The 115,343-nt window shown below is 39.4% G+C and carries 108 protein-coding genes, 6 tRNA genes and 1 pseudogene (1 of these 115 cut by a window edge); 47 read left to right on the top strand and 68 right to left on the bottom strand.

Going from position 1 to position 115,343, the window contains the following annotated elements; genetic code table 11:
• Together LG402_RS01740 and LG402_RS01735 are read left to right on the top strand one after the other, a co-directional pair.
• Positions 1-384, top strand: partial view of a hypothetical protein gene (locus LG402_RS01740; RefSeq protein WP_227336318.1) — the 3' portion only. It extends 384 nt beyond the left edge of the window; the window shows 384 of its 768 coding nt (coding positions 385-768); its start codon lies beyond the left edge, outside the window; its stop codon occupies positions 382-384.
• The gene (locus LG402_RS01735; RefSeq protein ID WP_227336317.1) at positions 374-640 is read left to right on the top strand and encodes a hypothetical protein; all 267 of its coding nucleotides are present in this window, start codon (positions 374-376) and stop codon (positions 638-640) included. Before LG402_RS01740 ends, LG402_RS01735 begins: the two co-directional genes overlap by 11 nt.
• Positions 641-1,032: 392 nt before the next feature.
• Here the strand turns inward: LG402_RS01735 and LG402_RS01730 are convergent.
• A pseudogene (locus LG402_RS01730) lies at positions 1,033-1,766 on the bottom strand (site-specific integrase).
• Positions 1,767-1,954: 188 nt separating this feature from the next.
• Positions 1,955-2,039: transfer RNA gene (locus tag LG402_RS01725), tRNA-Leu, on the bottom strand.
• Positions 2,040-3,864: 1,825 nt separating this feature from the next.
• Here LG402_RS01725 and ampH point away from each other — a divergent pair.
• Both ampH and LG402_RS01715 read left to right on the top strand, forming a co-directional pair.
• Positions 3,865-5,097 carry a D-alanyl-D-alanine-carboxypeptidase/endopeptidase AmpH gene (gene ampH / locus LG402_RS01720; protein ID WP_227336316.1) on the top strand — a complete coding sequence of 411 codons (1,233 nt, stop codon included), beginning with the start codon at positions 3,865-3,867 and terminating at the stop codon, positions 5,095-5,097.
• 109 nt (positions 5,098-5,206) lie between these two features.
• Positions 5,207-6,417, top strand: a protein-coding gene (locus LG402_RS01715) for an IS3 family transposase (RefSeq protein WP_227335837.1) whose coding sequence is annotated in 2 segments (ribosomal slippage) — positions 5,207-5,549 and positions 5,549-6,417 — 1,212 coding nt in all. Because the reading frame shifts where the segments join, the coding sequence is not laid out codon by codon here.
• A 50-nt stretch (positions 6,418-6,467) separates the two neighbouring features.
• Here the strand turns inward: LG402_RS01715 and lptG are convergent.
• Entirely contained in the window at positions 6,468-7,547 is a 1,080-nt protein-coding gene (lptG, locus tag LG402_RS01710; RefSeq protein WP_109408533.1) for an LPS export ABC transporter permease LptG, read from the bottom strand.
• Positions 7,547-8,644, bottom strand: coding sequence for an LPS export ABC transporter permease LptF (gene lptF / locus LG402_RS01705; RefSeq protein ID WP_166540317.1), 1,098 nt, complete (start codon positions 8,642-8,644; stop codon positions 7,547-7,549). The genes lptG and lptF overlap by 1 nt, the downstream gene beginning before the upstream one ends.
• 286 nt (positions 8,645-8,930) lie before the next feature.
• On the opposite strand from lptF, the gene pepA reads away from it, so the two are divergent.
• From pepA to LG402_RS01665, 8 genes are all read left to right on the top strand, one after another.
• Complete coding sequence (gene pepA / locus LG402_RS01700) at positions 8,931-10,439, top strand: leucyl aminopeptidase (RefSeq protein ID WP_036939243.1); 1,509 nt, start codon at positions 8,931-8,933, stop codon at positions 10,437-10,439.
• A 105-nt stretch (positions 10,440-10,544) separates the two neighbouring features.
• Positions 10,545-10,994, top strand: a complete 450-nt coding sequence (locus LG402_RS01695; protein ID WP_006535638.1) for a DNA polymerase III subunit chi — start codon at positions 10,545-10,547, stop codon at positions 10,992-10,994.
• Between the two features lie 13 nt (positions 10,995-11,007).
• Positions 11,008-13,896 carry a valine--tRNA ligase gene (locus LG402_RS01690; protein ID WP_227336315.1) on the top strand — a complete coding sequence of 963 codons (2,889 nt, stop codon included), beginning with the start codon at positions 11,008-11,010 and terminating at the stop codon, positions 13,894-13,896.
• A 180-nt stretch (positions 13,897-14,076) separates the two neighbouring features.
• Complete coding sequence (locus tag LG402_RS01685; RefSeq protein ID WP_227336314.1) at positions 14,077-14,424, top strand: hypothetical protein; 348 nt, start codon at positions 14,077-14,079, stop codon at positions 14,422-14,424.
• A 544-nt stretch (positions 14,425-14,968) separates the two neighbouring features.
• Entirely contained in the window at positions 14,969-15,478 is a 510-nt protein-coding gene (locus LG402_RS01680) for a GNAT family N-acetyltransferase (RefSeq protein ID WP_109394761.1), read from the top strand.
• A 422-nt stretch (positions 15,479-15,900) separates the two neighbouring features.
• Entirely contained in the window at positions 15,901-16,068 is a 168-nt protein-coding gene (locus tag LG402_RS01675; protein WP_036914671.1) for a YhfL family protein, read from the top strand.
• 211 nt (positions 16,069-16,279) lie between these two features.
• Positions 16,280-17,203: a tetratricopeptide repeat protein gene (locus LG402_RS01670; protein ID WP_227336313.1), complete on the top strand. Its 924-nt coding sequence runs from the start codon at positions 16,280-16,282 to the stop codon at positions 17,201-17,203.
• A 287-nt stretch (positions 17,204-17,490) separates the two neighbouring features.
• Complete coding sequence (locus LG402_RS01665; RefSeq protein ID WP_166540314.1) at positions 17,491-18,360, top strand: pirin family protein; 870 nt, start codon at positions 17,491-17,493, stop codon at positions 18,358-18,360.
• 110 nt (positions 18,361-18,470) lie between these two features.
• Here LG402_RS01665 and rraB read toward each other — a convergent pair whose 3' ends face one another.
• Entirely contained in the window at positions 18,471-18,905 is a 435-nt protein-coding gene (gene rraB / locus LG402_RS01660) for a ribonuclease E inhibitor RraB (protein ID WP_109408523.1), read from the bottom strand.
• Positions 18,906-19,089: 184 nt separating this feature from the next.
• Between rraB and argF the strand changes: the two genes are divergently transcribed.
• The 5 genes from argF (at position 19,090) to LG402_RS01635 (ending at position 23,247) form a co-directional block, all read left to right on the top strand.
• The gene (gene argF, locus LG402_RS01655) at positions 19,090-20,094 is read left to right on the top strand and encodes an ornithine carbamoyltransferase (protein WP_227336312.1); all 1,005 of its coding nucleotides are present in this window, start codon (positions 19,090-19,092) and stop codon (positions 20,092-20,094) included.
• A 178-nt stretch (positions 20,095-20,272) separates the two neighbouring features.
• Positions 20,273-20,443: a hypothetical protein gene (locus LG402_RS01650; protein ID WP_166540238.1), complete on the top strand. Its 171-nt coding sequence runs from the start codon at positions 20,273-20,275 to the stop codon at positions 20,441-20,443.
• On the top strand, positions 20,443-21,378 hold the full coding sequence (gene pyrB / locus LG402_RS01645) for an aspartate carbamoyltransferase (RefSeq protein ID WP_109408521.1): 936 nt from the start codon (positions 20,443-20,445) through the stop codon (positions 21,376-21,378). The genes LG402_RS01650 and pyrB overlap by 1 nt, the downstream gene beginning before the upstream one ends.
• A gap of 13 nt (positions 21,379-21,391) precedes the next feature.
• Positions 21,392-21,850, top strand: a complete 459-nt coding sequence (pyrI, locus tag LG402_RS01640) for an aspartate carbamoyltransferase regulatory subunit (protein ID WP_006535648.1) — start codon at positions 21,392-21,394, stop codon at positions 21,848-21,850.
• A 221-nt stretch (positions 21,851-22,071) separates the two neighbouring features.
• Complete coding sequence (locus LG402_RS01635) at positions 22,072-23,247, top strand: MFS transporter (RefSeq protein ID WP_166540312.1); 1,176 nt, start codon at positions 22,072-22,074, stop codon at positions 23,245-23,247.
• A gap of 4 nt (positions 23,248-23,251) precedes the next feature.
• On the opposite strand, the gene LG402_RS01630 is transcribed toward LG402_RS01635, so the two are convergent.
• The gene (locus LG402_RS01630) at positions 23,252-24,163 is read right to left on the bottom strand and encodes a LysR family transcriptional regulator (RefSeq protein WP_227336311.1); all 912 of its coding nucleotides are present in this window, start codon (positions 24,161-24,163) and stop codon (positions 23,252-23,254) included.
• 362 nt (positions 24,164-24,525) lie between these two features.
• Between LG402_RS01630 and LG402_RS01625 the strand changes: the two genes are divergently transcribed.
• The 4 genes from LG402_RS01625 to LG402_RS01610 all read left to right on the top strand — a co-directional run bounded on the left by LG402_RS01625 (position 24,526) and on the right by LG402_RS01610 (position 28,386).
• On the top strand, positions 24,526-24,912 hold the full coding sequence (locus LG402_RS01625) for a RidA family protein (protein ID WP_006535650.1): 387 nt from the start codon (positions 24,526-24,528) through the stop codon (positions 24,910-24,912).
• Positions 24,913-25,255: 343 nt separating this feature from the next.
• Complete coding sequence (nrdD, locus tag LG402_RS01620; RefSeq protein WP_227336310.1) at positions 25,256-27,394, top strand: anaerobic ribonucleoside-triphosphate reductase; 2,139 nt, start codon at positions 25,256-25,258, stop codon at positions 27,392-27,394.
• 4 nt (positions 27,395-27,398) lie between these two features.
• Positions 27,399-27,863 carry an anaerobic ribonucleoside-triphosphate reductase-activating protein gene (gene nrdG, locus LG402_RS01615; RefSeq protein WP_227336309.1) on the top strand — a complete coding sequence of 155 codons (465 nt, stop codon included), beginning with the start codon at positions 27,399-27,401 and terminating at the stop codon, positions 27,861-27,863.
• Between the two features lie 160 nt (positions 27,864-28,023).
• Complete coding sequence (locus LG402_RS01610; protein WP_227336308.1) at positions 28,024-28,386, top strand: hypothetical protein; 363 nt, start codon at positions 28,024-28,026, stop codon at positions 28,384-28,386.
• Positions 28,387-28,410: 24 nt separating this feature from the next.
• Here the strand turns inward: LG402_RS01610 and LG402_RS01605 are convergent, their stop codons facing one another.
• Both LG402_RS01605 and LG402_RS01600 read right to left on the bottom strand, forming a co-directional pair.
• Complete coding sequence (locus tag LG402_RS01605) at positions 28,411-28,851, bottom strand: YhbP family protein (protein ID WP_227336307.1); 441 nt, start codon at positions 28,849-28,851, stop codon at positions 28,411-28,413.
• Between the two features lie 114 nt (positions 28,852-28,965).
• On the bottom strand, positions 28,966-29,217 hold the full coding sequence (locus LG402_RS01600; RefSeq protein ID WP_166540308.1) for a YdgH/BhsA/McbA-like domain containing protein: 252 nt from the start codon (positions 29,215-29,217) through the stop codon (positions 28,966-28,968).
• A 286-nt stretch (positions 29,218-29,503) separates the two neighbouring features.
• Between LG402_RS01600 and LG402_RS01595 the strand changes: the two genes are divergently transcribed.
• Positions 29,504-29,794, top strand: a complete 291-nt coding sequence (locus LG402_RS01595) for a GIY-YIG nuclease family protein (protein ID WP_109408513.1) — start codon at positions 29,504-29,506, stop codon at positions 29,792-29,794.
• Positions 29,795-29,796: 2 nt separating this feature from the next.
• On the opposite strand, the gene LG402_RS01590 is transcribed toward LG402_RS01595, so the two are convergent.
• Positions 29,797-30,303: a GNAT family N-acetyltransferase gene (locus LG402_RS01590; RefSeq protein WP_227336306.1), complete on the bottom strand. Its 507-nt coding sequence runs from the start codon at positions 30,301-30,303 to the stop codon at positions 29,797-29,799.
• Positions 30,297-30,830 carry a ubiquinone anaerobic biosynthesis accessory factor UbiT gene (gene ubiT, locus LG402_RS01585; protein ID WP_166540306.1) on the bottom strand — a complete coding sequence of 178 codons (534 nt, stop codon included), beginning with the start codon at positions 30,828-30,830 and terminating at the stop codon, positions 30,297-30,299. Before ubiT ends, LG402_RS01590 begins: the two co-directional genes overlap by 7 nt.
• A gap of 216 nt (positions 30,831-31,046) precedes the next feature.
• On the opposite strand from ubiT, the gene ubiU reads away from it, so the two are divergent.
• Positions 31,047-32,042, top strand: coding sequence for a ubiquinone anaerobic biosynthesis protein UbiU (ubiU, locus tag LG402_RS01580; protein WP_109408510.1), 996 nt, complete (start codon positions 31,047-31,049; stop codon positions 32,040-32,042).
• 13 nt (positions 32,043-32,055) lie between these two features.
• Positions 32,056-32,934 carry a U32 family peptidase gene (locus LG402_RS01575; protein ID WP_166540305.1) on the top strand — a complete coding sequence of 293 codons (879 nt, stop codon included), beginning with the start codon at positions 32,056-32,058 and terminating at the stop codon, positions 32,932-32,934.
• Between the two features lie 182 nt (positions 32,935-33,116).
• Here LG402_RS01575 and LG402_RS01570 read toward each other — a convergent pair whose 3' ends face one another.
• From LG402_RS01570 to LG402_RS01560, 3 genes are read right to left on the bottom strand one after another with little or no spacing between them, the layout of a single operon-like run.
• Complete coding sequence (locus tag LG402_RS01570; protein WP_166540369.1) at positions 33,117-34,280, bottom strand: ABC transporter permease; 1,164 nt, start codon at positions 34,278-34,280, stop codon at positions 33,117-33,119.
• Entirely contained in the window at positions 34,280-35,425 is a 1,146-nt protein-coding gene (locus tag LG402_RS01565; RefSeq protein ID WP_227336305.1) for an ABC transporter permease, read from the bottom strand. The genes LG402_RS01570 and LG402_RS01565 overlap by 1 nt, the downstream gene beginning before the upstream one ends.
• A 9-nt stretch (positions 35,426-35,434) precedes the next feature.
• On the bottom strand, positions 35,435-36,406 hold the full coding sequence (locus tag LG402_RS01560; protein ID WP_166540303.1) for an HlyD family secretion protein: 972 nt from the start codon (positions 36,404-36,406) through the stop codon (positions 35,435-35,437).
• A gap of 234 nt (positions 36,407-36,640) precedes the next feature.
• Between LG402_RS01560 and LG402_RS01555 the strand changes: the two genes are divergently transcribed.
• From LG402_RS01555 to LG402_RS01545, 3 genes are read left to right on the top strand one after another with little or no spacing between them, the layout of a single operon-like run.
• On the top strand, positions 36,641-38,344 hold the full coding sequence (locus tag LG402_RS01555) for a sensor histidine kinase (RefSeq protein ID WP_109408506.1): 1,704 nt from the start codon (positions 36,641-36,643) through the stop codon (positions 38,342-38,344).
• Between the two features lie 2 nt (positions 38,345-38,346).
• Complete coding sequence (btsR, locus tag LG402_RS01550) at positions 38,347-39,063, top strand: two-component system response regulator BtsR (RefSeq protein WP_036939320.1); 717 nt, start codon at positions 38,347-38,349, stop codon at positions 39,061-39,063.
• 24 nt (positions 39,064-39,087) lie between these two features.
• A complete protein-coding gene (locus LG402_RS01545) occupies positions 39,088-39,261 on the top strand; it encodes a hypothetical protein (RefSeq protein ID WP_166540237.1) in 174 nt (57 codons plus the stop codon).
• Between the two features lie 207 nt (positions 39,262-39,468).
• Here LG402_RS01545 and LG402_RS01540 read toward each other — a convergent pair whose 3' ends face one another.
• From LG402_RS01540 to rlmE, 16 genes are all read right to left on the bottom strand, one after another.
• Positions 39,469-41,376 carry a DEAD/DEAH family ATP-dependent RNA helicase gene (locus LG402_RS01540; protein ID WP_227336304.1) on the bottom strand — a complete coding sequence of 636 codons (1,908 nt, stop codon included), beginning with the start codon at positions 41,374-41,376 and terminating at the stop codon, positions 39,469-39,471.
• A gap of 171 nt (positions 41,377-41,547) precedes the next feature.
• The gene (gene nlpI, locus LG402_RS01535; RefSeq protein ID WP_109394665.1) at positions 41,548-42,435 is read right to left on the bottom strand and encodes a lipoprotein NlpI; all 888 of its coding nucleotides are present in this window, start codon (positions 42,433-42,435) and stop codon (positions 41,548-41,550) included.
• Positions 42,436-42,547: 112 nt separating this feature from the next.
• Positions 42,548-44,677 carry a polyribonucleotide nucleotidyltransferase gene (gene pnp / locus LG402_RS01530; RefSeq protein ID WP_166540301.1) on the bottom strand — a complete coding sequence of 710 codons (2,130 nt, stop codon included), beginning with the start codon at positions 44,675-44,677 and terminating at the stop codon, positions 42,548-42,550.
• A gap of 253 nt (positions 44,678-44,930) precedes the next feature.
• Positions 44,931-45,200 (bottom strand): 30S ribosomal protein S15, encoded by a 270-nt coding sequence (gene rpsO, locus LG402_RS01525; protein WP_166540300.1) that lies wholly within the window; start codon positions 45,198-45,200, stop codon positions 44,931-44,933.
• A gap of 124 nt (positions 45,201-45,324) precedes the next feature.
• A complete protein-coding gene (truB, locus tag LG402_RS01520) occupies positions 45,325-46,278 on the bottom strand; it encodes a tRNA pseudouridine(55) synthase TruB (RefSeq protein ID WP_166540299.1) in 954 nt (317 codons plus the stop codon).
• Positions 46,278-46,679: a 30S ribosome-binding factor RbfA gene (rbfA, locus tag LG402_RS01515; protein WP_109408501.1), complete on the bottom strand. Its 402-nt coding sequence runs from the start codon at positions 46,677-46,679 to the stop codon at positions 46,278-46,280. The genes truB and rbfA overlap by 1 nt, the downstream gene beginning before the upstream one ends.
• Before the next feature lie 302 nt (positions 46,680-46,981).
• Positions 46,982-49,738 (bottom strand): translation initiation factor IF-2, encoded by a 2,757-nt coding sequence (infB, locus tag LG402_RS01510; protein ID WP_072069567.1) that lies wholly within the window; start codon positions 49,736-49,738, stop codon positions 46,982-46,984.
• A gap of 22 nt (positions 49,739-49,760) precedes the next feature.
• On the bottom strand, positions 49,761-51,269 hold the full coding sequence (gene nusA / locus LG402_RS01505; protein WP_006535691.1) for a transcription termination factor NusA: 1,509 nt from the start codon (positions 51,267-51,269) through the stop codon (positions 49,761-49,763).
• 20 nt (positions 51,270-51,289) lie between these two features.
• Positions 51,290-51,742 carry a ribosome maturation factor RimP gene (rimP, locus tag LG402_RS01500; protein WP_072069568.1) on the bottom strand — a complete coding sequence of 151 codons (453 nt, stop codon included), beginning with the start codon at positions 51,740-51,742 and terminating at the stop codon, positions 51,290-51,292.
• Between the two features lie 202 nt (positions 51,743-51,944).
• A tRNA-Met gene (locus LG402_RS01495) sits at positions 51,945-52,021 on the bottom strand.
• Between the two features lie 60 nt (positions 52,022-52,081).
• Positions 52,082-52,171: transfer RNA gene (locus tag LG402_RS01490), tRNA-Leu, on the bottom strand.
• A gap of 59 nt (positions 52,172-52,230) precedes the next feature.
• Positions 52,231-52,575 (bottom strand): preprotein translocase subunit SecG, encoded by a 345-nt coding sequence (gene secG, locus LG402_RS01485; protein ID WP_036914692.1) that lies wholly within the window; start codon positions 52,573-52,575, stop codon positions 52,231-52,233.
• 165 nt (positions 52,576-52,740) lie between these two features.
• Positions 52,741-54,078: a phosphoglucosamine mutase gene (glmM, locus tag LG402_RS01480; RefSeq protein ID WP_109408500.1), complete on the bottom strand. Its 1,338-nt coding sequence runs from the start codon at positions 54,076-54,078 to the stop codon at positions 52,741-52,743.
• Positions 54,075-54,917 (bottom strand): dihydropteroate synthase, encoded by an 843-nt coding sequence (gene folP, locus LG402_RS01475; RefSeq protein ID WP_166540298.1) that lies wholly within the window; start codon positions 54,915-54,917, stop codon positions 54,075-54,077. Before folP ends, glmM begins: the two co-directional genes overlap by 4 nt.
• Positions 54,918-54,999: 82 nt before the next feature.
• Entirely contained in the window at positions 55,000-56,946 is a 1,947-nt protein-coding gene (gene ftsH, locus LG402_RS01470) for an ATP-dependent zinc metalloprotease FtsH (protein ID WP_109408498.1), read from the bottom strand.
• A gap of 47 nt (positions 56,947-56,993) precedes the next feature.
• Positions 56,994-57,623, bottom strand: coding sequence for a 23S rRNA (uridine(2552)-2'-O)-methyltransferase RlmE (gene rlmE / locus LG402_RS01465; protein WP_036939360.1), 630 nt, complete (start codon positions 57,621-57,623; stop codon positions 56,994-56,996).
• A 145-nt stretch (positions 57,624-57,768) separates the two neighbouring features.
• On the opposite strand from rlmE, the gene yhbY reads away from it, so the two are divergent.
• Positions 57,769-58,062 (top strand): ribosome assembly RNA-binding protein YhbY, encoded by a 294-nt coding sequence (yhbY, locus tag LG402_RS01460; RefSeq protein ID WP_036914752.1) that lies wholly within the window; start codon positions 57,769-57,771, stop codon positions 58,060-58,062.
• A gap of 121 nt (positions 58,063-58,183) precedes the next feature.
• Here yhbY and greA read toward each other — a convergent pair whose 3' ends face one another.
• Positions 58,184-58,660 carry a transcription elongation factor GreA gene (gene greA, locus LG402_RS01455; protein ID WP_072069572.1) on the bottom strand — a complete coding sequence of 159 codons (477 nt, stop codon included), beginning with the start codon at positions 58,658-58,660 and terminating at the stop codon, positions 58,184-58,186.
• Between the two features lie 408 nt (positions 58,661-59,068).
• Between greA and dacB the strand changes: the two genes are divergently transcribed.
• The gene (gene dacB, locus LG402_RS01450; RefSeq protein WP_109408497.1) at positions 59,069-60,511 is read left to right on the top strand and encodes a serine-type D-Ala-D-Ala carboxypeptidase; all 1,443 of its coding nucleotides are present in this window, start codon (positions 59,069-59,071) and stop codon (positions 60,509-60,511) included.
• Between the two features lie 73 nt (positions 60,512-60,584).
• On the opposite strand, the gene cgtA is transcribed toward dacB, so the two are convergent.
• The 3 genes from cgtA to rplU form a co-directional block, all read right to left on the bottom strand.
• A complete protein-coding gene (cgtA, locus tag LG402_RS01445) occupies positions 60,585-61,757 on the bottom strand; it encodes an Obg family GTPase CgtA (RefSeq protein WP_166540297.1) in 1,173 nt (390 codons plus the stop codon).
• A gap of 130 nt (positions 61,758-61,887) precedes the next feature.
• Complete coding sequence (rpmA, locus tag LG402_RS01440) at positions 61,888-62,145, bottom strand: 50S ribosomal protein L27 (protein WP_006535706.1); 258 nt, start codon at positions 62,143-62,145, stop codon at positions 61,888-61,890.
• A gap of 19 nt (positions 62,146-62,164) precedes the next feature.
• Positions 62,165-62,473: a 50S ribosomal protein L21 gene (gene rplU / locus LG402_RS01435; protein WP_036939370.1), complete on the bottom strand. Its 309-nt coding sequence runs from the start codon at positions 62,471-62,473 to the stop codon at positions 62,165-62,167.
• 263 nt (positions 62,474-62,736) lie between these two features.
• Here rplU and ispB point away from each other — a divergent pair, with 263 nt between their 5' ends.
• Positions 62,737-63,708 (top strand): octaprenyl diphosphate synthase, encoded by a 972-nt coding sequence (gene ispB, locus LG402_RS01430; RefSeq protein ID WP_109408495.1) that lies wholly within the window; start codon positions 62,737-62,739, stop codon positions 63,706-63,708.
• A gap of 49 nt (positions 63,709-63,757) precedes the next feature.
• On the opposite strand, the gene LG402_RS01425 is transcribed toward ispB, so the two are convergent.
• Complete coding sequence (locus LG402_RS01425; protein WP_036939375.1) at positions 63,758-64,174, bottom strand: DNA-binding protein; 417 nt, start codon at positions 64,172-64,174, stop codon at positions 63,758-63,760.
• Between the two features lie 82 nt (positions 64,175-64,256).
• On the bottom strand, positions 64,257-64,607 hold the full coding sequence (locus LG402_RS01420; protein ID WP_072069576.1) for a DNA-binding protein: 351 nt from the start codon (positions 64,605-64,607) through the stop codon (positions 64,257-64,259).
• 186 nt (positions 64,608-64,793) lie between these two features.
• Here LG402_RS01420 and LG402_RS01415 point away from each other — a divergent pair, with 186 nt between their 5' ends.
• Positions 64,794-65,060 carry a helix-turn-helix domain-containing protein gene (locus tag LG402_RS01415; RefSeq protein WP_072069577.1) on the top strand — a complete coding sequence of 89 codons (267 nt, stop codon included), beginning with the start codon at positions 64,794-64,796 and terminating at the stop codon, positions 65,058-65,060.
• 102 nt (positions 65,061-65,162) lie between these two features.
• Here the strand turns inward: LG402_RS01415 and mdh are convergent, their stop codons facing one another.
• Positions 65,163-66,101 carry a malate dehydrogenase gene (gene mdh / locus LG402_RS01410; protein WP_166540296.1) on the bottom strand — a complete coding sequence of 313 codons (939 nt, stop codon included), beginning with the start codon at positions 66,099-66,101 and terminating at the stop codon, positions 65,163-65,165.
• A gap of 445 nt (positions 66,102-66,546) precedes the next feature.
• Between mdh and argR the strand changes: the two genes are divergently transcribed.
• Positions 66,547-67,017, top strand: a complete 471-nt coding sequence (gene argR / locus LG402_RS01405) for a transcriptional regulator ArgR (RefSeq protein ID WP_006535714.1) — start codon at positions 66,547-66,549, stop codon at positions 67,015-67,017.
• 63 nt (positions 67,018-67,080) lie between these two features.
• Here the strand turns inward: argR and mpl are convergent, their stop codons facing one another.
• A complete protein-coding gene (gene mpl, locus LG402_RS01400) occupies positions 67,081-68,460 on the bottom strand; it encodes a UDP-N-acetylmuramate:L-alanyl-gamma-D-glutamyl-meso-diaminopimelate ligase (protein ID WP_227336303.1) in 1,380 nt (459 codons plus the stop codon).
• Between the two features lie 164 nt (positions 68,461-68,624).
• On the opposite strand from mpl, the gene fbp reads away from it, so the two are divergent.
• Positions 68,625-69,632 (top strand): class 1 fructose-bisphosphatase, encoded by a 1,008-nt coding sequence (gene fbp, locus LG402_RS01395; RefSeq protein WP_023583589.1) that lies wholly within the window; start codon positions 68,625-68,627, stop codon positions 69,630-69,632.
• 199 nt (positions 69,633-69,831) lie between these two features.
• Positions 69,832-70,359: an inorganic diphosphatase gene (gene ppa, locus LG402_RS01390; protein WP_166540294.1), complete on the top strand. Its 528-nt coding sequence runs from the start codon at positions 69,832-69,834 to the stop codon at positions 70,357-70,359.
• 324 nt (positions 70,360-70,683) lie between these two features.
• Here ppa and LG402_RS01385 read toward each other — a convergent pair whose 3' ends face one another.
• Genes LG402_RS01385 through tamA form a run of 3 tightly spaced genes read right to left on the bottom strand, consistent with a single transcriptional unit; the run spans position 70,684 to position 76,600 of the window.
• The gene (locus LG402_RS01385; RefSeq protein WP_023583593.1) at positions 70,684-71,031 is read right to left on the bottom strand and encodes a gamma-glutamylcyclotransferase; all 348 of its coding nucleotides are present in this window, start codon (positions 71,029-71,031) and stop codon (positions 70,684-70,686) included.
• A gap of 5 nt (positions 71,032-71,036) precedes the next feature.
• Positions 71,037-74,861, bottom strand: a complete 3,825-nt coding sequence (tamB, locus tag LG402_RS01380; protein ID WP_208105165.1) for an autotransporter assembly complex protein TamB — start codon at positions 74,859-74,861, stop codon at positions 71,037-71,039.
• Positions 74,858-76,600, bottom strand: coding sequence for an autotransporter assembly complex protein TamA (tamA, locus tag LG402_RS01375; protein WP_166540293.1), 1,743 nt, complete (start codon positions 76,598-76,600; stop codon positions 74,858-74,860). Before tamA ends, tamB begins: the two co-directional genes overlap by 4 nt.
• A gap of 126 nt (positions 76,601-76,726) precedes the next feature.
• Here tamA and msrA point away from each other — a divergent pair, with 126 nt between their 5' ends.
• Complete coding sequence (gene msrA / locus LG402_RS01370) at positions 76,727-77,365, top strand: peptide-methionine (S)-S-oxide reductase MsrA (protein WP_227336302.1); 639 nt, start codon at positions 76,727-76,729, stop codon at positions 77,363-77,365.
• A 150-nt stretch (positions 77,366-77,515) separates the two neighbouring features.
• Entirely contained in the window at positions 77,516-78,898 is a 1,383-nt protein-coding gene (locus LG402_RS01365) for a hemolysin family protein (RefSeq protein WP_166540291.1), read from the top strand.
• A 75-nt stretch (positions 78,899-78,973) separates the two neighbouring features.
• Here LG402_RS01365 and LG402_RS01360 read toward each other — a convergent pair whose 3' ends face one another.
• A complete protein-coding gene (locus LG402_RS01360; protein ID WP_036939412.1) occupies positions 78,974-79,180 on the bottom strand; it encodes a DUF1107 domain-containing protein in 207 nt (68 codons plus the stop codon).
• Between the two features lie 282 nt (positions 79,181-79,462).
• Here LG402_RS01360 and LG402_RS01355 point away from each other — a divergent pair, with 282 nt between their 5' ends.
• Positions 79,463-80,023, top strand: coding sequence for a YtfJ family protein (locus LG402_RS01355; protein WP_109408488.1), 561 nt, complete (start codon positions 79,463-79,465; stop codon positions 80,021-80,023).
• Positions 80,024-80,077: 54 nt separating this feature from the next.
• Here LG402_RS01355 and cysQ read toward each other — a convergent pair whose 3' ends face one another.
• The gene (gene cysQ, locus LG402_RS01350) at positions 80,078-80,818 is read right to left on the bottom strand and encodes a 3'(2'),5'-bisphosphate nucleotidase CysQ (RefSeq protein ID WP_166540290.1); all 741 of its coding nucleotides are present in this window, start codon (positions 80,816-80,818) and stop codon (positions 80,078-80,080) included.
• A 142-nt stretch (positions 80,819-80,960) separates the two neighbouring features.
• Positions 80,961-81,581 carry a peptidylprolyl isomerase gene (locus LG402_RS01345; RefSeq protein WP_036939421.1) on the bottom strand — a complete coding sequence of 207 codons (621 nt, stop codon included), beginning with the start codon at positions 81,579-81,581 and terminating at the stop codon, positions 80,961-80,963.
• A 260-nt stretch (positions 81,582-81,841) separates the two neighbouring features.
• On the opposite strand from LG402_RS01345, the gene LG402_RS01340 reads away from it, so the two are divergent.
• From LG402_RS01340 to LG402_RS01325, 4 genes are all read left to right on the top strand, one after another.
• Complete coding sequence (locus tag LG402_RS01340; protein WP_227336301.1) at positions 81,842-83,290, top strand: NAD-dependent succinate-semialdehyde dehydrogenase; 1,449 nt, start codon at positions 81,842-81,844, stop codon at positions 83,288-83,290.
• Positions 83,291-83,667: 377 nt separating this feature from the next.
• On the top strand, positions 83,668-84,504 hold the full coding sequence (locus tag LG402_RS01335) for a hypothetical protein (protein WP_193015654.1): 837 nt from the start codon (positions 83,668-83,670) through the stop codon (positions 84,502-84,504).
• A complete protein-coding gene (locus LG402_RS01330) occupies positions 84,497-84,898 on the top strand; it encodes a DUF1240 domain-containing protein (RefSeq protein ID WP_088493996.1) in 402 nt (133 codons plus the stop codon). Before LG402_RS01335 ends, LG402_RS01330 begins: the two co-directional genes overlap by 8 nt.
• A gap of 413 nt (positions 84,899-85,311) precedes the next feature.
• Positions 85,312-85,605 carry a DUF1240 domain-containing protein gene (locus LG402_RS01325; RefSeq protein ID WP_166540366.1) on the top strand — a complete coding sequence of 98 codons (294 nt, stop codon included), beginning with the start codon at positions 85,312-85,314 and terminating at the stop codon, positions 85,603-85,605.
• A 31-nt stretch (positions 85,606-85,636) separates the two neighbouring features.
• On the opposite strand, the gene LG402_RS01320 is transcribed toward LG402_RS01325, so the two are convergent.
• The 4 genes from LG402_RS01320 to LG402_RS01305 all read right to left on the bottom strand — a co-directional run bounded on the left by LG402_RS01320 (position 85,637) and on the right by LG402_RS01305 (position 87,392).
• A complete protein-coding gene (locus tag LG402_RS01320; protein WP_109408484.1) occupies positions 85,637-86,113 on the bottom strand; it encodes an Hcp family type VI secretion system effector in 477 nt (158 codons plus the stop codon).
• Positions 86,114-86,355: 242 nt separating this feature from the next.
• The gene (zinT, locus tag LG402_RS01315) at positions 86,356-87,003 is read right to left on the bottom strand and encodes a metal-binding protein ZinT (RefSeq protein WP_088493998.1); all 648 of its coding nucleotides are present in this window, start codon (positions 87,001-87,003) and stop codon (positions 86,356-86,358) included.
• A gap of 4 nt (positions 87,004-87,007) precedes the next feature.
• Positions 87,008-87,133, bottom strand: coding sequence for a type B 50S ribosomal protein L36 (gene ykgO, locus LG402_RS01310; protein WP_006535739.1), 126 nt, complete (start codon positions 87,131-87,133; stop codon positions 87,008-87,010).
• A gap of 10 nt (positions 87,134-87,143) precedes the next feature.
• Positions 87,144-87,392 carry a type B 50S ribosomal protein L31 gene (locus LG402_RS01305; protein ID WP_099076377.1) on the bottom strand — a complete coding sequence of 83 codons (249 nt, stop codon included), beginning with the start codon at positions 87,390-87,392 and terminating at the stop codon, positions 87,144-87,146.
• 238 nt (positions 87,393-87,630) lie between these two features.
• Between LG402_RS01305 and LG402_RS01300 the strand changes: the two genes are divergently transcribed.
• Positions 87,631-89,325 carry a hypothetical protein gene (locus tag LG402_RS01300; protein ID WP_109408481.1) on the top strand — a complete coding sequence of 565 codons (1,695 nt, stop codon included), beginning with the start codon at positions 87,631-87,633 and terminating at the stop codon, positions 89,323-89,325.
• 53 nt (positions 89,326-89,378) lie between these two features.
• Positions 89,379-90,047, top strand: a complete 669-nt coding sequence (locus LG402_RS01295) for a LysM-like peptidoglycan-binding domain-containing protein (protein ID WP_227336300.1) — start codon at positions 89,379-89,381, stop codon at positions 90,045-90,047.
• A gap of 89 nt (positions 90,048-90,136) precedes the next feature.
• Here the strand turns inward: LG402_RS01295 and rplI are convergent, their stop codons facing one another.
• The 17 genes from rplI to tsaE form a co-directional block, all read right to left on the bottom strand.
• Positions 90,137-90,586 carry a 50S ribosomal protein L9 gene (rplI, locus tag LG402_RS01290; RefSeq protein ID WP_023583606.1) on the bottom strand — a complete coding sequence of 150 codons (450 nt, stop codon included), beginning with the start codon at positions 90,584-90,586 and terminating at the stop codon, positions 90,137-90,139.
• 40 nt (positions 90,587-90,626) lie between these two features.
• Complete coding sequence (gene rpsR / locus LG402_RS01285; protein ID WP_000135199.1) at positions 90,627-90,854, bottom strand: 30S ribosomal protein S18; 228 nt, start codon at positions 90,852-90,854, stop codon at positions 90,627-90,629.
• Positions 90,855-90,858: 4 nt separating this feature from the next.
• Positions 90,859-91,179, bottom strand: a complete 321-nt coding sequence (gene priB, locus LG402_RS01280; RefSeq protein WP_166540286.1) for a primosomal replication protein N — start codon at positions 91,177-91,179, stop codon at positions 90,859-90,861.
• An 8-nt stretch (positions 91,180-91,187) separates the two neighbouring features.
• Positions 91,188-91,586: a 30S ribosomal protein S6 gene (gene rpsF / locus LG402_RS01275; RefSeq protein ID WP_072069598.1), complete on the bottom strand. Its 399-nt coding sequence runs from the start codon at positions 91,584-91,586 to the stop codon at positions 91,188-91,190.
• Between the two features lie 163 nt (positions 91,587-91,749).
• Positions 91,750-92,493 (bottom strand): 23S rRNA (guanosine(2251)-2'-O)-methyltransferase RlmB, encoded by a 744-nt coding sequence (gene rlmB, locus LG402_RS01270; RefSeq protein WP_166540285.1) that lies wholly within the window; start codon positions 92,491-92,493, stop codon positions 91,750-91,752.
• Positions 92,494-92,583: 90 nt separating this feature from the next.
• A complete protein-coding gene (gene rnr / locus LG402_RS01265; protein ID WP_166540284.1) occupies positions 92,584-95,073 on the bottom strand; it encodes a ribonuclease R in 2,490 nt (829 codons plus the stop codon).
• A 39-nt stretch (positions 95,074-95,112) separates the two neighbouring features.
• The gene (gene nsrR / locus LG402_RS01260; RefSeq protein ID WP_166540283.1) at positions 95,113-95,541 is read right to left on the bottom strand and encodes a nitric oxide-sensing transcriptional repressor NsrR; all 429 of its coding nucleotides are present in this window, start codon (positions 95,539-95,541) and stop codon (positions 95,113-95,115) included.
• A 426-nt stretch (positions 95,542-95,967) separates the two neighbouring features.
• Complete coding sequence (locus tag LG402_RS01255) at positions 95,968-97,266, bottom strand: adenylosuccinate synthase (protein ID WP_109408525.1); 1,299 nt, start codon at positions 97,264-97,266, stop codon at positions 95,968-95,970.
• A gap of 102 nt (positions 97,267-97,368) precedes the next feature.
• Positions 97,369-97,539 carry a hypothetical protein gene (locus tag LG402_RS01250; protein WP_164525857.1) on the bottom strand — a complete coding sequence of 57 codons (171 nt, stop codon included), beginning with the start codon at positions 97,537-97,539 and terminating at the stop codon, positions 97,369-97,371.
• Positions 97,540-97,721: 182 nt separating this feature from the next.
• A complete protein-coding gene (gene hflC / locus LG402_RS01245; protein ID WP_166540282.1) occupies positions 97,722-98,726 on the bottom strand; it encodes a protease modulator HflC in 1,005 nt (334 codons plus the stop codon).
• A 2-nt stretch (positions 98,727-98,728) separates the two neighbouring features.
• Entirely contained in the window at positions 98,729-100,003 is a 1,275-nt protein-coding gene (gene hflK / locus LG402_RS01240; RefSeq protein ID WP_166540281.1) for an FtsH protease activity modulator HflK, read from the bottom strand.
• A gap of 92 nt (positions 100,004-100,095) precedes the next feature.
• Entirely contained in the window at positions 100,096-101,379 is a 1,284-nt protein-coding gene (gene hflX, locus LG402_RS01235) for a ribosome rescue GTPase HflX (protein ID WP_109408475.1), read from the bottom strand.
• 94 nt (positions 101,380-101,473) lie between these two features.
• Positions 101,474-101,761 (bottom strand): RNA chaperone Hfq, encoded by a 288-nt coding sequence (gene hfq / locus LG402_RS01230; RefSeq protein ID WP_072069604.1) that lies wholly within the window; start codon positions 101,759-101,761, stop codon positions 101,474-101,476.
• Positions 101,762-101,870: 109 nt separating this feature from the next.
• Positions 101,871-102,812, bottom strand: coding sequence for a tRNA (adenosine(37)-N6)-dimethylallyltransferase MiaA (gene miaA / locus LG402_RS01225; protein ID WP_227336299.1), 942 nt, complete (start codon positions 102,810-102,812; stop codon positions 101,871-101,873).
• Positions 102,805-104,781 (bottom strand): DNA mismatch repair endonuclease MutL, encoded by a 1,977-nt coding sequence (gene mutL / locus LG402_RS01220; RefSeq protein WP_227336298.1) that lies wholly within the window; start codon positions 104,779-104,781, stop codon positions 102,805-102,807. Before mutL ends, miaA begins: the two co-directional genes overlap by 8 nt.
• 23 nt (positions 104,782-104,804) lie before the next feature.
• Entirely contained in the window at positions 104,805-106,130 is a 1,326-nt protein-coding gene (locus LG402_RS01215; RefSeq protein WP_227336297.1) for an N-acetylmuramoyl-L-alanine amidase, read from the bottom strand.
• Between the two features lie 13 nt (positions 106,131-106,143).
• Positions 106,144-106,611 carry a tRNA (adenosine(37)-N6)-threonylcarbamoyltransferase complex ATPase subunit type 1 TsaE gene (gene tsaE / locus LG402_RS01210; RefSeq protein ID WP_072069608.1) on the bottom strand — a complete coding sequence of 156 codons (468 nt, stop codon included), beginning with the start codon at positions 106,609-106,611 and terminating at the stop codon, positions 106,144-106,146.
• A gap of 224 nt (positions 106,612-106,835) precedes the next feature.
• On the opposite strand from tsaE, the gene queG reads away from it, so the two are divergent.
• Positions 106,836-107,990, top strand: a complete 1,155-nt coding sequence (gene queG / locus LG402_RS01205) for a tRNA epoxyqueuosine(34) reductase QueG (protein ID WP_166540277.1) — start codon at positions 106,836-106,838, stop codon at positions 107,988-107,990.
• Between the two features lie 719 nt (positions 107,991-108,709).
• Here queG and LG402_RS01200 read toward each other — a convergent pair.
• The 4 genes from LG402_RS01200 to orn form a co-directional block, all read right to left on the bottom strand.
• Positions 108,710-108,785: transfer RNA gene (locus LG402_RS01200), tRNA-Gly, on the bottom strand.
• Positions 108,786-108,820: 35 nt separating this feature from the next.
• Positions 108,821-108,896, bottom strand: a tRNA-Gly gene (locus tag LG402_RS01195).
• A gap of 36 nt (positions 108,897-108,932) precedes the next feature.
• Positions 108,933-109,008: transfer RNA gene (locus tag LG402_RS01190), tRNA-Gly, on the bottom strand.
• Between the two features lie 166 nt (positions 109,009-109,174).
• Positions 109,175-109,720, bottom strand: coding sequence for an oligoribonuclease (gene orn / locus LG402_RS01185; RefSeq protein ID WP_166540276.1), 546 nt, complete (start codon positions 109,718-109,720; stop codon positions 109,175-109,177).
• 115 nt (positions 109,721-109,835) lie between these two features.
• On the opposite strand from orn, the gene rsgA reads away from it, so the two are divergent.
• The 3 genes from rsgA (at position 109,836) to mscM (ending at position 115,237) form a co-directional block, all read left to right on the top strand.
• Positions 109,836-110,894, top strand: a complete 1,059-nt coding sequence (gene rsgA, locus LG402_RS01180; protein WP_166540275.1) for a small ribosomal subunit biogenesis GTPase RsgA — start codon at positions 109,836-109,838, stop codon at positions 110,892-110,894.
• 88 nt (positions 110,895-110,982) lie between these two features.
• Complete coding sequence (gene asd, locus LG402_RS01175) at positions 110,983-111,879, top strand: archaetidylserine decarboxylase (RefSeq protein ID WP_109410176.1); 897 nt, start codon at positions 110,983-110,985, stop codon at positions 111,877-111,879.
• A gap of 22 nt (positions 111,880-111,901) precedes the next feature.
• Positions 111,902-115,237, top strand: coding sequence for a miniconductance mechanosensitive channel MscM (gene mscM, locus LG402_RS01170; RefSeq protein ID WP_166540274.1), 3,336 nt, complete (start codon positions 111,902-111,904; stop codon positions 115,235-115,237).
• Positions 115,238-115,343 lie beyond the last annotated feature (106 nt).

Raw genomic sequence — 115,343 nt, 5'->3', positions numbered from 1 at the left:
AGTTCAAGCAATTGTACAACCCATACAGTCCATGGATTGAAGGCTGGGGGATCAAAAATATTCAATAGCAGTTATACCCCAACTAGAACCCAATATCCCATAGAAAGAGAAGAGTCTTTTGTTATCCCTTTATCGCTAGAAGATTACCTGGATAGTAAAAAACACGATTTTTCTTCACTGACTATTATTGAAATGACAGGTGTGTTTAAAGAAAAATATCCTAATATTAATAGCGGAAAACCCACTGAGAAAGGAGTTAAGCAATCTGGCTATGAAGCAGGAACCCAAAGCTTATCAACCGTAGGCTCGTCCGGTATTTCATCTGAGGGATCCGGAGGTATTTTTGGTAGCACTTTTGATGCAGAGACCCCTGATGAAAGCTAAAAGTATAGTAAAGTGGGCCTTAACGGTATTTATTATAATTACGAATTATTTAATTCTTTTTTTATTAAAGATGGGATTTGCGGTTACTAAAAAATACCAACTTGATCAACCTTGGTCAGACCAACTAACGCCCCAAGGACTACAAGAAATTGCAGATATATTAACTCAATCAAATGAATTGATTTCTACTTTTGCAATGCTGAGCTTTCCCACTAGTCTATTGCTAATAGTCATTATTCATAAGGTCTTAAAGTAGCATTTAAGTGCAACATATCACGCTACAGTATCCTGTTTTAGCCAAAGGTAAATACTATATAACGAATATTAGTATTTTTAATACCGTGAGCTAATCGGTAGAAATAAAGGGTAATATAAGTAAAGGGTTATAGCTCTGTTACCTCAGTCGTGTAATCAGGGCTTCGCTCAATATCAGGCAGGATTATCTAACAACCACCAGCTTTTAGAAGTGTACACCGATGAACACTGGCGCACACTTATAGTTAAACTGTTCAAAATTAAGTTTATTAACAATATCAAATAGTTGCTTACTATATTTATATAAAAATGAACAGTACAAATAGTTATATAAAAGTATTTAAAACCTAATTACCTAAAACAGTAAATAACTACATTTAGGTGGTGGGGATGTTATTCCCTGCCTGTGGATTGGGCGTAGTCGTAAGGCGAGATAAATCTTTGCCTATTGGCATCTAGATTAATCAGCCCACCATTGCAACATAAGCCGGCGCTCATCTAAATGATGTGATGTGTGCAAATAAGCCACTTTAACGTTATTTCTTTCCAAATGGCTAAGCTGTCTCTCGATAACGTCATCTGCCCAAAGCCCAGCTCCCCCCATAGCGCATAATAGCTGTCACACGTTGTTGTAAACGTGCCACAATCTTAAGACGTCCAGACATCTCTACGGCTTTAATCGGTTCTAGGAGATCGCGAGTTTTTAGTTCAGCAATATTACGCTTACCAATAGCAACAAAGATATTGTCCTCAAGGCTTTTGAGGACTCTATGGCTATGCCCTTCCGACCATTTCTTATTGGTTGCATGCCAATCACGTGCAACCTTCTCGAATGTATTAAATTCTTTTTGCTGCTCTTCTTTCACTTCTTTGCGTTTTTCACTTGGATCAAAACCATTAGCAATTAACTTTCTGGCGGCATCTCTTTTCTCTCTGGCTTCTGCGAGTGAAATATCAGGGTAAACACCCAGAGCTAACATTTTTTGCTTACCGCCAAAACGATACTGTAAACGCCAATATTTTGAGCCGTTGGTATGTACCATCAAGTGCATACCATCACCGTCTGTTAATTTATACGATTTATCCAAAGGCTTAGCAGCCCTGACTTTAGCATCAGTAAGAGCCATGATTTATCTCCTTGCGTTGGTACAAACTATTATCGAATCGAGAGATACCAACACATATACCAACAGCAGGTACTTGATGTGGGTTGACCTTAGTATACTTGGGAAGACTGAAAAGTGGGGAAAAGCCTTGTAGAACTGGGATTTTAGATACAAAAAAAGACGTCTGTTGACGTCCATTGATGTTCTTATGGTGCCGAAGGCCGGACTCGAACCGGCACACCCGAAGGCGGTTGATTTTGAATCAACTGCGTCTACCAATTTCGCCACTCCGGCACTGAAGTGTGTCTGGAAAACCCGCTCATTATACTTGCATGGTGAACCCTCGCAACAATTATTGTTAGTTTTCAGCTTGATTGGCGAAAAAAAGTGCATTTATGTTGTTGCATTACCATTAAAGTACAATTGTTGTGTTGTTCAAAAACCACTGTTGTATAGGTTTAAGCCGCATTATATCAATCATCAAAATTCTTGAGGCAATTTTACCTAGTTTTTATTTATTTCTATTCTTTTTATATATTTCATCTTTTATTTTATTCTCATTTATTTAAGAAAGAATTAATAGTAAATATATTTACTCTCTATAGTAATATCTTTTTTCCATTAAAATAATTTTTAATTATTTTTATCTGACACAATCGATATATCATATTTTATATAACGGAAAATAAAAAAAGGATCAAAACTTGGGTTAGTGTTTTGATCCAACAGTACTGCTAATAGAGGGCTTAATTTTATTTTAATGACTATGAGTTATTTTTATAGCGTCATTGCCCTTTTCTTCCCTGGTGTGAGGAAGAAGGTAGTTATATTTTAATACGATAAATAAACTTCTTTATCGGTACTGCATTTTATTGATATAAAGGTACTTATTATTAAATTAACAAACTTACTTTTAAAACAAAGGTGTACATAATTACTATAACGAAAGTTCTACTATCTAATATAAAGGTACTTCTTTACTACTATAACGAAGGTACAGCTATCTAACATCAAGGTATTTACAACTAAATTAACAAACTTACTTTTAAAACAAAGGCATACATAACTACTATAACGAAAGTTCTACTATCTAATATAAAGGTACTTCTTTACTACTATAACGAAGGTACAGCTATCTAATATAAAGGTATTTACAACTAAATTAACAAACTTACTTTTAAAACAAAGGTGTACATAATTACTATAACGAAAGTTCTACTATCTAATATAAAGGTACTTCTTTACTACTATAACGAAGGTACAGCTATCTAATATCAAGGTATTTACAACTAAATTAACAAACTTACTTTTAAAACAAAGGTATTACTATTTAATATAATGGTGTTGAAAAATTACTACTAATATATAACTTATTTATTATTTAAGAGGCTATTTTATAATATGCCTTCTTATTACTTCGCTCTATTATTGCTGTGTTATCTTTGCTCTGTAACGCTTATATTCTCAGTCTCTCGACTTGATGAAACTATAATAAGTTTAATTTTATGTTCCCACAATCACTAAATTATTACAAAATATGACACACCCTTATATTGTCTTTATAAAACACTATTAATACCATCTAAAAATGATACATGTCGAGTTAAAATACCAATAAAATTAACTCATGAAAAATATAACACCATTCATTAACATTTTCTTGATATACATATTTTAACTTAATAATAAAGAAAAACTAATAATAGAGTAAAAATGTACGATAAACGAAGGAGATTGTAACTTAACGGTAATACTTATCTCATTTTTAGATGAGAAATAGCAGGGAATTATCTTTTTATGATGCAGTTTTTCTTCACTATCTTTATATCAGAGACAATTTGACACATTTAATGCCAACTTTCTGATAACTGGCACTTGCACTGATAGACATTCTTATTTCTGATAATATAATCAAAATTTGGTTTAAATCGGATTAGAAGGCGGTGTTATGGGCATTGTTGGCTGGATTATAACGGGTATATTTGTTGGTATTATCTTGGGTGCCGTATTAAAAATGATAAAGAAAAAATAGCGCGATAAGAAAGGCACCAATTTAAAACATAAGCCACTTATGTTGATCGCACTCCTTTCACCTCACTGACTTCTGTTGAAAGTAAAAATGAAAAAACATTTTCTAAAATATCTTATGATCCCAGTCGCTTTGCTGACATTGAATGCCTGTAGCCAGAATTCATCACTACCACCAGCAACGCAACCTTCTATGTTAAATCAGCAGAATAATAATGTACCTGAACTTACACAATGGCCTACAGCATTAAGCCCTAATGTGAGTAATGCGCGGGTGTTGTTTGATAAATATGCTTCTCAGATCTATCAAAAGAGTAACCCTCAAGGCATGGTTATTGTCATGATCAATAATTCTCAAACCTTGAATCATGCTTTTGGGACAACAACGCCTGAAAGTCGCAATGCACCATCAATGAATTCGCTTATTCGTATTGCTTCAATAACAAAGTTAATGACCAGTGAAGTCATGCTTAAACTACAAGATGATGGGAAATTATTAGTTACTGATCCATTACAGAAATACAATTACTATGGTGTTGATATCCCATTAGTGAGTGCTCAATCACCTATCCGCCTTTATCATTTAGCCAGTCATACCAGTGGTTTTCCACGAGAACAACCTGGTGGAAAATGGGGAAGACCTGTTTTTATTTGGCCAACTCATGGCGACCGTTGGAACTGGTTAAAAAAAGCAACATTAACATCACCTGCCGGTAATCAAGCTGCGTATTCAAATTTAGCGTATGACTTATTAGCAGATGCCTTAGTGAAAGCATCCGGTAAAAGTTATCCGCAACTCCTAAAACAATATGTTACTCAACCTGCAGGAATGACCAATACCACATTGACGCCAACATCTGCACAATGCCAACGATTATTAGTCGGATATAAACCAAGTCCATGTTCTGACACAATAGCAGCAGCAGGAAGTGGTGGTGTGTACTCAACACCTGCAGATATGCAACGTTGGATGCAAGGCTTTTTGACCTCTCATAATGCCATGCGAAAAGCAACGGCAAGTAAAGAGCAGTCTGTCTATTTTCCTCGTAATCGGCTCTCTTCAATAGAGGGAATGGATGTTGCAGGTCGTGCCGATGGTGTCGGTTTAGGTTGGGTTTATATGGCTCCAGCCAATGGAATTCCGGCTATCTACCAAAAAACTGGCGGTGGCGGTGGATTTAATACCTATATGGCAACAATACCTGAATTAAATATTGGTGTATTTGTTGTGATTACTCGTAAACCAAATGGCACTAAGTTTAGTGAAGTGACCCAAGGCACTAATGCTCTTGTTCGCGCACTAGCAAAAGATTTTTATCAGTGATCACATCCCCCGATAGAAACAAAAAGCGCCTTGTTAGGCGCTTTTTGTTTTTTCTGTGACCCGTCCTAAATAAGGTTGACACTTTTCCAATCTGAAATTGGAGAATGTAATGAAACCAATCACTAAACGGACTCAACGCGATTATTCTCTCGCTTTTAAATTACAGCTTGTTGACCAAGTTGAAAAAGGCGAAATAACCTATAAACAAGCCCAAGATCACTATGGTATACAAGGATGCTCTACTGTTTTAGTTTGGCTTCGTAAGCATGGTAGGTTAGATTGGTCAAACGGTACCCCTGATACTTTTTATAGAGGTTCAGCTATGACCCAATCTTCTAAACAACAAACGCCGGAACAACGCATTAAGATCCTTGAAAAGGAACTTGAAGAAGCTCGGCTTAAATCCGATTTTTTCGAAGCTGTGGTTAAAGTCATGGATAGAGACTTTGGAGTTCGTTTGTCAAAAAAGCGCAAAGCCGAGTTATTAAAGAAAAAACGGTTAAAAACCTCACCGTAACAATTGCTTGCCGTTTTATGCAGATCAGCCGACAGGCTTATTACAAGAGGCTGGATAGAACTGAGGAACGAAAGAAAGCAGATTCGGCCATTATTGATGTTGTTAAATCTGAACGAGTCTTACAACCTCGACTGGGTGGGCGTAAATTACATTTTATTTTAAAGCAAAAACAGATGGTTATTGGTCGTGATCGGCTATTTTCTTTATTGAAAGAACATCAGTTACTGGTGCCTAATAAACGGGCTTATCATCGAACAACCTTAAGCCATCATCGTTTTCATCGGCATCCTAATTTAATTAAGTCAGGGTTTATCCCCACACAACCAGAACAGCTTTGGGTGGCAGATATTACCTATTTATCGACGCATGAAGGTGATACTTATTTAAGTTTAATTACGGATGCGTATTCACGAAAAATCGTGGGATATCATTTAGATAACAATATGAAAACAAGTTCAGTGAAGAAATCGTTGGTTCAGGCGTTAAAAAAACGGACTTCGACAACTTCGTTAATCCATCATTCAGATCGAGGGATACAGTATTGTTCTTCGGAATATCAGGAGATACATAAAGAGCATAATATTCAATGTTCTATGACTGATGGGTATGATTGTTATCAAAATGCCTTAGCAGAACGAATTAATGGAATATTAAAAATGGAGTATCTACTGATAAAACCGAGTAATCTAGAACAAGCAAGAAAATTAGTAGAAGAATCAATTCAACTCTATAATGAAAAACGGCCACACTTATCGTTAAACTATAAAACGCCCGATGAAGTACATCGAGCGTTTTATGCCTGAAAAGTTGTCAACCTATATCAGGACTAGTCACTGGCTACAGTGGATATTACCTAACGATTACGCCTCATCAATAACCATAGACTTAACGTTAGGAATAATATTCCTGGCACTAATGCTGCAATCACAGCAGGTATGCCATAAACCAGACTTAATCGTCCTGAAACTTCATTGACGATATAAAACAGGAAGCCAAAAGAGATACCCGTTAGAACTCTTAATCCCATTGGCACAGTACGCAATGGACCAAAGATAAATGACAATGCCATCAACATCATTACTGCAACAGAGACTGGCGCAAAGATTTTTTTCCAGAAATTCAGCTCATAGTTTGCTGATTCTTGTCCACTCTGTTTGAGGTATTTAACATATTGATAGAGCCCACTAATCGATAATGCATCAGGATCTAAGGCCACAACGCTCAATTTTTCTGGCGTTAATCGGGTTGGCCATTCAAGTGATACCTGTTTTTTACCTGTGATTTTTTGTGGATCGGTTAAATCTGACTGTTCGACTTGTTTTAACATCCACGTTTTTTTATCGACATCATAGGTTGCACTTGATGCATAACGCACAGTTTCTAGTTTTCTATCATTATTAAAATCATAGAGTGTGATGCCTTGCATCTCATTTTGGCTCTTTATTCGGTTGATATGAATAAATTGATTGCCATCTTTAGCCCACATACCACGGTTAGTGGAAACTAAAGAGTTACCCATGATTTTTTCAGCGCGATAGTTACGTGCATATTGTTCACCTTGTGGTGCCCCCCATTCGCCAATCAGGACTGTCAACAGTACTAATGGGATAGCGGTTTTCATCACAGAGCCTGCGATTTGCAAACGTGTAAAACCAGATGCCTGCATCACCACCAGCTCACTGCGTGTTGCCAATGCACCTAACCCTAATAATGCACCGAGTAACGCAGCCATGGGGAAGAAGATCTGCACATCTTTAAGGATATTTAAGATCGCATAAATACCCGCATCAAGTGTGGTGAAATCCCCTTGCCCTACTTTACGGAGTTGATCGACAAATTTGATAATGCCAGATAGAGAAACCAGCAAAAATAGTGTCATCAAAATCGACTGTAAAATAGTACGCCCGATATATCTATCTAATACACCAAACATCAGGCAACTCCTTTCTTAAAGCGAGCTCGGAATTTACGCATAGGCAAGGTATCCCAAATATTCAATAAGATAGCTAAGCCAAGATAAACGCCATTAACACTCCACATCGCAATGAGAGGGTCAACTTTTCCTTTTTCGCCATTAGAATGTAGCGAGCTTTGTAATAAGAAAAAGACCAGATAAAGCAACATTGCGGGTAACATACTTAATACGCGACCTTGGCGTGGGTTCACCTCACTTAAAGGCACCACCATCACAGCCATAATGACAACAGAGAAAATCAAAGTTAATCGCCAATGGAATTCAGCGATAGATTCTGTTTCATTAGAATGCCAAAGTTCCGTCATCGTTTTTTGTTCTACACGATTACTGCTAATGGTAGATTCGCGATGCCCGATAACAGCTTGGTAGTCATTAAAATCGGTGATACGAAAATCACGCAATACAGCCGTACCTTCATAGCGAGTTCCCTCACTGAGTACAACAATCTGATTTCCGTTAGGCAATTCCTTGGTATAACCTTTATCTGCCACCACAACCGACGGACGCTGATCTTGCGTTGGACGTAACTGTGCGAGGAACACATCTTGGAATTGGTTACCTTTTACGCTACCTAGATAAAGTACCATATTACGGTCACTGGACATTTTGAATTGTCCTTCCATCAAGGCCGCCAAGCTTGGGTTTGCCTTGGCATCTTCAAGCACTTGCTCTTGATGCGCTGATGACCATGGAATAAGCCAAATGACATTCCCTGCGGCTAATGCGCTAGTCAGCAATGAAAGCAATAGTGCTGCTTGCACTAATGCTTTTTTACCTATCCCGCACGCATTCATGACGGTTATCTCACTTTCAACATAAAGTTTGCTGTAAGTCATCAGAAGCCCAAGAAAGAGGCTTAATGGAAGAATAAGCTGTGCCATCTCTGGAATTCCCAGCCACAGCAGAGAAATCACGAGGTTTGTAGGAATGTTACCTTCTACAGCAGCCCCTAAAATTTCAACCAGTTTCTGGCTAAAGAAGATAAGCATCAGGATAAACAAGATGGCTATCTGGCTTTTAAGGGTTTCCCGAGCTAAATATCGAATTATAATCACGCTAGTTATGCCTGTGAAAACTTGTCTTTTTGCAGGAAAATCGCTAACTTCGTTGTATATCTATCATTTGTGCATCTCAGTTAGACATTCTTGCAGCCCAAATGATATCAAAACATGCTATAAACAGGTTCCCAATAAGAACAAGCTTATAAGTTAGCTAAATTAGTTGTGTTCAATTAATGCATTTAGCTTAACATAAAAAGTAAACTTTCTATGGGGTAGATTAATGCGGATCACTATTCTAAACGATACTTTCCGTTTTTGTCTTTAATATTCAGGAGAACGCATGGAGTTTAATGTAAAAAGCGGCAGCCCAGAGAAACAACGCAGCGCTTGTATTATCGTGGGGGTGTTTGAGCCTCGTCGTTTATCTCCGATCGCGGAGCAACTTGATAAAATCAGTGATGGCTATATCAGCGCCTTATTACGCCGAGGTGAGCTGGAAGGTAAAGTTGGACAATCATTGCTGTTACATCATGTACCTAATGTTCTCTCTGAGCGCGTTTTACTGATCGGTTGCGGTAAAGAGCGTGAGTTGGATGAACGTCAATATAAACAAATCATTCAAAAAACTATTAATACGCTCAATGAAACTGGCTCAATGGAAGCGGTCTGCTTTCTCACTGAGTTGCATGTTAAAGGTCGTAATAATTACTGGAAAGTACGTCAAGCGGTTGAGACTGCAAAAGATTGCCTCTATACCTTTGATCAACTAAAGAGCAATAAGACAGAATTACGTCGTCCATTACGTAAGATGGTCTTTAATGTTCCTACTCGTCGTGAACTACCTAGTGGTGAACGTGCCATTGCTCATGGTTTAGCTATCGCATCAGGTATTAAAGCATGTAAAGATTTAGCAAACATGCCACCAAACATCTGTAATGCCGCTTATTTAGCTTCTCAAGCGCGTCAATTGGCAGACTCCTCTTCAAATGTTTCTACACGAGTTATTGGCGAAGAGCAAATGAAAGAGCTGAACATGAACGCTTACCTTGCGGTAGGTCAGGGCTCTCAAAATGAATCTTTAATGTCTATCATTGAGTACAAAGGCAGTAAAGATCCTGAAGCTCGCCCAATCGTATTAGTCGGTAAAGGGCTGACATTTGACTCGGGTGGTATTTCTATCAAACCTGCTGATGGCATGGATGAGATGAAATATGACATGTGTGGTGCTGCAACAGTCTATGGCGTGATGCGTGTGGTTGCAGAACTACAATTACCGATTAACGTTATTGGTGTACTTGCGGGTTGTGAAAATATGCCGGGTGGAAAAGCCTATCGCCCTGGTGATATCTTAACAACTATGTCCGGCCAAACCGTTGAAGTATTAAACACTGATGCTGAAGGCCGCTTAGTTCTATGTGATACGTTAACTTATGTTGAGCGCTTTGAACCTGAGTTAGTTGTCGATATTGCAACATTAACAGGTGCATGTATGGTGGCTTTAGGGCATCACTACAGCGGATTAATGTCTAATCATAATCCGTTAGCACATGAGTTAATGAATGCATCAGAGCAAGCAGGTGATCGCGCTTGGCGTTTACCATTAGGCGATGAGTTCTATGAACAAATCGAATCTAATTTTGCTGACTTAGCGAATACAGGTGGCCGTTTAGGTGGCGCAATTACTGCCGGTTGTTTCTTAGCGCGTTTTGCGACGAAATATAACTGGGCTCACTTAGATATTGCAGGTACAGCATGGCGTTCTGGTAAAGCCAAAGGCGCAACAGGTCGTCCTGTTTCTTTACTGTCTCAGTTCTTACTTAATCGCGCGGGTTTGAATAGCGACGAGTAATACCGCATAATTATCAGGGTTAAGGTATTACCCTATTATTATGGTAAATAGAGCAGACTCCAAGAAGGGTATTGCAACGCAATACCCTTCTGTTATCGGGATATCATGAAAAACGCCACGTTTTATTTAATGGAACACCCATCAATACACGATGATTTACAGGCTCATGAGTGGCTTGCCTGTCAACTTACCGCTGAACATTGGCGCTTAGGCAAACGTATTTTGTTGGTTTGTGAGTCTCAGGCTCAAGCTGAATTGCTTGATGAGGCATTATGGGCAAGAGAACCTCATCAGTTTGTTCCTCATAATCTTGCAGGTGAAGGCCCTCGTTATGGCGCTCCTGTTGAATTATGTTGGCCTGGAAAACGTGGTAATGCACCTCGTGATCTCTTGATTAATTTGCAATCGCAATTCGTAGACTTTGCCACAGCTTTCCATGAAGTGATAGACTTTGTACCTATTGATGAACAATTGAAACAGTTGGCGCGTGAACGATATAAAATTTATCGTAGCGTCGGCTTTACTTTGACAATGGCTACGCCGCCAACCTATTGAATACGTAAAAAATATGGAAAATAAATCCGCACCGAAAGAGCCATCGCTCGACACAACTTATAACCCAGCAGAGATTGAACAACCTCTGTATCAGCATTGGGAAAAAAACGGCTACTTTAAAGCCAATGGCGATACAACAAAAGAAAGCTTCTGTATCGTGATCCCACCGCCAAACGTCACAGGTAGCCTACATATGGGCCATGCTTTCCAGCAGACCATTATGGATACCATGATCCGTTATCAGCGCATGCAAGGTAAAAACACCTTATGGCAGTCAGGGACTGACCATGCGGGTATCGCGACTCAAATGGTCGTTGAGCGTAAAATTGCCGCTGAAGAAGGTAAAAATCGTCATGACTATGGTCGTGATGCGTTTATCGACAAAATTTGGGAATGGAAAGCTGAATCAGGTGGTAACATTTCTAACCAAATGCGTCGTTTAGGTAACTCTGTTGATTGGGAACGTGAACGTTTCACCATGGACGAGGGTTTATCTAAAGCCGTTAAAGAAGCTTTTGTGCGTTTACATAAAGAAGATCTTATCTACCGTGGTAAACGCCTTGTTAACTGGGACCCTAAATTACACACAGCGATTTCTGATCTTGAAGTTGAAAACCGTGAAGTTAAAGGTTCAATGTGGCACCTGCGTTATCCTTTAGCGGATGGGGCAAAAACAGCTGAAGGTAAAGATTACCTCATTGTTGCAACAACTCGCCCAGAAACCATGTTAGGTGATACTGGTGTTGCGGTTAACCCAGAAGATCCTCGTTATAAAGATTTAATTGGTAAAGAAATTATTCTACCAATCGTCAACCGCCGTATTCCTATCTTAGCGGACGAACACGCGGATATGGAAAAAGGGACGGGTTGCGTAAAAATCACCCCTGCTCATGACTTTAATGACTATGAAGTTGGACGTCGTCATCAATTACCAATGATTAATATCATGGATTTTGATGGCAATATCCGTGTTAGCGCAGAAGTATTAGACACCAATGGTGTTGAATCTGACGTTTACAGCACTGAAATTCCAGAAGCCTACCAAGGCATGGAACGTTTCGCAGCACGTAAAGCTATGGTCGCTGAATTTGAACATTTAGGTTTATTAGAAGAGATCAAACCTCACGATTTAACCGTACCTTACGGCGACCGTGGTGGCGTGGTTATCGAGCCTTTACTAACAGACCAATGGTATGTTCGCGCAGCACCTTTAGCGAAACCCGCAGTTGAAGCTGTTAAAAATGGCGAGATCCAATTTGTACCAAAACAGTACGAAAACATGTACTTCTCATGGATGAATGATATCCAAGATTGGTGTATTTCTCGTCAACTGTGGTGGGGTCACCGTATCCCTGCTTGGTATGACAACCAAGGCAACGTTTATGTTGGTCGTGATGAAGAAGAAGTTCGTCGTGAAAACAATATCGCTGCTGATGTCGCATTACGCCAAGATGATGACGTACTGGATACGTGGTTCTCATCTGCACTGTGGACATTCTCAACATTAGGCTGGCCTGAAAACACTGAAGCACTAAAAACATTCCATCCAACGAATGTATTAGTCAGTGGATTCGATATCATTTTCTTCTGGATCGCTCGCATGATCATGATGACCATGCACTTTATCAAAGATGAAGACGGTAAACCGCAAGTTCCATTTAATACGGTTTACATGACAGGTCTTATTCGTGATGAAGAAGGCCAGAAAATGTCAAAATCCAAAGGTAACGTACTTGATCCTCTGGATATGATTGACGGTATTTCATTAGAGAACCTGTTAGAAAAACGTACTGGTAATATGATGCAGCCACAAATGGCTGAAAAAATTGCTAAACGTACTAGCAAAGAGTTCCCAGAAGGTATTGAAGCACACGGTACAGATGCTCTGCGCTTTACCTTAGCGGCATTAGCTTCAACAGGTCGCGATATTAACTGGGATATGAAACGTCTATCAGGCTACCGTAACTTCTGTAACAAGCTGTGGAACGCAAGCCGCTTTGTTCTGATGAATACGGAAGATCAAGATTGTGGCTACCAAGGTGGTGAGATGACATTCTCACTGGCTGACCGTTGGATCTTAGCTGAATTTAACAATACCGTTAAAGCCTATCGTGAAGCGTTAGACAACTATCGTTTCGATATCGCGGCGGGTATTTTATATGAGTTCACTTGGAACCAATTCTGTGACTGGTATCTTGAGCTATCAAAACCTGCGGTACACAAAGGTAATGATGCACAAAAACGCGCAGCTCGTCATACTCTGATTGAAGTGCTAGAAGGCTTACTGCGTCTTGCTCATCCAATCATTCCATTTATCACAGAGACAATTTGGCAACGAGTGAAGGAAGTTAAAGGCATTGAAGGTGAAACCATCATGCTACAAGCTTTCCCTGAGTTCGATGCTTCACTGGTAGATGAACACGCGCTTAGCGATCTTGAGTGGATCAAAGAAGTTATTGTTGCAGTTCGTAATATCCGTGCTGAAATGAATATTGCTCCGGGTAAACCACTTGATGTTATTTTACGTGGTGCGGATGACAATGCTAAGCGCCGTGTTAGTGACAATATTGGCTTCTTAAAAGCCATGGGCCGTTTAGCTGATATTCGTCCATTAGCAGAAGGTGAAGAAGCGCCATTATCAGTGACTAAATTGGTTAGCGGTGCAGAATTGCTGATCCCAATGGCAGGCTTTATCGATAAAGATGCAGAGCTTGCACGTTTAGATAAAGAGCTTGAAAAAGTAGAAAAAGATATCACAACTTTAGACAGCAAATTATCTAACGATGGCTTTGTTAGCCGTGCGCCAGAAGCGGTTGTTGCTAAAGAGCGTGAACGCTTAGCGACATGCTTAAGTGCAAAAGAGAAGCTAATCGCACAGAAAATCTCTATCGCCTCTTTATAAGCACTATCGCTTTAAAGACGCTGAGATTGATAATGAAAAAACCGCGTTCTGAAGTGACCTCATAAAGTTGGACACTTTAAATTCGGCGGCTTGTAAGGCCTGATTTCGACATTCAACCGGAGTCAGGCCTTTTAATTTTTCTTTGTAGCCAATCAGCCACATTTTAGCTAGGTAAATTAAGTGATAGACAAAAGTAAACTCAAAAATATAAAGTTTTTTGAAAACGAACCACTGGTTCACCATTTGAATTACGCCCTTTCAGAGTGCGAAGAAAAAAATATTTTGCGGGGTTGGCGACCTTCATGTATGGAAGACAAATGGCTCTCATACAGTGAAGATGGCTGTGTTTTCGTTCACAGAAGCTGGACTGGTCATTTGATGTACAAATTTACGATCCGTGATCAGTCAATACAAAGCGTGGAAATTGCGATGGATGATTTTGTGAATATGACGAATGAACGGAAAATTGAGGTTTTTCTCTCACTTTTACCACGCTTATCAGAAGAGCACGAGAATGATTGGGAATAGCGCGTTATTGCTTTAAGAGTAAAGCCCCAGAATTTGTTAGTGGTTTTAGTGGCTGCGTCGAATATTTTCGGAGACTCATCAGGGAAAAGCATTTCTAAATCTTTGGTAAGGAAGATATTTCTACCTTTCTTATTGAACTTGTTAAAAACATTAACCGCTGTCATTAACTCCATATCACCCTCTACTAAATCCCCCCTCACAAGGGGTTGTTTTGTATATCGCGGGTTTTTGCTTAGTCTCTTTCAGCCAGAAAATAAAACCATTTTTCACTTCATTTTTTAATATTCACGGTTCTATTCTCGTCAATACGTCATTTCATCCCCTATTTTCACTTAGATTTAATCACTCACTAAAATATAACGCTAGAAATAAAGGGAGAAATTAAGCAAAGAGAAAGGGTTAACGGTTTACAAACACGCTTAATCAATTAAGATAGTTTTTGTAGCCATCAGTGCTACTTTCAATGAAGAAGTTCCTTTCCGGTGCTCTCTCAATAAATAATCAAAAAATATTCTACTAATAAGTGAAAACGATGAGTGCAACTATGACTGCAACCCAAGCTATAACCTCAAATATTGTTATTCGAGCCATTGAAGAAAAAGACAACGCAGGTATTGCACGCGTTATTCGTGAAGTCTCAGCTGAGCACGGTTTAACTGCCGATAAAGGCTTTGCGGTTGCCGATCCAATTTTAGATACCCTCTATGAAGTTTATCATCAGCCACGCAGTGCTTACTGGGTTGTTGAAATGGATGGAGAAGTTGTTGGTGGGGGTGGTGTCGCACCACTAGCTGGTGGTGATGGCAATACATGTGAACTACAAAAAATGTACCTTTCATCCAAACTGCGTGGCAAAGGTATTGCGAAAAAAATCGTTCTGCAATCTCTTGAATTTGGTAAAGAGCAAGGCTTTAGCCGTTGCTATTTAGAAACCACAGATATCTTAAAAGCGGCTGTCGGTTTATACGAAAAACTAGGATTCGAATTTATTGATGAAGCATTAGGCAACACTGGGCATAGTGATTGTGAGATCCGTATGGTGAAGCCACTTTAAGCGTTCTTGCTGTTCCCTACGTAATACAATAAATAAAATAAGCTCTACTTGACCCGCATTTCTTATGCGGGTTTTTATTAGCAATAAATAGCATCTATTAACACAAATCCAGTTTATCAAAATGATATAAATACAGTATGTTTATATGCTTATTTTCTCAATTAATTTCTTAATTAATTATTATCAAAATATTATTAATGAAATTCTCATCTTAATTTTTATTAAAAACCACAAGTTTAAATTGTTTTTAATTCCACTCTAGATAATTATATTACCCCTCTTAAATAAAATATTATTTATCTTATTTTATATTTTAAAAAAGAGATTTTTTTATATTGCTATTTATAGCTAATTTAATATCTTTATGCAGATAAAGTCATGCATTGGCTTTTATAACTCTAAAATTTAAAAGGAATTTTTTCATGAAAAACTTTGTTAAAATTGCACTTATTGCTTCTGTAATTACCGTAATGACCGGTTGTACTGGTAGCGTATACAATAAAGAAAAAGACTGTAACTACGACTACTTACTGCACCCAGCAGTTTCTATTTCTAAAATCATTGGCGGTTGTGGCGACACAAGCAAATAAGATTTAAGAAATAAACACATTAATAAACTACATTCTGACTTATTGTTGCTAAGAAAGAATGTAGTTTTTTGTTTTATCATACCTTATATTTTTACTCGTTTTTTATGAGTTGCACTCCTCACCAACATAAGAAATCAGAGCTTAGTGTTTCCATTTTAATGGAAGATAGATTAAATTAACCATTAATAAAATCTATTTTAGGTAATTTTATATGACATTAAACTACAAGATTATTATCGTCACATTATTTTTATCTATTCCTATATTGGCTTATTCCTCCCCTCAAATTAAATGTATTGCCGAAGAAAAGAACTTCTCCGCATGTGAGATATTAGCAACGCAGGGAGATAATAAAGCATTATTAGTACTTGGACGTTTCTATGAAACGGGTACCGAAGTTGAAAAAAATGTAGAGAAAGCGGAACAAATCTATCAACTCTTAGCAGATAAAAATGATGCTGATGGATTTAATCAATTGGCAATGCTTAAGGAAGATCAGGGCAAAAAACAAGAGGCTATTTTACTTTATCAAAGAGCAATAGAACTAGGCTCATCATCTGCTAATTATAATTTAGGCATACTATACAAATATAATAATAATTATAAAAAAGCAAAAGAGATGTTTGAAAAAGCAATTACCGATAATAATTCAGGTAAGGCTATGATGAGTTTAGGCGATTTATATTTTGATGGATTTGGTGTTGAAAAAAATATGGAATTAGCGGAACACTGGTATAAAGCTGCTATTCAAGCTGATAATTATCTTGCCATTACACGATTGGGAATACTGTATGGCAATCTGGAAAAATATGATGAAGCGATAATATATTATCAAGAAGCGATCAAAAAAGGTGATCCCGCCGCAATGAATTCAATGGGATTACTATATCAACATGGTTTTGGTGTAAAACGTGATATCAATAAAGCAGTTAAATTTTATCAAGATACCACTGAACAAGACGAAATCGGAGGGCTAATTAACCTTGGTCTAATGTATGAAGAAGGCCTTGGGGTACCTCAAAATTATGAAAAATCCATCGAATTATATACAAGAGCCTATCAATTAGGTTATACCGATATTCAGTTACGAATTAATTTCTTAAATAACCATTTAATAAAAAGAATGAATAATTAAATTCTATGTTGCCTGTTTTCGACATATCCAGTCTGGTCTCAAAACAAGAGTATGATAAATACGAAAAGAGCGAAAGTTCTCACCACCAATATATCTACTCAGTCAATATCTCTATTTACTTTTTAGAAATTCATTCATTTTTTTTGAACACCATCAACAAATTCCCCCTATTTTGTTCATCACGCGAACACTTTATGATCAGCCTCATTAAGAAATCGCAATAATCTGTATTACCTCCTTCTGTGTCTTGGTTATTGCGGTTTCTTTCCTTAACTCGGAGAACAATCATGACTATCAGACAGATTAATCATATTTATTCGGCGCCAAATTCACACTGGGTAGGTAATGGCTTTCCAGTCAGCACCTTATTTTCCTATCAGGAAAATGGTGAGAAACATAGCCCGTTTCTGCTGATGGATTATGCCGAGCCAACACTGTTTAAACCTGTTACTAATGCCCGTGGTGTAGGAGTGCATCCTCATCGTGGATTTGAAACCGTAACAATCGCCTATCAAGGTGAAGTTTCTCATCATGACTCTAAAGGTCACGCAGGAACGATTACCGCAGGTGATGTGCAATGGATGACCGCTGCTTCTGGTATTTTGCATAAAGAGTATCACTCTGAAAAAATGACCAAAGAAGGCGGTGTATTGGAAATGGTGCAACTTTGGGTGAATCTGCCAACAGCGTACAAAATGACACAGCCTCGTTATCAGGCGCTGAAAGCAGAGGATATCCCTCATGTTGAATTACCGGATAACCAAGGTTATGTCAGAGTGATTGCCGGTAATTATGCCAACACACAAGGTGTGGCAATGACCTACTCGCCGCTGAATGTGTGGGATCTACGTTTAAATCGCGCAGGTGTTTCACATTACAGTATTCCTGAAGGTCATAATGCAATGCTGTTTGTGGTGAAAGGTGCTGTACATATCAATGACAGTGAAATTGCACGTCAGCACGATATGGTGATGTTAGATAATCATGGTGATACGCTCACATTAGAATCAATGGGTGACACCATTGTTTTAATTTTAACCGGTGAGCCAATTAATGAGCCGATTGTAGGACAAGGGCCTTTTGTGATGAACACGCAAGAAGAGTTACAACAAGCTTTTAATGATTATGACAATGGTAAATTTGGTGTGATGGATTAATCGCTCTCCCCTTAAAACCAATAACACCAGTCACAAAGCAATAATTTTGTGGCTGGTGCTATTATTTTGCACTGATAAATCAGGCACAAAGGGACAACATTTAGCAAAAATTAATGTAAGCGTGATGACTTATCAGACTCTTCATCTTCGTCGTCTTCGTCTTCACCGTCTTCATCATCATACTCAGCGTCAGGATCTTCAAAGTAAGTTCCCCAACCATCGTAATAAACACCCATTTTTTCAGCTAAATTCATTAACTGTTCAACTTGAGCATCAATAAGCTCAGCATTTAAACCACTTTCACTCACAGCATCAAAACAAACTAAAATTTCACCTGATTCGACTTCGATTTCTTCAGGTTCAGTCACTTCATAACCTAATTTAAATACTTCAACGGCTGCTTTTTCTAGTGTTTCGAAGTTTTCACAAGAAATATGGTGCTCAATGGCATACAGTGCATCAGGATCACTGCCATCTTCCAGTAATTCTTCAATAATAAGACGTGTTTCTTCACGTTGTTCTGCTAACTCTTTGCTGTCCGCCATAATCATGCTCCGCAATAGTCTGAAAAGGTATCTTGTTCATTCTCCCACAGGGCGAATCAACACTCCATACCTAATATGATGCGCTTATCGCAGACTGTCTAAATTAAAAGTTTTCCTTTAGGGGTTGATGATGAATATTTATTGATATAAATTGAATATAAATTCAATAACAGGATATCACTCTATGAACCCTTTTTATCAGAAATCATTCTTACGTTTACTGGATTTTTCACCTGCTGAAATTCAACAACTACTTACATTGTCAGCACAATTAAAAAAAGCCAAAAAATCAGGTCAAGAAACTCAGTATCTTACTGGAAAAAACATCGCACTGATTTTTGAAAAAGACTCAACACGTACTCGTTGTGCCTTTGAAGTTGCTGCATTTGATCAAGGTGCAAGAGTGACTTATCTAGGGGGCGGAAGCCAAATTGGACATAAAGAATCGATAAAAGATACTGCTCGTGTATTAGGCCGTATGTATGATGGAATTCAGTACCGAGGTTATGGGCAAAAGACGGTAGATGCACTTGCTCAATATTCAGGAGTACCTGTTTGGAATGGTTTAACCAATGAATTTCACCCAACTCAACTGTTAGCAGACTTACTGACCATCACAGAACATCAAACCAAGCCGTTATCGGAAACCGTATTTGCTTACCTTGGTGACGCTCGTAATAACATGGGAAATACTATGCTGGAAGCGGCTGCGTTAACAGGTATGGATTTACGTTTAGTTGCACCTAAAGCATGTTGGCCTGAAGCAAGTTTAGTTGCTCAATGCCAAGAGATTGCCAAGAAAAATGGCGGAAATATCACACTCACTGAAAATGTAGCTGAAGGTGTTAAAAATGCTGATTTTCTTTACACTGATGTGTGGGTTTCTATGGGCGAACCAAAAGAAGTTTGGAAAGAGCGTATTGCGTTACTGAAGCCTTATCAGGTCAATATGAACGTTGTGAAATTAACAGGAAACCCAGACGTCAAATTCCTTCACTGTTTACCCGCTTTTCATGATGAAGAAACCACAATGGGTAAAGCATTAGCTAAAGAGTTTAATCTATATGGTGGTTTTGAAGTCACTGATGAGGTGTTCGAATCAAAACACAGTATTGTATTTGATGAAGCAGAGAACCGTCTTCACACCATAAAAGCCGTGATGGTCGCAACCCTTGCCAATCCGTTCTGAAATACATAATCATGCAAAACACCTATTTTTTAATCGAGAAAAAATAGGTGTTTTCTTCGTTTTATCTCAAGCTTATTGATTTTTAAATCAAAAAAAAATTTTTAGAAAAAAACAAAAGCAAACGCTTGCGTGTAAATCTAAGATGCGTATAATGCGCCACAATTTGTCAGGAGGAAAGATGAAACAGCGCCTATTCCAATGTGTTAAAAAAAATCGCACCTTAACCGGTCGCAAGCGCATTCACTTTTTTCCAATAGCCCAATTTTTTAAAACCCCTCTTATGGAGGGGTTTTTTTTGGCCTATAAAAAACCATTCATCGCACAATTCATCGCTAAAGGAGAACTCTAATGACTAATCCGCTCTACCAAAAGCATATTATCTCCATCAATGATCTGGACAGGGAAGATTTGGAAGCTGTTCTTCGCGTTGCTGATAAATTAAAACAGCAACCTAATAACGAATTGTTGAAAGACAAAGTGATTGCGAGCTGCTTTTTTGAAGCATCAACACGTACTCGCTTATCATTTGAGACAGCTATCCACCGCCTAGGTGCATCAGTTGTCGGTTTTTCTGATGGAAGCAACACTTCACTGGGTAAAAAAGGTGAAACATTAGCGGATACCATTTCGGTTCTTCGCACTTATGCTGACGCCATTGTTATTCGCCATCCTCAAGAAGGTGCAGCACGTTTAGCCTCTGAGTTTGCTGGTGATATTCCTGTTCTAAATGCGGGTGATGGTGCAAATCAGCATCCAACACAGACTTTGCTGGATTTGTTTACCATCCAAGAAACACAAGGCCGCTTAGATAATCTCAATATCGCAATGGTCGGTGACTTAAAATATGGCAGAACAGTACATTCTCTGGCACAAGCATTAGCGAAATTTAAAGGTAATCATCTCTATTTTATCGCCCCTAAAGTGCTCGCGATGCCAGAGCATATTCTTCACTTGCTGGAAGAAAATGGTGTTGAATATAGCCAACATGAAACAGTCGATGAAGTGATGCCAGAGCTAGATATTCTCTACATGACACGCGTACAAAAAGAACGTTTAGATCCTTCTGAATATGCAAATGTGAAAGCACAGTTTGTTTTAACTAGCGCTGATTTAGTGAATGTGAAAGATAACCTTAAGATCTTACACCCACTGCCACGTATCGATGAAATCACGACAGATGTAGATAAAACACCTTACGCTTATTATTTCCAACAAGCTGGAAATGGTATCTACGCACGTCAGGCATTACTTGCCTTAGTTCTGAATAAAAACTTAGTTCTTTAATAAGGAGCACACCATGACACATGATCACAAACTAAAAGTTGAAGCTATCAAACGTGGGACTGTTATTGATCATATTCCAGCGCAGGTGGGCTTTAAAATTCTTTCACTGTTCCGTTTAACTGAAACGGATGAAAGAATAACCGTAGGTTTTAATTTACCTTCAGAAAATTTAGGTAAAAAAGACTTAATAAAAATCGAAAATGTCTTTTTAACCTCAGAGCAAGCAAACCGATTAGCGATGTATGCACCACAAGCAACCGTCAACATTATTGATGATTATCAAGTCGTTAATAAGATGGCATTAAGCTTGCCAGAATTGCTTGAAGATGTGGTGCCTTGTCCTAATAGCAACTGTATTAGCCATAACGAGCCAGTGCAAAGTAGTTTCCGTGTCAAAAAACTGGCCTCAGATGTTGTATTAACCTGCAAGTACTGTGAAAAAGAGTTCGAACGCCACGCGGTTATTCGTTAATTCTTTTAACTATCTGCTCGCAAGGGCAGATAGTTTTTTTATTATTAATACAATAAAATACCAATTTGTACTTATTGTAGATATTTTCTCTACTTAGAATCACCAAAGTAGACCTTCTGTTTTCCCTCATTTTTTGTCACCATAAAGTCAGGATATATCCGCTAAATCATTTACTTAATTACTTTGACAGAGACGAATTTTCGCCTTCTGCGGATAGACTTATGCAAACAAAAACTCGCTTATTACTCTTAACATTATCACTTGCTGTTTTTGGTGTGATCACAACCGAAGTTGCGGTGATTGGATTGCTACCACAACTTGTCGAACAGATGAATATCACTGCACCACAAGTGGGCTTTTTAGTCAGTATCTACGCTATTGTTGTCGCAATAACAGGTCCTACTATTACACTTTTATTTGGGCGATTTAATCGTAAAACGGTACTGTTAGTCATAATGGCTTTATTTATTATTTCCAATACTGTTTATGCATTAACACATCAATATCACGTTATTTTGCTATTTCGTATTTTGCCTGCATTTACCCATGCGCTATTTTTCGCAATAGCACTGATGGTAGCCGCAAATTCAGTACCAGTAGAAAAATCCACTCATGGCGTTGCTATTGTTTTTTCTGGTGTTGCGGTGGGAATGGTTTTAGGTATGCCACTTAGTGCTTTTATTGCTGAAACTTGGTCATTAAATATGGCATTTTGGTTTGGCGCTATCACCAGTGTTATCGCTTTTATTGGTATTGTGTTTTTTGTGCCTTCAATTAAAGTCACGGCACCTCTTAAGATTAGTGATCAACTAAAAGTATTAACAAAACCAACGGTTTGGTTAAGTATTGCTACTGTGACACTTATCTTTTCAGCCATGTTTGCTGGATTTAGCTATATTGCTGATTTTTTAGTGAATATCACTGGGTTTTCAAACAATATAACCAGTACATTACTGATTGTATTTGGTGTGAGTGGTTATTTTGGTAATTTTATTTTTAGTCACTATTTACAGCGAAATGTCGTTAAAACAACAATAACTTACCCAATCTTGTTCTGTTTTATCTACTTATTTATCTGGTTAAGCGGTTCTCAGGCGCTTGCTATGATCCCATTGATTATTTTTTGGGGGATACTACATACATCAGGATTAATTATTTCTCAAACATGGTTAATGAGAGATGCAAAAGCAGCCCCTGAATTTGCAAATAGTCTTTATATCGCCTTTTCTAATTTAGGGATAACCGTAGGTTCGATGGTAGGGGCTTGGGTAATTCAACATTTTGAATTACAAATGATAATTTGGGTAGGTATACTTTTTTCACTGCTTGCATTGAGTACTATTTGGTTACGAGTACGATTGCAATCACCAAATGGTAAAATAGTTTATCAGCAATAACTCTCTACTCATCAAACCCACCTTCTTTTGCCACCTGAAGCAATGCATCTGCTATATAACGTGTTTTAGGTGGCACTTTTTGCCCTTTATGCCACATCATATTGATAGGAGATTGATACCCTTCTGTTTTTATCAATATACGCTGTAATTGCCCTCCTTTAAGCAGATCCCCAATCATCCATAACGGAAGTTGAGCAATACCATAGCCATGGCTCACCGCGTCAAGCATTGCATCACCATCAGCAAGTTCATAAAAAGGAGTTGGAATATACTGGCGGAAGGTATCAGCTTCTTTTAGCATCCAATAAAAAGGGGCTTCTTGGCGAAATCCAACAATACAACGATGGTCTGATAACGCTTCAATTTCTTTAGGAATGCCATGTTTTTGCAGATAAATCGGAGAAGCACAGAGAACCAGTTTTTGTGTTGTCAGTTGTCGAGCAACAACATTGCTACTATCAGGCAAATGTCCGATACGAACGACTAAATCCACGCTCTCCTCATGCATATCAATATAGCGCTCACTAAATGAAATGCTCATCTTAAGCTGGGGCTGCTTATCCATTAATGTCATTAAAACAGGCATAATACATTTACGACCAAAAGCAGACGGTAAATCCAGACGGATTTTTCCTGTTAATACCGATTGGTTTTCTTGGACTTGATTATTTGCTTGTTCAAGGATAGAAAGTGCAATTTCGCACTGCTGTAAGTAATACTCACCTTCAGAGGTCAACGTTAAACGTCGTGTCGTTCTTAATAGTAGGTTAATACCTAAATGTTCTTCTAACCGAGTCACGCTTTTTCCAACGGCTGATTTGGTTACTCCTAAACGAGATGCAGCTTCAGTAAAGCTACCTGTTTGAGCTGTTGCAACAAAAGCGGTGATGCTTGAAAGTGAATTGAATTGTGTCATAAGTGCCCGCTGTGATTATTTTTAATCGTACATCAGTAATTCACAGATAAAAAGATCATAAAAAAGCACGATATCTTTCTATTATAGAATAATTACCCCTTAAAATCATAAAGAGGAGATTTGTAAAAAATAGAATTTATACATAAACCTCTTTTTGTGAAAAAAAGTTCTCTAATAATCGGATATATACTGATAAAAGCAGGCGTTAATAAAGGGTAATTGCATGAGTTTATTTTCTTTTTATACTCACAGACTTTATGATAAAGCCTGATATCTGTCATATTGCTAACTTACAGCGCTGGCTATAATAGCGCCGTGCTAATCAAGCGTTAGCCTTAATCTTATAAAAACAGGAGTTCTACATGTCTTACGAAATTAATACCGATAAAGCCCCTGCAGCAATTGGCCCTTATGTACAAGGCGTTGATTTAGGTAATTTAGTGATCACTTCAGGCCAATTACCTGTTGATCCAGCTACAGGTGAATTTGTTTCTGATAATGCCGCAGAACAAGCTCGTCAATCTTTAGAAAACGTAAAAGCAATTATTGAAAAAGCGGGTTTAACTGTTGCTAATATCATCAAAACCACTGTTTTCGTAAAAGATTTAAATGATTTTGGTACCATTAATGCCGCTTATGAAGCTTTCTTTAAAGAGCATAATGCAGCATTCCCAGCTCGTTCTTGTGTTGAAGTTGCTCGTTTACCAAAAGATGCAAAAGTAGAAATCGAAGTTATTGCTATCCGTTAATTTCATTTCAAAAATAGGTCATAAAAAAGCAAAGGTCTCTTTATGAGCACTTTGCTTTTTTTATGCTCTCATTTTTTGATAATAATTTATCACTTCTGTTTTTGGCACATATTTACAATTCAGCTAACCCCTCTTGATGCCTGATGTAGCAAAAATACCTTGATTTAGATCAGTTTTAATGAAGATTATTTCCCTTTCAATTACTATATATTGTGCTTTAATACATACCGACATACAACATATAGTAATTATACACATCTTATCCACAATAAGCCTGAATGCTGTGCCATCACCTGTTTTTATGGGATTTGAGCCTGTGGATAAATAGTTAAGGAGCAAGATTGTGAAAACCATAGTGATAAAACGAGACGGATGTAAAGTCTCTTTTGACCAAACCCGCATCAGCGATGCTATCAAAAGAGCCGCCGTAGCTTGTGAGATCACTGATGATGATTATTGCGATTCTATCGCGCAATCCGTTTCACAATCTCTCGCAGGACGTTCGAATGTCGATATCCGTGAGATCCAAGACGCCGTAGAAAATCAGCTGATGGCTGGTGAGCATAAAGATGTCGCCAGAGCCTACATTGAATACCGTCATGACCGAGATGTTGCCCGTGAGCAACGTGGAAGATTAACTCAGGAAATCCGAGGTCTTATCGAACAAAGTGATGTCTCTATTCTTCATGAAAATGCGAATAAAGACAGTAAAGTTATCCCTACCCAACGTGATTTACTTGCGGGTATTGTGGCTAAACATTACGCAAAATTGCATATCCTGCCAAGAGATGTGGTACTCGCTCATGAGCGTGGTGAAATTCATTATCATGATCTCGATTATTCACCGTTTTTTCCTATGTTTAACTGTATGCTAATTGACCTTAAAGGCATGTTAAACAATGGTTTTAAAATGGGAAATGCAGAAATAGAACCACCTAAATCTATTTCAACAGCAACAGCAGTAACTGCACAAATTATCGCACAAGTAGCAAGCCATATTTATGGTGGTACAACGATAAATCGTATCGATGAAGTATTAGCGCCGTTTGTAAAATCAAGTTATGACAAACACTATAAAGTAGCGCAAGAGTGGCAGATTGCTGATAAAGAAGCCTATGCCAATGCGCGCACTGAAAAAGAGTGTTACGACGCATTCCAATCTTTAGAGTATGAAGTTAATACACTACATACTGCTAATGGACAAACCCCATTTGTCACTTTTGGTTTTGGCCTTGGTACGTCAAAAGAAGCGCGTTTAATTCAACGATCTATTCTTGAAAATCGCATGGCTGGTTTAGGCAAAAACCGTAAAACGGCTGTTTTCCCTAAACTCGTTTTTGCCATTAAAGATGGCTTAAACCATAAGTTCGGTGATCCTAATTACGATATCAAACAGCTTGCGCTTGAATGTGCAAGTAAACGCATGTATCCCGATATTTTAAATTACGATCAAGTCGTTAAAGTAACAGGTTCATTTAAAACGCCAATGGGTTGTCGTAGCTTCTTAGGTGTTTACGAAGAAAATGGTGAGATGATCCATGAAGGTCGTAATAACCTCGGTGTTATCAGCCTAAACTTACCGCGTATTGCAATTGAAGCTCAAGGTGATGAAGCGACATTCTGGTCACTGCTCGATGATCGCCTCGAATTAGCGAAAAAAGCACTGATGACTCGTATTGCTCGTTTAGAAAACGTCAAAGCGCGTGTTGCCCCAATCCTTTATATGGAAGGTGCTTGTGGTGTTCGCTTAAAAGCAGATGATAATGTAGCCGAAATCTTTAAAAATGGCAGAGCATCAATCTCATTAGGCTATATCGGTGTTCATGAAACCATTAATGCGTTGTTTGGTACTGAAAAACACGTTTTTGATGATGAAACCTTAAGAGAAAAAGCCGTCGCAATTATCAATCGTCTGCGTGAAGCAACAGACCAGTGGAAAGCAGAAACAGGTTATGGCTTTAGCCTTTACAGCACACCAAGTGAAAACTTATGTGATCGCTTCTGTCGTTTAGATGCAGCTGAGTTCGGTATTTTGCCGGGTGTAACGGATAAAGGTTATTACACCAATAGCTTCCACTTAGATGTTGAGAAAAAAGTAAATCCATACGACAAACTAGATTTTGAAGCACCTTATCCTCCATTAGCCAATGGTGGTTTCATTTGCTATGGCGAATATCCAAACTTACAACATAACCTTAAAGCATTAGAAGATGTGTGGGATTACAGCTATACCCGCGTTCCTTATTACGGAACAAACACTCCGATTGATGAATGTTATGACTGTGGTTATACCGGTGAATTCTCTTGCACTAGCAAAGGTTTTACTTGCCCACGTTGTGGTAATCACAACCCAGCGAGAGTTTCTGTTATTCGCCGTGTATGTGGATATTTAGGTAGCCCAGATTCACGTCCATTTAATGCGGGTAAACAAGAAGAAGTTAAACGTCGAGTGAAACATCTGGCAAATGGTCAGTTAGGTTAAGAAAGTGAATTACCATCAATATTACCCTGTTGATGTTGTCAATGGCCCTGGTACTCGTTGCACCCTGTTTGTTGCAGGGTGCATACACCAATGCCGAGGCTGTTATAACAAATCAACGTGGTCGTTAACGTCTGGCAAGCCGTTTACCCAAGAGATGGAAGATCAGATTATTGCGGATCTTCAAGATAGCCGAATCAACCGACAAGGATTATCGCTTTCGGGGGGTGATCCTTTACATCCACAAAATTTATCTACAATTTTGCATTTGGTAAAACGAGTCAAAGCCGAATGCCCTGAAAAAGATATTTGGGTTTGGACAGGCTATTTGCTAGCAGATTTGACACCAGAGCAACAAGAAGTTGTTAGCTATATAAACGTGCTAATTGATGGAAAGTTTGTACAAGAACTTTATGATCCCGCATTACTGTGGCGTGGTAGTAGTAATCAGGTTATTCATAAGTTGAATTAATATCTAGAAGCTCATTTATAATGAGCTTTTTTTCTTTCACCATTCTCATTTAATCACCTCCGTTATCAAATGCGAATCATTTTCAAAAATGATAGTCAAAGTGATTAGTTTTGTTTTATTATTAACGCTCTTCACTATTCTTTTTATGATGATATTTGATATGAAAATAGCACTTTTCCCTTTTTTTTCAATAGTTTTACTTTCTGGTTGTAGCAGCACTTGGGAACCTAAAGGTGCATCAGATTACACATTACAAGAAGCTAAAATGCTTTGTGAACTTGATGCGAATACTCGCTACCCTATTCGCAAAGAAGTGCTACAACGTACTGTTTATCGTGATGTACAAAAAACATGTCGTAAAGATGATAAAGATCACTGTGGGGATAAAAAAACCTACACAGAACGTGTACCAATGACAGAAAGTTATGTTGAAGACATTAATCAAGAAGACAGAAAAACCTTCTACACCTCTTGTATGTCTTTAAAAGGATGGGAACAAAAAAGTCATTATTTTTGGGAATAATAAGAAGTTAAGAAAATAAGAAGCTTAATTACGTAGCCAATAAAGCTTAGTCCCGAACCCCAATTGATTATTCACCATCTTAATTTCTTGCAATTGTAATTCCCATAAAGGTACATGGATGGCGGCTAATGCGACAGGAAAACGTAAGCAATAATGTTTTCTTGCATTGAAGTCATCCTTACCTGCTAGCAAAGAAACAGCCCCAGTAAATTGGATGCCTTGTAAATTGGATACTACAATTTCTTGTGTGCTAATACTCCCTGCAACTAATAAATTTTCCTGCATCATCTGAGCATGACGAGTCTTCTTTTCTGAAAGAAAAACAAGCCTCATCTGACTTTCATCGAACCAATAAAAACAATTAGCACACCAAACATCACCCAACGAACATGTTGTACATAAGGTAAACACATGGTTATCACGTACATATTGTTTAATTATTTTGATCGAGTCTAATGAAGACATAATATACCTGCATAGAAACAAAAAGAGACGCTGTTTAGATGATAATTATATCATCAAAACGAGCGTCTTACCGCGTGTCTCTTATTACAGATTATTTATCAAAAATAGTCAAAATTAACGATAAATTTCAGCATTTACAGTGAGGTAATCTTCACCAGTTGCGCCAACAACTTTAAAGCCTTTTGCCCCTTCATCTTTTGCGATTTGAGCAATTTTAGCGGTTAAGCCATCTAAAGTATCACTGCCTGTGATTGTGATATACTCACCATTAACAGAAGGGCTTTTTGATACGCTATCAGATGCGATTGAACCGAATGAAATAGCACTTAAAGCTAATATTGCAGCGATTAATGTAGATTTTTTCATAATAAACTCCAATTTAATTCTAATTTTGTTAGGTATCGCGGAGTGTGTCTCTGTGATGTGGATCATATTATGCGCTTTAGTTTAACTTTAAAATTAGCAATAATTGCTGTTCACTTTCAAAAAAATTGAATGTCATTTTTTAAATAATAAATTTTATTGTCACAAATATTTCACAACATATTGATATACTTAATAGATTTATTTTTGACATACCTTAAATTACTCACTTAAAAAACTAAGAAATATTATTTATCAAAAGAAAAAGTAGCACGAAAAGGAAAAAATGATGGCTGACACAATGTGGTCACTCTATATTGTTAGAAATCGTCTTGGTTCTCTTTATACAGGGATCACGACAAATGTTGAGAGGCGTTTTCAACAACATCAGAATGGAACTGGTGCTAAGGCACTGAAAGGTAAAGGCCCTCTATTATTAGAGTTTCATTGTCAGGTTGGCGATAGACAGCGTGCTTCTCAACTTGAATACCAATTAAAACAATTGAAAAAGACGCAAAAAGAAAAGCTGATCACAGACCAGCCTTCAGACATTGCACTGTATTTAATACAGGACAAATAAATTTAGCTAAATTGGTCAAACAATGGCGAATAGTTGACTAAACCATGGATATCATCAACATTGCCATTTTCTAACGCATAAAGCTGAAAAGCCTCTTCTGTATCAGGCCATTTGCAATGCAAACCTTGAGATTTAGCAGGAATAAAACCCGATACTAGATAGTATTTGGGATCTCCCAATACTACGACTGCACCATACCCAAATTCATTTAGGCTATCCAGCCCTTCATTAATCAGTTGGCGTCCAATACCTTGGTTTTGGAACTCTGGTGCAACAGCAAGTGGCGCAAGACCAACCCACTGACAATCTATTCCATCAACATCAACTGGTGTAAAACCGATATAGCCAACTAATTGGCCTTCATCGCTAATAGCCACCATACCTAATGTTAATAGACCTTCTTCACGTAAATGTCCGACTAAATCAGCTTCAGAGCTTGTCGGAAACACTTGGCGTAAAAGGCTATCAATAGCAGGAATATCAACAGGAATTTCAACACGTATTAGCATGAAGTTGAGCTCAGTTCATGGCTGTGCATTTTGTCTTCAGTTTCTTCTTGAAGTCCACTTTTTACAAACTCAGCCAGTTGTAATAAACCAAAACGCAACACAGATGGCATTGAGTCTAATTCAATTGCATCCATCAGGTTCTTAACATATAACCCGAGTTCTGTATCACCCTCAATTTGTAGACGGCGTTGGAAAAATAAGGTGTCAGGATCTTCTTTGCGAGCAGCAATTAAAATAAGATCATTAGCATTACCACTAAAGCTGACATCTTCTTTTTCTAAGCGACTAACCACTAATTTATCATCACAAACACTGATAAACCACTGTAAATGTAAGTCTCTTATCTCAACTTTTAGCCATTTATCTTCTAAAAAGTGTAGATCACCTTCCGCAAGGGATTCACGAAACTGCCAACTTAAAAACTGTTCTAAAATATCGCGTTGCAAAGCAAATGGGGTAACTTGTAAAGGGTAGCGTAAAAAACGAGGCCCTTCTTTTACCAAATGGGCACGAATTTTGTTAAACACGTTCGGACTCCTATAAATAAATTTAGGGGCTATTGTGCCAGAAATGAACAGATATTCTGCGATCCTATATCAATATTCTGTTAATCCATTGTTCGCTTTTTGAGTTCTTTGATTTTACTTAAGTAAAAAACAAACTTCTCTGCCTTAAATCAAAACCTTTTTTTATCTTACTCATTACAATTTCTGATCATTCTTAATTTCTAAAGGGAAGTGAAGATGGAATTGCTGTGCCCTGCGGGTAATTTACCTGCCTTAAAAGCAGCCATAGATAATGGTGCGGACGCCGTTTATATCGGCTTAAAAGATGATACGAATGCAAGACATTTTGCAGGTTTGAATTTCACAGAAAAGAAGTTACAAGAAGCGGTTAATTATGTTCACCGCCACCAGCGAAAATTGCATATTGCAATAAACACCTTTGCTCACCCTGATGGGTTTGAACGCTGGCAAAAAGCGGTTGATATGGCAGCATCTTTAGGTGCTGATGCGCTGATTTTGGCAGATATCGCCATGTTAGAGTACGCCGCAGAGCGTTATCCTAATATTGAGCGCCATGTTTCAGTGCAAGCCTCTGCAACCAATACACAAGCGATTGAATTTTATCAGCGTAACTTCGATGTGGCTCGTATCGTTCTTCCTCGAGTTCTATCTATTCATCAAGTAAAACAGTTAGCACAAACTAGCCCAGTACCTTTAGAAGTTTTTGCCTTTGGTAGCTTATGCATTATGGCTGAAGGTCGATGCTATCTTTCTTCCTACTTAACCGGTGAATCACCCAATACCGTAGGTGCTTGCTCTCCTGCACGTTTTGTACGTTGGCAACAAACACCACAAGGAATGGAATCTCGCCTTAATGATGTCCTGATAGATCGCTATGCGCCTGATGAAAATGCGGGCTACCCAACACTGTGTAAGGGGCGCTATTTTGTTGATGACCATTGTTATCATGCATTAGAAGAGCCAACTAGCTTAAATACCCTTTCCCTATTACCTGAATTAATGGCAATGAATATTGCCTCTGTCAAAATTGAAGGTCGCCAGCGTAGCCCTGCTTATGTCACTGAAGTTGCAAGAGTTTGGAGAACGGCAATTGATCAATGTAAAAAAGATCCCCAAGGCTTTAGCACTGATCCTCGCTGGATGAATGCATTAGGTAAAATTTCAGAAGGAACACAAACAACATTGGGTGCTTATCACCGTAAATGGCAATAATAAGGATAAGAAAATGAAATATGCATTAGGCTCTGTACTTTATTATTGGCAAAAAGGAGCACTCGAAGCGTTCTATGAAAAAACAAAACAATGTGATGCTGATATTATCTATTTAGGCGAAACAGTTTGCAGTAAACGCCGAGAAACTAAACCTCAAGATTGGATTAATCTTGCCAAAGAAGTTGCTAAAAGTGGTAAACAAGTGGTTCTTTCTACCTTAGCATTATTACAAGCACCTTCTGAATTAAAAGAAATTACTAAGCTGGTTGATAACGGTGAATTTCTAGTTGAAGCGCATGATTTTGGCGTCATCAATATGCTTTATGAGCGTAATCTTCCTTTTATTGCGGGTCACGGACTAAATTGCTACAACGCTTATGCGCTACGTTTATTGCATAAACAAGGAATGATACGTTGGTGTATGCCTGTAGAACTTTCTCGCGAATGGCTAAGTAACCTTCTAAACCAATGTGAAACATTGGGTATTCGGAATAAATTTGAAGTCGAAGTTTTGGCTTACGGGCATCTTCCTTTAGCTTATTCAGCGCGTTGTTTTACTGCCCGTTCTGAAAATCGCTCTAAAGATGATTGTGAAACTTGTTGCCAAAAATACCCTCAAGGCCGTGAAGTATTATCTCAAGAAAATCAGCAAGTATTTGTGCTCAATGGTATTCAAACACAAAGTGGCTATTGTTATAACTTGGGTAACGATCAAGCATCAATGGCAGGTTTAGTGGATATTATCCGTTTATCTCCTGAATCTGACGCTATTTTTGATACCTTGCAACAATTTCGCCAAAATGAACAAGGCCAACAACCACTGACGACAGTTCATCATCATGACTGTAATGGCTATTGGCGTAAGTTAGCTGGATTGGCGTTGGTAGAGTAAGAATTCAATGATAAATCCACTTCATATCTATTTTGTGAAATGGATAAAAGGAATTTATTACCCGTTACACTATTGAAGTTAGTAGAGAGTTCACCTCTTCTAAAATGAAGATATTTAATTGCTTATAACAACTTCTCTTTTGTTGATAATTTAGCAATAAATAAAAAGCCCTTAAGGGCTTTTTATTTTGACTCACCACGATGATGTAACCAATGTTTAAATTGGTGCGTAATATGTCTTAACTCACCATTACGTAACATACCCACCAGTACACCTAATACAGTATAAATCACACCTAAAACCAACATCATCACGATATCACCCAATATACTTTGGAATGACAATCCCATTTGATTTATGCCTGCCATAGCGTTTACAGCCCATGTAGAAGGTAATGCTGATGAAATGGCAAATACCCAATCAGGCATTGCTTGTAGTGGCCAGATCGTGCCAGAAATATAGAACACAGGTGTTGTTACAAATGCTAGTGTCAGATAAATCATCTCAACACTACGCAAGCATTCTGTAATTAATTTACCTAACCCTAAAACTGCTAATAAGAATGGAAATGTCAGCATCCAGACTTGATAAAGTGGAGCCTCTTGGCGATAGCCTAATACCCAAGGCCATAATGCAAAGAATACAGCCGACAAAAATAACCAAATCGGAATAAGTGCAGATAATGCCCCTAAATAAACAGCTAGCGGTGGTTTTCCTTTCGGTGTACTTCTTACTGCAATACTGACACGGACACAAGCAATTAAGAGCGAGTGCTGTAACAACATCACTAATAACCCAGGAAAAATAATCGCTGCGAAACTTACACCAGGGTTATACATCGCAATGGTTTCACCTTGAATGGGCTTTAACAGGATTTTCGATTGCTCACCACTAAAGCCGGCATTTTGTAAAATACGATCATTGTAAGAATCTAATAACTGTTGATAAGCCAACATCAATTCCTGCTGGATTTGTCCACTGGCAAGACGGTTTGTGGCATCACCAAAGACCGGAACAGTGACATCTTTACCATTGAGTAATTTCTTCTCAAAATCAGTTGGCACAATAATGATGGCAAAAAGCTCTCGCATAATCATATCGTGGCGCGCTTCATCTAAATTATCGTAGTTCTTAATGCTTAATTTGGGTGTCGAGTTTAATGCACGAATAAGTGAATAACTTGCAGGACTGTGATCTTGATTGATAACAGCGACAGGTAGATCCCATAAAACAGGTTTGGCATAAACCAAACTCATCACACACAGAGAAACAATTAACAACATCCACATAGGTTTTTCTAACATGCCCAGTAGAACGCGTTTAAAAGTTTGGAAATACATCTGCATCATGCAACACCTACCTGTAATTCCAATCGTTTAAAAATACGTTTACGAACTAAGAAGGCGATAGCAAAAGGATAAATCAGTAAGAGTGAACAAACATACAAAATACCTTGTAGTGATACTTCTCTTAAGAAGATATCAAACATCGCATTTAAAGCGTGTGTTAACGGTTCTAGATTCGAGATAATTTGTGCAGGTAATATCATTGAAAGTTCAGGTACAGCCATTCCTGAAAATGCCAATGCAATACTCACCAACATCCCTATCATACTGTACGCAGTGATCGCACTATTGGTAAACGCAAAAAGCAGTAATCCCACACTTTGAGCCGCAATAATATAAAAGAATCCGACCAACACCATATATAGCGGATTACCATTTACCTTTGCCCCAGAAAAATGCACTAATGCTGCTAATTCAACAATTAATAAGGTCAAGAAAAACAGTGTGTAAGGTGTGAGCTTACCAATAAGTGCAAATGTGAAGGGCTTAATGTTCAATAGCATATTACCGCGTGACAACGAATAAATCGTACAGGTCACAACAAATAATTGAAGCATATGGATGGTAGCTGCAAATTGCTGATAATAAATATAACTACCACTGGCATTAAACAAACTGTCATAAGAGAGCGTTACTTTTGCTAATGGTGGAACAGGTTTATTCATTTCTTGTGCCAATACCGTACGATATTGCGCATTAAGCTCTGCAATTAATCCACTAAAGTCCTGTATTGCGTAGCTCCCAGCAGCATAATATAACCCGTTGTAATACATACGTGTGGTGGGTTGCTTTCCAGCTAATACGTTGCTTTCAAAATGGCGGGATATTGTGAGTATTGCGTAATCTTTTGCGCTACCGAGTCGTTCCATTGCTGTACGAGGATTGCCATCTAATGTATTTAATTGTGCATGGGAACCTGCATTTAAGTCTCTGATCAGTGTTCTCGATAATGGGCTATTATCATTATTGATCACTGAGACGGGTAAATTCAGCAATGTACCTTCAGAAAAGTTAGCACTAATTAACGTGAATAACATCAATGGGAACAGCCAGCTTAGCCAGTGAAAAACGGGGCTACGAACTGCCATATGAGTTTCTCGTGAAAATGCGCTACTAAAGCCACGCCAAGCTGCTTTTACTCTCATTATTCGCCCTTATTTATCCCAGCGCCATAACGCACTCATACCAGGACGTAGTCCCTCAATCGGTGTCACAGGATACAGTCGAATTTCAAACGTTTTTAAATCGAAATCACCCGTTGCTCTTGTCGCTCTTTTTGTTGCGTAATCACCCATCGGAGCGATATAACGAATTTCCGCTTCGACTTCTTTGTTGCCCAGTGCAGGAACCATGATAGTAATGCGATCACCTTTACGAATATCCGCTAAAATATCTTCACGCAGGTTATAAACAAAATAAGCGTCAGGAATACGAATCAGTGTCGCAAGTGGGCTATTAGCATTAAAAAGCTCACCTATTTCTGCCGGAATTGGCCCAACTTCACCATCAACGGGTGCTTTCACTTGTAAATCGTCTTGTTGGATCTTCAGCTCGATAAGTTGTTGTTCTGCTTGTTGTACCGCAGCCATGTATTTATGACGTAATTCAATGCGATCGCCATTTTTAGCTTCATCTAATTCTGCTTGGGCAGCTCTTACTCGTTGTGATGCAACATCACGGCTACGGCGTGCATTATCCAGTTCAGTTGCTGAGACATAACCTTGATTAGCCACAGCGCTAATACGCTGATAATCTCGTGTCGCATTACTGGCTTCTACTTTGGCTTGAGATAACACCGCTTCTAAATTACGAATGCTCTCTTCTCTTGTGCCATGTAGTGACAAATCTAATTGAGCTTGTGCTTGTGCTTTGGCAGCTTCGAGTGCCGCAACTTGTGCGTTAAGTTCGGGGCTTTCTAATGTGATCATTAATTGCCCGGCTTTGACATCATCACCTCGCTCTATATGGCGCTCAATTACACGACCTTTAGCTTTTGAGGCAACAATCACTTCTGGTGCATCGACTTCCCCTTGCAGTAATAAATATTGATTATGCGCGCGGAAAAGTACGGCTAATGCAATTAGTATTAGCATTAATAAAATAAGATAAATGGCTCTTTTTTTCATATAACGATTAGACCTTAATAGTGAAGTAGAACACTCACTGACAGAGTTATATTACACAATAACTCAGAATTTCTTTAAGAATTTTGTGCGCCAGATCACTGACGCAAAGGAATATTTTCTTTGAAAGCGCGATTAAGTTACTCTTATATCAAACTTTATCGCCTAATTAATAGCCCCGTTTTATCTGAACTTTTTATATTAATCAGATAAAAAAGAGAACGGTACTCAACACCTATGTATGAATTTGATCTTATTTTGCTGTTATTACAGCAAATGTGCGTTTATTTAATTATTGCTTGGTTTTTAAGCAAAACACCACTATTTACGCCACTTTTACAGGTCACGATAAAACTCCCTCATAAGTTGATGTGCTATGTCATTTTCTCTATTTTTTGCATTATGGGCACCTATTTTGGGTTACATATTAATGACTCTATTGCTAACACGCGCGCGATTGGATCTGTCTTAGGAGGATTACTCGGCGGCCCATATGTCGGCTTTCTTGTTGGCTTTACCGGGGGATTACATCGTTATTCTCTCGGAGGCATGACCGCACTAAGTTGTATGGTTTCAACTATCGCAGAGGGATTAATTGGTGGATTAGTTCACCGCTATTATGTCAAACGTGGCCAAATGCATCGGATATTTAATCCATGGACTGCGGCTGCAGTAACCTTCTTTGCCGAAATAATACAGATGAGTATTATTTTATTATTAGCACGACCGTTTAATGAAGCTCTTGCCTTAGTTAAGGATATTGCAGCGCCTATGATTGTTGCAAACACTATTGGTGCAGCAATGTTTATTAGAATATTACAAGATAGACGGGCAATATTTGAAAAATACACCAGCGCTTTCTCAGCACAAGCATTAAAAATTGCCGTTTGTACCGAAGGTATTTTGCGTAAAGGATTTAATCAAGACAATAGCACTCGAGTTGCAAAAGTTATTTATCAAGAATTAAGAGTCAGTGCTGTTGCTATTACTGACAGAGAAAAACTACTCGCCTTTATTGGTATTGGCGCCGATCACCATTTACCTGGTACGCCTATTTCATCAGAACAATCGAAACAGGCAATTAATAATAATGAAGTTGTTTATGCTGACGGTAATGAAACGCCGTACCGTTGCACACTTTCTCCTCATTGTAAGCTAGGATCAACCTTAGTTATTCCGCTAAGAGGTGAAAATAATCAAGTCATTGGGACAATAAAACTTTATGAAGCTAAAAATCGCCTGTTTAGTTCAATTAACCGTACTTTAGGAGAAGGTATAGCCAGTTTATTATCTGCACAAATTCTGGCAGGGCAATATGAGCGAAATAAGCAATCACTTTTAGAATCAGAGATTAAACTTCTACATGCACAAGTAAATCCACATTTTCTTTTTAATGCGTTAAATACACTACAAGCCGTTATTCGCCGTGATAGTGAACAAGCAAAACAATTAGTCCAATTTCTTTCAGCGTTCTTTCGTAAGAATTTAAAAAGACCTGAAGCAGTTGTGACATTAAGTGATGAAATTGAACATGTAAATGCTTATCTGCAAATTGAAAAAGCCCGTTTCCAAGATCGTTTACAAATTGATATTCATATTCCAGAAACGTTAACCAATGCTCGTTTACCTGCTTTTTCGCTTCAGCCGATGGTCGAAAATGCAATTAAACATGGAACATCACAGTTATTAGACACTGGAAAGATTACAATTAGGGCGCACCAAGAGCACCATCTGATCATTATTGAAATCTGTGATAATGCGGGGCTTTATCGACCTCAATCTCCTTCCCATGAATTAGGATTAGGCATGAGGCTGGTGGATAAGCGATTAAAATTACGCTATGGCGAGCTTTATGGTGTTTTAGTCGAATGCCAAGCTGATGAATATACAAAGGTGAAAATTTGCTTACCTCTAGAAAAAAGCATGGATAACGTTACATAACAATGAATATATTAATCGTTGATGATGAGCCACTGGCTCGTGAGAATTTACGTTGTTTACTTGAAGTTGAAAAGGATATTCATATTGTTGGTGAATGCAGTAATGCTATTGAAGCCATAGGTGAAATACATCGTAAAAAACCTGATGTTGTTTTCCTTGATATTCAAATGCCTCGCATTACTGGACTTGAAATGGTCACAATGCTTGATCCTGAACATCGCCCTTATATTGTTTTTTTAACTGCATTTGAAGAATATGCGATCCAAGCCTTTGAAGAACATGCTTTTGATTATTTACTCAAACCTTTAGAGCAAGAGCGTCTCACAAAAACATTAAACCGTTTACGCCAAGGTAATAAGCAAAATATTGATTTATTAACTCCTCCAGAAGAACGCTTAAAATGCATTCCATGTACTGGGCATAGCCGTATTTGGTTAATGCCAATTGATGAAGCCATATTTGCTACATCAAGACTTAGTGGTGTTTATGTCACTAATAATCAAGGCCAAGAAGGTTTTACTGAATTAACACTACGTACATTAGAAACACGCACACAATTAGTTCGTTGCCATCGCCAATATTTAGTGAATATGGATTATGTTAATGAGATTATTTTTGGTGATAATGGGCAAGCTGAACTGATCTTACACAATAACAGCCAAATTCCTGTTAGCCGTCGATATCTAAAACCGTTAAAAGAAGCAATTGGCTTAAGCTAATTATTTATATAAGGAAAAAATAGGATGGAACCTATTTATATTAAAGTTTATAAAAACCGTATTGAAATTCGTGATATTCACACCCAAAAAGATGCGTCTGTAGAGCGTGATTTCTCTCATAGTCGAATGTTAATTGGGGATTTCTATCCTGCTATTGAAGCCATTCATCAAGTGCTCTGCCATCAATATAAAAATTAAAGTCAGCACAAGTATCATTATTTTGTTGGATACAACGTAATTCTAGCCAATTACTTTTCATAAATATGTCTATTTTTTATATTGATAAAAATTCGATGTAATAAATTTTATATCATTTAAATAAGCATAAAAAAACCAGCCAATGTTCATTGACTGGTTTCGATTTTTTATCATCAGCTCAATTAACATTGAGTTGATTATAGGCTCTTATTGATTATGAGAGCTGCTACGACGACGTGGAGTACCTTCGTTGTTACGACTACGGAAGTTACCGCGTTCGCCACCACGATCATTACTACGTTCGCCACCACGATCGTTACTACGTTCGCCACCACGGTCGTTATTACCACGACGTTGTGGTTGATCACCATTGTTAAAACGACGACCACCTTGTGGTTGACCATCACGGCGGCTGTTATTACGACGTTCACGGAAAGGTTGAGATTGAGCATCTCCCACTAATTGCATATTCAGTGGTTTGTTCATGATACGTGTACGTGTAAAGTGACCTAATAAGTCAGTTGGCATACCTTTTGGTAACTCGATAGTTGAGTGAGAACCATACAGTTTGATATTACCAATGTAACGGCTGCTGATATCGCCTTCGTTAGCAATTGCGCCCACGATATGACGAACTTCAACACCATCATCACGACCTACTTCAATACGGTATAAATCCATTTCACCAGCATCACGACGTTCACGGCGAGGAGCACGTTCACGATCGTTATCACCGCGACGACGATCATCACGATCGTTAAATTCACGACGAGGGCGACGAACTGGATCTGGTGGCAGGATAAGCGCACGCTCACCTTGAGCCATTTTCAGTAATACCGCAGCCAGTGTTTCCATATCTAACGCTTCTTCACCTTGTGGCGCTAATTTAGGTAACAGAGCGCGATATTGGTCAAGGTTGCTTGTTTCTAATTGCTGAGCGATTTGCTGTGCAAATTTTTCCTGACGACGTTGGCTGATAAGTTCTGCATTTGGCAGTTCTACTTCAGGAATAGTCATCTTCATTGTACGTTCGATATTACGCAGTAAACGGCGTTCACGATTATCAACGAATAAAATTGCGCGACCAGCACGGCCAGCACGGCCAGTACGACCAATACGGTGAACATAAGATTCTGAATCCATTGGGATATCATAGTTCACAACAAGGCTGATACGGTCAACATCAAGACCACGAGCTGCAACATCAGTCGCGATTAAAATGTCTAAACGACCATTTTTCAAACGCTCTAATGTTTGCTCACGCAGTGATTGGTTCATGTCACCATTTAATGCTGCACTGTTATAACCATTACGTTCTAATGCTTCTGCAACTTCTAATGTTGCATTTTTAGTACGCACGAAAATAATCGCCGCATCAAAATCTTCCGCTTCTAAGAAACGAATTAATGCTTCATTTTTACGCGCACCAAATGTCATCCAGTAACTTTGGCTGATGTCTGGGCGAGTTGTTACGCTGCTTTGAATGCGAACTTCTTTAGGATCATTCATGAAGCGACGTGTAATACGACGAATAGCTTCTGGCATTGTTGCAGAGAACAGCGCAGTTTGGTGTTCAGCTGGGATCTTACTTAAGATATTTTCAACATCTTCAATAAAGCCCATACGTAACATTTCATCAGCTTCATCTAAAACTAAGCCTTTCAGTTTAGATAAATCTAATGTGCCACGGTTTAAATGGTCTAATAAACGACCAGGTGTGCCTACAACCACTTGTGGCCCTTGGCGTAATGCACGTAATTGAACGTCATAACGCTGACCACCATACAGTGCAACTACATTTACTTTTGGTAAATGCTTAGAGAAATCTTCGATGGCTTCAGCAACCTGAACAGCAAGTTCGCGAGTTGGTGCTAAAACTAAAATTTGTGGTGCTTTTAATGATTCATCAAGATTGTGTAATAACGGCAGGCTAAATGCAGCGGTTTTACCACTACCAGTCTGTGCCATACCTAAAACATCATTGCCGTTTAAAAGGAAAGGAATACATTGTTGCTGAATTGGAGAAGGCTTCTCGTAGCCTAAGTCATTCAGTGCAGTCAAAATAGGTGCTGATAAACCTAGATCAGCAAAAGTCATATCGGTTTCAGTAGTCATGTCACTGTGCCTCATTCATTATGGCAGCCAGTTGACATAACATACCGCATGGTTTGTCGGTCTTTATCATCTAAAATGTGAACTGGCTCAAATTATATTATTAAACGAACAAACAAGCCCTCATCCTATGCAGATGATGGCTTTCAAACTGATCAGAGAAATGTTCGTCAGCTATTGCTGGTCCGATTCCGCTAGGTCTTCTTGTTGGCCTAACAGTGCTAATTCCAACAATGCGTAGCGGTGCTCAACAAAGTTATGTGCGTTGTTGGCAACCGTCAGCTTGAATAACGCTTCTGCGCTATCCATGTCCCCCAGACTTAGGTAATACTTACCTAAATAGAAGTTAGTTTCACTAAGATGCTCAGCGAGCGAAGTGTTATCGGTTGAGGCTTCACGTAGTTTTGACATTAATGCTTTTTCATTAATGTTACCTAAATAAAACTCAACTATATTCCATCCCCATTGCCCCGTTTTATCCGCCTGCTGGTATCGCTGTTTTAACTGTTGTTTAGCTAAATCAGTGTTTATCTCTTTTTCGACAAGATATAACCAAAGCGAACGAATGGGGTCATTTGGATCGACCTGATAAAACGCCTGCAGATCATCCTGCGCCAATTTCAATCGGCCACCGTAGTATAAAGCGATACCACGATTAAAACGCGCATTATTGTAAGTTGGATCAAGCTCTAAAACAGAATCAAACGCTTCATAAGCAGCATCATAGTTCGCTGCTTGCGTAAAATAGATACCTAGAAAATTAAAAATTTCCAGCATATCTGGTCTTATTGATAGCGCCATTGAAAAATCATTACGCGCTAAAGCTCGTAAACCGAGACTATCATACAGCACACCACGCTCATATAAAAGCTGTGCGTATTCATCTTCGGTTAATGAGCGACTCGCAAGAATTTGTTCTATACGAGCCAATATCACTTCTTGTTGTAAAGAAGGTTGTAATGGAGTGGCGAAAATCGCATTCTGACGCCATTCTGGACTAGTGCTGCATCCGGAAATAAAGATGAAAACAGCAATAGAACAACCGCGCAGAAATGTTTTCATTTCTCACTCCCAAAGTCAGACCTTTCAACAAAAAGCGTTCTGGACGTCCTACTTGTCAATCATAATAAGTCTCTACCGATACCTATGTCTAGATATCGGTAGTAGAATATCATTAATTCGCAGAATCTTCAGAAGAAGTTTCTGTTGCTTCCTGCTGATTAGCTTGAGCTTCTTTCATACTTAAGCGAATACGGCCTTGACGGTCAATTTCCAGCACTTTAACTGGAACTTCTTGACCCATTTCCAAGTAATCACTCACTTTCTCAACGCGTTTATCTGCGATTTGAGAAATATGAACCAGACCTTCTTTACCGCCACCGATAGCAACAAACGCACCGAAATCTACGATACGAGTTACTTTACCGTTGTAGATACGGCCCACTTCAACTTCAGCTGTGATTTCTTCGATACGAGCAATTGCCATTTTAGCTTGCTCATTGCTTGTTGCAGCAATCTTCACAGTACCATCATCTTCGATTTCGATAGTTGTGCCCGTTTCTTCCGTTAATGCACGGATAACTGAACCACCTTTACCGATAACGTCTTTGATTTTGTCTGAATTAATTTTGATAGTATGAATACGTGGTGCGAATTCAGAAATATCAGCACGAGGTTGGCTAATTGCATCTTCCATAACACCTAAAATATGCAGGCGTGCGCTTTTCGCTTGGTTTAACGCAACTTGCATGATTTCACGTGTGATACCTTCGATTTTGATATCCATTTGTAATGCGCTGACACCGTTACGGCTACCCGCAACTTTAAAGTCCATATCGCCTAAATGGTCTTCATCACCCAGAATATCTGAAAGAACAACAAAGTTGTCGCCTTCTTTTACCAGACCCATTGCAATACCAGCAACAGATTCTTTAATTGGTACACCCGCATCCATCAGTGCTAAAGAAGCACCACATACAGACGCCATTGAAGATGAACCATTTGATTCAGTGATTTCAGAAACCACGCGAACAGTATATGGGAATTCTTCAATAGTCGGCATTACCGCTAACACACCACGTTTTGCTAAACGGCCATGGCCAATTTCACGACGTTTTGGTGAGCCCATCATACCTGTTTCACCAACAGAATATGGAGGGAAGTTATAATGCAGTAAGAAGGTATCAGTGTGCTCACCCATGATATCATCAATAGTTTGAGCATCACGCGCAGTACCTAATGTCGCAGTCACTAAAGCCTGTGTTTCACCACGTGTAAACAGTGCTGAACCGTGAGTACGTGGTAATAAACCTGTGCGGATATCTAATGCACGTACCATGTCTTTTTCACGACCATCGATACGAGGTTCGCCTGCTAATACACGAGCACGAACAATGTTTTTCTCTAAGCTAGAGAATAGATCGTTGATTTCACCTTCATCTAAGGTTTCATCTTCAGCTAATAACGTTGCAACAACTTCATCGCGAATTGCTTCGATTTGTTCATAACGTTCTTGTTTTTCAGTGATACGGTATGCATCACCGATGCGTGCTTGCGCTAATTCTGCAATGCGATCGTGTAAAGTTTGGTTAACGGCTTCTGGTGCCCAATCCCATTTTTCTTTACCGACTTCAGCAACTAATGCATTGATATTTTCAATCACAACTTGTTGTTGATCATGACCAAATACCACTGCACCTAACATTTCTTCTTCTGATAATAAATCAGCTTCTGATTCTACCATCAGCACAGCGCCTGCAGTACCTGCAACCACTAAGTCTAATTTACTCACTTTCAGCTCATCAACAGTTGGGTTCAGAACATATTGACCATCGATGAAACCAACACGAGCACCACCGATAGGACCATTAAATGGAACACCTGACAGAGCTAATACAGCAGAAGCACCAATCATTGCAACGATATCTGGGTTAACTTGTGGGTTAACAGAAACAACAGTAGCAACGATTTGGATTTCGTTTAAGAAACCTTCTGGGAATAATGGGCGTAATGGGCGGTCAATTAAACGTGCAATTAACGTTTCGCCTTCACCTGGACGACCTTCGCGACGGAAGAAGCTACCTGGGATACGACCAGCAGCGTACGAACGCTCTTGGTAGTTCACTGTTAATGGGAAGAAATCTTGACCAGCTTTAACTTTTTTCTTTGCAACAACGGTAACAAAAACAGCGGTGCCGTCCATGTCAACCATAACAGCAGCTGTTGCTTGACGAGCCATCATACCCGTTTCGATTGAAACCGTATGTTGACCGTATTGAAATTTACGAACTGTAGGATTCAGCAAAATAATATCCTTTATCTTATTGTCGCCAGATGTTTAGCGACGATGAATGATCTTTTCTCCGCTACGTCCCCTCGCGACTAATGAAAATATTGACCACTTATTAGCAATAAATACTTTCATTAGCCGCGCGAATTGTCGTAACTAGAGAGACTAAATAACAATCACCACATTAAAACATAACGACTAATATTAAAAATAGCACTTTCTAGTAGAAAAGGGGCCAACAGGCCCCTTTCCACTGAAACTCACTTGATTAGCGACGCAGACCTAAACGTTCAATCAGTGCAGAGTAACGAGCAACATCTTTACGTTTCAGGTAGTCCAGCAGATTACGACGGCTGGAAACTTTACGCAGCAGACCACGACGGCTGTGGTGATCTTTTTTGTGCTCTGAAAAGTGACCTTGCAGGTGGTTGATTTCTGCAGTCAGCAGTGCAACCTGAACTTCGCTTGAGCCAGTATCGTTAGCATCACGACCAAATTCAGCAACGATTTTTGCTTTCGCTTCAGTACTTAGAGACATAATAAACTCCAATTAAATTAAAATTTTTAGGATAGCCAATCTCTAATTCAGCTATCCAACTCAGCCACCTAAACAGATAGCCGCATTATTCTACGCTTCAAACACTTTTAGCGCAAGATTGCTATTAAGTGTTATCTTGTGCGCTATAGTCTACAACGACTCTTTTCGGAGCAACTAGGCCATCTTTAATGATAGCAAGGCCAATGAATTTTTTTTCATCACCTTCAGTTACTCTCACCCATTCGCCTTCATTGATATCATGATTAACGCGAACAGGCTGTCCTAGCTTGAGATAACCCGCAATGATCGTGGTTAAATTCACAACAGGAAAATCGGCCACAGCGGTATCCATAGGCAATAACAGTGCATCAAGTGCCGCGAAAGGATCTTCTTGTGCAGTTTGTGCATTTTCTATCATCGCTCTTAATTGCTCTAACGTTACCATTCGCTCTTTAGGATAATCTGCAACTTCTAATCGGCGTAAGAAAATAACGTGGGCACCACATTGTAATTTCTCACCAAGATCATCAATGATTGTGCGAATATACGTTCCTTTAGAGCAATGAATTTCTAGTTCTAATTCGTCGCCTTCCCAGCGAATAAACTGGAGTTCATAAACAGTAATCGGTCTTGCTTCTCGCTCAACTTCTATGCCTTGTCTTGCATATTCATAAAGCGGTTTACCTTGATGCTTTAAAGCAGAGTACATTGAAGGAACTTGCAATGTTTCACCACGAAAGCTCTCTAAGGCATCGTCTAAAGCTTGCTGCGTAAATTGCACTGGGCGCTCTTGGATAACTTCACCATGTGCATCAGAAGTATCTGTTCGTTGGCCTAAGCGGGCAATAACACGATAACGCTTATCCGAATCCAATAGAAACTGTGAAAACTTCGTCGCTTCACCTAAACAAATAGGTAGCATACCTGTTGCTAAAGGATCCAATGCCCCCGTATGCCCTGCCTTACTGGCATTAAACATACGGCGGACTTTTTGGAGTGCGTCGTTAGAGGAAATATCTTGGGGTTTATCGAGTAGCAATACGCCGTTAATCTCACGCCCCTTACGACGACGCCCCATTATTCTTCCTCTTTATGACGACGCTCTTCGTCGTTTTTAACGACATTAGAAACTAAATTAGACATGCGCATACCTTCAACTAATGAGTTGTCATAAGCAAATGTCAGTTCTGGCACAATACGTAAACGCATTGCTTTACCTAATAATGAACGAATAAAACCCGCAGCTTCATTCAAGGCAGTTAAGCCATCTTCAACCATCTCTTCTTCGCTTTTTTCACCACCAGATAAGTTTAAAAAGGTGACGAACACTTTGGCGTAAGCCAAATCGCGAGAAATTTCAACGCCAGATACAGTGGCCATTCCAATACGAGGATCTTTTACTTCACGTTGTAGAATGATGGCGATTTCTTTTTGCATTTCCTGAGAAACACGCTGACTACGGCTAAAATCTCTTGCCATTTTATCTCTCCCTGACAATAGGGTATTGCCCTGATTGTCACTATTAATTCAGATCTAAAATCAATGATATCTAAAGAGTATACATGAAGTGGTATTTAACAACCGCTTTCTCTGATTTCTTTCTTTAGAAATAAAATGTTTCTTTGTTGCTATTTTACCCTGTTATCTCACTTTCATAAATTACTGAAAGCCAATCTATTTCGGTTATGTTGAAAAATGAAGAGGAAAATAAAAGAGAATACAGCAAAGAAGGGAATAAGAAGGGAGCCGTTAAGCTCCCTTTTAAAACAAGACGTACTAGATTAATCAATAGAACGTTTGATTTCGATAACTTGGAAGACTTCAATCATGTCGCCAACACGAACATCATTGTAGTTTTTCACACCGATACCACATTCCATGCCGTTACGCACTTCGTTGACGTCATCTTTAAAGCGACGTAGTGACTCAAGTTCGCCTTCGTAGATAACCACGTTATCACGTAGAACACGAATTGGGTTATTACGTTTGATGTTACCTTCAACCACCATACAGCCCGCAATCGCGCCGAATTTCGGTGATTTAAACACATCACGGACTTCTGCAAGACCCATGATTTCTTGTTTATATTCAGGTGCCAACATACCACTCATTGCCAGTTTGATTTCGTCAATCAGGCTATAGATAACGGAGTAGTAACGTAAATCAACACTTTCTTGTTCAATAATACGGCGAGCAGATGCATCTGCACGAACGTTGAAACCAAGAATAATTGCGTTAGAAGCAGCCGCTAATGTTGCATCAGTTTCAGTGATACCACCTACGCCAGAACCGATGATTTTCAGTTTAACTTCGTTAGTAGACAGTTTAACTAATGCATCAGTAATCGCTTCACAAGTACCTTGAACGTCCGTTTTCAGAACGATGTTCAGTTCAGAAGTTTTACCTTCTTCCATGTTAGCAAACATGTTTTCCAGTTTAGATTTCTGCTGACGAGCCAGTTTAACATCGCGGAATTTACCTTGACGGTATAATGCAACTTCACGCGCTTTCTTCTCATCACGAACAACCGTTGCTTCATCACCTGCAGAAGGAACGTTAGACAGACCTAAAATCTCAACAGGCATTGATGGGCCAGCAGATTGAACGTCTTGGCCTAATTCGTTACGCATTGCACGAATACGACCGTATTCGAAGCCACACAGAACGATATCACCTTTATTCAGCGTACCTTCACGAACAAGGATAGTTGCCACAGGGCCACGGCCTTTATCGAGGTAAGATTCGATAACAACACCGCTTGCCATACCTTCTTTAACTGCTTTCAGTTCAAGAACTTCAGCTTGTAAAAGAATCGCATCCAGCAGTTCGTCAATACCTAAACCTTGTTTTGCAGATACGTGCATAAACTGAGTTTCACCGCCCCACTCTTCTGGCAGGATGCCATATTGAGACAGTTCAGTTTTCACGCGATCAGGATCAGCTTCGTGTTTATCGATTTTGTTCACAGCAACAACAACGGGTACGTTTGCAGCTTTTGCGTGTTGGATTGCTTCGATAGTTTGTGGCATTACACCATCATCTGCCGCAACAACCAGAACAACGATATCCGTTACCTGAGCACCACGAGCACGCATTGAAGTAAACGCGGCGTGACCTGGGGTGTCTAGGAAGGTGATTTCACCTTTATCTGTTTTAACGTGGTAAGCACCGATATGCTGGGTGATACCACCCGCTTCGCCTGATGCTACTTTCGTTGAACGAATGTAGTCCAGTAATGATGTTTTACCGTGGTCAACGTGACCCATGATAGTCACAACCGGTGCACGAGATACAGCACTTTCTTCGCCAGTATCACGATCACTCATGACTTGTTCTTCTAACTCGTTTTCACGACGTAAGATAACTTTGTGACCCATTTCTTCAGCAACAAGCTGTGCAGTTTCTTGGTCTAAAACCTGGTTAATGGTTGCCATAGCACCCATTTTCATCATGGTTTTGATAACTTCAGACCCTTTTACTGCCATTTTGTTAGCAAGTTCAGCAACAGAAATAGTCTCACCGATAATAACATCACGGTTTACAACAGCTGCTGGCTTATTGAAGCCTTGTTGTAATGAGCTACCTTTACGTTTACCTTTCTTGTTAGTACGACCAGCAGCACGTGCTTCTTCACGATCTGCTTTTTCAGAATGGCGGTTGTTTTTCTTAGGACGAGGAGCCTTGGCATTGCGACCACGACCGCGGCCACCTTCAACTTCAGCATCACTTTCATCTTCTGCATCACGAGCATAACGTGATGTTGTTACATGATAGTCTGAGCCTTCAGTTTCTGGTGCTTTAGGTTCAGCAGTCCATTTTTCAGCATTCTCTTCAGCTAAAAGACGTGCTTTTTCTGCTGCAACTCGTGCTTCTTCTTCTGCTTTACGGCGCTGTGCTTCTTCCGTTTTACGCTTCAGTTCAGCCTGTTCAGCATTGCGACGTGCTTTTTCCTGATCTGCTGCTTTATCAGCTTTTGGTTTATCGTTTTGTTTCACTTTATCTTTTTCCGCTGCTTCGCGCTTAGCTAATTCCGCTGCTTCACGTTTTGCTTCTTCAGCTTCACGTTTCGCTTTTTCTTCGGCGTCTTTCTTTGCCTTTTCAGCTTCACGTTTTGCTTTTTCTTCAGCTTCGCGCTGTGCTTTCTCTTGTGCTTCGCGCTGGGCTTTTTCTTCGGCTTCGCGATGCGCCTTTTCTTCCGCTTCACGCTGAGCTTGCTCATCCGCTTGCGCTTTTTCAACGGCGTCACGGTTCACATAAGTGCGTTTTTTGCGGACTTCGATGGCTACTGATTTACTTTTGCCACCTGTACCAGGAACACTTAACGTACTACGTACTTTACGTTGTAACGTTAACTTTTCTGGTTGGTTGGTTGAGACGTCTTTATCACGATTCAACCAAGCCAGTAAGGTTTCTTTCTCTTTTTGGGAGACAGAATCAGAGACGGTCTTCTTAATACCGGCATCAGCAAACTGCTGTACCAAACGTTCAACCGGTGTCTGAATCTCTTCTGCCAGTGATTTTACTGTTTCATCTGTCATTCTGTTCCTTCCTGCTCAGTTGTTACGCATCATTCCCAAACCAGCAGATATTACGTGCGGCCATAATGAGTTCGCCTGCGCGCTCACTATTTAAACCTTCAATATCAGTTAGGTCGTCGATACCCTGTTCGGCAAGATCTTCCAGTGTGCAGATACCACGGGCAGCTAGATCAAATGCTAAAGAGCGCTCCAAGCCTTCGAGAGCTAATAAGTCCTCGGCTGGCTGGTTATCGCCTAGGCTTTCTTTTTGAGCCAATTCAATCGTTGTTAATGCTGCTTTTGCTCTTTCACGTAGAGCTTCAACGGTGTCTTCATCTAATCCGTCAATCGCCAGCAGTTCACTGATTGGCACATAAACTAACTCTTCAAGGGTAGAGAAACCTTCTTCAACTAAAACAGTTGCGAAGTCTTCATCAATGTCGAGATGCTTAGTAAATATTTCAATGGCTGCGTTTGCTTCTGCCTGATGTTTTGCATTCAATTCATCAGCAGTCATGACGTTTAATTCCCACTTGTCATCACCACGATGTTTTTTCAGTAACTGAGCTGCCAGACGTACGTTTTGACCGTTACGGCCAATCGCCTGAGCAAGGTTACTGCTTTCAACTGCAACATCCATTGTACATTTGTCTTCATCGACAACAATAGAAGCAACATCTGCCGGAGCCATTGCATTAATCACGAATTGTGCAGGATTATCATCCCACAGAACAATATCAATTCGCTCGCCGCCCAATTCACTGGAAACGGCTTGTACACGTGCGCCACGCATACCAACACAAGCACCCACTGGGTCAATACGCTTGTCGTTAGTTTTTACTGCGATTTTGGCACGAGAACCTGGATCACGCGCTGCAGCTTTAATTTCAATGATTTCTTCGCCAATTTCTGGCACTTCAATGCGGAAAAGTTCAACCAGCATTTCAGGGCGAGAACGCGTCACGAAAAGTTGTGCACCACGAGTTTCTGTACGTACATCGTATAATACACCGCGTAAACGGTCGCCCGGACGGAAGTTTTCACGCGGTAACATATCTTCGCGTAAAATAACGGCTTCTGCGTTATTTCCTAAGTCTAGGGTGATGTTTTCACGGTTTACTTTCTTCACAACACCCGTGATAATTTCGCCTAATTGTTCGCGGAATTGATCAACAACCATTGCTCTTTCAGCTTCACGTACTTTTTGTACGATAACTTGTTTTGCAGTTTGTGTTGTAATACGGTCGAAAGTAACTGATTCAATCTGATCTTCAATATAACCACCTAGTTCGATACTAGGATCTTCATATTGAGCAGCTTCAAGTGTAATTTCACGAGTAGGCTGAGTCACTTCATCTACAGCAACCCAACGGCGGAATGTATCAAAGTCACCGGTTTTACGGTCGATACATACGCGAACATCAATTTCTTGCTCGTATTTTTTCTTAGTTGCTGTCGCTAGTGCGGTTTCCAGTGCTTCAAAAATCTTTTCACGAGGAAGAGATTTTTCGTTAGAGACCGCTTCCACAACAGCCAGAATCTCTTTGTTCATCCTAGTTGCCTCTTCAAAACTTAAAAGTGGGGTACCAGGTTAGCTTTCTGGATGTTGCTCAGTGCGAACACTTCGTCTTTACCATCCACAGTAACCGTGATCATTTCGCCAGCGACAGACTTAATAATGCCCTGCCATTTACGGCGGTTTTGCATTGCAATTCGTAATACGATAGCGGCTTCTTCACCGATAAATTGCTCATAATGCGTTGCAGTGAATAAAGGTCGTTCTAAACCAGGAGAAGAAATCTCAAGGTTATAAACTGTTTGAATTGGATCTTCAACATCCAGCACAGCACTGACCTGGTGGCTAACATCAGCACAATCATCAACAGTGATACCGTCTTCACTATCAATATAGATGCGCAATGTTGATTCTCGGCCACGAATAAACTCAAGACCGACAAATTCAAAGCCTAATGCTTCTACTGGTGCTGAAATCATCGCTGTTAATTTTTGCTCTAATGTGGACAAACCCACCCCCAAGGCATAAAAAAAGGGCCTATAGCCCAGTATTCTATTCTCTGATAACAAAAAACCCCGAAATTCGGGGCTTTATGCAACTGGACCCTGTAACTTGCCATTCGAGAATAACCTCTTCTTACGGCACATTCCACTCAGGATCATAATCGGTTCAAAAAGATGATTAATGAGAAAAGTGCTGTATTGTTAGAAGTGGTTGCGGGGGCCGGATTTGAACCGACGACCTTCGGGTTATGAGCCCGACGAGCTACCAAGCTGCTCCACCCCGCGTTCGAAAAACGTGGCAAATTTTACGCTGATAACAAGCAAAACGCAAGCTATCTGGAATAATGGTGCCGAGAACGGGACTTGAACCCGTACGCCCGTTTTATAGGCACTACCACCTCAAGGTAGCGTGTATACCAATTTCACCACCTCGGCACTTTAATGAGACTGTTATTGCGTAAATATTAACAATCTCATTTAAATCTTTACTTAGTTTACTGCGGAATATCTGTATTTGCTGGCGCTACAGGCGCTGCTAATTGCTCAGCTTTTTTTGCTTCTTCTGTAGTCTGCTCGATAGACATCCATTTGCTGTCTTCACGCACAGTTTTATTGGCACTTAGATTACCTAAAATAAGGGCAAGTACAATAAAAGCTGTTGCTAAAACAGCGGTCATACGGGTCATAAAGTTAGCTGAACCGCTTGAACCAAATACTGTACCGGAAGCACCTGCACCAAAAGAAGCGCCCATATCAGCACCTTTACCCTGCTGTAACAGGATCAGACCAACTAGCCCTGTTGCTACAATGATAAGAATAACAATGAGTGCCGTATACATTTGCGTTACCTTTTCTATGGAACTTATCGTCTTAACGATAACCTTCGATTGCTTCACCCGCTTTAGTTCAAGACCTTACTAAGCGGGTGTGAATACTAACCAAAGCTGAACTGACAAGCAAGGTTATTTTGCGACAAAGCGATTGATTGAAGAAAAAAGCATCAATTAACCTACGTGCTTCACAGCGTCAGCAATACGATTAGCCATCGCTGTAACTTGTTCTTCATTTTCGCCTTCAACCATCACTCGAATTAAAGGCTCTGTGCCTGATTTACGTAACAGTACACGCCCTTTACCTGCAAGTTCTTCTTCAACCGCTTTAGCGACTTTCTGAACTTCAGGCGTTTGTAATGGATCATGACTTCCTGTGAAGCGAACATTCACTAAAATTTGAGGTAATAGTTTCATGCCACTGCATAAATCATGCAAACTCATATGATTACGAACCATTGCACTTAAAACTTGTAAGCCTGCAACAATGCCATCACCAGTGGTTGTTTTATCTAATAAAATAATGTGGCCTGAGTTTTCAGCACCTAAACGCCAGCCTTTCTCTTGTAATTTTTCAAGCACATAGCGGTCACCCACTTTAGCTCGTACAAAAGGAATACCTAGTTGCTTAAGTGCAATTTCCAATCCCATATTACTCATCAGTGTACCAACAGCACCACCACGTAATTGCCCTTGGCGCAACGCTTCTCTCGCAATAATATAGAGAATCTGGTCACCATCAACTTTTAAGCCTTGATGGTCAACCATAATAATACGGTCACCGTCACCATCGAATGCTAAACCAACGTCTGCACCTTCTTCAAGTACACGTTGTTGCAACATACGAACATCGGTTGCACCACATTCAGCATTTATATTAATCCCCGTTGGTTCACAACCAATCGTAATAACTTCCGCGCCTAATTCACGAAATACATTAGGTGCAATGTGGTATGTTGCACCATGTGCACAATCAACAACCACTTTTAAGCCATTAAGATTGTTTTCGTTAGGGAATGTGCCTTTACAAAATTCAATATAACGACCTGCTGCATCCACGATACGATTTGCTCGACCCAGCTCTGCTGATTCAACACAAGTAATCGGCTTTTCCATTTCTGCTTCAATGGCTTCTTCTACTTCATCTGGTAATTTTGTACCGTCAATAGAGAAAAATTTGATCCCATTATCGTAATAAGGGTTATGAGAAGCTGAAATCACAATCCCTGCTTCAGCGCGAAATGTGCGAGTTAAATAAGCAACCGCAGGTGTTGGCATTGGCCCTGTAAATGAGGCTGATAATCCCGCAGCCGCTAAACCGGCTTCTAATGCAGACTCCAGCATATAGCCTGAAATTCGTGTGTCTTTACCAATAATGATTTTACGAGAGCCATGACGTGCTAATACTTTGCCCGCAGCCCAACCCAGTTTTAATACAAAATCAGGTGTAATTGGACTATCACCTACTTTTCCACGGATACCATCTGTTCCAAAGTATTTACGTTCGCTCATTCATTATTTTCCTTTGCAGAAAGAGTCGCTTGTACGACTTTCATCGCATCAACTGTCTCTTTAACATCGTGTACACGAATAATTTGTGCGCCTTGCATTGCCGCAATGACAGCACAGGCCACGCTACCAGCAACACGCTCTTGTGGTGGCACATTCAATAGTTGTCCAACCATTGATTTGCGTGACATCCCAGCAAGTATAGGTAGACCAAAGTGATGAAGTTCACTTAAGTGCGCTAATAATTGGTAATTATGCGCTAAATTTTTACCAAAGCCGAACCCTGGATCAAGAATAATTTGATTTTTTTCAATACCAGCATCAACGCAACGTTGAATATTTTCTCGTAAAAAACAATCCACATCTATCATCACATTCTCATAATGTGGTGATTGTTGCATAGTTTTAGGGTCACCTTGCATATGCATAATACACACAGGTAAACCCGTTTTAGCTGCGGCTTCAAGCGCTCCTGGTTCTTGTAAAGAGCGAATATCATTGATAATTGAAGCCCCTACATTTGCCGATTCAGTAATCACTTGAGCTTTAGATGTATCAACAGAAATCCAAACATCAAAACGCTTACGAATAGCTTCAACAACAGGAACAACACGTTGTAACTCTTCATCTATAGAGACATCATTTGCACCAGGTCTTGTCGATTCACCACCTATATCGATGATAGAAGCCCCTTCAGTAATTAATTTTGCTGCGTGGTTAACCGCATCATTAAGTGAATTATGAGTGCCACCATCAGAGAAAGAATCCGGAGTGACATTCAAAATCCCCATAACTTGAGGTGTTGATAAATTAAGTTCTCTTCCTCTAGCAATTAATTTCATTTCATTGATACCTTCATAAAAAAACCCCAGAAGCCTGGGGTTTGTATTTATAGCTTACTCAATATGTATAACCCAATAAGGATTAGTGAGTATTTTTATCAGAAGGCGTATCACTTTCTGACTCAGACTTATCTTTTGGCTCACTTGCCACATGCGTTTGTGTCGGCTGGGCAGTAGTTGTTGCATTACTATTGCCATTACTGCCTTCCCAACCTGCAGGTGGGCGAACATCACGACGATTCATTAAATCATCAATTTGAGGTGCATCGATAGTTTCATAAGTCATCAGCGCATCTTTCATTGAATGAAGAATATCAAGATTATCCATCAAGATCTGACGAGCACGAACGTAGTTACGATCAACGATAGCTTTAATTTCTTCATCAATAGTACGAGCAGTTTCATCAGACATATGTTGCGCTTTCGCAACAGAACGACCTAAGAATACTTCGCCGTCTTCTTCTGCATACAGTAATGGCCCTAATTTTTCAGAGAAACCCCACTGTGTCACCATGTTACGTGCAATATTTGTTGCTACTTTAATGTCGTTAGAGGCACCTGTAGAAACATGCTCAACACCATAAATAATTTCTTCTGCTAAGCGTCCACCATACAGTGTTGAAATTTGGCTCTCTAATTTCTGACGGCTAGCACTGATTTGGTCACCTTCAGGTAAGAAGAAAGTCACACCTAATGCACGTCCGCGAGGAATAATCGTCACTTTATGCACAGGATCATGTTCTGGTACTAAACGTCCAATAATCGCGTGACCGGCTTCATGATAAGCTGTTGATGCTTTTTGTTCTTCCGTCATCACCATCGAACGACGTTCCGCACCCATCATTATCTTATCTTTTGCTTTTTCAAACTCGACCATTGAAACAACACGTTTATTACCACGAGCAGCAAATAAAGCAGCCTCATTAACTAAGTTAGCTAAGTCTGCACCAGAGAAACCCGGTGTACCGCGTGCTAGAATTGCAGGATCAACATCTGGTGATAAAGGTACGCGACGCATATGGACTTTAAGAATTTGTTCACGTCCACGGACATCAGGTAAACCTACAACCACTTGACGGTCAAAACGGCCAGGACGGAGTAACGCAGGGTCTAAAACGTCAGGGCGGTTAGTTGCCGCAATAACGATAATCCCTTCATTTCCTTCAAAACCATCCATTTCAACAAGCATTTGGTTCAATGTTTGTTCACGTTCATCATGACCACCACCTAAACCAGCGCCACGTTGACGCCCTACGGCATCTATTTCATCGATAAAGATAATACAAGGCGCGGTTTTTTTAGCTTGTTCGAACATGTCACGAACACGTGAAGCACCAACACCCACAAACATTTCAACGAAATCAGAACCTGAAATGGTGAAGAATGGTACTTTTGCTTCGCCTGCAATGGCTTTCGCTAATAACGTTTTACCTGTACCAGGAGGCCCTACCATCAGAATACCTTTAGGGATTTTACCCCCTAATTTCTGGAAGCGACCCGGATCACGTAAATATTCAACTAATTCGCTTACTTCTTCTTTTGCTTCATCACAACCTGCAACATCAGCAAAGGTTGTTTTGATTTGGTCTTCTGTCAACATGCGAGCCTTGCTTTTACCGAAAGACATCGCACCTTTACCGCCACCACCTTGCATTTGGCGCATAAAGAAAATCCAAAGACCAATAAGTAATAGCATTGGGAACCAAGACACAAAAATTTGAGTCAGAAGGCTTTGGCCTTCAAGTGGTTCACCTGTTACTTTTACATTACGGTTCATTAAAGTGGTCAGCAGGTTGTCATCACGCATAGGCATATACGTGCTGTACTTTGAGTTATCTGTTTTAGTTACATTAATATCATAACCACTTATGCTGACCTCGCGTAATTGGTTATTAGTTAACTCATTGATAAAGGTAGAGTAATCCACCTTACGACTATTCGAATCGCTGGGTCCGAAGCTCTGGAATAATGACATCAAAACGACTGCAATAACTAGCCAGAGGATCAGGTTTTTCGCCATGTCACTCAAGGGATTAACCTCATATTACAACTGTGTTAACAAATAGCTTTAGGGTACTAAAGTTTACGCCCTGTGGCTACAATATATACCTCACGAGAACGAGACCGCGAAGCGTCTGGTTTACGAACTTTCACTTTCGTAAACAGGGAGCGTATTTGCCCCAGGTACTCATCAAAGCCTTCTCCCTGAAACACCTTGACAATAAAACTTCCCCCGGGAGCCAGTACATCACGACACATATCAAGCGCTAACTCTACTAAATACATGGATCGAGGGATATCGACCGCGGGTGTACCGCTCATGTTTGGAGCCATGTCAGACATGACAACCTGGACTTTATTTTCACCTACTCTATCAAGCAATGCCTTCAACACAAGTTCATCACGAAAATCGCCTTGAAGGAAATCGACTCCGACGATAGGATCCATAGGCAAAAGGTCACATGCGATGATTCGACCTTTACTTCCTAACTGCTGTACAACATATTGAGACCACCCACCTGGGGCTGCCCCTAAATCGACAACGGTCATACCTGGTTTAAAGATATTGTCACTTTGCTGAATTTCTTCCAGTTTAAACCAAGCACGAGAGCGAAACCCTTTTTTCTTTGCTTGCTGAACATATTTATCACTAAAATGTTCTTGTAACCAGCGGCTAGAGCTTGCAGAACGTTTCTTATTGGCCATTGCGTTTTCCAACTATCATACACTTAGCTATCAAAATTTTTACTCTTTCACTCATTTAACCTCGTCTTAACGACATTTTATGGTGATAAGTGAGAGATGGCGTTAGAATAGTGTGTTTTCAATCCCAACAAAGCAAAAATTAATGATGACTCTTAACAAAAAACAAATTCAACACCTGAAAGGGCTCGCTCATCACCTGAATCCAGTCGTTATGATTGGTAACAACGGGTTGACTGAAGGCGTTCTTGCAGAAATTGAACTCGCTCTGGCACACCATGAGCTTATCAAAGTCAAAATCGCAGGCGAAGATCGAGATGTTAAAAACTTGATCGTGGCAGCGATTGTACGCGAAAGCGGTGCACAGAATGTACAAGTAATCGGAAAAATTCTTGTTCTTTATCGTCCTTCAGAAGCACGCAAGATTATTTTACCGAAATAATACTTGTATCTTTATATAAAAATGCCATAAGTAACTCTATGGCAAAAAAGGCCTTTTAAGGCCTTTTTTATATTACCACAGGATAGCAGCCTAGTTTTCTATAGAAACGTAAAATTATAAATTAAATGTATTCTACGTTTAAAACTTCGTACTCAACTTGTCCACCCGGTGTTGTGATAACAACAACATCATCTAACTCTTTACCAATTAACCCACGCGCAATCGGTGAATTTACAGAGATTAAGTTAACTTTAATGTTTGCTTCATCATCACCCACAATGCGGTAGGTCTGCTCTTCTTCAGTTTCAACATTTAACAGAGTCACTGTTGAACCAAAAATAATACGGCCATTGTTATTCATCTTAGTAATATCAATGACCTGAGCATTTGATAATTTTGCTTCAATTTCTTGTACTCGCCCTTCACAGAAACCTTGTTGCTCTCTTGCTGCATGATATTCTGCGTTTTCTTTTAAGTCTCCGTGCTCACGCGCTTCTGCAATAGCCGCGATAATTTCGGGACGACGAACACTTTTTAAATATTCCAGCTCTTCGCGTAGTTTTTCCGCACCAAGAACGGTCATAGGGATCTGATTCATGTGTTAATACCTCAATACTATTCCTAATAAAAAATAGGTATCATCCTGATTTTTTATACTAACAACACAGAGAAAAGGATCTATTTACTCTTCTCAAGACAAAAAAAGACACAGGCAACCTTAAATTGGGCCTGTCTCTACATATGTTCGGTGAATAAGGAAAGACGTTTATTCCCTTATTCATGCTGTTGGGAAGCAAACTTAGCCCCCAGACCTAAAACTAAATCTAACACAACAGACGCATTGCTTCACGCCTTATCTCTCTTTATAAATCAATAAACAGATATTTTCTGATAATGCAGTAATCGCTCGTTATATCGTTTACTTTTGCCCTCATTGCCCTTTAGTATTAGCCTCTGGCAATCAATACTGTAACGTTAGTACGCTATAGTCACGGACAGAGAAATTATGCGCTTATTATCAACATTTCGACGGATACTTTACACATTAAGTATCATCAGTTTTTCAACCCAAGCAATACCCGTTGAAAACTATACATCCCTTCTTCCTGAAGGAACACAAGTGGGTTTGATTACCCAGCCTGTGGGCGCAGCTTCTCCTAATCTCAATTATCATGCAGATCAATTAGCTCTTCCTGCCAGTACTCAAAAAGTGGTCACCGCCTTGGCGGCATTACTTCAATTAGGGGGTGATTACCAATTCACCACAACAATGGAGACGGAAGGCAAAATAAAGAATGATCAACTCAACGGAGATTTGATCTTTCGTTTCAGCGGTGATCCAACATTAACTCGCCAACAGTTAAGAGGAATGGTCGCGGTATTAAAACAATCCGGCATCACTAAAGTCCATGGCGATTTGCTGATTGATACTTCTGCTTTTTCGAGTCATGACAAAGCACCTGGTTGGGTTTGGAATGATATGACTCAATGTTTTAGTGCGCCACCTAGTGCCGCAATTGTTGATAAAAACTGTTTTTCTGTCTTATTGCAAAGTGGCAATAAAGATGGCGATATTGCCACAATACGCAAAGCTTCATTTTACCCAGTTACCGTTTTAAGCGAAGTTGAAACTTATGAGAAAGGCTCAACACGTACTCGTTTTTGCGAATTAGATGTCACTGTCCGTGATTTAAATACCTATGTAATAACAGGATGTATTCCTAAACGTGACGATGCAGTGCCTTTAATGTTTTCTATTCAAGATGGTGCGCATTGGGCTGGCACAATTTTAAAAGAAGAGTTACAAAGAGCCAATATTGAACTTGATGGCTATATAAAACGTCGCTCTTACGTTAAAGCACCGGTTACTGTATTAGCACAAACACAATCTAAGCCTCTACATAACTTGCTTACTACAATGTTAAAAGAGTCTGACAATATGATTGCAGACACTGTATTTAGAACCATTGGACGTGAATATTATGGTGTTGCTGGAACGTGGCGTTCAGGCGCGGAAGCAACTCGTGCGATTTTAAAACAAAAAGCAGGAATTGACTTAGGTAATACAGTAATGGTTGATGGTTCAGGTCTTTCTCGCCATAACCTCATTTCACCTGCAACAATGATGCAAGTCCTTCAATATATTGGGCAACACGAAAATGAACTCAACTTTATTACTATGCTTCCCCTCTCTGGACACGATGGAACATTACAATACCGAGGCGGTTTTCATGAAGCAGGTGTCGATGGCAAAGTTTCTGCCAAAACGGGTTCACTAAAAGGGGTCTATAATCTTGCTGGCTTTATGACGACAGCTAATGGACAAAAAGTTGCTTTTGTTCAGTACGTCTCTGCATATTCACCACCAACGCAAAATCGTAATGCAGGGCGCGCCTATTTAGTACGTTTTGAAACTAACCTGTATAAAGATATGTACAATAACCGCTAAGTTTACGATATCGAGATAAAAGAAAACGCCTGATAAACAGGCGTTTTTTATTTTTTCATGATAAGAATGATAATTAACGTTGGTAGATAAACTCTATACCATCATCATCTTCTTCATCCCAATCATCATCGTCATCTTCTTCAAAATCAGGATTTTCAAGCTGTTCTTTGTGGTAATCATCCCACATAAAGTCAACTTTTCCTGGCTCTGCAACTGTCGCCACTAAATCTTGCTCACGTGGTGTTACATTCAGGAATTCCATGATATTCCAGCAAAGTTTTTTCACACCTTCTTGGTTGATGGCCGCTATCATGTAATAGTTTTCATCCCAACCCAGTGCTTCAACAATCGCTTTTGCCTTCTCTTTTGCTTCTTCAGCATCAAGAAGATCCACTTTATTGAATACTAACCAACGTGGTTTTTGTGCTAATTTTTCGCTGTATTTCTCTAATTCAGAGACAATAATTTGTGCGTTCTCAACAGGATCTGATCCATCAATAGGATCGATGTCGATCAAGTGCAATAACACACGACAGCGTTCTAAGTGTTTTAAGAATTGGATCCCAAGACCTGCACCATCAGCAGCGCCTTCGATTAATCCAGGAATATCAGCAACAACAAAGCTCTGATGATTATCCATTCGTACCACACCTAAGCTCGGTACTAAGGTGGTAAACGGATAATCGGCAACTTTAGGTTTTGCTGCCGATACTGCACGAATAAACGTTGATTTACCCGCATTCGGCATACCTAACATACCTACATCGGCTAATAACATTAGCTCTAAGAGAACATCACGAGATTCACCCGGAGTACCCATAGTACGTTGGCGTGGAGCACGGTTAACCGAAGATTTAAAGCGAGTATTACCTAAACCGTGAAAGCCGCCTTTAGCGACCATTTGTTTTTGTCCGTGAACAGTTAAGTCAGCAATAATTTCATTGGTGGCTAAATCACGGACTCGTGTTCCAACAGGAACACTAATTGTAATGTCTTGACCACGCTTACCGGTGCAGTCACGGCTGTGACCATTTTCACCACGTTCTGCGCGATAAGATTTTGTAAAACGGTAATCAATTAGAGTGTTGAGGTTTTCGTCTGCAATCATGTAGACATCACCACCATCACCGCCATCACCACCGTCTGGTCCCCCATTAGGGATATATTTTTCGCGACGAAAGCTCACACAGCCGTTACCACCATCGCCCGCGACGATCAGGATCTTGGCCTCATCAACAAATTTCATGATTTTACTCCGTATAGTAGCCATTAACGTGCTGGATGGCCGAAATTACCCAGAGATGGCCTTTTTTAAATATAAAAAGCCCCGCAACAGACTTGCAGGGCTTTTGACTCGGTGCTTAAAGGACCAGTAATTATTCAGCTTCGATGCTGATAAATTTACGGTTGTTTGGACCTTTAACTTCGAACTTAATTTTTCCGTCAGCTAATGCAAACAGGGTGTGGTCACGACCACAACCAACGTTAGTACCTGCATGGAACTTAGTACCACGTTGACGAACGATGATGCTACCTGCTAATACAGCTTCACCACCGAAACGTTTAACACCCAGACGTTTTGCTTCGGAATCACGACCGTTACGAGTCGAGCCGCCAGCCTTTTTATGTGCCATTGAACTACTCTCCTAAACCTTAAGCGATACCAGTGATTTTAACATCAGTAAACCACTGACGGTGGCCCTGTTGTTTACGGCTATGTTTACGACGACGGAACTTAACAATCTTAACTTTCTCGCCGCGACCGTGAGCAACCACTTCCGCTTTAACTTTAACGCCCGCAAGGATTGGAGCGCCAATTTGAATATCATCGCCATTAGCGACCATCATTACAGTGTCAAACTCGATTGTTTCGCCAGTAGCTACTTCAAGTTTCTCTAAACGAATAGTTTGACCTTCGCTGACTCGGTGTTGTTTACCACCACTTTGGAAAACCGCGTACATATAAACTCCGCTTTCCGCACACTCCCAATATGTATAATTTGAGTGCACAATTAAAATATTCACATAGGGCGCGAATTCTACGCAAATTTAGTGCCGATGACAAGTACAGATCGCAAACTAGCATTAAAAAAAAGAGTTTTTTATGCGATATTTATTTCAGCCATTTTTAAAGTACAATCTAAATTATAAGAGAGTAAAATCTATGGCATGATCATTTTTTATTAATAATAACGCGCTCATTGGCGAGCCAAAGTCGAAAAAACATGAATTTAGAATCTATTATAAAACTAACATCCGCTGATATGGCTGCGGTAAATGAGGCAATCCTTTACCAGCTTAATTCAGATGTTTCTTTGATAAACCAACTTGGTTACTACATCATTAGTGGTGGTGGTAAAAGGATCCGACCAATGATCGCAGTGCTCACTGGACGAGCATTGGACTATCAAGGTGACAAACATATCTCGGTCGCAGCGCTTATCGAGTTTATTCATACTGCAACGTTGTTACATGATGATGTTGTTGATGAATCTGATATGCGTAGAGGAAAACAAACGGCAAATGCCGTCTTTGGAAATGCAGCAAGTGTGCTTGTTGGCGACTTTATTTATACACGATCTTTTCAGATGATGACGGATCTTGATTCAATGCGTGTATTAAAATTAATGTCTAGCGCCACCAATGTGATCGCCGAAGGTGAAGTCTTACAATTAATGAATTGTAACGATCCTAATATTTCTGAAGATGACTATATGCAAGTTATTTACAGTAAAACAGCGCGCCTATTTGAAGCGGCTTCTCATGCGTCAGCCATTCTTTCTGGTGCCACACCTGAGCAAGAAAAAGCATTCCAAGATTATGGACGTTATCTTGGTACTGCTTTCCAGCTCATTGACGATCTGCTTGATTATGATGCTGACAACAGTCAGTTGGGTAAAAACACAGGCGATGATCTTGATGAAGGCAAACCTACGTTGCCATTACTTCATGCCATGCATAATGGTAATGAAGAAGAATCTCAATTAATTCGCCAAGCTATTGAGCAAGGTAATGGTCGCCATTTATTGGATACCGTTTTAAATACCATGAAACAAAGTGGATCTTTGGAATATACCCGCCAAAAAGCAGAAGAAGAAGCAGACAAAGCAATTGAAGCTTTATCTATCATACCTGATTCACCTTATAAAGAAGCGCTTATTGGGCTTGCTCACGTTGCTGTACAACGTCAATCGTAATCCTAATAACACTACCCCATTAATGGTATAGAAAAGCCTGCCAGAGCGACTATGTCGACTCTGGTGGGTTTTTTAATTTATTGAGTACTTCTTCATTTTCTCGCTCAATTGCGTCTTGATTATCAGCATCAATATAACTAATGAGCTTTGCTAACCCTTCTCGAAGCACAAACTTCACAATTTTTTCACGTTCTGATTTGGTTAATTGATAATACGCTTCCACCCAGATCAAAAAAGCATCCTGACGCTTTGATAAATACTCTGCGGGAGGTTCATGTGCAGCTAATACCCCAATGACCTCATCAGGTAGACTTTTCACTGAATACTCGACAGCTTTCCCCTGCACACCACGTTTACGGCGATTTTCCCACCCTTCACGACGCGCCATCAAGTTCACTCCCTGCGGTGAGTTAGGTAACCCCGCAAGCCCCACTAATTCTTTCGCTGTATACCATTCTTTTTTCATGATCTCATCTCACATTCAACTAAGAGGTTAGTCAGATAGATATCTGTTGCGGATAACGCAATAATAGATTCTTTAAACTCGCCTAATCATTGACGAGTTTTTCTAAAAAACTTCTAATACCATCCCGCAATATCAGCTCTGTTAATGTTTTTTGTTCACCATCATTTAGTTGTTGGAATGCTTTCACCCAGATAACGAGTGGCTCCTCTTTTTTATTTAGTTTGTAATGTGCTAATGGTTCATAAAGTTCCAGAGCAATTAAAGTTTTATCTGGTAAACAAGAATAATGATATTCAACACCATTACCTTGCTTATTCTTTATCTTTTGTTTTTGCCAAAATTCACGTTTAGCTTTTGCATTTACACCTTGTGGTGATTTAGGTAATCCACCTATACCCGTCAATTCCTTTGCCGTATACCACTCTTTTTTCATTATGTTTCTCTAAAATTGTTATCAACTTCAAAAAAGAAATTATTAAGAAAAAAATCAGAAATCTTTTTAGAAAAATAATGTTATTTTATTTTCTAAATAATCAGTTTAAATGCTTTAGGACATTTCTAATAAACTGTTATTTATACCACTAACACAGCAATTAATTTTATAGAAAAAGGATTAAAAATGATTTCAAGGAAATCTGATTGGCATCCTGCCGATATTATTGCCGCACTTAGAAAACGAGGAACAACACTTGCTGCCATCTCTCGCCAAGCAGGGTTAAGCTCTTCAACACTCGCTAATGCACTGTCACGCCCTTGGCCTAAAGGAGAAAAAATCATTGCTGATTATCTTGGTGTTGCTCCTTCTGAAATTTGGCCAAGCCGTTATTTTCATCCTGAAACAGGAGAATTACTTGAACGAAAGATTCGTGACAAAACTAATAATTAACTAATAATTACATACATTATAATTAATAAAAAAAACCGCTGATACTATATCAGCGGTTTTTATTTAATTTTGCATTATTTTTATAGCAAAAAAAGTATTTCTTTATTTATTAATAAATTCTTCACCAAGAATTATATCTTTTTTCAATACGTCTAACATGCCATTAAGAGATTGTTTTTCAAAATCACTTAATTTACCAATAGATAAATATTCCTCTACACCGTTTTTACCTAAAAGAATAGGTTGTGCAAAGAAACGGGCATATTCTCCGTCACCTTCTGTATAGGTACATTCAATAACATTTTTCTCGCCATTTAAAGCGCGAATTAATGAAAGACCAAAACGAGCCGCAGCTTGTCCCATTGATAATGTTGCTGATCCACCACCAGCTTTCGCTTCTACAACTTCAGTACCTGCATTTTGGATACGTTTTGTCAGTGCTGCGATTTCATCATCTGTAAATGATACGTCAGCAACTTGAGAAAGTAGAGGAAGAATGGTGACACCAGAATGCCCACCAATAACAGGAACATTGGTTTTCAGAGGATCTTGGCCTTTTAATTCAGCAACAAAAGTATTAGCACGAATGATATCAAGTGTGGTGATACCGAAAAGACGTTTTTTATCGTAAACACCTGCTTTTTTAAGTACTTCAGCAGCAATAGCAACTGTCGTATTTACAGGGTTAGTAATGATACCGATAAGTGCTTTAGGGCAATTTTGTGCTACCTTTTCAATTAAGTTGCGCACAATGCCTGCGTTAACGTTGAAAAGATCTGAACGATCCATACCAGGTTTACGAGCAACACCCGCAGAAATCAGAACAACATCAGCGTCTTTTAATGCAGGAGATGGATCTTCGCCGGCAAAACCTTTTACAGTCACTTGAGTTGGGATATGGCTTAAGTCAGCTGCGACGCCCGGTGTGACGGGAGCGATATCATATAAAGAGAGTTCACTACCAGCTGGAAGCTGATTTTTAAGAAGAAGTGCCAGTGCCTGACCAATACCACCCGCTGCACCGAGAACTGCTACTTTCATTCTGATACTCCTTAGTTACGAGATAGTGGAACGCCTTAGAGAGACTCACTATTACGCAATACACCTTTTGAAAAACAATTATTTAACAGCAATATTGCATAATAAGGCATTTATAGTGGAAAATAATACTTTGGTTATTCTAAACAAATTGCTTATCTGTTAATGAGATAGTGGGCACTCTTTTGATAAATAATTCCAATAAATTGGGTAAAATGTTAAGTGGCACTATCTCCTTATGATAATCATTTAAGCTTATCATTTATTTAACAAATATTTTACTTCCTTAAATTATCACATTCAAAGTCGATAAATAAAACTTTTTTGCAGTACATTCTACTTTACAATTTTCAGTAGATTACCTCTCACCTTTCATCGTCTTTTGTTGCATAAAAATTCACTTCTCTGCATAATACGCAGGTTATTGATAACTCACTAAAGGTGAACTATGCGCGTTCCTTCTAAGCAAGAAGACTTGGTTAAAGCGTTTAAAGCCCTGCTGAAAGAAGAAAAATTCAGTTCACAAGGCGAGATTGTGACGGCATTACAAGAGGCCGGATTTGATAATATTAATCAATCCAAAATCTCTCGTATGCTAACAAAATTTGGTGCAGTAAGAACCCGAAACGCCAAAATGGAAATGGTATATTGCCTTCCAACTGAACTTGGCGTACCAACAGCAAGTAGCCCATTAAAAAATTTGGTACTCGATATCGACCATAACCATTCGGTTGTGGTGATAAGAACGAGCCCAGGTGCGGCACAACTTATTGCACGTTTATTAGATTCATTAGGCAAAGCAGAAGGGATCCTTGGCAGTATTGCAGGTGATGACACTATTTTCTCAACACCAGCGCCAGGATTTTCAACAGAAGAGTTGCGAGATGCAATCCTAAACCTGTTTGATCAGGAATTATAATCGCTTTACTCTAACGTCCTAAAATAAGCCACTAAACATTCAGTGGCTTATTTTTATTTATTATTAATACTGATTCTCTGATCCTTTAGGCTGAGCTAATTTTTTAAGCAGCTTTTCATGTATCCCACCAAAGCCACCATTACTCATAATTAAAATATGATCGCCCGCTTGTGCTTCTTTCGCAATCATATCCACTAATGTATCAAGATCGGTACTCCAACGAGCGGGTTGTACGCAATGCTCTGCAATATCACTCACTAACCATTGAATATTCGGTGGCTGGAATAAAAATACTTCATCAGCTCGACCTAATGCTGGGGCGATATCATCCTTGCTAATTCCCATTTTCATGGTATTTGAACGAGGCTCTAACACCGCAATAATACGCGCGGTTCCACCGACTTTACTGCGTAACGCTTCAAGCGTTGCTAAAATCGCCGTAGGATGGTGTGCAAAATCATCATAAACACTGACCTGATTAACTTCACCACGTAACTCTAAGCGACGACGCGCATTAACAAACTTATCTAATGCTTCACAAGCGTCATCAGGTAAAACACCAACATGGTGTGCAGCAACTATTGCCATTAAGCCATTTTGCATGTTGTGTTCACCAGAAAGCCCCCAACACACTTCTCCGACTCGCTCACTTTTATGAAACACCTCAAAATGACTACTGTCATTAGTGAGTTTTTTAGCTTGCCAATCGCCTGTTTCACCCGTGAATTCTTGTTCGCTCCAACATCCCATTCCAATGGTCTGTTTTAAATTTATATCGTTGTCAGGCATGATGATTTTTCCGCTGCCTGGAACAATACGAACTAAATGATGGAATTGTTTTTGAATTGCCGCTAAATCGTCAAAAATATCGGCATGATCAAATTCAAGGTTATTTAAAATCAGTGTGCGAGGTGAGTAATGTACAAATTTAGAACGTTTATCGAAGAAAGCGCTATCATACTCGTCGGCTTCAATCACAAAGAAAGGACTTTCACCTAATTGTGCTGAAACTTGGAAATTACCAGGCACACCCCCAATCAAAAAACCCGGCTTATAGCCACAATCTTCTAAAACCCAAGCTAACATACCTGCCGTCGTTGTTTTACCATGAGTTCCTGCAACCGCTAATACCCAACGTTCAGGTAAAATATAATCATGTAGCCATTGAGGGCCTGAAGTATAAGGCAGACCTTTTTCAAGTACAGCTTCAACACAAGGATTTCCTCGTGTCATTGCATTACCAATAATCACCATGTCAGGAACAGGTTCTAATTGTTTAGGGTCATATCCCTCAATCAGTTCAATTCCCTGATTTTCTAATAAGGTACTCATTGGTGGATAGACATTAGCATCAGAGCCTGTGACTTTATGTCCCTTAGCTCGAGCTAAAATGGCAAGACTTCCCATAAAGGTGCCACAAATACCAAGAATATGAATGTGCATGAATTTCTGTCCAATAGCATGAAGTTGGTCACTATTCTAACGATCAAAAAGCAGATAAGGAACGGATTAACCTTTGAATCATTCGATTCTTTGGCTAAACTTGCCACCACCAAGGAGATTTTCCTCCTTTTTTACTTTACCCACTCACATTCAGGACCTGCGTCATGAAAACATTAGGCGAATTTATCGTCGAGAAACAACAAGATTTTCCCCATGCAACTGGCGAACTTACTGCATTACTTTCGGCAATTAAGCTTGGGGCTAAAATTATCCACCGTGATATTAATAAAGCAGGGTTAGTCGATATTCTGGGTACTAACGGTGTTTCTAATGTTCAAGGTGAAGCCCAGATGAAACTGGATCTTTACGCGAATGAGAAACTAAAAGCGGCATTAAAAGCACGTGGTGAAGTTGCGGGTATCGGATCAGAAGAAGAAGATGATATTGTAATCTTTGAAGGTGATCGTGCTGAGAATGCTAAGTATGTTGTACTAATGGATCCTTTAGACGGTTCGTCGAATATTGATGTAAACGTTTCCGTCGGGACAATTTTCTCTATTTACCACCGTATTACGCCTATTGGCCAATCTGTAACATTAGATGACTTCTTACAACCTGGTCATCGTCAAGTTGCAGCAGGCTATGTCGTTTATGGCTCATCAACCATGTTAGTTTATACAACAGGTTGTGGTGTTCACGCCTTTACTTATGACCCTTCTTTAGGTGTGTTCTGCCTATCTCATGAAAGTGTGCATTTCCCACCAACAGGAAATATGTACTCTATCAATGAAGGTAACTACATCAAATTCCCATTAGGTGTCAAAAAATACATTAAGTATTGCCAAGAACAAGATGCAGCCACTAATCGCCCTTATACCACTCGTTATATCGGTTCTTTAGTCGCTGATTTTCACCGTAACTTACTGAAAGGTGGCATTTATATCTATCCAAGCACTGCAAGCCACCCTACTGGTAAATTACGTTTACTCTATGAATGTAACCCAATGGCGTTTTTAGCAGAACAAGCTGGCGGTAAAGCGAGTAATGGTAAAGAACGTATTCTTGATATCGAACCTAAAGAGCTTCACCAACGTATGCCTTTCTTTGTAGGTACTAAATCGATGGTTGAGCAAGCTGAAAGCTTTATGGCGCAATATCCAGACGAAGAATAATTCATTGGTCTAGCTCCGACATAGATAAACCGGGCTTCTTTTTCGTCCGGTTTTTTCATCTTTGGAAATAGAACTTCCTTTTATTTACTGCTTATTTTTACGTCATAACGCAACATGTTCGGCAAAAAACGGGTATTGTTAAAAACTTTTCGCTATACTACAGGCCACGTAAAATTAATTTTTTTATAGGAAATTTTTTATGAGCCTGAATCATGTTCCTGCTGGTAAAGAACTACCAGAAGATATCTATGTTGTTATTGAAATCCCAGCAAATGCTGATCCTATCAAATACGAAGTTGATAAAGAAAGTGGTGCACTGTTTGTTGACCGTTTTATGTCAACTGCAATGTTCTACCCATGCAACTACGGTTACATCAACAACACATTATCTTTAGATGGTGACCCAGTAGACGTTCTGGTTCCAACTCCATACCCATTACAACCAGGTTCAGTTATTCGTTGCCGCCCTGTTGGCGTACTGAAAATGACTGACGAATCAGGTGAAGATGCGAAACTGGTTGCAGTACCACACACTAAACTGAGCAAAGAATACGATCACATTAAAGATGTGACTGATCTACCAGAACTGTTAAAAGCACAGATCAAACATTTCTTTGAGCACTACAAAGATTTAGAAGCGGGCAAATGGGTTAAAGTTGACGGTTGGGAAGACGTAGAAGCCGCTAAAGCTGAAATTCTGTCTTCTTTCGAACGTGCTAAAAAATAATTCTGACGCTATCAGAATAACTAACTAAGTAAGTTATTATTTTATAATTTACTGATGAATAAGCTCTTCTTATTGAAGAGCTTTTTTATAATGGTACTACTCTTTTCTTCAAACACATTATACGTAATCTACCGCTTATCAATGTAATCGCAATACCGACTATCATTAATGTATAACCCACTAATTTATTTTATTAGATTAAACAACGATTAATTATAAATACTATTTTCGATTAAAATTATTCCCCTTTTATAAAAATAAAAACGGCTCAATATTCCTATCAAGCCGTTTTTGCATAATATTGAGTAAAAGGGTAATAACCGGTTACTCTTCTTCGTGGCGCTTTAACCAATCACCACATTTTATTTCACGTAAACCATCCACAGGCTTTTGATAAAGGTAGATCCAAGCACTGCCATAAGGCGTTGAAATCAGTTGTCGCTTGTAATCCTGATCATTCTTTTTCAATTCATCAAGCTCTGTCAAGATAGAAGGGGTTATCCGATAAACTTCGCACTCTATCTCTCCTTCACCTTCAATAACCGCAGGGTAAAACCCTAAATCATAGAGTTTGTACCCCACTAACTTATGCTCACCTAAAAGTTGCGCATACGTCATCCAGTGATGGTTACCTTGGTTTTGCCGTAAACTTCCATAAACAATAATTCGCATATAATTTAAAACTCAAATTGATAAAGCAGATCTATTGCCTGATTCATACCAGACACTGCTTGTAAATACAACCTGGGCATCAAGCGATAACGTAAGGTTAACGTCGCTAGCGAATCAAATATACCCACTCCATACTTCACTTGTAGATCGTTCGTTATCTTACCGCTGACCACAACTTGTGAGTTATCCCCCACACCTTGTGTATCAAGCGCTAAATCCGAAACACCAAAGGTTTCACCTATGCGCCCTACAAGCTGGCCACTCTGACCAACGCCTAATCCTATCAGCATTGCTGTCATTTGTGATGAGTCAGCATCACCACTGTCTAGACCTTCGCCTCTTAACAAGTAAGATAATGCTTCTTGTTGTGTTTTAGCCGGCTCAGAGAAAATTTCCACTTTAGGCTGGTCAGCAAGTCCTGTTACTCGAACCCCTGCAATGACATTATCTGCGGTATTATCTGGATTACGAATAGCCTCGATATTTAAGTAAGGTTGATCAACAGGTCCCGAGAACAAGATTTGGCCCTTACGTACTTGTAAGTCTTGTCCATAGGCTTTGAATGCCCCTCTTGGAATATCAACTTGCCCATTTAAACCTAGCCCTTGTTTATTCTGATTGACTTTAAGTGTTCCCGTCAATCGGGCGCTAAGTCCAAATGCGTCCAGCGTCACATCATCACCAATATTAATCGCTAAATTACTTTGAATTGGAATCGATGTCTCTTTTGGTGCTATAGGTTGCAAGTTTTTATCTAGCATCACTTCATCAGAAGATGCCGATACCGCTGATTCTGGTAATTCTTGAACCACAATACGAGCCCAAGGGATATCAATACGACCATCTAATTTCAGTAAATGAGGGCCAGCCTCAAAGACGAGATCAGGATTAACATCAATACGCACCATTGGAGGCAATGACACTCGTAGCTTATTGCCATTAGCGGCGACCACTGCCCGCCATTCATCTAACTTACGCCAATCGGCATTCCCAGTAAGATTCAAATAACCTTCTGGCGTTTCAATTCTGCCACCTAAGTCCGATGTTGCTCCATTGAATCGAACATCAACATTACCTTTCGTAATATCAAATGGGATCCAATGCCCGACCACTTTTAATTGATTAATCCCGAATTGACCAAATAACAGTGGCGATTGAGCACTTCCTCCTAAACGTAATTGAGCGCCAATATTCCCTTGAGCAATTTCACCTTTACCTAAGAACGGTTTAATTAAATCTAATGTCAAATTATCAATATCAACCGTACCTGATAGTTGGCGCTTTTTCTCAAGATCGGCAACATGTACATTACCTTTAAAGTCACCATTACCTGCAATGCTAATCAGCCATTGCAATGTTGCTTTACCATTATTCATACCTGCATTTAAGGTAATAGCATCGAAATCAATAGGTAAAATCGTTCCTTCAATATTCTGTTTTACCGCAACACCTTGCCCTTTTAGATTGACAGATGCTTTCGGTAATCCACCTTTTGAGTTCCATGTTGCAGTGGCATCCCCTGTAAATACACCTCGAACAGAAGTTTCAGGTGGCAAGAACGGCTTTATCATTGCTAAATCAAAACGTGTTAGCGTTATTGCAGCAGTTCCACTTTCACCCACTGTTATCGCTTTAGGAACACAAACTTGCGCATTTGGGTTCACCCAGCAATGAGAGCCAATCGTGATCTCTTGCTTTTCTGCCAACAAATTCAGCGCCATTGCTTTATTTAAACGCCATTCACCCACAGGGGTATCAAAAGCTGTATTATTTAGTGTTCCTTTCCACTGTTGTTTCTCTTTATCAAATGATCCAGCTAATGTCAGCCCACCAGAAACAGGCTCACCATCCATTTTCAATGTGAGTTTATGTTGTTTTTCTGTACCTGCTGCATCTAACGTTAAATTACGGATAATTAAATCTGCTTGTTTTAACTGACGTGCAGTAATAGCCAGTTTGCCACCAATCTCTTTATCAGACTGAACATCGCCTTTAATTGTAATAGATTCAACACTCACTTGATCTTGCCATTTAATACCTTGAGCGTTGATATCAGCAATAATCTTCGGTGCATTAATATCACCTCGAATATTCACCTTACCTTTTACAACACCAGCAAGTCCTGGCACTAAACCATTTAATCCTGGCGCATTAATATTGGCATCTAATGCCCACTTGTCACCTAGATGTCCTTCGATATCGAGTTTATTCTTACCCAGTATCAGATTTAATTGAGGAATATTCCATTGCCCAGAATCATTACCATAGGCATTCCCTCTCGCCTTGATAAGATTATTTTTGATATTGCCATCTAAAGTGATTTCAGGAACACGTAATTGCCAACTTCCGCCATACAGGCTTCCCGTTGTAGCGATACGCCCATCTAATTTGGCTGGCATATCAGGATACTGTTTTGCGGTATTAATTCCTGAAATAGTGAGCAATGCATTCCAACTAATTGCTTTACTCCAATCAGCAACACCTGTGATATCAGCATGACCTTGTAATGCTGCTAAACGCAGACGTGTTAACTCTATTTTTTCTTCATTACCCTTTGCATCCAACATTAATTTAGCCGGTGGGATCTCCTGACCTTGGATATCAGAACGCAATGAAAGATCGTAATTATCCGTCTGGCCATTGAGACGTAGTCGAGTGTCATTAAGTTGATATTGTGCATCACCAGTTAATGGCCAACGTACTTTTTGACTCTCTAAAGTCAGTTTTAATGGAAGATGTGGCTTGGCTAACTCAGCCTGAGCATCAAGTGTAGCGGTTACTGTTCCAGTTAAAGAAAGTGCTAATTTAAGCTCTTCGAGTAACGCACCTTGTAAAGAAAGTGTCGCTTTTTGATCTTTAAAATCTTCAAGCCCCACAACATCACGAATGGTTGCGTTGATATCTAAATTAACAGGCCATTGTTTATCAAGCGTGATCCCCCCATTTAAACTGACCTCACCTTCAGGCGCATCAACACGTAATTTAGTGAGATTAACTTGCTTACCTTGAATATTTGCCTCAAAAGATAATTGATTGATAGTAACTGGAGTATCCCCACTCACTTGTAATTGCTTACCTTCAATACCTTCAATATTGATATCCACAGGAATAATAATTTCAGGTAATTCAGCCAATAATGGCTTAGCAAAGATCGTTTTAATTGTGTCTGCTAATGCTTGTTCTTTTTCTTCTGGTGTTTTAGGCTCAGCTTTAGGTTTTGCAGTTACGACTTCTTTTACATCTTGGGCAACCGCTTCAACACTACCGTCTTCTGGCGTTTTGGGTAACGCCACCAGCAAATCATTAATAACGGTTGGATTTAATGTAACTAGGCGACCTTCCCACTGAGCACCTGTTTTAAACTCATCCAGCGAGATTGCCATATCGTCAATCTTCACATGCGTATTTTCTAATGAGAGCGAGTTTAAATAGATAGGTAACGGAGCATTGAGCTCAGTTAAAGGTTCTGATGGTGGTGTTTCTTCAGAGGGTGGGAAAGCACTAGTATCAACATTAACAACCACATCGCGTGTCGCCAATGTATCAACGCAAACTTGTTTATCCGTCAGGCACGCTAAACGTAATCCTAATGATAACTCACCTACGTTCACATCAACTCCGGGCATTTGATACTCAACACCCGTTAAACGCAGATCTTTCCAGTCACCATTAACATCCTTGATAACTAAGCCTGGAACCCAGCGAGCAGCACTATTAATGGCAAAATGCAAACCTGATTGTGTTCCTAAGATCCAAGCTACAGCACCAAATGTAAGCAAAATAATGATAAGGAGTGTTAACGCAATCCATTTCAACCACTTTTTTATCATAACTCTGCTCCTAACCCGATATAAAACTGGAGTCTACGTTTATCAACGTCACTCACAGGTAGTGCTAAATCAAATTTAATTGGCCCAACAGGTGATGCCCAGCGCACACCGGCACCGGCACCTGTTTTAAAATCACTGCGAGTAAAATCATTAACCGCTTCGCCACTATCAATAAAGACAGCACTCCACCAATTACCTGTAACGTTATATTGATATTCTGCCGATCCAACAAGCATCCTTGATGCCCCTGTTAAATTACCTTTACTATCTTCTGGTGAAATACTTTGGTATTTAAAGCCTCGAACACTCCTATCACCCCCTGCAAAGAAACGTAGCTCTGGAGGAACTTGTTCAAAAGCATTCGTTTCAATCCAGCCCAAATTACCTCTTACCACAAAACGATGCCCTTCCCATGGTGTACGGATCCAAACCTGTTGCGCTTGGAACGCTGCAAACTCGACATCCGAACCCCACATTTTATTAGAGTAGTCTAATGAGTAACGTTGGCTGTCTCCCCAAGAAGGCATCATCCCACCACGTTGACGTACACGGCTGGCAGTAACACCGGGATAAAGCAACATGGTGGTATTTGTAACTTCACCTTGGGTAAAGTGGCTAAGACTCCAACGTGTATTCACACTGTATTGCCAGCCCGTAGACATATCCCAGTTACGAGACACATTTAACGTTGTGGTATCAGAACGAGTATCATTTAAATCGGTACGTTTAAAACCACCTTGAACACCATAATATTGCTCCAATGGGTTAACCTTAAGTGGAATTTTATAGTTCGCGCCAATAGATTGTTCAGGCTGAGAAACGCTAATGTTGGAGGTTAGACTATGACCACGCGAGTTCATCCATGGTTTATCCCACTGCATATTAAGGCGAGGACCAACATCGGTGGCATAACCACCACCAAGCTCTACGTAGTTACGAGAACGCGGAGTGACAACCGCACTCATTGGTAAAAGATGTGAACCTTCGGCTCGTGCTTTTGCAATATCAGGAGTAACAACCGCAGAGTTAAACCACCCTGTTGCGGCTAAACGACGATTAAATTCAGCAAGATCTTCAGACGCGTAATATTGCCCTTCTTTAAAGGGAACAATATTTTGTAAATAGTCTTCACGAATTTGAGAACCAGTATAATTTACTTTGCCAAAGCGATAACGTTCACCACTATTAAAGACAAAATCCCAATATGATGCATGGTTATCTAACGAGACACCTAGCTGACTTTTATCCATTTCTGCATCAAAGTAACCACGACGGATAGCAAGCCCTGTTAATGAACCTTTGAGCTTTTCATAATCACCATGGTTTAAAACACTATCAAGAGGAGGAGTATTTTCTTTAATTACCTTTGCATATTGTTCGTCGGTTTTAGCACCACCTTCAAGAACAATATCGACTCCTTTAAGTAAGATAGGAATACCGGGCTCAACTTTAGCGGTTAATACAGAGCGCGTTGGCGGTGTATTTTCTTGATAAGAAAATGTCACACTAGGCTGATAATAGCCTAAAGGGCGAAGCCCTTCTTGAATTGCTTTTTCAACACGCGCACGAAAACGCCCGTCAGGTGCAACTTCTTCTGTTGTAATGTTTGATAGCTGGACTCGCGCATTTTTTTCGAGTTGCCCTTCTAAACCTTCTACTTTTAAACGCAAACTTGCCCCATAGGCAACCGGTGCGATAAAAGACAGACAGAGAACGTAGATAACGGAGTATCTCGGCACGTTTTCTCCTCAATATGATTTAATCCATGTGATGAATTGACGACAAACTGTTTTAAGCTTTATTGTAGATTTAGTTTATAACAATATTAAGCCTTTACCATAGTAAAGCGTTTACAAATATAAAAAATGGAGTCTACCTTGCAACATAAAGCTTACCAACCAGAGAATGCCTTAAGGGGTACCTCGACACCATTAGAAATATCTGCTAATCATGCAGTAAATGGGCATTCTATAAATGATACTCCTGAAAAGATGAGTATCGCTTATTTTGCTATGGGTTGTTTTTGGGGAGTTGAACGTCTGTTTTGGCAACAACCAGGTGTTTACTCAACAAGTGCGGGTTATAGCGGTGGTGTAACAGAAAATCCAACCTATCAACAAGTTTGCCAAGGTTTAACTGGCCATAGTGAAGTGGTGAGAGTTGTTTTTGATCCTGCAGTAATTAGCTACCAACAACTTCTGGCTCTTTTTTGGGAAAATCATAATCCATCACAAGGTATGCGCCAAGGTAATGATATTGGCAGCCAATATCGTTCTGCCATTTATACTGTTAACGCAGAGCAATATGAACAAGCTATTGAGTCAAAAAAGCGTTATCAACAAGCAATGAATGCTCAAGGCGCAACAACGGAAATTACGACAGCAATACAGCCAACAGGCCCTTTTTATTTTGCTGAAGATTACCATCAGCAATATTTACACAAAAACCCAGAAGGCTATTGTGGATTAGGCGGGATAGGTGTCTGTTTTCCACCTGAAAAGTAACACTAGCAGAAAATAGCAGGGCGATGATATAATTGCGCCCTCTTATCTATCTTTGTGAATAAATCCATCACAATATATTGATTTATCTTCTATTTTTAACACTCTAGTATTGCCCTTTGGATTAAATACTTGGGGTGATGTGAGCCTTATATGCTTAATAGTTTACTCATTGTGCTTTTGCTTTGTGCTATCAGCGCCTTTTTTTCGCTGTCTGAAATTTCTCTTGCCGCCTCTCGTCGAATTAAACTCAAACAACTCGTTGATGAAGGTAATATTAACGCTGCCCGCGTCTTAAAAATGCAAGAAATGCCAGGCATGTTTTTTACTGTCGTTCAAATTGGATTAAATGCAGTTGCCATTTTGGCAGGTATCGTTGGTGAGTCTGCATTCTCTCCTTCACTAAAAAGTTTCTACCTACAATTTTTTGAAGAGCCTCTAGCTCAACAGCTTGGGTCTATCTGCTCTTTTATTATTGTCACATCAATGTTTATTTTACTGGCTGACTTAACCCCAAAACGCATTGGTATGATTAAGCCTGAAGCTATCGCATTAAGAATTGTGAATCCAATGCGTTTCTGCCTTGCTTTTTTCCGCCCTTTAGTATGGTTATTTAATGGCATGGCTGATCTCATCTTCAAGCTGTTTAAAATTCCGATGGTCAGAAATGAAGATATTACTTCTGATGATATTTTCGCCATAGTGGAAGCCGGAGCTGTTGCAGGGGTTTTACGTAAACAAGAACATGAACTCATTGAAAATGTCTTTGAATTAGAATCACGTACCGTGCCTTCTGCAATGACGCCTAGGGAAGATGTGGTTTATTTTGATCGCGAAGAAACTGAAAACGACATTAAAGAAAAAATTGCCACCCAGCCTCACTCTAAATTTTTAGTTTGTGAAGGTGATATCGACCATATTATTGGTTATGTGGATTCTAAAGAGCTTCTTAATCGCGTTATTAATGGACAAAGCCTAAATCTCAATGAAGGTGTTCATATCCGTAAAGCGCTCATTATTCCTGATACATTAACACTTTCAGATATGTTAGAAAGTTTTAAAACATCAGGTGAAGATTTTGCCATTATCCTCAATGAATACGCCATGGTAATGGGTGTTATTACGTTAAATGACGTGATGACAACATTGATGGGCGATTTAATTGGGCCAGGACAAGAAGAGCAAATTGTCAGTCGTGATGAGCATTCATGGTTAGTTGAAGGTGGTACACCAATTGATGATGTGATGCGCGCACTTGATATTGATGATTTCCCTGATTCAAGTAATTACGAAACTATTGCTGGTTTTATGATGTTTCGCTTACGCAAGATCCCAAAACGCACAGATTATGTGAAGTTCTCAGGGTATAAGTTTGAAGTTGTCGATATTGATAATTATAAAATTGATCAATTACTTGTGACAAAAATTGATGATATTCCTCCCGTTAAACCCGTCTTACAGGAGCATGTTCCTGTTACACAGACAACAACAACGGAAGTAGAAATCAAAAAAGATGAAAATAAAATTGCTGATTAGTAACTAAATGAAATTAATAACTGAGTCTTATCTGAAAACTCAAAGAGAAAGACTCAGTTATCTATCAGATAAAAGTTAACCCATTTCAGCTTTAAGTAAAATAACCTGCTGGTTTACTTCACTCATAACATTAAAATGTAGCTTATCTTTTATTTTAGGCAGTAAAATTTTGCCGTAATCAAATTCAAATGCACCCATTCCTTTGATGTAAAACCGTCCACGAAATAACGTCTTAACGTAGAGAGCAATTTTTTCAGGGTTATAGCGATTGAAGATTTTCATCTTTCAGTTAGTCTCCCATGCTCGTTGTTGAGTTTAATAAGTCATAAAAACTTATCTTTATATATCAAATTTAAAGACCTAATTATAAGTACTAGGTTCAACTTATTTAAATTTCTTATCTATTTTTACATTTATTGACAGTAAAGAATATAAATCAAGATAACGTAAGCAATATCTTACCCTCTGAATGTTAAATAAATGTATCAAGAATGCGGTATTATTCTTCACTAGCTTCTATGCTTAAATAGAATCTAACGTCATCTCAATAATAGGACAATGGCTATGCACAAACTCACCTTAGCTGCACTTTTACTTAGCACATCAACATGGGTATTTGCTCATAACATCACTGAGAATACCGTACTCCCAGCAGTCACCATCAATGACAAAGGTGAACTGCTTTATGACACAACTAAAGATAAGTTTAGCTACCAAAATTGGAACAGTGGTCTGCTTAGTGGAAAAGTACGTACAGTTCAGCATATAGCGGGACGTAGTAAGGCAAAGGAGATGAATGCACCGTTTATTGAAGCGGTTAAATTGGCCAAATTCCCTCAAGCGAGCTATCAAACAACGACAATTATTAATACAGATGATGCAGTATTTGGGACGGGCCCCTTTGTACGTGGCAGTGTTGAAGACAGTAAAAAAGAGTTTCCTTGGTCACAATTTATTGTTGATGCCGATGGCGCAGCATTAAAAGGCTGGGGATTAGAAAAAGAGAATTCAGCGATTATTGTACTTGATAAACAAGGCAAAGTACGTTTTGTGAAAGAAGGCGTATTAAGTGGTGCTGAGATAACCACAGCTATCAATCTTATCAATGATTTAATTAAAGAATGATGTGAGATATCGGAGCCTTTATTAAACAAAAGGCTCCGACCGCCTCTCTACATACTAAAATATAGAAACTCTAAATCCTGGGTTTATCAGCGATTCTTTAGGAGAATAATCTAACGTTATCCCTTTCCAATCTGTGACATGTGCGCCAGCAGCAATCGCTATGGCATGACCTGCCGCCGTATCCCACGTATGCGTGGGTCCAAAACGAGGATAAAGCTGGGCTTTACCTTCTGCAACAAGACAAAATTTTAGAGATGAGCCGACGGCAACCGTTTGATGTTCACCTAGCTGTGATAAATATTCTTTTAATTCATCATCTTGATGAGAACGGCTGATCACTATCACAGGGGGTTCTGCCCGACTTGCATGAATAGGTAATCGCTGGCCACACTCCTCTTTCCACGCTTTTTTATTGGCAGCCGCATATAACACATTTTGCACTGGTGCATAAACGACCCCTAAAATCGGAATACCCTTTTCGATTAAGGCTATATTTACCGTAAACTCACCATTCTTACTGATAAATTCTTTAGTACCATCTAATGGGTCAATTAGCCAATAACGATCCCAATGGCGGCGAACTTCCCATTCAGGTGGATCTTCTTCAGATAATTGAGGTATATCAGGAGCAATAGAAGCAAGTCCTTGTTTGATAATTTGATGAGCGGCTAAATCTGCTTCTGTAACAGGTGAATTATCACTTTTTTCCTGCACTTGGATCGGCTCGGATTGCTGATAAATCTGCATTATCGCCATACCGGCTTGGCGAGCTAATTTGCTGACTTGTTCTAACATAATGCACCTCTCTTATTTCTATAAGCATGATCACTTCTCTTATAAAAATCAATTACCCTACTATCTCTTTATTTTAGTATAGAGACAACAATAGCCGGCAAAACCGGCTATTTTTTACTCTGATTTACCGCAGAATAAGAAATTATAAAATTTCTAATAATTCTACTTCAAATACTAATGTTGCGAATGGAGGAATAGCCGCACCAGCTCCGCGTTCGCCATAAGCTAATTGATAAGGAATATATAATTCCCATTTAGAGCCTACTGGCATTAATGTTAATGCTTCAATCCAACCTGCGATAACACCATTTACAGGGAATTCTGCTGGCTGACCGCGTTGAACAGAACTGTCAAATACAGTGCCATCAATTAAACGCCCCGTGTAGTGAACACGAACATGATCAGTACGTGCAGGGATAGCACCTTCACCCGCTGTCAGTACTTTATACTGTAAACCTGATTCTGTAACTTGAACGCCTTCATTTTTCACATTTTCTTCTAAGAAAATTTTACCCGCATCAGCAAGCTCAGCTTGGCGTTCTTGGCGAACGGCTTCAGCACGCTCATGCATAGTACGTAAGGCATTGTGTAATGTTTCAACAGGTACAGAAGGCGCATTACCTTCTAATGCATCGGTCAAGCCAGCTAACAGTGCTGCGGGCTCTAATCCTTGAAGACCTGATTCAGTCAGTTGTTGACCGACTTGCAGACCAATACCGTAACTTGCCTGTGATTCGATAGAATCAAATGATGGTTTTGACATGAAAAATACCTGTTTTTTATGAAAGTTAAACCCAAGAATAACAGTGGTAAGGTACAGCGTAAACCTTCTGTCTTGTGTTATGGGAATTATTCATTAAAAACCTAAACAATTGACTCTATTTATCCTGTTTTTAGCACTTTTTAGTGTGATTTTTCATACTTATTTTCACAACATCGTAACGCAGGCATATACTTATAAACAGGCACAGAACTGCCTAGCTTTATAAATATCAATATATAATGTGTTCAGAGAGGTATTAAGTGAAGATAACGACAAATCCCTATTTCCGCGAACAAGGCTATATTGATGGTCTTTGGTGTAACGCTAAAAACAACGAAACTGTTGATGTTATCGATCCTGCCACAGGTACTTTACTGGGTACTGTACCCAATATGGCAACACAAGAAGCAATAATGGCTGTTGATGCTGCACAAAAAGCCTTACCAAAATGGCGCGCACTCACAGCACATCAGCGCGGAGCATTATTGCAAAATTGGTTTAAATTAATCACTGAAAATAAAAGAAAACTTGCTGAATTAATGACATTTGAGCAAGGTAAACCCGTTGCTGAAGCTGAAGGTGAAATTACTTATGCAGCTTCTTTTATTGAATGGTTCGCAGAGCAAGGTAAGAGAACCAACGGTGAAATTATTCCCTCACCTTCCGCTGATAAACGCTTGATGGTGATCAAACAAGGTATTGGTGTCTGTGCTGCTATTACACCTTGGAACTTCCCGGCTGCTATGATCACCCGTAAAGCAGCTCCTGCATTAGCGGCAGGTTGTACGATGGTGATTAAACCGGCCAATGAAACACCTTATACCGCATTGGCCTTAGCAGAATTAGCGGCTCAAGCCGGTATTCCTGCTGGTGTTATTAATATTGTCACTGGTGATGCTATTAAAATTGGCGAAGTCTTTACCTCCGATAACCGTGTTCGCAAATTAAGTTTTACAGGCTCTACAGGCGTTGGACGTTTATTAATGCGCCAGTGCTCAGATAGCGTAAAAAAAGTCTCTTTAGAATTAGGCGGTAATGCACCGTTTATCGTGTTTAACGATGCCGATATTGATAAAGCGGTCGAAGGTGCTATGGGGGCAAAATTCCGTAATGCAGGACAAACCTGTGTTTGTGCTAACCGTTTTTATATTCATAAAGATGTTTATCAACAATTTAGCGAACGCTTTGTTGCCGCCGTTAAAAAACTCAAAGTGGGGAATGGTTTTGAAGAAGGTGTCACTATTGGGCCTCTCATTAACCGTAAAGCTGTTGAAAAATCACAATCATTGCTTGCTGATACATTAAAACGCGGTGCAACACTGCTTTGTGGCGGAGATAATGACAAAGCGGGTGAGAACTTCTTCCAACCTACCGTTGTTGGCAATGTTCCTGCTGATAGCCATATCCTTGAAGAAGAAATATTTGGCCCTGTTGCACCTTTAGTTATTTTTGAAAATGAAGATGAAGTGGTGCATTTAGCTAATAATACCATTTATGGCTTAGCCGCTTATTTTTATAGTGAAAATCCACAACGTATTTGGCGTGTTGCTGAAAATTTAGAATACGGCATGGTGGGTATTAACACCGGTTTAATTTCCAATGAAGTTGCACCATTTGGTGGTATTAAACAATCAGGTTTAGGTCGTGAGGGCTCTGAACACGGTATTGAAGATTATATGGAGATGAAATATCTCTGCCAAGGATTATAAATAACCTTTAACCCAACTTATAAAAGTAAGTCAGCATGGATGCTACTGCTTTTTCCCTTACTATTTTCTCCTATTATCAAAAAATATTAAAAATTATATTTTTAACATAAAGATATAAAATTATATTTATATATTCTCAGTTTATTTATTACTTATATAAGAAATATAAAAATAACTTCTTTTATAGTGAAGGATACTATCCACTTAAAAGAAATAATAAAAACAATAAAAATAGAATTTTACATAATAAAAAATAAAAGCATACTTGTTGTTAAGCTAACTTTTAATTAATTAATCTAACAGCAGATATTTTTAATTGCATAAAATCATAAATTTTATTAATCTAATTTAAATTTATAAAAAAAGGATCTTTTTATATGGGCTATATATACGATACCACCGTTATTGATTGGGACAGAGAAGAACAATACAACAATAAGAAAAGAATTGAGCGGATCCTTAATGATACCGAAGATGATGAAAATGTTGCGGCACTGATCACCCTTGAAGAAGCTGATTATGTTCTAAAAAACTTATCCACCCCAACACCTTACAAATCATCGAAAGATACTTTATTTAGTATTGGTGATATCGCTTCATCATATTCTGGAAATATCTATGAATCATATAGAGTCGAAAGAATTGTTAATGAGTTTAGAAATATCAATATCACAGCGACTGAGTATGTAGGTAAAAATGGAAATGTTTATATAAGAATTTCAGGTCATGCAGGCGTTAGAGCTTATTTAAATGCAACTCGTTACCTAGCAAATAATCCTCGTATTATATATATGGGAGTAGGAACCCAAGGAATGAATTCCGTTTCAGCAGGAGGTGTACGTTTTGCAATTGTATTTTCAGCAGCTTATAGAATTGTAGAACTCATATTTAGAGATGAATATGATCTCACTAATTTTTTCGTAAATATCACTATGGATATGGCAAAATTGGCTATTGCAACACAAGTAAGTGCAACTATAGTCGGTGTTATAACAACATTAGGGATAATTTCAGGAGGAAGTATCATTGTTGTATCTGTAGGAATATTTTTACTGGGTCTTGCAATTTCATATTTTCTCTATAAGTTAGATGATGAATTTAAGATCAGTGAAACCATAATTAAAAATCTAAAATCTTATCGGGAAAAGAAACCTGAAACACCTTATCACCCTGATCAATTTTTCACACAATGGGGAAGACTTAGCCGTGGATAAAATAAGCCCACTGAAATTATTTTTAACTTCTTTATTTGTTTTTTTATTATCTATTTTTTGTTTTTATTTTTCAATATCATATTACATTGAATATTTTTCAATGAAAGAACGTATATTATTCTCTTTCCAGACAGCATTATTGTGTTTTGGTTCTCCCCTATTAATATATTTTTCTTATTTGATTTTTATTTGTGCATATAAGAAAAAAACACAAAAAATGAATAATAAAATAGCTGGTTACCTCGCAATTATGGCAATAGCAGGTATTATTTTCAGTTTCTTTTTTTCATTTTATGTCAGATATGATTTAGTCTCTAAGGGGTATTATATTTGTTATAAACAATCAATTTTTGCACCAAGTGAATATGTTATATCAAAAGATATGTGTAAATAGCACATATCTTTTGATAATGAACTAAAGCTTATTAAATCATATCACTGTTAATACTATATTACTAACTGGTAGTATCGTAACAGCAGCATTAACGGCAGGAACAAGTGTTATAGTCGTTGCTTTAGGTGTATTTGTTGTGGGGTTAGTGATAGCAGTTGCCCTATATAAATTAGATGATGAATTTAAGATCAGTGAAACCATAATTAAAAATCTAAAATCTTATCGAGAAAATAAACCTGAAACACCTTATCACCCTGATCAATTTTTCACACAATGGGGAATACTTAGCCGTGGATAAAATAAAAAAAATAGAGATAAAACTGGTTAATTTAATACTATCTTCTATCTGTATCTTACTTCTATCAATTTTTGGATTTTATTACTCAATAATTTATTACATAGATTACTTCTTAATGAAAGACAAAATAATATTCTCGTTTCAAACTGGATTACTCTGCTTTGGAGTTCCTTTAACTTTTTATTTTTCCTATTATGGTTTTCTTTGTGCATATAAGAAAAAAACACAAAAAATGAATAATAAAATAGCTGGTTACCTCGCAATTATGGCAATAGCAGGTATTATTTTCAGTTTCTTTTTTTCATTTTATGTCAGATATGATTTAGTCTCTAAGGGGTATTATATTTGTTATAAACAATCAATTTTTGCACCAAGTGAATATGTTATATCAAAAGATATGTGTAAATAGCACATATCTTTTGATAATGAACTAAAGCTTATTAAATCATATCACTGTTAATACTATAACTTGATGTATTAGCAACCAAATGAACCCTGGATATTGAGGTGTATTTCATTTGAATACGTTGATATGGCATTGATTCATTATCATTTATTGAATCAGGAAAAATATCAGAAACCTCAATTAGAGAAACTTCAGTCAATTTAATTTCATAATATTTTTCAAGTTGCCCATGTTGGCTTGTTCTATAAAAAGTGAATATTGCTTCTAAGACTTCGTTATTATCTAAAGCTGTTGAAAGTAATGGTGATGATTTATCTATAGGCTTAGTAAATATAACTGGTTGATAAGATGCATTTTGTGCACGAACAGAACTATTATTTAAACTAATAACTTGAATTTCATCCTCATGATTAAGTTGGTAACGGTTTCCTATCGAATCAAGAGATGAACAACCTACAGAAATTAACCCTTGGACTTTTCCTTTTAAAGTTAGATAAATAGGATATGCCATAAAAATTCCTTTTAAAAAAATTAATCAATAATTAATTACATATATTAGATAATAAAAATGAAGAAACTTAATTTGATATAATTTATTTTATCACCAAATAAACATAAGTATAGTTACTAATCAAATGGCTTTCACATGAATTCTTTTATTGTTCTTTTTATATCAAATAATTAATTAAAAAAAATCTAGCACTCCTTTGCTAAAGATTTTTATTACTTTATTTTCTATTTATTCCACTTAAATCAGTGATAAAGCATTTCGTGAACAATATCATCTGCTTTCATCGAATAAGGGTAATATGTTGGCCAATTACTTAATTCTTTAAGTAATTCATCTTGCGATGTATTGCCCATATATAAATGGAAGTGCCCTGCTTTCTCTGGTGCAATAATGTGGTCGCTAAATTGAATAAATTTGGGCGCTTGGCTTTTGGCATCATCACAGCGGAAAAGATAACGTACCCCTTTTTTACCCGACTCATAATACAGAATACGATAACCATCATAGTGATATTCACAGCTATCGACTTTCTCTCCACGGTGGAACTCAATGATATTGTTTTCAATACCAATCATATCCACATCAGTTTTATAGCCTTGTGTATAGTAAGCTCGGTACTCTTCAACCGTTTTATCTTTTTTTGTTTCCGCTTTCTTTTGCAACACCTCATCTAATTCACCGCTGAGAAGATAAGGCTCTACAGATTGCCATACACCATCCCAATCACTGAGTTGGCGATCAAGAACATCCTTACCTTCAAAAATTCCATTAGCGGCATCTCGTTGAGCTTGTGTTTGTACTTTTTCATGATGGTGCCCATGTGCTAAAACTGACATTGCACTACCCAATAGCCCCATAATTAAAACACAAGAAAGGACTGGTTTTTGCATAATCTTACCCCTGAACGGCTTTAAAACGTGGATTTGACTTACAAATTACATAAAGACGACCACGGCGACGCACCACTTTGCAATCTGGATGGCGTTGTTTAGCGCTTTTCAACGAACTTAATACCTGCATTTTTTCTTCCTTACTTAATAAATTGACCAAAACGTTTATTAAAGCGTGCCACATTACCTTCTTGAGAATGCGTCTTTTGTTTACCGGTATAAAATGGGTGTGATTGAGAGGAAACATCTAGTGTTACATAAGGATATGTTTGCCCTTCATACTCTATTGTTTTTTCCGTTTGGATGGTCGAACCCACTTTAAAATAAGCATCTGCACTAGTGTCATGGAAAATCACTGTTCGATATTGAGGATGAATACCTGGTTTCATATAAAACTCCAACTCGTGCTTGTAATGTTATAATATAACAATATTGAATTGCAGTAATGTAGCGCTTTTTAATTTCCTTGACTAGTTTTTTTTAATCTGTTTTCAATCTTAGAAAAAAGGAGGCTGTTTTAGGTGTGACTTTTTAAGTGATATAAGTGGGTTTTCTGGCCTTTTTTTATCCAGTTTATCTATTTTCCGCTAGAGTTATACTAAGACGGCAAAACAAATAGGACATATTATGACTAATTGGCGCGATAAGCTTTTCAGTAAGTCACCTCTGTCTATTGATCTTAATATAGACTTTCCTAATGTTTTTCCTACTTCTACTCCTTCGCTTTTTTCACTGTTAATTCCTTATGAAATAGGCGATGAGCCTTTACCTGATGAATTAAATCTATTGTCAGAAAGCCACTTAAAAGAAAAATCAAATAATGAATCTATTCCTTTTAGTTGGTCAGCTGGCGCTCGTGAAGGCATTATTCTGCATCAACGGATAGGTCGCGCGATCGAACAGCAACCTTCGCAGCAATCATGTGAGGAATTTGTCCTATCACTCTATAACGCAATCAAACATGTTGTGCTGTTACCCGATAAAGATCATATCACTTCTTTTTATGCAATAGCCTGTCAGGATAAACTCGCCCCAATAACTTATCTTTCCCAGTTGATCGAGCAAATAGAACAAGATGAAGCATTGTTTAAAAATGAGATCTATTTTCAGTTGATCTTATGGATCTTAAAACTGAGCCCTGATAAGAATCCCGTTAAAATCGCTTTAGGGTTGTTAAGATCATTTCGTGATAATACTTCTCAACGTTTGCTTTTATTGTTTGCTCTTCATCCTGAATTTACACTCTATGCTATTCGTTCACTAAAACAACGCCTTTCCTGTGAAGAATTTGAGCCTTTTTTATATCCACTTGGTCAACGTACTAAGGGTTGGGGACGTATTCAATTTATTGAATATCTGCCAACAGCACTTTCGGTAAATAACCGTTATTGGTTACTCACTGAAGGTTATAAAAATAATGTAATGACAGAATATGTCGCCTATGACTGTGTAACGAAAGGCAAACTATTAGAGATGCTCCATACGCATCCTTTAGATAACACACTGCTACTGGGTTGTAGTGATTTATTGCGTTCATTGCTTAATGGCGGCCCAGCAAAAGATATTTATGATTACATTGAGGGTGTTCAAGTTTGCAAAGCATTTATTTCACAGGTCGATGCACTGCCACCAAAAGAGCTAAAATTGCTTCATTGCGTTTGTGAAATCGCTGATTTTGTACAAAATAGTGGTGAGGATTGGTTATTACTCGAAACTTTAGGATGGGATGACCATATCCAACAGCAAATTATGTCTGTTTCACAAAATATTATTCAAAAACCAGAGTGGTCAACACTCATTATTGAAGCATTACAACACCCCTCTCGCTCAAAAAATTACCAAGCAAGTTTGGTAGCAAAATCTCTTCGTCTTGATATCTGGGAATTGCTTTTTTCACTGCAAAAAGATAATCCCAATGCAGACTGGTGGCATCAGTTAATGCAAACAGATGCTTCTCATAAAATAGAAAGGGTAGTCAAACTTGCAGAACAACAAATTGCATTAACACAATTAGGTAGCACAGATGATCCATTAATAACTACTGACTCTGAATATCAGCCTCATCATGCCGTTGAATACATTATGCAAGATCTTGGTGGTTTTCCCGGTATCGGCTGGTCACTCATCAAACGGCAGTTACGTAGCCCGACATTGCGTGATAGAAATATGGCGCTGAATGTTCTTTCAACTTGGTCTGATACATTATTGCCTCATGATCTTTATGGTGAATTAACACAAGCCTTAACCATAGAAACCGATAAAAATGCTTATCAACGTATAAAGCTATTTTTAGTTAACCATCAAGGAAATGAAGAACATTAATGGTTAGAGCGAATAGATAATTCTGAAAAGAATTCAGGGAGCAGGTTAGGATCATGGTTCGTGCTAGTATGGCTACAAGGAATAAAAAAGATGTTACAGCAATTCATAATACTGATTCACAGATCAATAATGAGGTGAATATGGGCAAATTCCCTGGCTTACATCGTCGAGCAATACTGGTTATTGCCGTGGTTTTGTTGGTCGTATTTTTTTGGCCAACAAGTGAAAATAACGGTGAGCCACCTCAACCGTCATCATCGACACAAGATCTTCCTGTGCCCATTGCACCATCAGTCACTAACGAAGATCCAATTTATCAAGCACCGATCCCTCAAGCACAAGATAGCTTAGATGCTGATCAAGGAACGGGACTTCCTAGTGAGAATTCAACGACAAACAATATAGATGAAGGTGTTGATCAAACAACACAACCACAAGGATCCGCTTCAACATCCTCACAAAAATGGCAAACATATACCATTAAAGAAGGACAAACCTTAGCGCAGCTCTTTAGAGATAATCAACTTCCAGTAAATGATGCTTTTTCTATGGCAAAATCTGAAGATCAACAAAAATCATTGAGCCAACTGCGTTCAGGGCAGGAAATTCGATTACAACGCAATCCACAAGGTGATATCAGTATGCTGGAAGTGACAAACAGCGCAGGTACTGTCATTACTTACACACGTTTAAGTGATGGAAGTTATTACCGCACACCATAGAAATAGTGGTAAGAAGATTAAATTTATTCAAAAAAAAACGCCAGCTAAGCTGGCGTTTTTTTTATCAACATTAACTGTTTAATCAAAGATTATTCAGCAACGATGATAACATTCAGTTCAGCGAATACGTCACTGTGAACTTGGAAGTGAACTTCGTGGTCACCAGTAGTACGCAGAACGCCATTTGGCAGGCGAACTTCGCTCTTACACATTTCAACGCCAGCTGCAGTTACTGCATCAGCGATGTCACGAGTACCGATTGAACCAAACAGTTTACCTTCGTCACCCGCTTTAGAGCTGATAGTGACAGAACCCAGTGCATTGATCTTCGCTGCACGAGCTTCAGCTGCTGCTAAAGTTTCAGCTAATTTAGCTTCTAACTCAGCACGACGCGCTTCGAAAAACTCGATGTTTTTCTTAGTCGCAGAAACAGCTTTACCCTGTGGGATTAAATAGTTACGAGCATAGCCCGATTTTACGTTAACCTGATCACCCAGGCTACCCAGATTCGCTACTTTATCAAGCAGAATAATTTGCATTACCTTATCCTCTACAAGTCATTAATGGACTATATACCTATTACTGATGACGATCAGTATAAGGTAATAAAGACAGGTAGCGTGCGCGCTTGATAGCACGAGCCAGCTGACGCTGGTATTTTGCACGAGTACCGGTGATACGACTTGGTACAATTTTACCACTCTCAGTGATATAGTTTTTCAGCGTAGCGATATCTTTATAATCGATCTCTTGTACGCCTTCTGCTGTGAAACGGCAGAACTTACGACGACGGAAATAACGTGCCATATGGCTAGTCTCCAGAATCTATCAATTCAATCTGCTCGGCATGAAGCACCAATTTAAACAATCCATTTCGCGCCTGATGGCTACTAATGAATCCTGAAACGGTGATTTGGCTGCCGACCGTTATACTGTGAGTAATTGCTTGTAACGCTTTCCCGCTAGCAATAATGGGCATTCGACACCATGATTGTCTTTTTAATCCCGCCTCTTCTTGCATTGAACGATGTTCAATAACAAATTGACAGTGCGGGATCCCGGCGGGGCTAACTTTTCGTATTAATGCTTTGCACACTGTGCCAGTTAGCACTAAATGATTATTAGCCGTCACAGCACTAATTACTCTTCAGAATCCTCTGCTACATCATCAACTTCATCTTCTTCATCGAGGTCATCAGCGATATCACGACGGCGTTCGTCTTTTGCTTTAACCATTGGAGAAGCTTCAGTTACTGCGTGTTTAGTACGCATGATCATGTTGCGGAGAACGGCATCGTTGAAACGGAAAGTAGTTTCCAGTTCATCAATCACTTCTTGCGGAGCTTCAACGTTCATCAGAACGTAGTGTGCTTTGTGCAGTTTGTTGATTGGATAAGCTAATTGACGACGACCCCAGTCTTCTAGACGGTGGATCTGACCATTTGCATTAGTGATAGCGGTTTTATAACGCTCGATCATGCCCGGAACTTGTTCGCTCTGGTCAGGATGAACCATAAAAACGATTTCGTAATGACGCATTTGATATTGCTCCTTACGGATTTATCAGCCTCCTGTCAGGGTCAGTCACCACCCATGGAGGCAAGGAACTTGTTTAAGTTGTGACTGAAAAAATTGACGCGTAACTATACCCCCGCGGTCAATAAAACTCAAGGGAGTATCGAGAATAAAATAAATTAAGCGATTATTTCACAATAATACGCTGGCGCATTGCTTCAAATAAGCAAACACCTGTTGCAACAGAAACGTTGAGCGAAGACACTGTACCCGCCATTGGGATACTGATAAGTTCATCACAATGCTCACGCGTTAAACGGCGCATTCCTTCACCTTCAGCGCCCATCACCAAAGCCATAGGACCGGTAAGTTTGCTTTGATATAAAGTATGGTCTGCTTCCCCTGCTGTGCCGACAATCCAAACGTTCTCTTCTTGCAAAAAGCGCAATGTACGAGCAAGGTTAGTCACTTTAATCAAAGGAACACTTTCCGCTGCACCACACGCAACTTTTTTCGCTGTAGCATTTAATTGTGCGGAACGATCTTTAGGGACGATAACAGCGTGTACACCAGCAGCATCTGCGCTACGTAAACATGCACCTAAATTATGCGGATCTGTTACACCATCTAGCACTAATAAGAAAGGTGTACCGACTTTAGCTAATAAATCGGGTAAATCTTGTTCTTGGTACTGACGACCAGGTTTCACTTTTGCAATGATACCTTGGTGAACAGCACCTTCCGTTTGAGTATCTAACCATTGACGATTAGCCACTTGAACTAAAATCCCTTGGGCTTCTAATTCGTGGATGACGGGAGTTAAACGGCGATCTTCACGCCCTTTTAATACATAAACTTCTTTAAAACGTGCAGGATCACGCTCAAGCAATGCTTTTACTGCGTGAATACCATAAATAATTTCTTCGCTCATAGCGGTGCTTACTCATTAAAAAATAAAAGGCACAAAACAGATAAAAGGCGGAGTCTCCGCCTTTTAAAAAAGAACCAGAAGAATAAAACGTTATGCGTTATCGCGTTTGGCTGCGCGTTTAGCTTTAAGTTTTGCTTCTATCTTTTTGGTTTGTGATGATGCTTTCTTGCGTTTACTACTTGCTTTATCTTTAGCAACTTGGTCTTTTACAGCTCTGTCTTTGTTTGCATTGCCTTTAGCTGATTTTCCTTTTTTAAAGGCGCTATCTGGCTCAAAGTTTTTATCTTTGCTTGCATCACGACGTCGAGACTTACTAGAACTTGCGTTTTTCTTGTCTTTTTCGCCCTTTAACCCGCGAACTCGTGCTGTTTTACCCGGGTTACGCGCTGTGCGTGTTGTTGAAATTAAGGAAAAATCGATAGTACGTTCATCCATACTGACTGCTTCAACTTTAACTTCAACTTCATCACCAAGGCGATAGACTTGTCCTGAAGACTCACCAATTAAACGCTGCCCAACGTTATCGTATTGATAGTAATCATTATTTAATGTAGAAACATGCACTAAACCATCGATAAACAGATCGTTTAAGCGAACAAAGAAACCAAAGCCCGTTACACTGGTGATAATACCGGTAAATTGTTGACCAATTTGATCCAGCATAAAGTCACATTTCAGCCAATCAGCCACATCTCTTGTTGCTTCATCAGCACGGCGCTCCGTTAAAGAACAGTGCTCACCTAATTGCAACATGGTATCCATATCACTATGGTAACCACCTGTCGGTGTCCAACGTTGTGAACCGTGGCCTTCTTCCTTCGCAATCTGATATTTAATTGCACGATGCAAGGCTAAATCAGGATAACGACGAATTGGTGAGGTAAAGTGTGCATAAGACTTCAGTGCTAAACCAAAGTGTCCACGGTTTTCAGGATCGTAAATCGCCTGTTTCATGGAACGCAAAATCATAGTTTGTAGCATTTCACGATCAGGCCTGTCTTCAACCTCTTTCATGACACGCGCATAATCTGCTGGCTCTGGTGTCAAGCCACCAGGTAGCGTTAAACCTAATTCATTAAAGACAGAACGTAAATTCAGTACGCTTTCTTCTTTTGGTTTATCATGAATACGGTATAACGCAGGCTCTTCATTCTTCTCAACAAAACGAGCTGCAGCGATATTCGCTAAGATCATGCACTCTTCAATCAATTTGTGTGCATCATTACGAACAACCGGTTCAATACGCTCAATACGACGCTCAGCATTAAAGATAAACTTCGCTTCTTCTGATTCGAAACCAATTGCACCGCGCTGTTCGCGTGCTTTATCTAACGCTTGGTATAACTCATACAGATGCTCAATATCCTTAACGATAGGCTTATAGTGTTCACGTAGTTCTTCATCACCTTGAATGATCTTCCACACTTTGGTGTAGGTCATTCGAGCATGAGAACTCATCACCGCTTCATAGAATCGATAAGAAGAAAGACGTCCTTGCTCAGAAACAGTCATCTCACAGACCATACATAGACGGTCAACTTGTGGATTTAATGAACACAATCCATTAGACAGAACTTCTGGCAACATCGGTACAACTTGAGAAGGGAAATAAACGGAGTTTCCTCGGCTACGTGCTTCTGTATCTAACGCTGTTTGTGGGCGTACATAATAGCTAACATCGGCAATCGCAACCCATAAACGCCAACCGCCACCTTTTTTACGTTGACAATAAACAGCGTCATCAAAGTCTCGCGCATCTTCACCGTCAATAGTAATTAAAGGTAAGTCACGTAAATCAACACGTCCTTCTTTAGCTGACTCAGGCACTTCTTCTTTTAAATCAGCAACTTCTTTTGTCACTTTTGCAGGCCATGTATAAGGGATTTCATGAGTACGTAATGCGATTTCTACCGCAATACCAGTTCCCATGGTTTCACCTAAAATTTCAACAATACGGCCTACTGCTTGTGTGCGTCGAGTTGGTCTTGTTGTGACTTCAACCACCACCACATTACCCATACGCGCACCCATGATATCTTCTTTAGGGATAAGAATATCAAAACTTAAGCGGCTATCATCCGGTACAACAAACCCCATACCAGATTCAATAAAATAGCGACCAACAATTTGGTTATTTCTTGGTTCAATAACACGCACTACGCGACCTTCACGACGACCTTTTCTATCCATACCTAAAGGTTGGGCTAAAATAACGTCACCATGCATGGTTTTTTTCATTTCATCTTGTGAAAGGTAAAGATCATCTTTTTGACCTTCTGCGCGTAAAAAACCATAACCATCACGGTGACCGATTACCTTACCTTTCCATAAATCAAGACGCTCAGGTAACGCATAACATTGGCGGCGAGTAAAAACTAACTGCCCATCACGCTCCATCGCTCTTAAACGACGACGTAACGCTTCTAGGTCTTCTTCTCCAGAAATTTTTAACGCCTGCGCTAAATCTTCACGACTCATAGGGGCCGTGCGCTTTTTCATTTCTTCTAAAATATATTCGCGACTAGCAATTGGAGAGGCGTATTTCTCTGCTTCTCTATCTTGAAAAGGATCTTTTGACATTATGACCTCCAAGCTATCAGATTTGATGAAATAGTAGACTCAAACATCTTCTAATAACAATTTATATAAGGAGCTATTGTTTTCAACTAGCTCTGCGAGTGTGTGACGGTCTAACTCTTTCAAAAACTGCTCAATCGCCTGATTTAACACCAGTTTTAATCGACAAGCTGGGGTAATGTGGCAAAACTCAGCACTACAGTTTACTAATGAAAGTGGCTCTAAAGCACGGACAACATCACCGACAATGATGTCTGCAGCAGGCTTGCCTAAACGGATCCCTCCATTTTTACCGCGAATAGCCTCAACAAACCCCAAATGGCTCAGTTGATTAATAATTTTCACCATATGATTACGTGAGACACCATAAACTTGCGTCACTTCTGTGATGCTCGTCATTTTGCCTTCTGGCAATGAAGCCATATATATCAATGCTCGCAATCCATAATCTGTAAAACTGGTTAATTGCACAATGACCTCTGAAAAGTGGTTTTCCCTATTAAAGTTGTTTAGGGATAAGTAATTAGTAATGAGAATATCATTTTATTAAGCAATATTATGTTTAATTTTTGGACATTTAGCAAAGATATGCTCAAAAGTGAGTTATTTCCGTCTCTCACTTGACTACTAACAAAATAATAGCGACATCACAGGCAAAGAAAAAGCGATACTGTCGATTTTCAACAGATCGCTTTTCTATTTCTGGCATTACAACAATAACATTGTCTTATTGTTTTTACTCGTTACAGATAAAACAGAAGCAAAACCGAGTGTAAAGCTGTCTTATCTTATTATGTAACGCGCATTTTTATCTTTAATTCACCTACAAACAGATACGAAAAAATCGCCCCTGTCATTTTCAGGGACGATTTTCACATCAAGCCTATTTAATGCGAATTAAGCATCAAATGGATGACGGAGAATAATAGTCTCTGAGCGATCTGGGCCTGTAGAAACGATATCAACAGGAACACCAGTTAACTCTTCTACACGTTTGATGTAGTTTAGTGCTGCTTGTGGCAATTGGGCGTGATCTTTCACACCAAATGTCGTTTCGTTCCAACCCGGCATTGATTCATAGATAGGCTCGATACCTTCCCAATCATCAGCAGCTAAAGGTGTAGTATCAATCACTTCACCGTTTGGTAAACGATAGCCTACGCACAATTTCACTTCTTTCAGACCATCTAATACATCCAGCTTAGTCATGCAGAAGCCAGACAGTGAGTTGATTTGAACAGCGCGACGAATAGCAACGATATCTAACCAACCAGTACGACGGCTACGACCAGTGGTTGCACCAAATTCTTGGCCTTTCTCACGCAGGAAGTCACCCACTTCATCAAACAGTTCAGTTGGGAATGGACCTGCACCGACACGAGTAGAATACGCTTTGATGATCCCTAATACGTAGCCAACATAGCGAGGGCCTAAACCTGAGCCTGTTGCCACGCCACCAGCGGTGGTGTTTGAAGAGGTTACATATGGATAAGTACCATGGTCGATGTCTAATAAAGTACCTTGTGCACCTTCAAACATCACTAACTCACCGTTTTGTGTTGCTTTGTACAGTAAGTCAGAAACATCAACAACCATACCTGTCAGAATATCAGCGATTGCCATGATATCGTCTAAGGTTTTTTGGTAATCAACAGGTTCAACTTTGTAGTAGTTAACCAGTTGGAAGTTATGGTATTCGATGATTTCTTTGAGTTTTTGTGCAAATGCTTTTTTATCAAACAGATCGCCAACACGTAAACCACGACGAGCAACTTTATCTTCGTAAGCAGGGCCAATACCGCGACCTGTTGTACCGATAGCTTTCTCGCCACGCGCTTTCTCACGCGCATTATCTAATGCGATATGATAAGGAAGGATTAATGGGCAAGCTTCAGACAGAAGTAAACGAGAGCGAACAGGAATGCCACGATCTTCAAGTTGGGTCATTTCCTTCATCAGCGCTTCTGGTGATAAAACGACACCGTTTGCTATGATGCTAACAACATTTTCACGGAGAATGCCTGATGGGATTAAATGAAGAACGGTTTTTTCACCGTCGATGACTAGAGTGTGACCCGCGTTATGGCCACCTTGGTAGCGAACAACATACTTAGCGCGTTCTGTCAGCAAATCGACTATCTTGCCTTTGCCTTCGTCACCCCACTGGGTGCCCAATACGACAACGTTATTACTCATTTCAAAATACACTCGGTTGCTTAAAAAAGGATTCTACCATCTCAAATCAAGAGTTACAGTAGATTTTATCTAATTATGTCATCCCCGCTTTTAAGCAATAGATTATCTTGCCATTGTCAATATTTTTGCCCGAAAAATCCGCACCACAAACATATTGTGACTTTCATCAACAGTTTTGATCGCAAAAATAGGAAGCAGAGTGACATAAAAGTGAAAATGGCGAAGAAGACGCTTCGGAATTGCCGAAGGTTTATCTTGAAATGCAATTTTCACTTTATACTATCCCAGCTAAAGCCATTTTGGAAACCATTAAGGATAATTTTTCATCTTAATAAGCACAATTATTTATTTTGCTACTAAGTAATTCTTTTTATCTTATTGATATCAAAAAAAATCCCCCACTTATTAAGGTGGAGGGTTTTTATTATTTATTCAGTCAATCTAACGCGTTTTAATTACTCTTCAATCGCACGCGCTTTGGTTGGTGCTTTCATATAGCGTAAGAAATCGCTATCTGGGCTTAACACCATGACGTCATTGCCGTCTTGATTAAAGCTCTTCTCATAAGCACGTAAGCTACGAATGAAAGCATAGAAGTCAGGATCTTGGTTGAATGCATCAGCAAACAGTTTTGTTGCTTGTGCATCACCTTCACCACGAAGACGTAAAGATTCACGCTCAGATTCAGCTAATGTTTCTGTTACTGTCTTATCCGCCGCTGCACGAATTTTCACCGCTTGCTCTTGACCTTGTGAACGGTGACGACGAGCAACTGCTTCACGTTCTGCACGCATACGCTGATAAATCGCCTCAGAAACTTCCATAGGTAGGTTGATTTGCTTGATTCGAACGTCAATCACTTCAATACCTAATGCTGCCATACTGTTCATATTGATAGCAGGAGCTTGGCCTTTAGTTTCTTCAGCTACTTTCTTCGCTGCAATAGCAATAGCATCATCAGCAGCACTTGTATCACGAGAAGGTGTACCTTCATTCAGTGCATTACGAACATCAATGGTTAAACGACCACGAGAATCCGTAATAATTTGGTTTACGCTCATACGACCAATTTCAGAACGTAAACGGTCACTGAATTTACGACGTAGTAAAGTTTCAGCTTGCGTTGTATTACCACCACCTGTTGCCAGATAGTAAGTACTGAAATCACTGATACGCCATTTTAGATAAGAATCGACTAATAAGTCTTTGTTCTCACCTGATAAGAAACGGTCTTGCTGGATATTCATAGTTTGAATACGCGCATCCAGTTTTTTCACATTCTCAATGAATGGAATTTTAAAATGAATACCTGGCTCATAAACAACAGGTTTATTTTCAGCATCACGCACAACTTTCGCAAAGCGTAAAATGATACCACGCTCATATTGTTGAACGACAAATACAGAGGAGTACAACAACGCTAAAATAATAACTGCAACAACAGCGATAACTTTACGCATGATTATTGTCCTCCTTGATTATTGCCGTAAGGCTGACCATAACCGCCATTATTACTACCATATCCACCATTACCATAAGTCGTTGTTGCTGGTTTTTGTGTCGGTGTTGGATTTACAGTTGGAGCTGGTGCGGGCATACGAGCCGACGCCTCAAGGGTATTTGATGCTCCCGATTGAGATGGCTGACGTAGCATTTGCTCTAAAGGTAGCACTAACATGCTGTTACCTTTATCATTTGCAATAATTTTACGTGTTTTCGATAGCACTTTTTCCATCGTTTCAATGTAAAGACGCTCGCGAGTAATTTCAGGAGCTGCACGATACTCAGGTAAGATTTTAGCAAAGCTAGCTACCTCACCCTCTGCTCTCATCACCACACTGGTTTTATACGCTGTTGCTTCTTCAATCATACGTTGTGCGTTACCTTTAGCTAACGGTAACACTTCGTTTTTATAAGCCTCAGCTTGACGAATTGTTTTTTGTTCTTCTTCACGAGCCGCAATTACGTCATCGAATGCTGCTTTTACAGCTTCTGGTGGGCGCGCAACTTGGAAGTTGACGTCCACAATAGAGATACCCATATTATAAGGGCGGATAGTCTCTTCTAATTCTTGACGCGTCTGGTCACGAATTTCTGAACGGTTTGAAGTCAGAATTTTTTCCATTTCTGAACGACCAATAACACCACGTACAGCACTGTCAGTTGCTTGACCTAAACTGTTAATAGGTGTTGTGAGGTTAAACAGAAATGTTTCTGGATCAGAGACAACGTACTGTACGTTTATCTCAACTTGAACCATATTTTCATCTGACGTTAACATCATGCCACCCGTGGTTAAATCACGGATAGTTTTCACGTTAACAGGCTGAACTTCATCAACAAAAGTCGGTTTCCAGTTCAGACCGGGTTCAACGATTTGGTAAAATTTACCAAAACGCGTCACGACACCCTGTTCTGCTTCTTTAATGGTATAAAAACCACTTGCAGCCCAAACTACGACAACCGCACCTAATGCAAGAGAAATCAAAAGATTTCCAGCATTACCACGAGGCCCGCCATTTTGCCCAGAAGAGGAGTTTCCACCTTTTTTACCGCCGAAACCACCAAGTTTTTCACTCAGTTTACGGAACATATCATCGAGATCTGATGCTCCACGATTCCGACCTCCTTGATTGCCGTTGGAGTTACCGTTACCATCGCCATTATTATTGCCGCTGTTACGGTTACCCCACGGGTCGCGGTCTTGTCCGTTGTTACCGGGCTGATTCCACGCCATGTTCTAGCTCCATTATTATGATTAGATTTATCAGGCTTAAGAGCCGATTTCGTCGCCAGCTCTCAGTTAATGTTCTTTTTTATGGCCGAATATCAGACCACGTAATCCAATAAATTGGGTTCCTGCTTGCAAAGGCGATGCCAGTCTACCATAGGCATACGTATGATTAGCCCAACTTTACCGTCTTTTTCAATCCATTCACGCTCTATTGACTGTAATTGATAAAAACGACTACGCAAGCGCCCTGTATCTTCTGGCGGTAAACGTAATTCAAAGTGTGCGATCTCACCTGAAAGACGTTCTGTCAACGCCTGATATAACAGAGGAATACCTTCGCCTGTTTGTGCTGAAACCCAAACCCTAACGGGTAAGTTTTCTTCATTTCGATCAATTCTTGGTGTGAAGTCTTCAAGAAGATCAATTTTGTTCATGACATGCAGTGTTGGTATTTCTTGAGCATCTATCTCTTCTAATACACTTTCAACTGCATGAATATTCTCCTCAAAACGACTATCTGCTGCATCAATAACATGAAGAAGTAAGGTTGCTTCTCGTGTTTCTTGCAAAGTCGCTTTAAAAGCAGCAACAAGATCATGAGGTAAATGTCGAATAAATCCAACGGTATCAGCCAATACAACCGTTCCCACATCATCAACTTGAATACGTCTTAATGTAGGATCCAATGTTGCAAACAACTGATCTGCCGCATACACATCAGAACAGGTAATATGATTAAATAAACTCGATTTTCCTGCATTCGTGTAACCAACAAGGGATAATGTTGGAATATCAGCTTTACTCCGCGCTTGTCTTCCTTGTTCACGCTGACGCTCAACCCTACCCAATCGCATTAGAATTTGACTAATTTTACCTCGGAGTAAGCGGCGGTCCGTTTCTAGCTGAGTTTCACCTGGTCCTCGTAACCCAATCCCCCCTTTTTGTCTTTCAAGGTGAGTCCACCCTCTGACTAAACGAGTTGATAAGTGACGTAACTGGGCGAGTTCTACCTGTAGCTTTCCTTCATGAGTTCTTGCTCTTTGAGCAAAAATATCAAGGATAACTCCCGTGCGATCAACAACACGGCATTCACAAAGTCTTTCCAGATTTCGTTCTTGTGCCGGTGTCAGTGCATGATTAAATAAAACAACATCTGCACCACTTGCTTTTACAGCCTCGGCAATTTCTTCTGCCTTACCTTCACCCACATAATATTTGGGATGAGGCGCTTTACGATTTCCTGTAATAATCTGAACTGGCTTAACACCCGCAGATGTCACCAAGGATTCAAATTCTTGCAAATCATCAACATCCTTTTCCTGAGAAAAGAAGACGTGCACTAAGACGGCGAGTTCGCCACCTTCATAACGATCAAACAAAGGCGAAACCTCTTGGACTTTATAAAAACAGGAAAAAACATAGGTAAAGTCTCCCTACCTATGTTTTTCTTATATCAAGAATAATAATGGATAATTATTCTGCAACATCATCCTGCTGAGTAGCGCTACCGCTATAACCTGTACCAGTTTGATTCGTACCTGTGTTGCTATGATGAGAAACAGGACGCGAAGGTACCACGGTAGAGATAGCATGTTTATATACCATCTGGCTTACTGTGTTTTTCAGCAAAATAACAAATTGGTCAAAAGATTCGATCTGACCCTGCAATTTAATACCGTTTACCAAATAGATAGAAACGGGAACCCTTTCACGACGTAATGCGTTCAGGAAAGGATCTTGCAAAGATTGCCCCTTAGCCATTCTATGTTTTCCTTATTTTGTTGTTTTATATTAGAACCCAATTGGTTCGAAAAATGAACTACTCAAAAATTGCGCTTTAGCAACTATCAATTTTACACAAACCTACCATCTATGCACTAACTACCTGCAAAACAGTGTCAAGAGATTGTTTCGGATCTTCACTATCAAGCCAGTGAATATCATTCCAGCCTCTTAACCAGGTGATTTGTCGTTTCGCTAATTGCCGGGTAGCACAGATCCCTCGATAAACCATCTCATCATAATCTATTTCGCCTGATAAATATGACCACATCTGGCGATAACCGACACAACGTACAGAAGGTAAATCTTCATGCAAATCACCCCGTTCATATAATAATTTTACTTCATCTTCAAATCCACACGTTAACATCTGTTTAAAACGTGCTTCAATGCGTTGGTGAAGAACATTTCTATCTTTCGGAGCAATCGCAAATTGATAAACATCATAGGGCAAAGATTCGCCTGATATTTTTGTCAACTCTGTCATTGTTTTACCTGAAATCAGGTAAACTTCTAGCGCACGAGAAAGCCGTTGAGGATCATTAGGATGTATTCGTTGCGCAGCAACGGGGTCAACTAATGCAAGCTCTTTATGTATCGCCTCCCATCCTTTCTCCGTTGCTTTTTTCTCTATTTCAGCACGAACCTCTGGATTGGCACTAGGTAAAGGCGATAGGCCATCAAGTAACGCTTTAAAATATAGCATAGTCCCACCCACTAATAGTGGAATTCGCCCAGCAGCTGTAATTTCTTCCATTGCACTTAATGCATCTCGGCGAAAATCTGCTGCTGAGTAAGGTAATGCTGGGTCTAGAATATCAATTAACCGGTGTGGCGCAAGCGATTGCTCTGTCGCATCTGGCTTAGCTGTTCCAATATCCATCCCACGATAGATAAGAGCAGAATCCACACTAATAATATCTACAGGTAGTTTTTGTCTTAGTGCTATTGCTAATGCTGTTTTACCTGACGCTGTAGGCCCCATTAAAAAAATAGCTTTAGGTTTTATTTGTGTGTTTACATCACTCATTATTTAATGCCGCTACCACCGATTGTAATTCTATTAATTGTAATAAGTTTTTTGCTGGCTGTCTGACATATTGAGGACAAAGTCTTTCAATATCTGCCAATAACCCGACAGCTTGAGCTTGTGACCATGTTGCTTGCTCTGCGCTTATCTGTTTTGCAAACCACTGCCCAAGCTGTTGTTTTGTGCATGATTTTTCAATCGATAAATACGCCAATAATGCGGCCAGTAACACAGGTAAATTTTGCTGACGCAAAGGCAACGGTACTGCATATATTGTTGCTTTACCCTGTAAAATTTCAATAGTAATACCAAAATCACTGATTAATGCGTGAAACTGATTGAATACATTAATTTCTTCTTTACTTAATGCTAATTTTAAAGGCACTAACAAAGGTTGGGGCTTCAATATTTCATCTTTAGGCAATAATTGCGCACATTTTAACAGAAAATCAGCTTGTTCCAATGATAACAGCCCAAGACCTTGTGAAGATTCTATTAACGCATATTTCTGCTGATAAATTGCCAATACTCGCCCAAAAGTATAATCAGTTTGCCCTTCTTTCGCATTGACAGAACGAGGCATCACCGAAATCACATCGTCTTCAATATTATTAGTTGTATGAACGATTTCATCTAAATTCAATGGGGCACGTTCAGGAAATAACGGTATTTTTTCTTTATCGTTTGATGTAGAAGCACTTTCTTGCATCATTTTTTGATAAAGCGCGCCTTGTGTGCGTTGATAGCTTTCACCAAACTGACGATTTTCACCGAATTGGCGAGGTTGTTTTTGATGATGAGTATCCCGTTCATTAACTTGATGTGACTGAACTCTATTAGAGGCGTTTTGACTAGTGGGTGTTTGATAAGGCTGTGAAAATACGTTTTCACCTGCTACTTGACGATTTTCAGGAAAACTCAACGCAATTTCATTATCTTCTTCATCTAAAGTCTGTGATAAAGGCGTCTGTGTGGCTTGTCGTAAAACACTCAACACCCCCTGATAAATAAAATCATGCACTAAACGTGATTCATGAAAGCGGACTTCATGTTTAGCTGGATGAACATTAACATCCACTTGATGAGGATCAACGCTCAAATAGAGGATATAAGAAGGCTGTTGTTCTCCTTGCAAATACCCATCATAAGCCTGACGAATAGCATGATTAATCAACCTATCACGCATCATTCGTCCATTCACATAACAATATTGAATGTCACTGCATTGCACTGATGATAAGGGGTGTTCTACCCAACCTTTTATCGCTAAATCACCATGTTCCCACGATAAATGCATCGATTGATTGACAAAGTTATTACCGCAAATCGCACTCAGACGGCGATTTTGCTGGCTTTCATCTTTTACTGCACGGTATTGGCGAACACGTTTGCCATTATGGGTAAGATTAATAGAGACATCAAAGCGTGATAACGCAATTCTGCGAACCACTTCATCAATATGTGCAAATTCTGTTTTTTCAGTGCGTAAAAATTTACGTCTTGCCGGCGTATTATAAAACAGATCAAGGACTTCAACCGTACTCCCCACAGGATGAGCTGCGGGTTTAACGGTAACGGCCATATCTCGGCCTTCTGCATAAGCTTGCCACGCTTCATCTTGAGATTGTGTGCGTGAGGTCAGCGTTAGACGAGAAACAGAGCTAATACTGGCTAATGCTTCTCCACGAAATCCCATACTTATTATGGCTTCAAGATCATCAAGACTTGATATTTTACTAGTTGCATGGCGAGCAAGTGCTAACTTCAAATCATCGCGATTGATGCCACATCCATTATCACGAATACGGATAAGTTTGGCGCCACCTTTATCGATATCAATATCAATTGTAGTCGCCCCTGCATCTAAACTATTTTCGAGTAACTCTTTGACCACAGATGCAGGTCTTTCAACAACTTCCCCTGCGGCAATTTGATTTGCAAGCTGAGGAGGTAATAAATTTATCGCCATTACCTTTATTCCCTTTTACTCAATCAATTGGGTGCATTTTGTAAAGGATGAGCCAGAAAATAATTTCTTAAACCCGCATGAATAGAAGCGGCAAGTTTTTCTTGATAAGCATCAGAAATCAGTAACTGCTCTTCAGCTGCATGACTAATAAAACCCGTTTCAACTAAAATTGAAGGGATATCCGGTGAACGTAACACGCCTAAACTCGCATGTTCTGGTGTCTTTTTATGCAAAGACCCAACTTTTCTCAACTCAGATAACACAGCAACAGCAACGTCATAACCCACACGCTGTGAATTACCAAATTGCAAATCAAGTACCGTTTGACTTAAATAAGGATCAGCCCCATCAGATAAAGCATCACCTGCACCACCAAGTAATTCAGATTGCTTTTCACTTTGTTCAAGCCATTTACCTAATTCACTGTTTGCTCGACGATTAGAAAGCACCCACACAGAAGCGCCTCTTGCACTGCGATTAGGGGCCGAGTCTGCATGGATAGAAACTAACATATTCGCATTTTGCTTACGGGCAACTTCCGAACGTCCAGCAACGGAAATAAAATAGTCACCATTACGAGTTAATACCGGTTTAAACATCGGATCGTTATGTAAACGAGTTTCTAATTTTCTTGCCACACTTAAAGTGACATCTTTTTCACGATTACCTTTCTGGCCTATCGCACCAGGATCTTGCCCACCATGACCTGCATCTATCGCAATAATAATTTGACGAGAGCCCGCTTGTGGTTTTGATGGAGTGGTACGTGGTTTCACAATAGGAGCAACTGGGGCAATCTCTGTTTTGGGTGTCATGGTTAAAGGCGCCATTTCTCTATTTATATTTGAGGCTGACGCCGTCATTGTTGTCGGCGCTAAAGCGACCACATTCACGGTGGGTTGAGAGTGATTATTTTGTCGAGCATTCATTGGTTTGATAGTAAGCGCTAACTTATAATCACCGCTTACATTCATTAGACTTTCAGTCACAACAACTGGCTGGGCAAGTTCCACGACCATACTTTGGTATTGGCTATCTTTTGATTGCGTTGCACGAATTTTATGAACTAACTGCCCATTGCCTAATGTTGCAGGCAACCCTGTAATTTTTGTGCTCTGTTTAAAATCCATCACCAAACGGTCAGGATTTTTTAATGAATAATATCGATAGCTAGGCTTCCCACCACTAAAAGAGAATGTGAGGGTTGTTGCTGAAATACCGTTTTCTGCTTTTACTTCTGTCACAGTAGCGGCTTGTGCTATTTGCACAAAAAATAAAGACAAAACAACCAACAGAAAGGCAACAACATAGCGCTGACTTTGACTCACAATGGTGATGAGACTCGACATAATCAATATTCCTTTATGCAGACTGAATATGGGATAAAACAGTATTCCCTCTTTGTGAAAGGGCAACAAAACGCGCTTTTCGACCTTCATCTTCATAGCTTAAATGAAGTTCTAAATCGGCGTTAGGTAAAAAGCCTTCGCCTTGTGATGGCCATTCAATAAGACATAACGCGTCTTGCTCAAAATAGTCGCGTATTCCCATAAATTCCAGCTCCTCCGCCGATGCTAAACGATAAAGATCGAAATGATAAACAGGATTCGGCGAAAGCATATAAGGCTCAACTAATGTATATGTTGGGCTTTTAACATGCCCTTGATGACCAAGCGCTTGCAAAAAGCCTCGGCTAAAGGTTGTTTTTCCAGCACCAAGATCGCCATATAAATAAATGATCAATCCGCTATGATTAGTCGCCATTGCAACAGTACGCCCTAGTTCAACTGTTGCCGCTTCATCTTCTAATGTAACAACCCATTCTTTCATATTTATATAATCTATTGTTAAGTTATAACGGCTTAATAAAGAGAGATCGTTGGATAACCTCAAATACCAAGCTTTATATGTTCTCTTAAGGCAAATAGTTATCGAAATAACTATCAAATAACCATACCATAAATCTATTTATTGCGCGGATTTTTCCTACTGGCTCACTATGATACACTGCGCGCTCTTAGGACTCACCTCTTACCTATTGATTCGGTTTATTCATGTCATCACTCGATCTTAATCTTCTCGCTCAAAACATTAAATTATGGGGTTCTGAGCTAGGTTTTCAACAAACTGGGATATGTGATACTGACTTATCACTTGAAGAGCCTCGCTTACAAGCTTGGTTAGATAAACAATATCATGGCGAAATGGCATGGATGGCGAAATATGGTATGACGCGTGCAAGACCTCATGAACTTGTGCCTGGCACATTGCGGGTTATTAGCGTGAGAATGAATTACCTTCCCACAGATGCCGCTTTCGCACGAACATTAAATAATCCAGAACAAGGCTATATTAGTCGCTATGCACTAGGTCGGGATTATCACAAAGTATTAAGGCAGCGTCTTAAAAAGCTCGGCGAAAAAATTACTCAATATTGCCAACAATATGAATATCAAGGGATCGTCAATTTTCGTCCTTTCGTTGATTCAGCACCTATAATGGAACGCCCTTTAGCGGTTAAAGCTGGACTTGGCTGGGTTGGTAAACACTCACTTGTTATCAACAACCAAGCTGGCTCTTGGTTCTTTCTAGGTGAGTTACTTATCGATTTGCCTTTACCCACAGATAGCCCTGTCGAAGAACAATGTGGTAAATGTGTCGCTTGCATGACAACGTGCCCGACTGGCGCCATTGTCGAGCCTTATACTATCGATGCACGGCGGTGTATTTCGTATCTTACAATTGAGCTTGATGGCGCGATCCCTGAAGAATTTCGCCCATTAATGGGTAACCGCATCTATGGTTGTGATGATTGTCAGCTTATTTGTCCTTGGAATCGCTTCTCATCATTGACAGATGAAGAGGATTTCTCTCCCCGCCGAGCACTTCATACACCTGAATTACTCGATCTTTTTCAATGGAGTGAAGAAAAATTTCTTCGTATAACAGAAGGTTCGCCGATCCGTCGTATTGGTTACTTACGCTGGATTAGAAATATTAGCGTGGCGTTAGGAAATGCGCCTTATCAAGATAAAATTATACTTGCCTTGAAAGAGCGCTTTGGATTAAGTGATGTTTTAGATGAACATTTGAATTGGGCAATTGCCCAGCAGACAGCAAAACGAAATGAAAAAGAGGTGAAAATACAGACTTCACAACAAAAACGTCTAGTAAGAGCAATAACTAAAGGCTTACCGAGAGATGCTTAGTTTTTAACATAATAAACATATAACGAGTAATCTTTAATTTCACCTGTGAATAAAATAAAAACCCCTTGCCTATCAACATGAAAAAAAAATTCAAGCGAACTAAGACTCAATTTTCAAAAAAATTAAAATAAACTGAATTATCAAATAGATATAAAATCCAATTGATTTATTGAAGAGAATAATATCCTTATCACTTAATGATAGGTATCTGTGGATAACTCTGTGCAGTAAAAAAATAAATAGTGCTTAGATGCGGTGGTTATTAGCATCTCACTGTGGATAAATCAATTTGGGAAGATTTTAAGAATAGTAGAATATTTATTACATTTTTTTAAAGAAAAGCGCCTAAAACCCTTTCTTTTTTCTAAAATACTATTCAATGCATGTTTAACAGAATAAAGGCCTAAAACCGAAAAAATGATCTTGCCTTTTATTTCCCCCTTAAATGAGGAAAGGCGCACATTCTAGTGCCGTCAAAATAGAAAAGCAAGCAAAGATCAAAGATAGATCACAAAAAAATAGCTTGATCTTACATGCATTAACGACATTTCTTTTTTTGCACAATAATCACTCACACTCTCTTTACGTGTATTAAGTAAAATTCCCTAATTTATGATCCTAAAACAGTGTAGTCGATATTTAAAAAAGCGAGAGGAAAAACTTAAAATTTTCTTTATGGGGATTAAAAGTAAGATTTGTTGAAACAGAAGAGAAAAACTTGGAGCGGGAAACGAGACTCGAACTCGCGACCCCAACCTTGGCAAGGTTGTGCTCTACCAACTGAGCTATTCCCGCATTTGGTAAGTTTTGACAATAGTTAGTAAAAGATTTGGAGCGGGAAACGAGACTCGAACTCGCGACCCCAACCTTGGCAAGGTTGTGCTCTACCAACTGAGCTATTCCCGCATCACATAACACTACTAACAATCGTCTAAGAAAGATTGGAGCGGGAAACGAGACTCGAACTCGCGACCCCAACCTTGGCAAGGTTGTGCTCTACCAACTGAGCTATTCCCGCATCTTTCTTACACCCGTACAAATAAAATTCTTCATCGGTACGGGAAGCGCATTATACGAGAAAAATGCTTAACCGCAAGCCCTTATCAACAAAAAAATGCGTTTTTTTGATTGCATGCTGATAAAATCATCACAATGATGCAATATCAATCATGAGTGCACATTTTTCACTCTTTAATAAAGGTCTTACGATAATAGTCTAGCTCTGCAATAGATTCACGAATATCATCTAATGCTTGATGAGTATTCTTTTTCTTAAAACCGTCTAAAATTTCAGGCTTCCAACGACGCGCCAACTCTTTTAATGTACTGACATCAAGATAGCGGTAGTGAAAATATTGCTCTAGCTCTGGCATATAACGGTACAAAAAACGTCGGTCTTGGCCCACACTATTGCCACAAATAGGTGATACCCCTTTAGGCACCCATTTTTCTAGGAATTCAATTGTCGCTTTTTGTGCTGAATTATCATCATATTGACTGGCTTTCACACGCTCAACTAAACCACTACCAGTATGAGTGCGAGTATTCCATTCATCCATTAAACTCAGTTGTTCATCCGATTGGTGTACAGCAATTACTGGGCCTTCGGCTAAAATATTAAGTTGAGGATCTGTCACAATGGTGGCAATTTCGATGATACGGTCACATTCAGGATCAAGACCGGTCATTTCCAGATCTATCCAGATCAGATTGTTCTCGCTTTTTGACATAATATATCCTAGCTGTTTCTAAGTGTGAGACATGATATTTTAGCGTTTATCATAGCGCGTTTACTCAATAAGCACGACAGAAGAACATCTAACCGAATAATACAAGTGAGGATCGGTGACAAAACGTAAATTATCTAAAGGCCAGCAACGTCGAGTACAAGAAAACCATAAAAAGCGTTTGCAGAGCAAAGAGAAAAAAAACCACGTTGAATTAGACGATACGCAATTAGGCGAAGCGTCCGAAGGTTTAGTCATTAGCCGTTTTGGCCAACATGCAGATATTGAAGCAACTGACGGCTCGATTACTCGATGCAATATCCGACGCACAATTTCATCCTTAGTGACAGGTGATAAAGTTGTGTGGCGCCCTGCGCTACAAATACAAGAAAATGTCCGAGTGAATGGTATCGTTGAAGCGGTACATGAGCGTACCTCTGTGCTAACACGCCCTGACTATTATGATGGAATTAAACCTATTGCGGCAAACATTGACCAGATTATTATTGTCTCCGCCATTTTGCCTGAGTTGTCTTTAAATATTATCGACCGTTACCTTGTCGCTTGCGAAACGTTAAATGTTGAACCTCTAATTGTGCTCAATAAAATCGATATGTTAGATGAACAAAGTCGTAAGACAGTTAGTGAATGGATGCAGACTTATAAAGACATTGGTTATCGTGTCCTTGAAGTCTCTAGCTATACTAAAGAAGGGCTAGATGCGCTCACGCAAGAACTTATCGGCCGTATCTCTATTTTTGCTGGGCAGTCTGGTGTGGGTAAATCAAGCTTACTTAACACGCTACTACCACCGATGGAAGAAAGTATTGTTGTTAATCAGGTCTCTGATAACTCTGGTTTAGGGCAACATACAACAACCGCATCACGTCTTTACCATTTCCCACAAGGCGGAGATGTGATTGATTCTCCAGGTGTCCGTGAATTTGGCTTATGGCATTTAACGCCTGATCAAGTGACAAAAGGATTTGTTGAATTTAGACCGTACCTTGGTGGTTGTAAATTCCGCGATTGTAAACATTTAGACGATCCGGGTTGCTTAATCAGTGAAGCCGTAAAGAAGGGTGAAATATCAGAAACACGCTTTGAAAACTACCATCGTATTTTAGAAAGTATGAGTCAGGTGAAAGTTCGTAAGAACATTAATTTAGACTCTTAATAATTGATTCACTGACAACCCTATTAAGGGTGGGTACAATAGACCCCTTTTGTCTATTTTTTATCGTTTAATCCCAGAGGTTGCCATTTTGGACAAGCTAAAAATTAAACTACAGTATTTATTGCCTAAATTATGGCTCACACAGCTAGCAGGTTGGTTTGCAAACAAAAAAGCGGGTGCAATCACCCAGTTTGTTATCAAAGCCTTCGCAAAAGCCTATAAAGTCGATATGAATGAAGCGAAAGACAGCCAGTTCCAAGCTTATTCAACATTCAATGAGTTCTTTATCCGGGCTTTAAAAGACGGCGTACGTCCTATTGTTGAAGGTGATGACAAACTTGCATTACCAGCAGACGGTGCTGTCAGCCAACTTGGTCTTATCCAAGACGATCAAATTCTGCAAGCTAAAGGACATCATTACACTCTTGAAGCGTTACTCGCAGGTAACTTTATGTTGGCAGATAAGTTCCGTAATGGTCAGTTTATTACGACATATCTTTCGCCTCGCGATTACCACCGTGTTCACATGCCTTGCGATGGTTTATTAAAAGAGATGATTTATGTTCCTGGTGATCTCTTCTCCGTTAATCCATTAACGGCGGCCAATGTACCAAACTTATTTGCACGTAATGAACGCATTATTTGTCTTTTTGAAACACAATTTGGTCCAATGATACAAATTCTGGTAGGTGCAACTATTGTCGGTAGTATTGAAACGATTTGGTGTGGCATGGTAACACCGCCTCGTGAAGGTATTATTAAACGTTGGACTTATCCTCAAGCAGACAAAGCAGGAGCGATATTCTTGAAAAAAGGTGAGGAAATGGGCCGATTTAAGTTAGGCTCAACAGTCATCAACCTTTTCCCTGAAAATACCGTTCAATTGAATAAAGATCTTATGAATGGCTCCGTTACATTAATGGGGGAACAATTAGGTTCCATCATCAATGTTGCTGGCAATGACGCTAACGCCATCAGTGAATAATACGTAATTCGGAGTAACCTTTGTGCGCCTGATAATCAGTCTTTTCTTCTCGCTCTTTTTGACTTTTTCGTTAAGCACATCTGCAATATCAGCAGATGTAGAGAAATTACGTCAAGATATTAAACAACTTGAAGGAAGTACTAATCCTCAAGATATTGAGGCTGTTCAGGCGCTACAAGGCACTATCAACTGGATTAATGATGGTGAAAAAGCGCAAAAAAATGCAGACAACTATCAAAAAACCATTGATGATTATCCAGAGATCACCAAAGAACTCAGAACTAAGCTTCTTGAAGAAAGTCACGCAGTTCCAACTATCCCAGAAAAAATTAGCATTCCTGATTTAGAACAGAAAATTATTCAAGTCAGTAGCCAATTAATGGAGCAAGCAAGGCTTCAACAGCAAGAACAAGACAAAAGCCGTGAAATCAGTGAGTCTTTAAATTTATTGCCTCAACAACTCTCGGAAGCACGTCGTTTATTGAGTGACGCAACAGCAAGGCTTGCCTCTGTCAGTGCATCAACAACACCGTTAACAGAAGCTCAAAATAAGCTGACTCAAGCTGAAGTAACAGCTCGTAAGGCGATGGTTAATGAGCTAGAAATGGCACAGCTATCAGCGAATAATCGCCAAGAAATAGCACGTCTTCGCTTAGAACTATTTAAAAAACGCTATCAACGCCTTGATGTACAACTACAACAATTACGTAGTTTATTGAATATAAAACGCCAAGAAGTCGCTGATCTTGCGTTAGAAAAAACAGAGATGTTAGCAGAACAAGGTGGCGAATTACCTGAGTTTCTGACAAAACAGATCCAAACTAATCGTGAACTTTCGCAGATCCTGAATAAACAAACTCAGGAAATGAGTGAGCTATCAGAAAAACAGCGCATCACCACCCAACAAACACAACAAGTCCGCCAAACACTAACAACTATTCGAGAGCAAGCTCAATGGTTAAGTGGCTCAACAGCCTTAGGTGAAGCACTAAGAACACAACTTTCTCGTTTACCTGAAATGCCTCGTTCACAAGAACTTGATAGAGATATTATTCAATTACGTGTTGAGCGTTTAGGTTATGAGGATATGCTGGAAAACTTAAGTAAGATCCAGCCACCAGAAACTGCCGATGGCTCTAAATTGCCTGAAGCTCAGCAATATATTTTTGATTCTCTTATCCAAGCACGCCATGAGTTATTAAATTCTCTGCTATCCGGTTATGATTCTCAAATTCTTGAGTTAACAAAACTGAAAGTTGCCACAACACAATTAGCGGATGCTTTAAAAGAAACAAAAGACGCGACAAACCGTTATATGTTCTGGGTTGCCGATATCAGCCCTATCAAATTCAATTATCCGGTTTTATTAGTCAAAGATATCACTCGGTTACTTTCGTTAGATACCTTTTCACAATTAGGCCATGCAGCTGTTAGCATGCTTAAAAACCAAGATACGTTTCTATTCCTGTTTGTTACCTTATCAATTGTTGGTTTTAGCCTTCGTACTCGAAAGCACTACAACGCCTTTCTTGAAAGGGTCAGTAACCGTATTGGTAAAGTCACTCAAGATCATTTTTCACTGACAATACGCACCGTATTTTGGTCTATTTTAATTGCACTTCCGCTACCTCTGTTATGGTCTGCGGTTGGTTATGGCTTACAAAGTGTTGAATGGCGTTATCCAATGGCTGGCGCAATTGGCTATGGTGTAACGGCGGCCGCTCCCGTGTTGTGGCTATTTATGATCAGTGCAACCTTCGCACGTCATAACGGTTTATTTATTGCTCAATTTAAATGGAAAGAAAGTAGAGTCAAAAAAGCAATGCGTTTTTACCAGCTTTCCATTTTTGTCATCGTCCCGCTGATGATGTCATTAATTACCTTTGAATATTATAGTGATAGAGAATTTGCACCAACCGTTGGTCGCTTCTGTTTCTTGCTACTCTGTATCGCCCTAAGCTTTATTACTTCCAGTCTTAAAAAAGCCCATGTTCCCCTTTATCTTGATAAACATGGATCTGGTGATAATGCAATAAACACTATCTTATGGTGGTTCTTACTTCTTGCTCCTGTTATTGCAGGCTTAGCCGCTGTTTTAGGTTACCTTTCTACCTCGATTGTCTTGCTTGGCCGTTTAGAAATGTCAGTAGCAATTTGGTTTGCTTTACTGATTATCTATCACATTATTCAACGTTGGATGCTTATTCAACGTCGTAAATTAGCCTTTGAACGAGCTAAACAGAAACGGGCTGAAATTCTCGCCCAACGTGCAAAAGGCGAAGATGAAAATACCATAGTAGGCAGTAGCGGTGAGAGTACTGTAGGGCTAGAAATAGAGGCTCAAGAAATAGACCTTGATGCAATCAGTGCGCAATCTATTGGTTTAGTTCGCTCTATTCTGACTATGATTGCATTAGTGTCGATGATCTTATTATGGTCTGAATTAAACACTGCATTTTCCTTTGTCGATAATATTCGTCTTTGGGATGTAACCTCATCGGTGAATGGAGTTAACACCATACAACCTATTACCATGGGATCTATTTTAGTGGCGATCCTTGTGATTATTATCACTACGCAATTGGTGAGAAACTTACCCGCTTTACTTGAACTGGCTATTTTACAACATTTAGATTTAACGCCAGGTACAGGCTATGCCATTACTACCATGACTAAATACAGCATCACTCTAATTGGTAGTATTGTAGGCTTCTCTTTATTAGGGATTGAATGGTCAAAATTACAATGGTTAGTCGCAGCAATGGGGGTTGGGTTAGGCTTTGGTTTACAAGAAATTTTTGCCAATATCATTTCAGGGTTGATGATCTTATTTGAAAAACCGATCCGTATTGGTGATACCGTAACCATTCGTAATTTGACGGGGAATATTTCTAAGATCAACACCCGAGCGACAACGTTGACCGACTGGGATAGAAAAGAGATTATCGTACCGAATAAAGCCTTTATCACAGAACAATTTATTAACTGGTCTCTGTCGGACTCTGTTACCCGTATTGTGATGACCATTCCTGCCCCCGCAGACTGCAACAGTGAGCACGTCACCAATGTCTTATTAGAAGCATCAAAACGCTCTACGATGATTTTAGAGAACCCAGCACCTGAGGTTTATTTAGTCGATTTACAACAAGGTATTCAGATTTTCGAATTACGTGTTTATGCCGCAGAGATGGGGCATAGAATGCCAGCGAGACATGAAATTCATCAAAATATTCTCTTAGCTTTTGCAGAACATGGTATCCCATTACCATTCCCACCATTCCAAGCAAGAGTGGATATGATGGGTAATACAATTCGTAGCTCAATGCGAGCAACACCTAGAGAAGTCGGTGGGTTATAATCCCCCTTCAATTTATTTGATAAAAAGCCATTATCTTCTTGAAAAAAAAGAAAGGTAATGGCTCTATTCTTTTCTTCCTCATTCCTTTCATCCCCTTTTCTGACGC

This window comes from Proteus sp. NMG38-2, from assembly GCF_020640995.1.
Classification (GTDB): domain Bacteria; phylum Pseudomonadota; class Gammaproteobacteria; order Enterobacterales; family Enterobacteriaceae; genus Proteus.
The sequence above is the reverse complement of the archived record's forward strand: the minus strand, read 5'-3'. Positions and strand labels throughout refer to the sequence as shown.

What these genes read in the sequence shown, in the direction of transcription:
- LG402_RS01735 (WP_227336317.1), top strand. Translation starts at nt 374, where the DNA reads ATGAAAGCTAAAAGTATAGTAAAGTGGGCCTTAACGGTATTTATTATA.
- ampH (WP_227336316.1), top strand. Translation starts at nt 3,865, where the DNA reads ATGAAAAAACATTTTCTAAAATATCTTATGATCCCAGTCGCTTTGCTG.
- lptG (WP_109408533.1), bottom strand. Translation starts at nt 7,547, where the DNA reads ATGTTTGGTGTATTAGATAGATATATCGGGCGTACTATTTTACAGTCG.
- pepA (WP_036939243.1), top strand. Translation starts at nt 8,931, where the DNA reads ATGGAGTTTAATGTAAAAAGCGGCAGCCCAGAGAAACAACGCAGCGCT.
- LG402_RS01695 (WP_006535638.1), top strand. Translation starts at nt 10,545, where the DNA reads ATGAAAAACGCCACGTTTTATTTAATGGAACACCCATCAATACACGAT.
- LG402_RS01690 (WP_227336315.1), top strand. Translation starts at nt 11,008, where the DNA reads ATGGAAAATAAATCCGCACCGAAAGAGCCATCGCTCGACACAACTTAT.
- LG402_RS01680 (WP_109394761.1), top strand. Translation starts at nt 14,969, where the DNA reads ATGACTGCAACCCAAGCTATAACCTCAAATATTGTTATTCGAGCCATT.
- LG402_RS01675 (WP_036914671.1), top strand. Translation starts at nt 15,901, where the DNA reads ATGAAAAACTTTGTTAAAATTGCACTTATTGCTTCTGTAATTACCGTA.
- LG402_RS01670 (WP_227336313.1), top strand. Translation starts at nt 16,280, where the DNA reads ATGACATTAAACTACAAGATTATTATCGTCACATTATTTTTATCTATT.
- LG402_RS01665 (WP_166540314.1), top strand. Translation starts at nt 17,491, where the DNA reads ATGACTATCAGACAGATTAATCATATTTATTCGGCGCCAAATTCACAC.
- rraB (WP_109408523.1), bottom strand. Translation starts at nt 18,905, where the DNA reads ATGGCGGACAGCAAAGAGTTAGCAGAACAACGTGAAGAAACACGTCTT.
- argF (WP_227336312.1), top strand. Translation starts at nt 19,090, where the DNA reads ATGAACCCTTTTTATCAGAAATCATTCTTACGTTTACTGGATTTTTCA.
- LG402_RS01650 (WP_166540238.1), top strand. Translation starts at nt 20,273, where the DNA reads ATGAAACAGCGCCTATTCCAATGTGTTAAAAAAAATCGCACCTTAACC.
- pyrB (WP_109408521.1), top strand. Translation starts at nt 20,443, where the DNA reads ATGACTAATCCGCTCTACCAAAAGCATATTATCTCCATCAATGATCTG.
- pyrI (WP_006535648.1), top strand. Translation starts at nt 21,392, where the DNA reads ATGACACATGATCACAAACTAAAAGTTGAAGCTATCAAACGTGGGACT.
- LG402_RS01635 (WP_166540312.1), top strand. Translation starts at nt 22,072, where the DNA reads ATGCAAACAAAAACTCGCTTATTACTCTTAACATTATCACTTGCTGTT.
- LG402_RS01630 (WP_227336311.1), bottom strand. Translation starts at nt 24,163, where the DNA reads ATGACACAATTCAATTCACTTTCAAGCATCACCGCTTTTGTTGCAACA.
- LG402_RS01625 (WP_006535650.1), top strand. Translation starts at nt 24,526, where the DNA reads ATGTCTTACGAAATTAATACCGATAAAGCCCCTGCAGCAATTGGCCCT.
- LG402_RS01610 (WP_227336308.1), top strand. Translation starts at nt 28,024, where the DNA reads ATGAAAATAGCACTTTTCCCTTTTTTTTCAATAGTTTTACTTTCTGGT.
- LG402_RS01605 (WP_227336307.1), bottom strand. Translation starts at nt 28,851, where the DNA reads ATGTCTTCATTAGACTCGATCAAAATAATTAAACAATATGTACGTGAT.
- LG402_RS01600 (WP_166540308.1), bottom strand. Translation starts at nt 29,217, where the DNA reads ATGAAAAAATCTACATTAATCGCTGCAATATTAGCTTTAAGTGCTATT.
- LG402_RS01595 (WP_109408513.1), top strand. Translation starts at nt 29,504, where the DNA reads ATGGCTGACACAATGTGGTCACTCTATATTGTTAGAAATCGTCTTGGT.
- LG402_RS01590 (WP_227336306.1), bottom strand. Translation starts at nt 30,303, where the DNA reads ATGCTAATACGTGTTGAAATTCCTGTTGATATTCCTGCTATTGATAGC.
- ubiU (WP_109408510.1), top strand. Translation starts at nt 31,047, where the DNA reads ATGGAATTGCTGTGCCCTGCGGGTAATTTACCTGCCTTAAAAGCAGCC.
- LG402_RS01575 (WP_166540305.1), top strand. Translation starts at nt 32,056, where the DNA reads ATGAAATATGCATTAGGCTCTGTACTTTATTATTGGCAAAAAGGAGCA.
- LG402_RS01570 (WP_166540369.1), bottom strand. Translation starts at nt 34,280, where the DNA reads ATGCAGATGTATTTCCAAACTTTTAAACGCGTTCTACTGGGCATGTTA.
- LG402_RS01565 (WP_227336305.1), bottom strand. Translation starts at nt 35,425, where the DNA reads ATGAGAGTAAAAGCAGCTTGGCGTGGCTTTAGTAGCGCATTTTCACGA.
- LG402_RS01560 (WP_166540303.1), bottom strand. Translation starts at nt 36,406, where the DNA reads ATGAAAAAAAGAGCCATTTATCTTATTTTATTAATGCTAATACTAATT.
- LG402_RS01555 (WP_109408506.1), top strand. Translation starts at nt 36,641, where the DNA reads ATGTATGAATTTGATCTTATTTTGCTGTTATTACAGCAAATGTGCGTT.
- btsR (WP_036939320.1), top strand. Translation starts at nt 38,347, where the DNA reads ATGAATATATTAATCGTTGATGATGAGCCACTGGCTCGTGAGAATTTA.
- LG402_RS01545 (WP_166540237.1), top strand. Translation starts at nt 39,088, where the DNA reads ATGGAACCTATTTATATTAAAGTTTATAAAAACCGTATTGAAATTCGT.
- LG402_RS01540 (WP_227336304.1), bottom strand. Translation starts at nt 41,376, where the DNA reads ATGACTACTGAAACCGATATGACTTTTGCTGATCTAGGTTTATCAGCA.
- nlpI (WP_109394665.1), bottom strand. Translation starts at nt 42,435, where the DNA reads ATGAAAACATTTCTGCGCGGTTGTTCTATTGCTGTTTTCATCTTTATT.
- rpsO (WP_166540300.1), bottom strand. Translation starts at nt 45,200, where the DNA reads ATGTCTCTAAGTACTGAAGCGAAAGCAAAAATCGTTGCTGAATTTGGT.
- truB (WP_166540299.1), bottom strand. Translation starts at nt 46,278, where the DNA reads ATGGGGCGTCGTCGTAAGGGGCGTGAGATTAACGGCGTATTGCTACTC.
- rbfA (WP_109408501.1), bottom strand. Translation starts at nt 46,679, where the DNA reads ATGGCAAGAGATTTTAGCCGTAGTCAGCGTGTTTCTCAGGAAATGCAA.
- infB (WP_072069567.1), bottom strand. Translation starts at nt 49,738, where the DNA reads ATGACAGATGAAACAGTAAAATCACTGGCAGAAGAGATTCAGACACCG.
- nusA (WP_006535691.1), bottom strand. Translation starts at nt 51,269, where the DNA reads ATGAACAAAGAGATTCTGGCTGTTGTGGAAGCGGTCTCTAACGAAAAA.
- secG (WP_036914692.1), bottom strand. Translation starts at nt 52,575, where the DNA reads ATGTATACGGCACTCATTGTTATTCTTATCATTGTAGCAACAGGGCTA.
- glmM (WP_109408500.1), bottom strand. Translation starts at nt 54,078, where the DNA reads ATGAGCGAACGTAAATACTTTGGAACAGATGGTATCCGTGGAAAAGTA.
- folP (WP_166540298.1), bottom strand. Translation starts at nt 54,917, where the DNA reads ATGAAATTAATTGCTAGAGGAAGAGAACTTAATTTATCAACACCTCAA.
- rlmE (WP_036939360.1), bottom strand. Translation starts at nt 57,623, where the DNA reads ATGGCCAATAAGAAACGTTCTGCAAGCTCTAGCCGCTGGTTACAAGAA.
- yhbY (WP_036914752.1), top strand. Translation starts at nt 57,769, where the DNA reads ATGACTCTTAACAAAAAACAAATTCAACACCTGAAAGGGCTCGCTCAT.
- greA (WP_072069572.1), bottom strand. Translation starts at nt 58,660, where the DNA reads ATGAATCAGATCCCTATGACCGTTCTTGGTGCGGAAAAACTACGCGAA.
- dacB (WP_109408497.1), top strand. Translation starts at nt 59,069, where the DNA reads ATGCGCTTATTATCAACATTTCGACGGATACTTTACACATTAAGTATC.
- cgtA (WP_166540297.1), bottom strand. Translation starts at nt 61,757, where the DNA reads ATGAAATTTGTTGATGAGGCCAAGATCCTGATCGTCGCGGGCGATGGT.
- rpmA (WP_006535706.1), bottom strand. Translation starts at nt 62,145, where the DNA reads ATGGCACATAAAAAGGCTGGCGGCTCGACTCGTAACGGTCGTGATTCC.
- rplU (WP_036939370.1), bottom strand. Translation starts at nt 62,473, where the DNA reads ATGTACGCGGTTTTCCAAAGTGGTGGTAAACAACACCGAGTCAGCGAA.
- ispB (WP_109408495.1), top strand. Translation starts at nt 62,737, where the DNA reads ATGAATTTAGAATCTATTATAAAACTAACATCCGCTGATATGGCTGCG.
- LG402_RS01425 (WP_036939375.1), bottom strand. Translation starts at nt 64,174, where the DNA reads ATGAAAAAAGAATGGTATACAGCGAAAGAATTAGTGGGGCTTGCGGGG.
- LG402_RS01420 (WP_072069576.1), bottom strand. Translation starts at nt 64,607, where the DNA reads ATGAAAAAAGAGTGGTATACGGCAAAGGAATTGACGGGTATAGGTGGA.
- LG402_RS01415 (WP_072069577.1), top strand. Translation starts at nt 64,794, where the DNA reads ATGATTTCAAGGAAATCTGATTGGCATCCTGCCGATATTATTGCCGCA.
- mdh (WP_166540296.1), bottom strand. Translation starts at nt 66,101, where the DNA reads ATGAAAGTAGCAGTTCTCGGTGCAGCGGGTGGTATTGGTCAGGCACTG.
- argR (WP_006535714.1), top strand. Translation starts at nt 66,547, where the DNA reads ATGCGCGTTCCTTCTAAGCAAGAAGACTTGGTTAAAGCGTTTAAAGCC.
- mpl (WP_227336303.1), bottom strand. Translation starts at nt 68,460, where the DNA reads ATGCACATTCATATTCTTGGTATTTGTGGCACCTTTATGGGAAGTCTT.
- fbp (WP_023583589.1), top strand. Translation starts at nt 68,625, where the DNA reads ATGAAAACATTAGGCGAATTTATCGTCGAGAAACAACAAGATTTTCCC.
- ppa (WP_166540294.1), top strand. Translation starts at nt 69,832, where the DNA reads ATGAGCCTGAATCATGTTCCTGCTGGTAAAGAACTACCAGAAGATATC.
- LG402_RS01385 (WP_023583593.1), bottom strand. Translation starts at nt 71,031, where the DNA reads ATGCGAATTATTGTTTATGGAAGTTTACGGCAAAACCAAGGTAACCAT.
- tamB (WP_208105165.1), bottom strand. Translation starts at nt 74,861, where the DNA reads ATGATAAAAAAGTGGTTGAAATGGATTGCGTTAACACTCCTTATCATT.
- msrA (WP_227336302.1), top strand. Translation starts at nt 76,727, where the DNA reads ATGGAGTCTACCTTGCAACATAAAGCTTACCAACCAGAGAATGCCTTA.
- LG402_RS01365 (WP_166540291.1), top strand. Translation starts at nt 77,516, where the DNA reads ATGCTTAATAGTTTACTCATTGTGCTTTTGCTTTGTGCTATCAGCGCC.
- LG402_RS01360 (WP_036939412.1), bottom strand. Translation starts at nt 79,180, where the DNA reads ATGAAAATCTTCAATCGCTATAACCCTGAAAAAATTGCTCTCTACGTT.
- LG402_RS01355 (WP_109408488.1), top strand. Translation starts at nt 79,463, where the DNA reads ATGCACAAACTCACCTTAGCTGCACTTTTACTTAGCACATCAACATGG.
- cysQ (WP_166540290.1), bottom strand. Translation starts at nt 80,818, where the DNA reads ATGTTAGAACAAGTCAGCAAATTAGCTCGCCAAGCCGGTATGGCGATA.
- LG402_RS01345 (WP_036939421.1), bottom strand. Translation starts at nt 81,581, where the DNA reads ATGTCAAAACCATCATTTGATTCTATCGAATCACAGGCAAGTTACGGT.
- LG402_RS01335 (WP_193015654.1), top strand. Translation starts at nt 83,668, where the DNA reads ATGGGCTATATATACGATACCACCGTTATTGATTGGGACAGAGAAGAA.
- LG402_RS01325 (WP_166540366.1), top strand. Translation starts at nt 85,312, where the DNA reads ATGAAAGACAAAATAATATTCTCGTTTCAAACTGGATTACTCTGCTTT.
- LG402_RS01320 (WP_109408484.1), bottom strand. Translation starts at nt 86,113, where the DNA reads ATGGCATATCCTATTTATCTAACTTTAAAAGGAAAAGTCCAAGGGTTA.
- zinT (WP_088493998.1), bottom strand. Translation starts at nt 87,003, where the DNA reads ATGCAAAAACCAGTCCTTTCTTGTGTTTTAATTATGGGGCTATTGGGT.
- ykgO (WP_006535739.1), bottom strand. Translation starts at nt 87,133, where the DNA reads ATGCAGGTATTAAGTTCGTTGAAAAGCGCTAAACAACGCCATCCAGAT.
- LG402_RS01305 (WP_099076377.1), bottom strand. Translation starts at nt 87,392, where the DNA reads ATGAAACCAGGTATTCATCCTCAATATCGAACAGTGATTTTCCATGAC.
- LG402_RS01300 (WP_109408481.1), top strand. Translation starts at nt 87,631, where the DNA reads ATGACTAATTGGCGCGATAAGCTTTTCAGTAAGTCACCTCTGTCTATT.
- LG402_RS01295 (WP_227336300.1), top strand. Translation starts at nt 89,379, where the DNA reads ATGGTTCGTGCTAGTATGGCTACAAGGAATAAAAAAGATGTTACAGCA.
- rplI (WP_023583606.1), bottom strand. Translation starts at nt 90,586, where the DNA reads ATGCAAATTATTCTGCTTGATAAAGTAGCGAATCTGGGTAGCCTGGGT.
- rpsR (WP_000135199.1), bottom strand. Translation starts at nt 90,854, where the DNA reads ATGGCACGTTATTTCCGTCGTCGTAAGTTCTGCCGTTTCACAGCAGAA.
- rpsF (WP_072069598.1), bottom strand. Translation starts at nt 91,586, where the DNA reads ATGCGTCATTACGAAATCGTTTTTATGGTTCATCCTGACCAGAGCGAA.
- rlmB (WP_166540285.1), bottom strand. Translation starts at nt 92,493, where the DNA reads ATGAGCGAAGAAATTATTTATGGTATTCACGCAGTAAAAGCATTGCTT.
- rnr (WP_166540284.1), bottom strand. Translation starts at nt 95,073, where the DNA reads ATGTCAAAAGATCCTTTTCAAGATAGAGAAGCAGAGAAATACGCCTCT.
- LG402_RS01255 (WP_109408525.1), bottom strand. Translation starts at nt 97,266, where the DNA reads ATGAGTAATAACGTTGTCGTATTGGGCACCCAGTGGGGTGACGAAGGC.
- hflC (WP_166540282.1), bottom strand. Translation starts at nt 98,726, where the DNA reads ATGCGTAAAGTTATCGCTGTTGTTGCAGTTATTATTTTAGCGTTGTTG.
- hflK (WP_166540281.1), bottom strand. Translation starts at nt 100,003, where the DNA reads ATGGCGTGGAATCAGCCCGGTAACAACGGACAAGACCGCGACCCGTGG.
- hfq (WP_072069604.1), bottom strand. Translation starts at nt 101,761, where the DNA reads ATGGCTAAGGGGCAATCTTTGCAAGATCCTTTCCTGAACGCATTACGT.
- miaA (WP_227336299.1), bottom strand. Translation starts at nt 102,812, where the DNA reads ATGAGTGATGTAAACACACAAATAAAACCTAAAGCTATTTTTTTAATG.
- mutL (WP_227336298.1), bottom strand. Translation starts at nt 104,781, where the DNA reads ATGGCGATAAATTTATTACCTCCTCAGCTTGCAAATCAAATTGCCGCA.
- LG402_RS01215 (WP_227336297.1), bottom strand. Translation starts at nt 106,130, where the DNA reads ATGTCGAGTCTCATCACCATTGTGAGTCAAAGTCAGCGCTATGTTGTT.
- tsaE (WP_072069608.1), bottom strand. Translation starts at nt 106,611, where the DNA reads ATGAAAGAATGGGTTGTTACATTAGAAGATGAAGCGGCAACAGTTGAA.
- queG (WP_166540277.1), top strand. Translation starts at nt 106,836, where the DNA reads ATGTCATCACTCGATCTTAATCTTCTCGCTCAAAACATTAAATTATGG.
- orn (WP_166540276.1), bottom strand. Translation starts at nt 109,720, where the DNA reads ATGTCAAAAAGCGAGAACAATCTGATCTGGATAGATCTGGAAATGACC.